Below are 111211 nucleotides of genomic sequence, written 5' to 3' on the forward strand. Positions count from 1 at the left end.
TCCTATCGCCCCCGGCCCACCGAGGCGCTGCTCCGCGATCGCCAAACCCTCTGGGACTTGTTCCGGATCGGCTACCCCGACAGCAGGTTCCCGACCGAGGCGTTCGACGCGTTCCTGAAGCAGGTAGTACCGGTCAACCGCGACCTGCCGGCGATGCGCCAAGCCGGCTACGACGCGGTCGTGGACCAGACCGGCCCCTGTCTCCTCCTGACCCACAGCGCCGCCGGGCCATACGGTTTCCGTTCCTCACTGGCGCTGCCGGACAGCGTCCGGGCCCACATCGCCGTCGAGCCGTCCGGCGCCCCCGACCCGGACACGACCGACCTGGCACCGCTCCGCGCCATCCCGCACGTGTTCCTCTGGGGCGACCACCTCGACGACGACCCGATGTGGCGCGACGAATACGCCTCGGCCCGCCGCTTCCACGACGCGCTGCGCTCGCTCGGCGCCGACTCGGAGTGGATCGACCTCCCCGCGCGCGGCATCACCGGCAACTCGCATCTGCTGATGATGGACGACAACTCCACCCGACTCTCACGCCTGCTTTGCGACTGGTTGCGCAGTAAGGGTCTCATCGCACCTCCGCCCACAGACGACGAAGTGACCACCTGACGAAATGCCCCACGGAGCCGCCACCCCTCCGGAGTAGGGTCGGGCCCGGCCCTGGGAGGGACTTTGTCCGCGACAGTCGAAGCGGATGCCGTCGGCATCCGCAAGGACACCGTGTTCGGCCGCATCGGCGGCGCCCTACGAGAACGCGACTTCCGCTGGTGGTTCGCCGGCCAGATCACCTCGGCCTCCGGGGTGATGGCGCAGGCCGTGGCACTGTCCTGGTGGATGCTGCAACAAACCGGCGACGCGGTGTGGCTCAGCGTACTGACGGTCTGCACCTGGGGCCCGACCCTGATCGCCGGCGCCTGGGCCGGTGCGGTGGTGGACCGCTCCGACCGCCGGCGCCTGCTCATCGTGACGCAGTCGGCCCTGATGGGCGTCGCGACGGCGCTGACCGTACTGGCCGCCACCGGCACCCTCGCGGTCTGGAACGTCCTGCTCGCCTCGGCCCTGTCCGGCGCGACGATGGCCGTCGACTCCCCCGCCCGGCAGGTGTACGTGGTGGATCTGGTCGGAGCCGACGGCGTGGCCAGCGCGGTCGGCCTGTGGGAAGTGGCACTGAACGCCTCGCGCGTAGTGGGCCCGGGCCTGGGCGGGGCACTACTGGCCGGACCGGGCGCGACGGCGTGCTTCGGAGTGAATGCGGGCTCTTATCTGGCACCGCTGCTCGTCCTGATCCGGATGCGATCACGCACCACGCCCCCGGCTCACCGACGCGGCCGGACACGCGGCGCGGCACGCGACGGCATACGCTACGCACTCCGCTCACCGATCATCCGCGCACTGCTCCCGATGTCGGCAGCCTCCGGCCTCATTTTCGGCATGGGTGTCGCCCTCCCACCCCTGGTCCAGCGCGCCCTGCACCAAGGCGGCGGCGGATACGGGGCGATGATGGCGGCCTTCGGCGTCGGCGGCCTACCCGGCGCCCTGCTGGCCGCGTCACAGCCGGAGCCGACGGGCCGCCGCGTCCGCTGGCTGGCCCTGGCGACCGCAGCGGCGGTGATCGGCATCGCGCTGTCCCCGACGATGCCGGTCGCCCTGGCGGCGATGGTGGCACTCGGGGTGACGTCCATCTGGTTCATCGCATCGGCGAACACATTGGCCCAGTTGCGTTGCGCGCCGGACATGCGCGGCCGGGTGATGAGCCTGTGGGGCGTGGCGATGACGGGAGTCTCGCCGATCAGCGGCTTCGGGGTCGCGGCGGTGGTGCAGTATGTCGGGCCGAGGGAGGGGTTCTCGATATCGGGGATCGCGCTGGGACTGGCGGCCCTGGCGGGATGGCGGGCTTTGCGGGATTAGCCCCTGCCCCCTACCCCCTCACACATCCCGCTTCCGCACCAGCACGAAAGCCATCACCACCGGCACAACCGCCCACACCGCGTACACCGACCACGACCCACCAACCGTCGGGTCGGCGAACACCCCGGGCGCCGCCGGGCGCCCAGGCGATCCGTCAAGCCGCTGCCATGCGGTGAACGGCATGGCGTTGTGAATGTCGTTGATCCACGGGTGGATGCGGGAGACGACGAAGTTCGGAATCAGCATCAGGATGGTCACCACCGCGACGATGGTGCTCGCGCTGTTACGAATCAGAGTCCCCAGCCCGATACCGACCAACGCCGACAGCGGGAACAGCAGCACCGAAGCCGACAGGAAGATCCACAGACCATGCGTCGCGGGACTCAGCGCCCCATAATCCCCCGCGATAATCGCCTGAGTACACGCATAAGATGCGGCGACAATCACCACCCCCGCCCCGGTCGCAGCCAGGATCGCGACCACGATCTTGGCAGCCACGACGGCGCTCCGGTCCGGGACCGCCGCGAACGTGCCGCGGATCAGCCCGGTGCTGTACTCGCCGACCATCAGGATGGCGCCGAGCGCACCGAAGACCATCAGCACGATCATGTGGCTGTTGTTGGTGAAGATCTCGTGCTGACCATCGACCGGACTGTGGCTGTCACCCTTCTTGAAGTTGCTCGCATCAGCCAGCGCCGCGTTGATGTTCATCCACAGAATCCCCACCGCCGACAGCACCATCCCCCACCGCATCGAGCGCAGCGAGCGCATCTTGATCCACTCGGCGGCCATCAAATTCTTGAAGTCGTTCATCGGTCAGCTCCTGCCAGGTATTCGACGCTGTCAGCGGTCAGTTCCATAAAGGCTTCCTCGAGCGACGCGGTATGCGTCGTCACCTCGTGCAGGAGCAGGTGCGCCTGGAAGGCCAGCTCGCTGATCCGCGCCGCGGCCAGCCCGGTGACCCGCAGCGTCTCGGCGTCCTCCACCACGACAGTCGCCCCGGCCCCGGCAAGCAGCTCCCGCACCTCGCCCGGCATCGGCGTGCGCACCACGACAGAAGTCGCGGAACTCCGCGCCGCGAACTCAGCCACCGGCTCGTCCGCGATCAGCCGACCCCGCCCGATCACGATCAGCCGGTCGGCGGTGTGCTCCATCTCCGTCATCAGATGGCTGCTGACCAGCACCGTGCGCCCCTCGCCGGCAAGCTCGCGGAACAGCCTGCGGACCCACAGCACCCCCTCCGGATCCAGCCCGTTGAGCGGCTCGTCGAACAGCAACACCGGCGGATCGCCGAGCAGCGCGGAGGCGATCCCCAGGCGCTGGCGCATGCCGAGCGAGTAGCCGCCGATCCGCTGCTTCGCCGCCGACGCGAGGCCGACCTGCTCCAGCACCTCCTGGACCCGCCGCTTCGGAATGTCGTTGGTCCTGGCCAGCGCCAGCAGGTGGTTCCAGCCGCTGTGGCCGGGGTGGACGTCGCCGGCGTCCAGCAGGCCGCCGGCGTGGCGCAGCCCGCGCGGCAGACTGCGGAACTCGCTGCCGCCGACGGTGACAGTGCCCGAGGTCGGCTTGTTCAGGCCCAGGATCATGCGCAGCGTGGTGGACTTGCCGGCGCCGTTGGGGCCGAGGAACCCGGTCACGTGGCCGGGGCGCACAGTGCAGGTGAGGGCGTCGACGGCGGTCCGGCCGCCGTAGCGTTTCGTCAGCTCCGTCATCTCGATCATGGGGACAACGGTGCCGGGGCCGCGTGTAGCCCCGCGTCGGCTCTTAAGACGAATCCTGATTCCGGTGTACGCCGCCGGCGTACGCCCGCGGGCCGATCCGCTGCTCCCGCCTCCGCGATTACGATCATGCCCATGACCACCGTGCCCACCGCCCCGCGCCTGAAGCGGGTGCCGCCCGGGGTCTGGGTCGTGCTGGCGTGGAGCGCGTCCACGGTGTACGCGATCCTGTCGGCCGTGGGCCCGCACGTCGTCGGCTGGTCGCCGGGGCGCTTCAGCCTGTGGGACCTGCTGGCCCTGAGCGGGATCGCGACCGTCATCGGCGGGATGCTCCTGCAGCGGCGCCCGATCGTCGCGCACACACTGATCGTCGGCGGAGCGATCGGCGGCGCGCTGTGCCTGAACTCGACAGTCATCGCCTTCACCCAGTTCACGGACGTCGCCGTGGCGCTGATCTTCATCGCCGGCTCGCGGCCGCGGCGGACCTCGCTGACGGTGCTGGGCCTCACCCTGGCCGTGCTGACGGCCTACTTCGTGGCCCGCAAGCTCGCCAGCTGGCCGGTGGTGTTCTCGACGCAGACCGCGGTCGCGCTGGCGGCGGTCGTGATGTGGTTCGTCGGCGACGCCACGCGCCAGGCGCGGGAACACGAACGGGATGTCGGCGCGCACGCGATGGCGCAGGCGGCGATGACCGAGCGGCTACGGATCGCGCGCGAACTGCACGACATGATCGCGCACACCGTCGGCGTGATCGCGTTGCAGGCCGGGGCGGCGTCGATGCTGATCGACGCCGAGCCGGGCAAGGCCCGCGAGGCGGTGCGCGCGATCGAGTCGACGAGCCGGGAGACGCTGTCCGGGCTGCGCCGCATGCTGGTGTCGCTGAGGAATCAGGACTCGGATTCCCAGGGCTCCGCGCCGATGCCGGCCCTGGACGACATCGAACGGCTCGCCGAGGCCACGACGGCCGCCGGGGTGCGGGTCGGCGTCGAGTGGCACGGCGCACGCAGGGCCCTGCCACCGGACATCGGCCTGGCCGGGTTCCGAATCGTGCAGGAGTCGGTGACGAACGTGGTGCGGCATGCCGGAGCCGAAGAATGCCGGGTCGCCGTGACGTTCTCGGCGGCGTCCGTGGCGATCGAGGTGACGGACGACGGGACCGGCGGGAACGGGAACGCAGCCGCGTCGCCGACCGGCGGTTACGGACTCGTGGGCATCCAGGAGCGGGTCACGCTGCTCGGCGGGGCGTTCGAGGCCGGTCCCCGGCTCGGCGGCGGATTCCGGGTCGCGGCGACGCTGCCCCTCCCGGCCGACGCCCGAATGGAAGGAAACTGAGATGGCAGTGCGGGTGCTGCTCGTGGACGACCAGCCGCTGGCACGAGCGGCGTTGCAGATGGTCATCGACTCCGCGCCGGACTTGGAACTCGCCGGCGAAGCGGGCACCGGAGCCGAAGCGGTGCGGCTGGCTCACGAGACCGCACCGGACGTCGTGATGATGGACATCCGCATGCCCGGCATGGACGGCATCGAGGCCACCCGCCAGATCACCGCCGCCACACTCGGCGCCCGGATCCTGATCCTGACGACCTTCGACGAGGACGAGCACGTGTACGCCGCCCTGCGCGCCGGCGCGTCGGGCTTCCTGGTCAAGGACATGGCGCTGCCGGACATCCTGGCGGCGGTCCGCGTGGTCGCGGCCGGCGAGGCACTGATCGCGCCGAGCGTGACGCGCCGGCTGATCGAGGACTTCGCCCGGCGGCCCGAGCCCGCGCCGGCCGTAGCCGCGCCGGGCACGCAAAGCGCAACGGGCACACCGATCCTGGCGCGGCTCAGCGAGCGCGAACGCGAGGTGCTGACGCTGGTCGCCGAAGGGCTGTCGAACGCTGAGATCGGCGAGCGCCTCTACATCAGCTCCACGACAGTGAAGACACACGTGACACGGATGCTCGCGAAGTTGGACGCGCGCGACCGCGTGCACTTGGTGATTCTGGCCTACCGGTCGGGGCTGGCCAGGCTTTGAGAGTCGCCCGGTAGCCGATCTCACGGCACCGCTACGGCACCGCTAAGGCCCCGCTAGGGCCCCGCTGTTCCGACGGCACTCAGCGCAATTGGGGTGGGGTGGGTAGGGCGCGCCGAATGCCGTCGGTCCAGCTTCCGTGGATCAGTGCTGCCCGACACCGCTCCCCGACGCCGTGGGAACCCCCGGGTGGATCGGGTCGACCGGGTTCTGCGGTCCCCCGTCGATCGGCCAGCCGGTCGGCCAGCCGGTGGGGATGCTGGTCGGCAGGCCGGTCGGCAGGCGCGACGGCGGCACGGTCGGCAGGTGCGTGGGCAGCCCGGTGGGCAGGTGCGTGGGCAGGCCGGGGATCGTCGGCAGCTGCGTCGGCCAGGTCGTGGGCCAGCCGTCCCCAGGGTGCGGAGTGGGGATCGGGAACGTCGGGACGTGGCCCTCGCGGGCGTCCTTCTCGGCCTGGGCCAGGCGGTCGCAGAAGTCCTGCATGCGCTTCTGCGCCTGGCTGCGCTCGGCGTCGAGGCGGGACTCGAGCTTGGCGATGTCGGCCGCCGGGACGTTCGCGGCCTTGGCCAGCTTCTGCAAGTCCGCGGCGGTCAGGTCGTGGCCCTGGTCGTCGCGGTCGCCGTCCTCGACGGCCTTGCACAGGCGGAAGCCGTCGTCGCCGAGGAGCTTGGCGCCGGCCGCGTCGAGCGCCGTCTGGTCGTCGTGCGCGGCGGCGGGCTTCGCGGAGGAGCCGGTGGGGGTCGGGGTACCGGGGTGCGGGCTGTCGGAGTCGTGCTGCGTTCCGGACAGGAGATCGTTGTGGATCGCGGCGGGCTTGGGGGCCGGGAAGCCCAGGGAGTGGGCTTTGGACTGCAGACCGGAGGGCAGCGAGTTGGTCGCGGCGGCGGCGGAGGCGCCGACCACCGACACGCCGCACACGGCGACGGCTATCTTGACCGTCAAGGTCTTGGCGAGAAGGGCTTTGCTGAACACGCGTCGCTCCTTGGTGGGTGTCGCGGAGACGGAGTGATGCGCGGCGACCGAGTGATGTGCGGAGAACGCGGCACGGGCCGCGTCCTCGCCCGAGAGCTCGGCGGCCAGGGCGGGTCCGGCGGCCGCGTCGAGCAGCCGGGACAGGGCCCGCAGATCAGGCCCGGGCTCGAACCCCGGTCCGGCCGGCTGGGATCCCGCGGGCGCGGCCTCGCCCGACACCACTCCGGCGGCTCCCGCGCCGCCGGTGTGGTCGAGCAGCTCCTCGGCGGCGCGGCGACCCGGTCGCCGGCGGCCGAGGGCCCGTGGGGAGTTCCCTGTCGTACGCATCGTGCCCGAAGGAGCGATCCTGCGCCTCATCGTGTTACACCCGCCCTCGAACCCGTCCGCGCCATTCCCTTGACCTGTGTCTTCTCCGGCTCCGCGGCCTTGTCGAGCCGCTTCTTCAACGTGCGCAGGCCCCGCATCGCCGCGACCCGCACCGCGCCGGCGCGCTTGCCGACGACCGAGCCGGCCTGATCGGCGGACAGCCCGGCGACGGCCCGCAGCAGGACCGCCTCGGCCTGGTCGCGGGGCAGCGCGGCGATCGCCGCCAGCGCGCGGCGGGTGGCCATCGCGGCCAGCGCCTCCTCGGCGGTGTCGTCGTTCGAGCGCTGTTCGGGCAGCGTGGGGACCGGCAGGTCCAGCACGCGCTGGTTCCGGCGGCCCTCGTCGATCGCCCGGTTGCGGGCGATGCGGAACAGCCACACCTGGAACTGCTTGGCGTCCCCGGTGAAGCCGCCGAGATCGCGCGAGGCCTGCAGCCAGGTCTCGGAGGCGACGTCCTCGCAGGCCCCGGGGATCAGGACTCGGAGATAGCGCAGCAGCGGCGGGTTCAGCGCGCGCCAGAGCACGGCGAAGGAAGCCTCGTCACCGCGAACGGCGCCCGCGAGGGCGTCCGCTATGTCTTGCCCATCCAGCATTGGGGTCCTTGATACGAAGGTCTTGGACCCACCCCGCCGGGCAGCCTACCCGAGCTACCCGAGGATGGCTCGGAATCGCTCGGCCGCGAGATCGAGCTGGTGGACTATCAGCTCTTTCACCTCGGCGTTCAGCGGTGTGTCGTCGCGCAACGCGAACTCGCGCAACTGCGGCACAAGCGGCGCGTACTTCGCCGAGGCCTTGCGCACCTTCGGCCCGGTGGTGTGGATGATGCCGACGCCGTTGTCGGTGAAGTCGGACAGCTTGATGACCCGCGCCCACGGATCCACTTCCAGGCTCTCCACGACGTGCTCGCGGTACTGCTCCTGGCGGTCGCGCTCGGGGTCGTAGTCGGGGTTGGTGACGGACGCGATCAGGTTCGCGACCCGCGGTGTGAAGGCCCGGGCCAGCATCGTCAGGGCCGCGTTCCGCTCGCCCGCGGCGCGTTCGGCGTCGCCGGCCAGGTCGGCGAGATCACGCGGGTGGTCCTCGACGGCGTCGTGCAGCAGCGCGGCGACGATCACCTCGGCGTCGCGCACCTGGTAGTGGCGGATGATCCGGATCGCGACCCGGAGCAGGTGGTTGACATACGGCTCGCGGACGCGCTTGTCCCCGGCGTGCAGCCGGGAGGCGACCCGCTCGGCGCGCAGCATCGTGGCGCGCTCCTGGTCGGGGAACGCCTCGCTCTCGATCTCGAAGAGCATGCGCAGCCCCGCTTCGCCGTAGACCTCCGTCACGGCGTGGATGGGCATGACTGACAACTGACCCCGCTCGATCCCGTCCATGGCGGCGAATCTAGCGGGGTCGGGGCAAGGTGCTCCAGCCAGTTCCTTTTACGGGTTCAGCTTGCTCTGCCAGTCCACGGGCACGCGGCCCTTCGGCCCGGGCACCGGCTGGTCGGCCGGGTGGCTGTCCGGCGGGGCGAGCGCCGGGCCGGACTCGTAGAAGTTGTCGTTGCTGAAGTCGTAGAACCAGTCCTCGCCGGGCTCGAAGCTGGTGATCATGGAGTGGCCGCTGGCGGCGGCGTGCTTGCGGCCGTGCTGCTCCGGCGAGTTGTCGCAGCAACCGATGTGGCCGCACTGCGTACAGCGGCGAAGGTGTACCCACCAGCCGCCGCTGGCGTCGCACTCGACGCAACCGGTGCCGCTCGGCGGGACGCTGGGATCGACTCCTGGGATGGACATGTCCCAGACGCTACCCGGCCCGGGGCGCGAGCGCCTGTCAAGTACTCGGGACGCGGCCTTCGTCGGAGTCCGAGGCCGTCGGGAGCAACTGCCGGACCGGGATCCGGGTCTCGGCGATCACCCCGTCCACGACCTCGATGCGCAGCGCGCCGCCAGCCGCCGAGGAGCTGACCGCCCCGACCAGGTCCGGGCCGTGGAAGTGCAGGCCCACGAGGTCGTCGACGCCGTACCCGGCCGGGAGCACGCCGGACAGCAGGGCGTCGCGGTACACCGGACGGCGGGAGTCCTCGCCGTCGTAGTGCGGACAGACGCTGCCGTCGAGGAAGCCCAGGCCGTCCGCGAGCACCTGGTAGGGCAGCCCGAAGGAATCAGTGGTGCCGCCGTGGAACCAGCACAGCGCGCCCGCGCTGCCGCCGGTGAGCACGGCGCCGTTCTCCCACGCCTCGCGCAGGATCACGTCCAGGCCCTGCCGGCGCCAGACGTCGAGCATGTTCGCGGTGTTGCCGCCGCCGACGGTGATCAGGTCCATCGACAGCACGAACGCGCGCAGATCCCTGACGGTGCGGCTGAACAGGCGCAGGTGGAACGGCTCGCAGCGGTCGGCGGTGTACGTCTCGTAGAAGGAGACGATGTACGCCGGGTCGTCGCCGGTGGCGGTCGGCAGGAACAGGACCCGGGGACGGTCCTTGCCGGTGAGCCCCAGGACGAACTCGTGATACGGGTCGTTCCGGCGCTCCATGAGTGCCCGTCCGGCACCGGTCGCGACGATGTGGCCTGCCATGATCGCCAAGCCTAGCCGGACGCTTCGGGGAGTGCCGAAACAACCCGGCCATATGGTCCGGGCATGGTTACTCTCACTTCGCGCGCCGACATCGAGGCCGCGCTCGCCGGTCCCTCACTGGTCCCGCTGCCCGCCGGATCCGGGCCCGGGTCCGAGTCCGAGGGCTCGATGGCCTGGTTGCGGGCCACGGTCGCGCGGTTCGCGCACGGAGAAGTCCACGCGCGCCGCCGTGCGTATGTGGAGACGGAGTTGGCGCGCATCGACGCCGACGAGCTGCGCCGCCTGGCCGGCGGCCGGTTCGGTGACGACCGGACGCGGGTCCTGCGCTCCCTCGCGCAAGCGATGGGTCTGCCGGAGCTGGACGACACCGCCGTCGCCGCGCTGTGCACCGTGGCCGACAACTATTTCGGCGGGGACGACCCGGCCGCCGACGACGCCGTGAAGCTGCTGCTGCCGCTGATGCGGGCCGGCGATCCGGAGCAGGCCGCGAACCGCGTGGGCATCCTCGTCCAGGCGTGTGACGCCACCACGGCTCTGATCGCGGCCGCCCGGGACGGCTCGGGCGACGTCCGGGCCACCGTACTCAGCGCGCCGCCGGTCCAGGTCATGCGCCGGATCGCGATCGCGGCCACGCGGGTCGGAACGATCGAGATCCCCGAGGGGGAGCCGGTGGTGCTGGAGGTCGGCCCGGTCGGGCTGGCGTTCGGCAGCGGCCCGCGGGTGTGTCCCGGCCGGGCGCTCGCGCTCGCGCTGGCTGAAGGGGCTTTGACCGAGGGCGCTTTGATCGAGGGCGCTTCGGCCGATTCCCCAGCGCCGGCGCTGTAAGGACCGCGTACCCGCTCGGCGCAGTCTCGCCGTGCGGACCTCGCATATGGGGTGTTGTCTGGATTCATGTCCATGAGCTCCTTCGGCGGCTTCTTCGACCGCTCCGACGAACCCTTCAACGACCTGCTCAACCGGTTCTTCGGGATGTCCCCGGAGTTCTCGCCGCCGCGGGTGCAGCGCGTGCCGATCGGTCAGCTGCTGACCGAGTCGGCCCGTGAGCTGATCTCCACGGCCTCGCACCGCGCGGCGCAGGACGGCAGCGCGGACCTCGACACCGAGCACCTGCTGTGGGCCGCCACCCAGGTGGAGCCCACGCGCGGCATCCTGGCCGCGGCCAACGTGGACCCGGACCGGCTGGCCCAGACCATCGAGAAGTCGCTGCCGGCCTCCGGCAGCACGCCGTCCTCCGAGCCGGGCCTCACCCCCTCGGCCAAGCGCGTCCTGCTGCACGCGCACGAGCTGTCGCAGGCCTCCGGCTCGACCTACATCGGGCCGCAGCACATCCTGGCCGCGCTGACCGAGGACCCGGACTCCGGCGCCGGCCACGTGCTGAACAACACCCAGGGGGATGCCAAGGACCTGGGCAAGCGCATCACCAAGGTCTCGCGCGCCGAAGGCATGCCAGCCGGTCCGGAGCAGCCGTCGGACACCCCGACCCTGGACGAGTACGGCCGGGACATGACCGAGGACGCCAAGGCCGGCAAGCTCGACCCGGTGGTGGGCCGCGCCGACGAGATCGAGCAGACCATCGAGGTGCTGTCCCGCCGCACCAAGAACAACCCGGTGCTGATCGGCGACCCCGGCGTGGGCAAGACCGCGATCGTGGAGGGCCTGGCGCAGCGCATCGTGTCCGGCGACGTGCCCAAGACGCTGGAGGGCAAGCGCGTCGTGGCGCTGGACCTGGCGGCGCTGGTCGCCGGGTCGAAGTACCGCGGCGAGTTCGAGGAGCGGCTGAAGAACGTGATCGACGAGGTCGGCAAGGCCGCCGACTCCACGATCCTGTTCATCGACGAGCTGCACACGGTCGTCGGCGCGGGCTCCGGCGGCGAGGGCTCGATGGACGCCGGCAACATCATGAAGCCGGCGCTTTCGCGCGGCGAGCTCAACGTCATCGGCGCCACGACCATCGACGAGTACCGCAAGAACATCGAGAAGGACGCGGCGCTGGAGCGGCGCTTCCAGCCGGTGCTGATCTCCGAGCCCACGGTCGAGGAGACGGTCCAGATCCTGGAGGGCCTGCGCGACCGCTACGAGGCGCACCACGGCGTGAAGTTCACCGATGGGGCACTCGTGGCCGCGGCGGCGATGTCCGACCGCTACATCTCCGACCGCTTCCTGCCGGACAAGGCCATCGACCTGATCGACCAGGCCGGCGCCCGCATCCGGCTGCGCAACCTGGGCAAGTCCACCGAGGCCATCGAGCGCGAGGACAAGCTGGCCAAGCTCACCCGCGAGCGCGACGAGGCGGTGTCGTCGGAGAACTACGACCGCGCCAAGGACCTGAAGGCCCGCATCGACGAGCTCAACGACGAGATGGCCACCATCGAGGAGCGCCGCGAGGGCACCTTGAAGGTGACCGAGAACGACATCGCCGAGGTCGTCTCCCGCCGCACCGGCATCCCGGTCGCGCAGCTGAACGAGGACGAGAAGACGCGCCTGCTGAAGCTCGAGGACGCCCTGCACGACCGCGTGGTCGGGCAGCAGGAGGCGGTCACCGCGATCGCCGAGGCGGTCCGCCGCTCCCGGGCCGGCATGGGCGACCCGGACCGGCCGACCGGGTCGTTCCTGTTCCTGGGGCCCACCGGCGTCGGCAAGACCGAGCTCGCCAAGGCCCTGGCCGAGCTGCTGTTCGGCGACGAGGACCGGCTGATCCGCTTCGACATGAGCGAGTTCCAGGAGAAGCACACAGTTTCCCGGCTGCTGGGCTCCCCGCCCGGATACATCGGCTACGAGGAGGCCGGGCAGCTCACCGAGAAGGTGCGTCGCAAGCCGTACTCGGTGATCCTGTTCGACGAGGTCGAGAAGGCGCACCCGGACATCTTCAACACCCTGCTCCAGGTACTCGACGACGGCCGGCTCACCGACGCGCAGGGCCGCACCGTCGACTTCCGGCACACGGTGGTCATCATGACCTCCAACATCGGCAGCCAGCTGATCCTGGCGCACGCCGGCCAGACCGACGAGATCCGCGACCAGCTGATGGACCAGGTGCGCGGCTTCTTCCCGCCGGAGTTCATCAACCGGCTGGACGAGGTGGTGATCTTCCACAGCCTCGGCAAGGACGAGATGGGCAACATCGTGGACCTGATGCTGGACGGCTCGCGCCGCCGGCTCAAGGCTCAGGAACTCGGGCTGGAGGTCACGGAGAAGGCGAAGGACTGGCTCGTCGAGCGCGGCTACAAGCCGGAGTTCGGGGCGCGGCCGCTGCGCCGGACCATCCAGGCGGAGCTGGACAACAAGGTCGCCTCGCTCCTGCTGTCGGGGGACACCAACCCCGGGGACACGATCGTCGCGGACGAGGCCGACGACAAGCTCGTGTGCAGTGTGAAGCACGGCAGCGAGCCGGTCGGGGCCGGGGCGGCCGGCTGAGGGAACGAGGCCGGTTCGGGCGCCGCCGCGGATGGGGTCCGCGGCGGCGTCGCCCGTTCGGGACCGGTCGGGCGCCGGTTTGCCGGAGCGCGAGCGGGGCAGCAGGAGCCGATCCGCAACCGAAGGAGCGCCCGTGCCAGGAGCAGAAGTCGTCGAGTTTCTCGCCCAGGTGGACCGGGGCGACCTCCATCTGGCCAGGGAGCTGATCCTCGAACCGGGTTCCAGCTACCTGGTGGACTACAAGATCGTCGGCATCGCGACCGGGGAGGGCGGGTTCGGGATCGGGGAGCTGCGGCTCAACGGGGTCACCCTCAAGGGTTCCGAGGCGCAGTCGAACGTCGCCGCCGAAGCCGGCGAGGAGGTCGCGATGGCGTCCTCGCACGTCGTCCAGACCCAGGAGACGCTGCCGGTACTGCACCTTCGTTTCGTTCCCGGGCCTCCGGACGGCGGCTGCCTGTTCCAGTCCGCCAATGTCAGCTGTGTGAAACAGTGATCAGGCCACGCCCGGCGTGATCAGCCCCGTCTCGTAGGCGACCACCACGGCCTGGGCCCGGTCGCGCAGGTTCAGCTTCGCCAGGATGCGGGCGACGTGCGTCTTCACCGTCGCCTCCGACAGGTGGAAGCGCGCCGCCAGTTCCGCGTTCGACAGGCCGCGGCCCAGCAGGCCGAGGACCTCGCGCTCGCGCGGAGTCAGGGTCGCGAGGTCCTTGTGCAGGGCCTCGGTGCGGGGGTTCACCATCGGGACCGCGAAGCGCTCGACCAGGCGCCGGGTGATCGCCGGAGCCAGCATCGCGTCGCCCTCGCGCACCATCTTGACCGCCGCGACCAGGTGTTCCGGGCTGACGTCCTTCAGCAGGAATCCGCTGGCGCCGGCGGTGATCGCGGCGTAGACGTACTGGTCCAGATCGAAGGTCGTCAGGATGATGACGCGCGGGCGGTCGTCGTCGGCCGGGTCGGCACCGACACCGGCACCGACACCGGCACCGGCACCGGCACCGGCACCGGCACCGACACTGTCGGCCAGGATCAGCCGGGTCGCCTCCAGGCCGTCCATGCCCGGCATCCGGATGTCCATCAGCACCACGTCCGGCCGCGTCTGCCGCACCACCCGCAGCGCCTCGTCCCCGTTGGCCGCCTCGCCGACCACGTCGATGCCCTCGGACATCAGGATCATGCGGAACCCGGTGCGCACCAGCACCTGGTCGTCGGCGATCACCACCCGCAGCGCGTTCACGCCGCCACCCCCTCCCGCAACGGGATCACCGCACTCACCATGTATCCCCCCGTCAGTCTCGGTCCCGCGCTCAGCGTCCCACCGTAGACCGCCAGCCGCTGGCGCAGCCCGACCAGGCCGCGGCCGTTGCCGGTGGCCGCCGAGGAGGAGGCGGTGCCGCCGGTGTCGACGACGTCCACCTTCAGCCGCTGCGGACTGTAGTCCAGCGTCACCCGGATCAGCGCGCCGACAGCATGCTTCACCGAGTTGGTCAGCCCTTCCTGCACCACCCGGTACGCCGCCAGGTCCAGCCCCGACGGCAGCGGTATCACGTCGCCCTCGATCGCCAGATCCACCCGCACCCCGCCGTTGCGGATCCGTTCCACCAGCGCCGGGATCTGCTCCAGGCCGGGCTGCGGCGCCAGGTCCGCGGTGCCGGCCGGGTCGCCGCCCTGGGAGGTCATCGTCAGCAGCCCCATCACGTGCCGCAGCTCGGCCATCGCCGCGCGGCCGCTGTCCTCCACCGCCAGCAGGGCCTCGCGCGCCAGGTCCGGCGACGTGGCCAGGACCTTGCGGGCCGCGCCGGCCTGCACCACCATCACGCTCACGTTGTGCGAGACCACGTCGTGCAGCTCCGCGGCGATGCGCGCGCGTTCCTGCTCCACGGCCCGCAGCATCGAGGACTCGCGTTCCTCCTCCAGTTCGTGCACGCGCTGGCGCCAGTTCCCGATCGCGTTGGCGCCCAACACGATCGGGATCAGGAACAGGAACGGCACGAAGCTGCGGGTGATGTTCGGGATCTGGCCGCCGCGGGTGGCGGCCAGCAGGATCGCGCCGGCGGCCAGGCTGTAGACCATCGCCGAGCGGAACGGGCTGTAGATCGCGGCGCTGTAGGCGGCGATCAGGGTGGACATGAACGTGAAGATCGCGGTGTCGTTCGCGTCCGTGACATTGGCGTGCAGCAGGATCACGGCCACTTCGCAGACCCAGAAGGCGGCCAGCGGGAAGCGGCGGCGCACGGCCAGCGGCAGCGCCGTCATCACCACCAGGAAGGTGTCGCGCGGTCCCACCACGAGCAGGTGGTCGATGCCGTAGAGCGGGCCGTGCTGGCCGGGGTTCACCGCCGCGTGGTGGTAGCCGCTGTTCAGTGTGCTGACGATCATCGCCAGCGCCAGGGCGATGTCCGCCGCCCAGGCCCAGCGGCTGGGCGAAGGCGCCGCCCCGGTCCGGCGGGTCACCGCGCTCCACGCGCCCCGGGCCCGCCCAGCCCAACCCTCGTCGTCCCTGTTCACCGGCTCAGTGTCGCAAGAACCCCGGCCGCCGCACATCATCCGCTCCGTCCATCGGCGTACGCCTGCGGGATACACCCCCAGGATGAGGGCACCGCGGCATCGGCTCACGGGTGTAGCACGGTTCATGACACAGGCCGACGCGGCTGATCACGGTCTGTTCGTAGGTTCATGACCATGACGAACCCGCCGATGATCGATCTGCGTGACGCGACGAAGGAATACGACGACGGCCCACCCGCCCTGGCCGGTGTGACCCTGTCCGTGGCCGCCGGCGAGTGCCTGGCGGTCCTGGGCCACTCCGGCAGCGGCAAGTCCACGCTGCTGAACCTGATCGCCGGGCTGGACCGGCCGACCGGCGGGAGCGTGACCGTCAACGGCACCCGCGTGGACCAACTCGGCGAGGCCGGCTCCGCCAAGTACCGGCGGACCTCGATCGGGATGATCTTCCAGTTCTTCAACCTGCTCGACGACCTGACCGTGCTGGACAACATCCTGATCCCGGCGCAGCTGGCCGGGATGGGCAAGGGCGAGGCCCGGCGCCGGGCCGGCGAGCTGCTCGGCTCCCTGGGCATCGACCGGCACGCCAAGGCCTACCCGCAGCGGCTGTCCGGCGGCCAGCGGCAGCGCGTCGCGGTGGCCAGGGCCCTGATGAACCGGCCGGCGCTGCTGCTGGCCGACGAGCCGACCGGCGCCCTGGACTCGCACGCCGCCGCCGACGTGCGCCGGCTGCTGCTGGACCTGAACCACGAGGGCCAGACCATCCTGCTGGTCACCCACGACGTCGAGCTGGCGGCGACCACCGCGCACCGGACGATCGAGCTGGTGGACGGCGCGGTGGCGCGGGACATGGTGAACCCGGGGGTGGCCGACGGTGCGACGCGGGGGGACGCATCGCAGGCCGCTGGGAGGGACCCGTTCGGTACCGCGAGCGCGACGAACTCGGCGGGCACGACAGCCGCCGGCACCGCCTTCAACGGCCCGTCGGGAGCGGTCCGATGACCCTGCGCAAACCACCGCTCCCGCGGCGCCTCTTCGAAGCCGCCTTCCATGCCATGGCCCGCCTGCTGCTGGCGGCGAGCCGGTGAGCGCCCTGGGCAAAGTGGTCCGCTCCGGCGTCGGCCGCCGGCGCGTCCAGTCCTTCGTCATGGCCCTGACCACGCTGGCCGCCGTGACCTCCTCCGTCCTCTCGCTCGGCTTGCTCAGCGCCGTGTCAGCCCCCTTCGACCACGCCTTCGCCAGCCGCCACGGCGCGCACCTGGCCGTGCAGTTCGACGGCTCCAAGGCCACCGCGACCCAAGTCGCCGCGACCGCGCACGCCGCCGGCGTCACCGAGTCCTCCGGCCCCTACCCGATCACCACCTCGCTCGACGCGACAATCGGGAAAGACTGCACCGCGACCGCCGGTCCCGACATGCCGTACGCCGGCACCGCGGCGCCGCCGGCGACGATCTCGACCCGGCCGAGTCTGGGGAGCGGCTCCGGGCTGGACCAGATCGTGCTGGACCACGGCAGCTGGCCGACCACCGCGAACCAGATCGTCCTGAACGACTGGCCCAACGACTGCCTCGGCAAATCCGTCGTGTTCAGCTCGCTGCCCGGCAAGCCGTCGTTCGTCGTCGTCGGCTTCGCGAACTCGCTGACCAGCAGCGCTTCCGGCTGGACCACCTCCGCGGGCTTCGCGCGGCTGACAGCCGCCGGGGCGAAGGCCGACTCGCAGATGCTCTACCGCTTCGCCTCGGCCGGGACCGACGCCCAGCTGGCCGCCGACCGCAAGGCCGTCACGGCCGCCGCTCCGGCCGACTCGTACGAGGGCTCGCAGTCGTACCTGACGGCCGAACAGCAGGCGACCGGCAACGCCAAGGCCTTCGTGCCGTTCCTGATCGTCTTCGGCGTCCTCGGGCTGTTCCTGTCCGTCCTGATCATCGCGATCGTGGTGAGCGGCGCGGTGGTGTCGGCGACCCGGCGCATCGGGATCCTGAAATCGCTCGGCTTCACCCCGTCGCAGGTGGCCCGCGCCTATGCCGCGCAGGCGCTGATCCCGGCGGCGTTCGGGGTGGTGATCGGGACGGTCTTCGGCAACCTGCTGTCCGTCCCGGTGCTCAACGGCACCAGCCGCGACCTCGGCGCGGCCAGTGCCAGCCTGCCGTTGTGGGTGAGCGTCGCGGTCCCGGTGGGGACGCTGGCGATCGTCGGGGTCACCGCGCTCGTCCCGGCGCTGCGGGCCGGCCGGCTGCCGGCCGTGCAGACGCTGGTCGTGGGCCGGGCCCCGAAGGCCGAGCGCGGTCGCGCGGCCCAGCGTCTGGCCTCCCGGCTGCCGCTTCCCCGGTCGATGTCGCTGGGCCTGGCCCAGCCGTTCGCCCGGCCGGCCCGGGCCGCGCTGGTCGGCGCCGCGGTGCTGTTCGGCGCGGTGAGCGTGACCTTCGCGCTGGGCTTGGAGGCCGGGTTCAGCAAGTTCCAGGACCAGCGCGGCGCCGGGTTCGCCGACGCCTCGGTGATCGTGGTGCCCGGCCTGTCCGACGACCACGGTCCGGGGCGTCCCGGCGGGCAGTACGGTCCCAACGATCCGCGCACCCCGCACCTGGACCCCGCGAAGGTGTCGGCCGCGCTGGCCGGCGTCCCGGGAACCAAAGCCGCCTTCGGCTGGGGCGACAGCGGCGCGACCATCATCGGCGCGCCGAGCGGCGACCCGAGCGAGGTGGACACGGTGTCCGGGGACATGTCCTGGACCGGGTTGGAGCTGATCGGCGGCCGCTGGTACTCCGGGCCCGGCGAGGCGGTCGTCAGCGACCGGCTGGCCTCGGCGATGGGGACGCACGTCGGGGACACCGTCACCGTCGTGCAGGAAGGCAAGCCGCTGACCCTGAAGGTGGTCGGCATCGCCTTCGACGCCTACCAGGGCGGCCGGGCCGTGCTGGTCGACAGCGCCACGTTCAGCGCGGCCGGCCTGACCCCGCACATCGACCAGTTCAACGTGGAGCTGGGCGCGAACGTCGACGGGCCGCAGTGGGCCGCCTCGGCCACGGCCGCGCTGGTTCCGCTGGACGCCTCGGTGGACCACCAGATCAACGGCGGCAAGTCGGACGTGGTGCTGACCATGAGCGCGCTGGTGGCGACACTGTCGATCATGCTGCTGGTGGTCGCGGCGCTCGGCGTGCTGAACACGGTGGTCCAGGACACCCGCGAGCGGATCCACGAGCTGGGCGTCTTCAAGGCGCTGGGGATGACGCCGCGGCAGACCGTGGCCATGGTGCTCACCTCGGTGGCGCTCACCGGACTGGTCGCCGGGCTGATCGGGGTGCCGATCGGCACCGCACTGGAGCACGCGACGATCACCCCGATGGGGAACGCGGTCGGCATGCACCTGCCGCTGAGTGTGACCGAAACCTATTCCGCGGGGCTGTTGCTCCCGCTGCTGGCCGGCGGGGTCGTCATCGCGCTGCTCGGCGCGGTGCTGCCGGCCGGCTGGGCGGCGCGGTCGCGGACCGCCACCGCGCTGAGGACCGAGTAGCGGCTGTGACGACGGTCACCTAAGCCGTTTCCAGGCAATCACGAAGGAATGCCGGCCTGTCGGGGTTGATACCCTCGAAAGGTCGGCATTCCGCCGTAGCTCAGCTCTTCAGTGAGCACAGACCTCAACACAATGGCGTGAGAGGCAGTCCCCCATGGCGGTCAGCGTTTTCGACCTGTTCTCGATCGGCATCGGCCCCTCGAGTTCGCACACCGTCGGCCCGATGCGGGCGGCCCGGATGTTCGTCAAGCGCTTGGACAACGAGGACCTGCTGCCGAAGGTCGCGCGAATTCGCGCTGAACTCTTCGGCTCCCTCGGCGCGACCGGCCACGGGCACGGCACCCCGAAGGCGGTGCTGCTCGGGCTGGAGGGCCAGATGCCGGCGACCGTGGACGTGCGCGGCGTGGAGACGGACCTGGCGCGGATCCGCGAGACCGGCCGGCTGCGGCTGCTCGGGACCGAGCACGGCAGCGCCGCCGAGGTCGCCTTCAGCGAGGACCGCGACCTGGTCCTGCACCGGCGCAAGTCGCTGCCCTTCCACGCCAACGGCATGCAGCTGTCGGCCTACGACGAGCACGGCGAGCCGCTGATGGCCAAGACGTACTACTCGGTCGGCGGCGGGTTCGTGGTCGACGAGGACGCCGTCGGCGCCGACCGCGTGGTCCTGGACGACACCGTCCTGAAGTACCCGTTCCGCACCGGCGCCGAGCTCCTGGAGCTGACCGCGCAGACCGGTTTCAGCGTCAGCGGCCTGATGCTGGAGAACGAGCTGGCCTGGCGCACCGACGCCGAGGTCCGCGCCGGCCTGCTGGAGATCTGGCGCGTGATGCGCGAGTGCGTCGCCAACGGCATCACCACCGAGGGCATCCTGCCCGGCGGCCTGAAGGTGCGCCGCCGCGCCCCGGGCCTGGCCCGGACGCTGCGCACCGAGGGCAACCGCGAGATGCACGCCAACGAGTGGGCCACGCTGTGGGCGATGGCGGTGAACGAGGAGAACGCGGCCGGCGGCCGGGTCGTCACCGCCCCCACCAACGGCGCCGCCGGCATCATCCCGGCCGTGCTGCACTACTACGTCAACTTCGTGCCCGACGCCGACGAGGACGGCGTGGTCCGCTTCCTGCTGGCCGCCGGCGCCGTCGGCATGCTGTTCAAGGAGAACGCCTCCATCTCCGGCGCCGAGGTCGGCTGCCAGGGCGAGGTCGGCTCGGCCTGCTCGATGGCCGCCGCCGGCCTGGCCGAAGTCCTCGGCGGCACCCCGGAACAGGTGGAGAACGCCGCCGAGATCGGCATGGAACACAACCTCGGCCTCACCTGCGACCCGATCGGCGGCCTCGTCCAGATCCCGTGCATCGAACGCAACGGCATGGCCGCGGTGAAGGCCGTCACCGCAGCGCGGATGGCACTGCGCGGCGACGGCCGACACCACGTGTCCCTGGACAAGGTCATCAAGACCATGAAGGACACCGGCCGCGACATGTCGGTCAAGTACAAGGAGACGGCGCGCGGCGGCCTCGCGGTGAACGTCATCGAGTGCTGACGGTCACGGTCGCCCCTTCCAGGTCGGCGGAGCCCTGGGTGGTCAGGATCGCCCCGAGCACGTCGGCCGTCCGCTGACCCGTCCCGGCGGCGAACCCGATCTGCCCGGTGGTCTGGGCGCCCGGGAACACCGGCGTGGCGGCGACGGCGCCGTCGATCAGGACCGCGGTCGCCTTGCGGGTATAGCGGGCGCTGAAGTCGGACAGGGCCTTGGCTCCCGCGTCGTCGAACGTCACGATGACGCCCCAGATATCGCGATCGGTGCCTTGCGAGAACAGCATCGGCCGCGAGGCGACGACGCGGTAGTCGACGCCCACGGGATCGGTGACCCAGGCGGGCATCTCACCGGCCCGTCCGCACGCCAGCCACTGCGTGCCGGTCTTCACGATCGACTCCTGGCACGCCTGCGTCACGCTGCCCTGGGCCGGGGCCGGGGAAGGCACGGGGGTGGTGGGCCGGAGCTGCAGGACGCCGGGATCGGCGAACGTCTTCAGCAGGTCCAGGTCGGCGGCATGACCCGTCACCTGGAGGCGCCAGGGATTGTGCCGCACGGTCGCGGTGACGTCCTTCAAACCCTCGGCGACGGCACGGCGATGCACCCACGCCTTCACCGAACTGTCCGTGGTCTCAGGGCCCACCGATCCGGTGCGGCTCTGGATGGTCACCGTGACAGCGTCGCCGGACCGGTGCCGACCGCCGCCGGTCGCCAGCACCGCCGTACCGCCGGCTCCGGCCACTGCGATCGCCGCCGCCACCATGGAGAGCAGCGGACGCCGCCAGAACGGCCGCTTGGCGGTGGCCGCCTCGGCGATCCGGTACGCGTTGAAGACCGGCGGCTGCCGGCAGTCGGCTTCCGCGGCCAGGGCACGCGACAGGGTGTCTTCGATCTCTGTCATGCCGTCCGCTCCTCCTTCTGCGCCGCCATCGCCTCGCGCAGCTTGGCCAGCCCGCGCGCCGCCTGGGACTTCACGGTCCCGAGCGAGATCCCCAACGCCTCGGCGATCTGCGCCTCGGTCATGTCGTCGTAGTAACGGACATCGTGACCGGTCCGCGGCCCCGGCGCCGGTGGTGGTCGGTGGCCAGGTTCGCCAGGATCCGCCGCACGTAGGCCTCCGGCGCCTCCATGCCGGCGACCCGATCCCAGTGCCGGTAGGCACGTTCCAGGGCGCCCTGCACCAGATCCTCGGCGACGTGCCGGTCGCCGACGATCAGCACCGCCGTGCGGAACAGCGCGGCCGACCGGGCCGCCACGAACTCGACGAAGCCCGGGTCCACCGAGGGCGGGGGTCTGCGTTTCATGGAGTGCTGAACCTCGTGCGGGCCGGGAAGGTTGCATCCTCGCCGAAAGTCCCGCGTCCGGCGAGCTGATGTGACCGCTGTGGGAGATGGTCGATCCGGCATTGCCCGGACCCGTTGCACCCGCGAACGATCAGCCAGCATGATGAGCACGACGACCGGTTCAGAGAAGAAGCCACATGCACCTGTTGGACGACCTCGACGGTCTATCCTCCCGAGCACAGACCCTGCTTCGGCGCACAGGATGGCGCGTGCCGCCCGAGCCCGATCTTCAGACTCAGATCGAGCACGTCCGACTGATTGGCGACGGGTTCGTCACCGCTCCTCCGATGCTCACCATCCGGCGCGAGGGATTCGCGCTCCGATACGGAGGCCTGCGTTACACCGTCCGGCGCTTTCTCGTCCTCGACGGACAGCGCCACGAGGTGGCCCGCGAATGGAACTACGATCTCGGCGGGCTCGCCTGGGCGGACAAACCCGGCGGCTGGTACTTCGACTGGATCGGAGAACGCGTGTCCAGCCCGATCCGCCACCTCGTGCACACCGATGGCCGCGTTGGGGCCGAGGACGGAAGCAGCGACTTCCTGGAGATCGCCCCGTCGCTGCCGACGCTCATCGAGTCCCACGCGCTCATGGACGAGCTCGCGCAGTGGGACTTGTGCCTCTGGAACGTCGACATCGATCAATTGGGTGACGTTGGCGCGGAGCTTGTCGACGTCCCCGAGGCGTCAGGACCAACCGTTCGCTGGAGGATCTCGCCGACCCTTGCGGTCCAGGAGTTCCAGTCGTGGACGCACCAGCAACCGCGGCCGTGGCGAGCGGTCGCCTGGACACGCGGCGGCAGGGCAAATCGATTACTCGAAGCACAGACCAGCGCATCGGGCCGACGGTAGGCATCATCGCCCATCCTGCGGAGGAGCGAGTCGCGCGTGCAGCGCTGGCCGCCGGCCCACTTGCCTGCTCCGGCCTCGGTGAGGAGCCGGTCCACGGCCGCCTCGGCCTCTGGTCCGAAACGCGCGCTTCCCATGGCGAACTGATCCGAAATGCCCACCTCCGCGATCGATCCAAGCGTGCAACCTACTGCTGACATGTGCAGAGTCCAGTCGTACTAGACAATCCCGCCCCAGGGTCGGCAGCAGTGCTTGACACGGGAGCCGAGCCACTTGCATGGTTAGTTACATGAGTAATGAACCAGGGAACCGGTGATGGAGGAGGGCCGCCCGCTCTTCCAGCAGATCGCCGAACAGATCGAGGACTCGATCCTGGACGGTTCGCTGACCGCGGCCGCGCAGGCGCCGTCGACCAACGAGCTCGCCGCGTTCCACCGGATCAACCCGGCCACCGCGGCCAAGGGCATCAACCAGCTGGTATCCGACGGGATCCTCTACAAGAAGCGAGGGATCGGCATGTTCGTGGCGGCAGACGCGCGCCGGCGCGTCCTGGAACGGCGGCGCGAGTCCTTCGCCCGGGACTTCGTGGAGCCGCTGCTGGCCGAGGCCCGGCGGCTCGGGCTCAGCGCCGACGACGTGCGGAACCTGATCGGGAAGCGGGGGGACGGACGATGAGCGCCGTACTGGTCGAGGACCTGACGATGCGCTACCGCGGACATACCGCGCTGGACGGGGTCGGCCTGGAGCTGGCGCCGGACACCATCCACGGGCTGCTGGGCCGCAACGGCGCCGGCAAGACCACCTTGATGCGCATCCTCACCGGGCAGGAGTTCCAGACCTCCGGCCGGGTCGAGGTGTTCGGGCAGCCGCCGCGGGAGAACTCCGAGGTGCTGGGCCGGGTGTGCTTCATCCGCGAGGCGCAGAAGTACCCGCAGAACTTCAAGGTGCGCGAGGCCTTCGCCGCCGCCGCGATCGCCTGCCCGGGCTGGGACCAGGCCCTGGCCGACCGGTTGGTACGGGACTTCGACCTGCCGCTCAAGCGGCAGATCAAGAAGCTCTCGCGCGGACAGCTCTCCGCGGTCGGCATCATCATCGGCCTGGCCTCGCGGGCCCCGCTGACCCTGTTCGACGAGCCGTACCTGGGCCTGGACGCGGTGGCCCGGCACGTCTTCTACGACCGGCTGCTGGAGGACTTCTCCGAGCACCCGCGCACCATAGTGCTCTCCACGCACCTCATCGACGAGGTCGCCGACCTGATCGAGCACGTGGTGCTGATCGACCACGGCAAGGTCCTGATGGACGCCGACGCCGACGGGCTGCGCGGCCGCGCGGTGTCGGTGACCGGCCCGGCCGAGGCCGTGGCCGCCTATGCCGACGGCACGCCGGTACTGCACCGCTCGGAGCTGGGGGGCCGGCTGCGGGTGACGCTGCCGGAACGGCCGGAGCGGCCGGCCGAGGGCGTCAGCGTCGACTCGCTGTCGCTGCAGGAACTGATCGTCCTCACGACGAACCAGGGGGACCAGGCATGACCGAGACCATCAGAGCCGCCGAGACCATCAGAGCCACCAAGACCATCAAGGCGACCGAGACCGTCAAGGCACTGCGCATCCAGTTGCTGAAGCCGGGCTCGACCTTCGCGATCCCGTGGTTCAGCATCGGCATCGCGATCGCCCTGTGCACCGCGCTGTTCGCGGTGATCGGCCACCAGGTGCCGTACCACAGCCGGAGCACCGGCGCGCTGAGCGCCTTCTACCTGTCCAGCGTCGGGGTGCAGCCGTGGCTGGTGACCCAGCTGTTCCCGTTCTCGGCCGCGCTGTCCGTCACCCGGCGGGCCTTCATCCGGGCCACCGTGCTGCTGGTCCTGGCCGAGACGGTGATCGCCGGGCTCGGGCTGGCGCTGCTGAACAAGATCGAGATCGGCACGGACGGCTGGTTCGTCCACATGCGCCTGCTGGACCTGCCGTACGTCCACCAGGACGACTACTTCACCCAGGCGTTGGTGTACGGGGTGCCGATGATGGCGCTGACGTCGGTCACCGCGTTCCTGGGCGCGGTGTTCCGGGTCTTCGGGCAGTTCGGGCTGTGGGTGTGCTTCGTGGCGATGGCCGTGCTCGCCGCCGCGGTGGTGGCGGTGCTGTTCCTGGCGCACGGGATGGGACACGTCGGACACTTCTTCGCCACGCAGCCCATGCTGGCCGACTTCGCGCTGTACCCGCTGGCGCTGGTGGCGCTGTTCGGGACCGGCTGGGCTGTGCTGATGCTGCGGTCGCGAGTGTGAGAGCTCTGGCAGGAGGGGATCAGAGCTCTTCCACGGCGCCGATGTCGAACTCCTGACTGCGCGCCTCAAACGCCACCCGGCCGGTGTCGCCTCGGTAGACGATGCGATACCGGCCCCGTGGCGTCTCCGGCGGCACCTGCCACTCGATGCGGACCGTGGACAGCGTGCTGTGCCGCGGCGAGGGCCGGCGGGTCCAGTACATCCGGGTCGACCAGTCCCCGTCGTCGGCGACGCGGTGCCAGTACAGGCCTTCGCGGCGCTGCACCTCGAAGTACGTGCCGCCGCGCCGGGGATCGTGCGCGGGGTGGACGCCGGCGAACTCGGCGACCACGGTCCGGCCGTCCCAGGCGAACGACATCGCCTCGCCGATGTCGGCGTTCGGGAGCGGACGGTCCGGTGCGGGCGGGTTCGGCTGACGGCGATGGCGGCGGGACAGGTCGGGCGCGGGCCGGCCGGGGACGACGCGCCGGCCGTCGCGCATCGCGGTGGCCAGCAGCCAGGCGTGGTGTTGCAGCGCCGGCAGCTGCCAGCGTCCGAACAGCGTGCTGGCGCCCTCGTACATCTGGGCGTCGTACTCCTCGGGGGTGGTCACGTAGTGGCCGTAGGCGTTGGCGTAGCCGACGACCAGGACGTGGTCCAGGGCCGCGCCGACGGCCTCGGCGACGGTGCGGCGCAGGCGCAGGCCGGCGACGATCGTCACCTCGAAGGGCAGGCACAGCAGGTGGAGCGATCCGATGCGCAGCAACTGGATCGGCAGGACCTCCTGACCGAAGGGGACGACGCGGTTCAGGAGGCTGATCGGGGCGGCCAGCGTCTTCGGGGCCTGCGCGTCCCGCAGCCGGGGGGACACGCGGTAGACGCCGTGGCGGGAGACAGCGTCCAGGAGCGGGTTGTGCTCGGGGTGCGCGAACCGCCAGCCGGTCGGGCCGTCGGGCAGGGCCCCGGCGAAGGCGGTGGCGCCGGGGACGGCGTGCGAGGTCCGGTGCCACGCGCCGTCGCCGGTGAAGCGCGGGCCGACCCGGACGCGGGCCATGTCGACGTGGATCAGGCGGTGGTCCAGGCCGCCTTCGAGGAGTTCGGAGTTCTCCTTGTCCGCCAACAGTTTCGCCGCCGCCTCGTACTGCCGGGTGCCGATGACACGGGTGTTCTCGAACTCGTCCTCGGTCGGCCCGCTGCCCGGCCGCAGGTTCAGGTTCGGCGACATGTCGCCGGCGTTGGTCTGCGCGAAGGCGGTGATCAGGGGGGCGGAGTGGGCGGGGTGGTCGGTGGGGCGGGTGGCGGGCCGGGCATCGTCAGCGAGATAGTCGATCCCTGAGACGGCGCGTTCCCAGTGGTAGGCGGCGTAGCCCTTGTTGTCCGCGCTGACCAGGCGGTTCCGGTTGGTCATGCTGGTGTTGTGGACGGCGAACCAGGAGACGAGCCCCACCGGGACGCCGTCGCGTTCCAGGGTCAGCAGCGTGGTGGCCGGGTCCACGGCGTCCGGGAAAAAAGCCTTGTCGGCACTCGGGTTCCGCTCGAAGGCGCGGCGGGAGCGGTTGACGCTGGCGTCGTGCAGCTCGCCGTGGTTCAGCCGCAGCTGCGCGGGCTGCAGATCGGCGATCGCCCGGCGGGCGGCCTCGACGATGCCGTCGACGATCGCCCGGAACGTCTGCGGACGGAAGCCGCCGGTGGTGCTGTTGTAGACGGCGTGGTGCGAGTAGCCGCCGGGGCCGCAGTGCGTGTGGGTCGCGGTGATGAGGACGTTGGCCTCGGTGTAGACGGCCGGCAGACGGCGCAGGACGGCCTGCGTCACACTGCTGAAGACCAACGGCAGATCGCAGACGACGAGCAACATGCGCCGCTCCCCGTCGGCCAGCGCGAAGGCCCGCGCCCGCAACCGCGTGTGCAGCCCGGCCGCCTGCTGCTCCGGCAGCCCGTAGCCGAGCAACCCGCACTCGGCGATCTCCCCGGTGATGTCCGCGATACCCCGCCCGGCCAGGTAGCCCATGCCGATCACGTAACGCGCACCCGATAACCGGTGTCAAGCACCGCCGGGGTCTGAGAACATCGAGACATGGCTGATCAGACCGCGACCGGCGTGAACGGACCCCTGACGGTCCGCTACAACGCCATGCCCGCGTCCAGCCACACCGGCCGCAACCGCGCCGAAGCCGTCATCCCGGCAGCGGAGCTGACCTGGCGCTTCTCCCGCTCGGCGGGCCCCGGCGGCCAGGGCGTGAACACCACCGACAGCCGAGCCGAGCTGTCCTTCGACCTCGCGGCCAGCACGGCACTGCCGCACTGGCTGAAGGCCCGGGCCTTCGAGCGCCTGGCCGGGCGGCTGGTGAACGGCGTGCTGACGGTGACCGCGAGCGAGCAGCGGTCGCAGCTGCAGAACCGCGAGGCGGCCCGGGAGCGGCTGGCGCTGGTGCTCGCCGAGGCGCTCGCGCCGCCGCCCGCGCCGCGGCGGGCGAAGAAGGTGCCGGCCGGGGTGACGCGGCGGCGGTTGGAGAGCAAGACGCGGCGGGGGCAGACGAAGCAGTTGCGGCGGCGGGTTGATGATTTCTGAGGCGGGATTGGCGGGTGGGGTGGCCGGTTAGGTTGGCTGGCCGCCTTTTGTTTACCCGTTGACAATCAAAGGCATTTTCTTAACGCTTCGCGCATTGTTTGCGGGATCCACGTGCCACACCGTGGCCGGCTGCCGCTGCCCACCACCGGGTACCACTCACGGCGGGCCCGGCCGACCGCCGAACCCGCATCATCGCCGCGCGACTCGGCCGCGCGGCCCGGCCACGGCTACTCGGCCGCGGCGCCCTTCCCGTCCTTGCCCTTGGCCTTGACCTGCTTCTGGGCCTGGGTCTGCTTCTGGGCCTGGGTCTGCATCTGGGCCTCGGCCTGCTTCTGGGCCGGCACCTCGGCCACCGCCTCGGCGGTGCCGACCGTGCCGACCGTGCCGACCGCCGTCGCGGCCTCGGCGGCCAGCGCCGCGTCCTCGGCCTCGAAGTGTTCCTGGGCCCGGCCGAGCTGCTTGCCCATGTTCTTCAGCAGAGCCCACAGGGCCACGCCGAGTGCGAGCACGATCAGGAACGCGACCAGCCCCGGCTTCGTCTTGTCGAGGCTGCCGCTGCTGGCGAGCACCGGTTGGGCGTTGGTGAGCAATCCGGACACAGCGTTCATGTCCCGCAGTCTACGAGCACACTCCCGCGTGCTCGTGCACACCCTGCCCCGGGAGCGCTCCGTGGGCCTTCTCGTGCTCGCGGACGCCGGCGAACAGGTCGTCCTCGGGGAGTGTGGTGTCGATCACCGAGCGGGCCAGCTCGAAGTCCTCGGTCGGCCAGACCGCGCGGCGGATGTCGTTCGGGGTGCGGAAGAAGGGGCCGTCGGGGTCGATCTGGGTGGCGTGGGCCTTCAGGGCCGCGTCGCGGGTCTCGAAGAAGTCCCCGACCGGGACGCGGGTGGTGATCTCGCGCTGCGGCCAGTTCTCGCGCTCCTTCAGGAGTTCCCAGTAGGGGGACTCCAGGCCGCGGTCCAGCATCTCCTGGTGCTCGGCCTCGATGCGCTGGACCGACCAGGCCACGTCGTAGTACAGCTTCAGGGGCTGCCACGGTTCGCCGGCGTCCGGGTACCGCTCCGGGTCGCCGGCCGCCTCGAAGGCCGCGATGGTGACCTTGTGGGTCATGATGTGGTCCGGGTGCGGGTAGCCGCCGTTCTCGTTGTACGTGACCACCACCTGCGGGCGCTGCCGGCGCATCAGCCTGACCAGGGGTTCGGCCGCGGTCTCGACGTCCTTTAGGGCGAAGCAGCCCGCCGGCAGCGGCGGCAGCGGGTCGCCCTGGGGCAGGCCGGAGTCGACGAAGCCCAGCCACTCCTGGCGCACGCCCAGGATCTCGCGGGCCGCGTCCATCTCCCTGCGGCGCACCTCGAGCAGGTTGGCCTCGATCTCGGCCTGGACGGCCGGATCCTTCTTCAGCTGCGGGTTGAGGATGTCGCCCCGGGAGCCGTCAGTGCAGGTGACGACCAGCACGTCCACGCCGTCACGGACGTACCGCGCGCTGGTGGCCGCACCCTTGCTGGACTCGTCGTCCGGGTGCGCGTGGACGGTCATCAAGCGCAGTTCGTGCGTCACGGTGTTCCTCCATCAGTAGCCGCCCGAATATACTGACGCACGGATCCGACACTGCGCACATCCGAATCGCTCCCGCCCGTGAAAGCCAGGTGAACCGCGTTGACGTCCGAGGTGCAGGACGAGGTGGTCGCGCGCTACGCGCGCTCATCCGGCCTGTCCAGGCGCGCGCGCATCGCCCTGGGGGCGGCCGGAGTGATCGCGCTCACCGGCGCGGTGTCGTACATCGGCCTGAAGCAGGCCACGCCGCCGCTGACCGCGACGGTCCTGGGCTACCAGGTCGCCTCCGACCACAGCGTCGACGTGCGGTTCCAAGTGGACAACCGGGACCACGACAAGCCCGCGACCTGTACCGTCCGGGCCCGCGACTACGGCGGGAACGAAGTGGGCCGGCTCGACGTCCCGGTCCCCGTCGGCAAACAGACGCAGGTGCTCAGCGCCACGATCCGGACCAGCAGCCGGGCCATCAGCGGCGAAGTGCTGGACTGCCAGCTCACATAGAGCCCCGGCGGTCCACGGCTGATTAACCCGGCGTTATCCGTCCGTGCTCCTTGTTACGATCGCCATTCTGTGTCTGACTGAAAACAGTGTCTGACTGAAAACCATGTGTGACTGACAAGCACGATCCCTCAATGTGTAGAACCCTAGGAGTACCCGTGACCCAGACCAACGACAGCGTCACCTGGCTGACCCAGGACGCCTACGACCGGCTCACCGCCGAGTTGGAGCAATTGTCGGGACCGGGCCGCGTGGAGATCGCGCAGAAGATCGAAGCCGCTCGCGAAGAGGGCGACCTCCGCGAGAACGGCGGCTACCACGCGGCCAAGGAGGAGCAGGGCAAGATCGAGCTGCGGATCCGCCAGCTCACCCAGCTTCTGGAGCACGCCCGGGTCGGCGACTCGGTGGAGTCCGGCGTCGCGGTGCCGGGCGCGGTCGTGACCATCGCCTTCGACGGCGACGAGGACGACACGCTGACGTTCCTGCTCGGCTCGCGCGAGGACGCCGCCGAGAACATGGAGGTCTACTCCGCGCAGTCGCCGCTGGGCGGCGCGATCAACGGCAAGAAGGTCGGCGAGCAGGCCGAGTACGAACTGCCGAACGGCAAGCCGATGATGGTCAAGCTGCTGGACGCCAAGCCGTACACCCGCTGAGACCGTCCGGCGCCCCACCGCGCCCCGCCGCGAGAGCTTGAGCGGCCCCCGCGTGAGGTTCACGTGGGGGCCGCTCGCTGCGCGTCGGGGCTTCGTTCGGCTCGGCTCGGCTCAGCTGGCGCTGGACGAGGGGTGCGACGACACCGAGGACGGCGGCGTGGTCGGCCCCTGCGACGTGCTGGTCGAGCTGGGCACCCCGGGCTGGCTGGAGGTGGCCGTGGTGCCGGTGTCGGTGGGCGGGCCGGAGCGGCTGCCGGTGCTGGTCGAGTCGGCCGCGGACGCCGGCGACCCGGAGCCCGAGGTGTGGCCGTAGGTCGGGTACGTCGTGTACGTGTGGTGCGGGTAGGTGTGCCCGTAGACGCTGGTCGAGGTGGGCACCGGTTCGGTCGGCGGCACCGTGTCGTCGGTGCCCGTGCCGGCGGTCGGGACATCGGTCTGCTGCGCCGGGCCCGGACCGGGCGCGCCGCCGTCCGGCGACTTCCCCGCCGAACTCACCGCCAGCGCCACGGACAGCCCCAGCACGGCCGGCACGGCGACCGCCGCGGTGATGAGCGCCTTGCGCCGCATGTCGGGCCGCAGACCCCCGCCACGGCCCCCGTAGCCGCCGGACGCGCCCTGATGGGGCTCGGCCCCGCGGCGGCGCACCGGGGGCTCGCCGGCGCCGTGGTGGGTGGGCGGACCGGCGTGGCGGCCGCCGCCGGAGTCGGCCATCGCGCCGGGGAGGTCGTAGACCCGGGTCCCGTCCGGATAGTCGGCAGCGTGGCCGCCACGGCCCCCGGAGTCGGCCATCGGGGCTATTCGCTCGTCGTAGACGCGGGTGGCCTCCGGCGGCATCGCACCGGGCATCGCACCCGGCATCGCGCTCAGGCGTGCGGTCTCGTCCAGGGCATCGGCGTGGCCGTAAGAGCCGGGATATTCGCCCTCGTAGTCTCCGCGGCCGTGCCGGGCGCCGAAACCGGACGCGGCGCTCTCCCCGAACGCCGCGTCGCGACCGTACCGGCCCTCCGGGCCGGCGGTGTCGCCGTATAACCCCTCGGCGTAACCGGCGGCTCCGGCGGCCGCGGCAGCACCCCCGGCTGCCGCGTACCCGGCCTCGGCCGCGGGCCGCCGACGGCGGCGACCCCCGGAGTCGGTCAGCGTGTCCTCGTAGCCGCTCGGGATCCCGGCGTAGCCGCCGTAGCCGCCGTCCAGGCCGCCGGGCCCGGCCAGGTCCTCGCCGGCCTCCACCGGGCCGCCGAGCACGTGCCGCACCGCCTCGGCCATCTCGGCCCCATCGGCCCAGCGGTGTGTCGGGTCCTTCTCCAGCGCTTGCCACAGCACCTCGGCGACAGGGGTGGCGACGTAGTCCGGCAACGGCGGCGGCGGCTCGTGCATGTGCATGTACATCACCGCGGCGGTGCTGGCGGCCTGGAAGGGCTGGCGGCCGGACAGCAGTTCGTAGCCGAGGATGCCGACCGCGTAGACGTCGGCCGCCGGGGTCGGGGTCTCGGCGTGGAAGAGTTCGGGCGCCAGGTACGGGACGGTGCCCATCAGCGCGTCGGCCGCGGTCAGCCCCAGCGACTCCGGGGAGCGCGCGATGCCGAAGTCGGCCAGCACCACCCCGCCGGAGGTGAGCATCACGTTCGCCGGCTTCACGTCCCGGTGCACCACCCCGGTGCGGTGCACGGCGCCCAGCGCGTCCAGCAGCGAGGCCAGCACCTTCATCGCGAAGCGCGGCTCCAGCGCCCCGGTGCGCGCCAGCACCCGGTCCAGCGACTCGCCCTCGATGAACTCCATCACCAGGAACGCCGCGCCCGGCGTGTCGGCATCGGTGGCGTCGGTGTAGCCGTAGTCGTACACCCGGACGATGCCGGGATGGTCCATCATCGCCATGACCCGGGCCTCGGCCACGAAACGGGCTCGGAAGGTCGGCGCGTCCAGCAGGGCCGGCAGCACGATCTTCACCGCGACGGTCCGGCCGAGCACCAGGTCGCGGCTGCGCCACACCTCGCCCATCGAGCCGCCGCCGATGCGGTCGATCAGCTCGTACCGGTCGTTCAACACCTCGCCCGGTCTAGGTCCTGTCATCGGTCCCCCCTGCTGCTGTTTGTTGCGCCCCCTTTCCCCAAGAATAAGACGCTTGAACATCGGGGTCGGTTGCCGATGTGCTCGATCATGCCAGGATCGTGCTCGATCTCACGTCGAAACCGATCGGTATTTGCGCACTGACAGGGGCACGAACACCAGCAGGATCAGCGCCGACCAGAACAGCGACACCCACGGCGCGTGCGCGATCGGCCACGGCATCTTCGCCCCAGGGGGATACCCGTCGGGGTTTCCCCACAGCGTCCGCAACGCCTGCACAGTCGCCGAGACCGGGTTCCAGTCCGCGACGTCCTGCAGCCACTGCGGCGAGATCTTGCGCGAGGGCACGAAGGCGTTGGACAGGAAGGTCAGCGGGAAGATCCAGATGAAGCCGATGGTGTTGGCCGCCTCCACACTGCGCACCGAGAGCCCGATCGTGGCGCCGATCCAGCTCATCGCGTAGGCGAACAGCATCAGCAGCGCGAACCCGGCCACCGCCTTGAGGAACCCGTCGTGGATCCGCCAGCCCACGGCCAGCCCGCAGACCGCCATCACCAGCAGCACGAACAGGTTCTGCAGCCAGTCGGCCGTGGTCCGGCCGGCCAGCACCGCCGAGCGCGAGATCGGCAGCGAGCGGAACCGGTCGATCAGGCCTTTGTGCAGGTCGTCGGCCAGGCCCACGGAGGTGGTCGCGGCCGTGAAGGCCAGCGTCTGCACGAAGATGCCGGGCAGCAGGAACTCCCGGTACGCCGTCTGGCCCGCGGCGCCGGGCACCGGGATCGCGCCGCCGAAGACGAACGCGAACAACAGCACGAACATGATCGGCTGGATCGAGGAGAAGACCACGATCTCCGGGATCCGGGTCATCCGGCGCAGATTGCGCAGGGTGACGACCCAGGCGTCGTGCAGCGCCGTAGCCGGGCCGTGCCCGCCCAGCGGGGGCGCCGGGGCCAGAGTGTCCGAGCTCATCGCAACGCCTCCTGCGGTTCGTGGCCTTCGTCGAAAGCCTCGGCGCCGTGCTCCTCGTCCTCGGTGGAGCGGCCGGTCAGCTGCAGGAAGACGTCGTCCAGGGTGGGGCGGCGCAGCGCCACGTCGTCGATGGCGATACCCATGGCGTCCAGCTCCCGGATCGCCTCGACCAGCAGCTGGGCCCCGCCGGAGACCGGCAGCAGGATCTCGCGGGTGGGCTCGTGCACCCGGGGCTCGGCCGTCCCCATCCGGGCCAGCAGCCCGGCGGCCTGGGCGAGCCGCTCGCGGTCGGAGACCACGATCTGCAGCCGCTCTCCGCCGATCTGCGCCTTGAGCTGGTCCGCGGTCCCCCGCGCGATCACCTTGCCGTGGTCCACCACCGCGATCGAGTCGGCCAGCCGGTCGGCCTCCTCCAGGTACTGGGTGGTGAGCAGCAGGGTCGTGCCGCCCTTCACCAGCCCGGCGATCACGTCCCACATGGCGATCCGGGTCCGCGGGTCCAGCCCGGTGGTCGGCTCGTCCAGGAAGATCACCGGCGGCTTCACCACCAGCGCCGCGGCCAGGTCCAGCCGCCGCCGCATCCCGCCGGAGTAGGTCTTGGAGGGCCGGTCGGCGGCGTCGGTGAGCGCGAACTCCTCCAGCAGCTCCCCGGCCCGCTTCAGGGCCGCGGCCTTGGTCATGTGGTAGAGCCGCCCGACCATGACCAGGTTCTCCCGGCCGGTCAGGTTCTCGTCGACCGCGGCGTACTGCCCGGACAGCCCGATCGCCCGCCGGACCTCGTTCGGCTTGCGCAGCACGTCGATCCCGAGCACCCGGGCCGTCCCGGCGTCGGGTTTGAGCAGGGTGGTCAGGACGCGCACCGCCGTGGTCTTACCCGCGCCGTTCGGCCCGAGCAGGCCCAGGATGCTGCCCTCCGGCACCGCGAGGTCCACGCCGTCCAGGGCGCGGACCTCTTTGGTCTTCTTGTCTCCGCCGTAGATCTTGACCAGACCCTCGGCCTCGATGGCTGCCATAGACCGACCGTAGATGAGGGGTCCGACAGGGGGTGCGCGGATGATCACCGGCGGTAGGCCGAATGGATGAAACGGGAGGGGATCCTGAGCGAACACGCGTGCGCCAGTCTCCGTCCGCCGCGGTCGCCATGACCACGGCGTTTCCGGGACGGGATCCAGACCACCATGCGCAGCTACGAGCGCGTTTTCGTGCTCGCGACGTCGATGGCCGCCACGGCTGCCGTCGGCACCGCGCCCGCGGTACAGGCCGCGTCGCCGCAGGCCTCCGCCCAGACCCTGCCGGTGCTGACCCACAGCGCGCACGCGGCGCTGGTCGCGGAGGCGCCGGTGGGCCGACGCCGGAGGCGACCCCGCCGGCACAGCCGGCACAGCCACTCCGGCACGCCGCCCGGCCAAGGCCGTGGTGCTGGCCTCGGGCGCGGGCTTCGCCGACGCGCTGGCCGGCGTCCCGGCCGCCACCGGCGACTGGCTCAGCTCCGGCGGGAAGCCCGCGGCGATCGTGCTGTCGAATGGCTCGAGGATCACCGATCCGGCCACCGCGGCCTTCGTCAAGGCCCGCATGACCCGGTCGCCGGGGCCCCAGCCGGGAAGCATCGTGGACCACGTGCTGGTCCTGGGCGGCAAGGCGTTCTGCGCGGTGGACACGATGTACGCCGACGCCACGCCGCCCCAGTGCCAGCCGTTCCCGGACATGATCGGCACGGGGATCGGCGAGGCAGACCTGCCGGGGCTGCCGAGCAAGCACTTCAGCACCGTGATCGGCAAGGACCGGTACCAGACCGCGACCGAGCTCGCCGACTTCATCCTGCCGGTCCATTCCCTACCCGGGCCGGACTGCGATAACTGGCAGGACAACCGGGGCCTGTTCGGCATCGCCTCCGCGCTTGAGAACAGCTTGGACGCCAAGATCGCGCCCTGACATCTCGCGACAGACCGCGACACACTGTGGGCCCCGCCGGAATCCGTTCCGGCGGGGCCCACTTCATGTCTGCGCGCGAACCTCGCCTCAGAAAGAAGTCGGCTCCGGCTGGTACCCCGCCGCGCGCAGCCGCGAGATCAGCGTCTCGGCGTGCGCGATCCCCCGGGTCTCCAGCTGGAGCGCCACCTCGACCTCGCCGAAGGCCAGCGACGGCCGGGTCCACAGGTGCTCGATGTCCATCACGTTCGCGTCCGCCTCGCCGAGTTCGCTCAGCAGCTTCGCCAGCGCGCCGGGGCGGTCCGGGATGCGCAGCCGCAGGGCCAGGAAGCGGCCGGCGGACACCAGGCCGTGGCGGATCATGCGCATCATCAGCAGCGGGTCGATGTTGCCGCCGGACAGCAGGGCGACCACCGGGGCCTCGAAGGCGCGGGCGTCGTCCATCACGGCCGCGACCGCCGCGGCGCCGGCCGGCTCGACCACGAGCTTGGCCCGCTCCAGCAGCGCCAGCATGGCCTTGGACAGCGACTCCTCGGAGACCACGCGGATCTCGTCGGCGAGCCGGGTGATGAGGTCGAAGGGCACGTCGCCGGGCCGGCCCACGGCGATCCCGTCGGCCATCGTCGCCATCCCGGCCAGCTGCACCGGCTTGCCGGCGGCCATCGAGGGCGGGTACGCGGCGGCGCCGGCCGCCTGCACGCCGATCACCCGCACGTCCGGCCGCGTGGCCTTGACCGCCGCGGCCACCCCGGCCAGCAGCCCGCCGCCGCCGACCGAGACCACGATGGTGCGCACCTCGGGGCACTGCTCGAGGATCTCCAGGCCGACCGTGCCCTGCCCGGCGATCACGTCGGGGTGGTCGAAGGGGTGGATGAAGGTGGCGCCGGTCTCGGCGGCGAAGGCCCGCGCGGCGATCAGCGCCTCGTCCACGGTGTGCCCGGCGAAGCGCACGTGCGCGCCGTAGGCCTCGGTCGCGGCCACCTTCGGCAGCGGCGCGCCCTCGGGCATGAACACGGTCGACTTGCTGTCCAGCAGCGACGCCGCCAGCGCCACGCCCTGCGCGTGGTTGCCGGCGCTGGCCGCCACCACGCCGTTGGCCCGCTCGGCCGCCGACAGGTTGGCGATCCGCACATAGGCGCCGCGGATCTTGAACGACCCGGTCCGCTGGAGGTTCTCGCACTTGAAGTGCACGTGTCCCCCGACCTGCTCGGAGATGCTCCGAGAACCCTCCAGGGGGGTCCGCCGCGCCACGCCTTCCAGCAGGTCGCGCGCCCGCTCGACGTCTTCCAGGGTCACAGTCGCCGTTGACATGATCCCAGTCTCGCAGGTCGCCTCCGACCCCACGAGCCGCCTTCCGAAACTACTTGCATGACGCATGCATCCAGGTATATGCTTGCAGCAACCAAGCATCTGTAGGAGACGAGAAGGACGATGAGCGGCGAGCCGTTGAAAAGCGAGCCTCCGAGAAGCGAGCCTCTGACCGACGAGGAGTACAGCGAGCTCGGCAAGACGATGGGCATGCTCTTCCAGCGCATCATGCGCTCCCGCCGGGAACCCGAGGGCGGCCAGATCGCCGCGCTGAGCATGCTCGCCAAGTGCGGCCCGATCCGCTCCAGCGACCTGGCCAAGGAACTGTTCCTGGACCAGTCGACGGTCTCCCGCCACGTGGCCCACCTGGAGACGGACGGCCTGGTGGAGAAGGTCGCCGACCCCAACGACGGGCGCGCCACCCAGCTGCACCTGACCGACCTGGGCCAGAAGCACATCCACGACTTCTGGCACAAGCGCATCGAGGCCATGCGGGAGGGCTTCGAGCACTGGGATCCGGAGGACCTGCGGACCCTGGGCCGGCTCATGAACCGCTATGTCGAGGACTTCGCCGCCATCGTCGCCAAGAACACCGATTCAAAGAACGGCCCCACAACGGAAGACGGACGCACACATGAGTGAGACCACCGAAGTTCCCGAGAAGATAGCGAGCCCTCCGGCACCACAAGTGGCCGAGGGCTCCACCATGAGCCACAAGCAGATCCTCGTGGTCTTCGGCTCGCTGATGCTGGGCCTGCTGCTGGCCTCGTTGGACAACACCATCGTCAGCACCGCGATCCGCACCATCATCGGCGACATCGGCGGCCAGAACGGCCTGGCCCGCATGCCGTGGGTGACCACGGCCTACGTGCTGGCGTCCACCGCCGCCACCCCGATCTACGGCAAGCTCTCCGACCTGTTCGGCCGCAAGCCGCTGTACATGACGGCGATCGCGCTGTTCCTGACCGGCTCGGCGCTGTCCGGCCTGTCGCAGAACCTGGATCAGCTCATCGCCTTCCGCGCGCTGCAGGGCCTGGGCGCCGGCGGCATCCTGGGCCTGACCTTCGCCATCGTCGGCGACGTGGTCCCGCCCCGCGAGCGCGGCAAGTACCAGGGCTTGTTCGGCGGCGTGTTCATGCTGGCGATGGTCGCCGGCCCGCTGCTCGGCGGCATCTTCACCGAGCACAGCTCGATCATCGGCATCACCGGCTGGCGCTGGGTGTTCTACGTGAACCTGCCGATCGGCATCGTCGCGCTGTTCGTCATCAGCGCCGTCCTGCACCTGCCCAAGCGCCGGGTGAAGGCGACCATCGACTACATCGGCGCGGCACTGGTCGTGGCCGGGGTGGTGTGCCTGCTGCTGGCGGCGCAGATGGGGGGCCAGCAGTACGCGTGGAGCTCCCCGGTCATCATCGGCCTGGCGATCGCCGGCGTGGTGGTCCTGGTGGCCTTCGTGATGTGGGAGATCCGCACCCCCGAGCCGATCCTGCCGATGCGCCTGTTCCGCGGCGCCGTGTTCCGGGTCTCCAGCGTCATGGGCTTCCTCATCGGCATGGTGATGATGGGCGCGATGATGTACATCCCGTTCTACTTCCAGGTGGTGAACGGCGACAGCCCGACCAAGGCGGGCCTGCGGATGCTGCCGATGATGGTCGGCCTGCTGACCACCTCGATCAGCTCCGGACGCATCATCAGCCGGACCGGCCGCTACCGGTTCTTCCCGATCGCCGGCATCGCGGTGACCACCATCGGCCTGGGGCTGATGACCACCATGGACGAGAACACCACGTTCTTCACCGGCGCGCTGTTCATGTTCATCGTCGGCCTGGGCCTGGGCGCCACCATGCAGGTGCTGATCCTGGCGGTGCAGAACGCGGTGGAGATGAAGGACATGGGCGTGGCGACCACGTCCTCGACCTTCTTCCGCTCGCTGGGCCAGACCTTCGGCGCGGCCGTGATGGGCGCGATCCTGACCAACCAGCTGACCAGCCACCTGAAGGCCAACGCGGGCCCGAGCCCGGCCATGGCGCCGGTGCGCGAGCACGGCATGGCGATCCTGCAGAGCGAGGGCCTGATGGCCAAGCTGCCGCAGTCCGTGCAGCACGTGCTGATCCACTCCTTCACGCAGGCGTTATCTACCGTGTTCCTGTTCGGCGCCGTGCTCAGCCTGCTGGCGTGGTTCGCCAGTTGGTTCCTGAAGGAGCACAAGCTGCGCTCGATGGCTCCGTCAGGCCAGGCGAAGCAGGGTGCCGCGGACGTGGAGGCTCCGGCGCTGGCGCACTAGTTCATTCGCTGAGCCCGATACTTAGTGCGCACAACTAAGAACACTGAGGCCGCCCGGGGAAACCCGGGCGGCCTCAGTGTTCTGCTCTTGCCGTTCTAGTCCACGCGGTCGGCCGACCAGTACGCGTCGCCGCGCAGGATCAGCGCCGCCGCGCCGACCAGACCGGCGTCCTGGCCCAGATCAGCCGGGACCACCTTCAGGTTCTTGGTGAAGTCCAGGCGCGCGTGCCGGTACAGCGCGGCACGCAGCGGCTCGAAGAGGAGTTCCCCGGCCTGCACGATCCCTCCGCCGATGGTCACCAGCTCCAGGTCGCACATGGCCGCCGCGCCGGCGATCGCGATGCCCAGCGCGGTGCCGGCGCGGGTGAACGCGGCCTCCGCGATGCCGTCGCCGGCCCGGGCGTCGTCGGTGAGGTCCTTGCCGGTACGGCTCTCCTGCCCGGCGCGCCAGCCCTGCGCGGCCGCCCACCCGGCCATGCGCGGCCCGCTCGCGACCGCTTCCAGGCAGCCGGTGCCGCCGCAGGCGCAGGGTGTCTCCTGGTCCACGACGACATGGCCGATGTGCCCGGCGTTGCCCTTGGCTCCGTCGATGAGGCGGTCGCCGAGGATCAGCCCGCCGCCGACCCCGGTGGACACGACCATGCCGAGCATGTTCGCGGCCCCGCGCCCGGCCCCCTGCCAGTGCTCCGCGGCGGCCAGGCAGATGGCGTCGTTGTGCAGCCGCACATCGCGCCGGAAGTCGGCCTCCAGCCGCCACCGCAAGGGGAAACCACGCCACCCGGGGATGTTCAGCGGCGACACCTCCCCGGCCGGCCACCGCATGGGACCGCCGCAGCCGACACCCACCGCACGGTAGGCGTCGCGCTCGTATGGCAGGTGATCGACGGCGTCGAGCAGCGCGGCGTACAGCGCCTCGCCGTCCGCCCCCGCCCCGGCCGGCGTCGGCGCCCGGAAGGAGGCCAGCACCTCCCCCAGCGCGTCGACCGCGCCGACCGCCATCTTCGTCCCGCCGATGTCGATCGCCAGTACCGGGGCGTCGCCGGAGGTGTCAGTCACCGTCATGCTGCACACCTTAGGCGGTTTTGTATCAGCTTCCAGAGAAGCTCTGCAGATACGTCGCCTGCTGGCGGAGCGCCTGGGCGGTCGAGGGGGTGATCGACCCCTGATTCTCCAGCGAGGTGACGGTGCGGGAGAGCGAGGCCAGCGCCTGGTTGTAGGCGTTGGAGCCGACCTGGGTGCTGCGGAGCTGGTTGACGATGTTGGTCAGGCTGCTTCGGGCGCTGGTGACGGTGACCTGGGTGGTGATGATGGTGGTGATCTGGGTTTCCGACTGCTGCGGGCTGGTCGGGAGGCCGGGTGCGGCCGGGGCGGTGGTGCTCGGGGCGCTGGGTGCTGTGCTTGGGGCGCTGGGTGCGGTGGACGGTGCCGTGCTGGGTGCCGTGCCTGGCACGCTGGGCGCTGTGCTCGGTGCTGTGCCCGGAGCTGTGGGGACGCCGCCCGGAGCGGTCGAGCTGGCGCCGGCACCGGGACCCGAGGAAGACGCGCCGGCACTTGTGCCGCCGGTCGTGACGCTGCCGGACTCGCTCGGCGAGAGGCTGGGAACGGCGCCGGACGCGCTGCTGGCGTTGGCGGTGCTCGCGCCGGTCGGGAGCGAGCTGCTGCCGGCTGCGGCGGAGGTGGAGGAGTTCGATGAGGGGCCCGAGGCGGAGGAGTGGGTGCTGGAGCCGTGGACGGCGTAGCCGATGCCTATACCGACCAGCACGCCGACCAGAACGCCGCCGGATGCCAGGGCCCAGGGGCGGGGCTTCGGGGACGCTCCGGCGACGAGGCCGCCGCCGGAACCGCCGGCCGAGCCGCCGCTCGCTTCGGTGGACGAGGCGGCGAGGATGCCGCCCGATGCGGCTGCGGTTGTGCTGGCGCCGGCCGCGGCACTTGCCGAACTGCCGCTTGCCGAACTGCCGCTTGCCGCGCCTGTCGAGCTTGTCGCGCCGGCCGCACCTGCTGCGGCCGCTTCGGAACCGGCCAACTCCGCGCCGATCACCAGCCCGGCGGCACCGCCGGCCACCGCACCGGTCGCCGTAACCACTCCGGTGGAACGCTGCGCGGGGAGCTGCTGCGTTTCGGCCTTCGACGCAGCCACTTCGGCGAGCGCCGCCGTCACCGCCGCAGCGCTCGCGACCTCGATCGCAGTAGCCTGCTTCGCCTCGACAGCGGCCGTGGCCTCGGCCCGAGCCGCCTCGACCTCCGCGGCGTGAGCGGCAGCCGCCTCGGCGAGCGCCGCGATCACCGCGGTCTCGATGGCGGCGGACTCGCCCGCCCGAGCAGCCTCCGCGGCCTCAGCCCGGGCCGCCTCGACCTCCGCGGCGTGGGCGACGGCCGCCTCGGCGAGCGCCGCGGCCACCGCGGCCTCGATCACAGCAGTCTGCCGAGCCTCGGCTGCCTCCATCTCATGTCGGTGCCGCTCCTCGGCCTCGGCCACAGCGGCTGCGACAGCCGCGGCCAGCACGACTTCGCCGGCCTCGGAGTGGCTCTCAGCCCGCACCGACTCAAGCTCCGCACGATGCCGTTCCTCAGCCTCAGCGACAGCCGCCGCCACCGCGACACCAGTCGCAGCAGCCAACGCCTCCTCGCCAGCCGAAGCATGCTCGGCCCGCGCCGACTCCAGCTCGGCGCCATGCCGCGCCTCAGCCGCCTCCACCTCCGCGTGGTGCGCAGCCTCCGCCTCGGCGAGCGCCACGGCCACTGCGGCCTCCGACGCCGCGGTCACCGCCTCCTCGTTCGACGCGGCGTGCGCGGCCTCGACCTCGGCGAGGGCCTGTGCCACGGCTGCCGCGATGGCCGCCTCGGTCAGCTCCGCCGTTGCGGACTGCTGGTCGGCCAGCGCTGTGGCGACCGCCGCTTCGCGCTCGGCCGCGTGCCGTTCCTCGGCCTCGGCCAGGGCGGCTGCGATCGCCGCCGCCGATGCCGCCGAGACCGCCTCGTCGTCCACGCGTGCGTGGGCTGCTTCGGCTTCGGCCAGGGCCGCCGCCACCGCTGCCGATGTCGCCAGCGCTATGGCTTCCTCGCGTGCCGCGTTCGCGCGCGACTCGGCGTCCGCCACCGCCGCGGCGACGGCCGCCGCTGTCGCAGCCTCTGCCTCGGCGCGCGGGATCGTGCCCTTGGGCGCGCCGGCCGTCGGGCTCACCGCGGGCGTCCACTCGCCCGAGTCCGCGTCCTCGACGCTCGAGCCCAGCGATTCCGACCGCGCTTCGGACTCCGCTTCGGCCGACTCGGCCGCTTCCGCCGCCAGTGCCAGGGCCGCCGCGGCTGCCGCCGCGCGCTCCACCACGATCGCCGGCTGCGCCAGGTCCGCGACCGGGTGCGCGCGCAGTGCCTCGACGACCTCGGCCATCGACGGCCGTGCGCCGGCTTCCTCCGACAGGCTCAGCGCGAAGGCCTCCGCCAGGACGGAGCTGTCGCCGAAGTACTCCGTCAGGCGTCCGACGGCCATTTCGCGCCGGTAGGCCAGAAGCATGGCGGCGTCGTGCGCCGAAGCCGCGCCGGCGAGCGCCGCACCCCCGGCCAGTTCCAGACCGTGCTCGTGCCCATGACCGTGGCCGTGCCCCTGGCCCGACTCCGCCGCCGCGACCAAGCCCGCAGCCTCGGCGCGTGCCCGCTCCATGTCCTCGCGGACGATCTCCCAGCCGAAGACGCCCGTGTACAGCAGCCACGCCAGCCCGTACACGTCGTCCGCGGCGGTGGCCGCCGCGCCGCCGAGGCGGGCCGCCGTCAGGAAGCCGCTGGAGGCCTCGGCGGCGACCGCGGCCGCGTTGCCCTCGAACGCGAGTCCCAGGGCCAGGTCCACGAAGATGTTGCCCTTGCCGACCCAGATCGAGTCGGTGTGCATCCAGCCGTGGACGAGCCCGGCGGCGTGGACGCGCTCGAAGACCTCGGCGACGTTCAGCGCGAGCACGCCGACCTCCGCCGAGGTCAGCGCGCCCTTCATCAGGCGGGCGGTGAGCGAGGAGCCCTTGTCCTGGTCGTACACCGCGAACTCGATGTAGCTGTCGCTCTTGTGGATCAGTTTGTGGGAGTGCTGATCGTGGTCGGTGACCACGCGGTCCTCGTGCGCGATCCGCTTCTGCCCGGCCTCCCGGACCACGGCGATCGCCGGATGCTCGACGTGCGTCAGCGCCGAGACCGCGTTCTCCAGGCCGCCCGAGGCCGAGATCTGGATCCAGACCCGGCGCCGGCGCACCGAGTCGGAGGCGAGCCACAGCTCTCCGATCCCGCGGTGCCACAGCCGCCGGGACAAGGTGTAGCGACCAGCCAGGACGATGCCCGCGGAGACTCCCGATATACCTGCCACGGCGGCTAATTGTGCACAGTGTTCGACCCCTTGGACAGCGGGGGGACAGTCCTCTGAAGCGTATTTTCGTCTAGTCGCCCCGGACGTTCACCGGGCGGCCTCTCACCTGCGTTCCGTGGCTATCACCACGGCCACTCCGAGCACCACGATCAGGCCTCCGACCACCACCGCGGCGGTGATGGTCTCGCTCAGGAAGAGCGCCCCAAGTGCGACGGCGACAACAGGGTTCACATATGCATATGTTGCTACTGTGGAAATCGGCGCGTTCTTCAACAGCCACACATAGGACGAGAACGCCACAAGTGATCCCGCGCCGACGAGATAAACCGTCGCCCAGACGGACGTCGCGGTGATCGCGCCGGGGTGGAAGTGCTCGCCGTGCAGCGCCGCCGCGATGCCGCAGCCGATGCCGCCGAACACCATCTGGTACGCCGACGCCACGAACGGGTCCTTCGGCGGCGTCAGCCACACCTTGGACGCCACCGAGCCGAAGGCCCAGCTGATCGAGGCGATGAGCACGAGCACGACGCCGAGCACGTAGTTGTGCGCCCCACCGCCGCCGGGCCGCATCAGCACCACCAGCCCGGCGAAGCCGATGAGCACGCCGACCAGCATCGGCGCGGTGGGCCGGTCCTTGGCCACGGCCCGCCACACCACGATCCACAGCGGCACGGATGCCACCAGGAGCGCCGAGGTGCCCGAGGGGATGTACTGCTCCGACAGGACCACGAAGCCGTTGCCGCCGAGCAGCAGCAGGGTGCCGATCAACGCGGCCGAGGCCAGTTGCCCCCGGGTGACGCGCAGCGCCGAGGGGCCGCGGCGGATCGCGAGGAAGGCGCAGAGGAGCAGGCCGGCGAGGCTGAAGCGGAGCGCCGCGGACGACAGCGGCGGGATTGATTCGATGGCGTAGCGGATCGCGAGGTAGGTGGAGCCCCAGACGAAGTAGACCGCGCCGAGGGCGACCCAGGCCGCCGTCGTCATGCGCTGCGTCTGAGGCGTCTGCCGAGCCTGATCCGTCTGCTGTGCCTTCGGCGCCTTCTGCGCCGGCCCCGTTGCTCCGTCCGAGTGAGCGACTCCCTGTTCGGGAACGATCGTCATAGCCCTGATCCCTCCACGCCCCTGACCATACGTCGCCAGCCTGCGGGATCTCCGGGTCCGACAGCAAGGGCCACTCGCATGCGAGTGGCCCTTGAACGGCGCTGCGGGGAAGGGCTCGGTCAGCCCAGGGCGCGCAGGAGGTCGGCCAGCAGATCGTCGACCGACTCGATGCCGACCGAGAGCCGGACGAGGTCGTTCGGCACCTCCAGCGGGGAGCCGGCGGCGCTGGCGTGGGTCATGCGGCCGGGGTGCTCGATCAGCGACTCGACGCCGCCGAGCGACTCCCCGAGGGTGAACAGCTCGGTGCGGCCGCACAGGTCGACCGCCTCCTGCTCGCCGCCGGCCACCCGGAAGGAGACCATGCCGCCGAAGCCGGACATCTGCTTGGCCGCGACCTCATGGCCGGGGTCGTCGGGCAGGCCCGGGTAGTGGACGGCCGTCACCTTCGGGTGCGCGGCCAGCGCCTCGGCGATGCGCTGGGCGTTGGAGCAGTGCCGGTCCATGCGCACCGCCAGGGTCTTGACGCCGCGCAGCACCAGCCAGGCGTCGAAGGGCCCGGCGACGGCGCCCATCGCGTTCTGGTGGTAGGTCAGCTCCGCGCCCAACTCCTCGTCGGACACCACCAGCGCGCCGCCGACGACGTCGGAGTGGCCGCCCATGTACTTGGTGGTGGAGTGCACGACCACGTCGGCGCCGAGGGCCAGCGGTTGCTGCAGGTAGGGGGTGGCGAACGTGTTGTCGACCACGAGCAGCGACCCGGTCTCGTGCGCGACCCCGGCCAGCGCCGCGATGTCGGCGACCCCCAGCAGCGGGTTCGAGGGCGTCTCGACCCAGATCGCCTTGGTCTTGCCAGGCACCACCGCGGCCCGCACGGCGGCCGGGTCGGACATGTTGGCGGCGGTCCACCCCAGACCCCACCGCGACAGGACCTTGGAGAACAGGCGGAAGGTGCCGCCGTAGGCGTCGGCCGGGATGACGACGTGGTCGCCGGGCACGCACACGGTCCGCAGCAGGCAGTCCTCGGCGGCCAGACCCGAGGCGAAGGCCAGACCGACCCGGCCGCCCTCCACGGCGGCCAGACAGTCCTCCAGCGCCTTGCGGGTCGGGTTGGCGCTGCGCGAGTACTCGTAGCCGCCCCGCAGGCCGCCGACTCCATCCTGTTTGTAGGTGGAGACCTGGTAGATCGGGGGGACGACGGCGCCGGTCAGCGGGTCCGGGTCCTGGCCGGCGTGGATGGCCAGGGTCTCGAAGGCGGCGTTGGCGTGGGCGTCAGATGCGGACATGGGCCTTAGGTTACGCGTTCGGGGCGGCGCGGCCGTGTGTCGCGTGTGTGGTGTGGGGTGGCGCGGTCTCCAGCTGGGGCGCCAGCCGGGTCGCCGGCTGCGTCTCCATCTCGGCGTCCAGCCCCGCGTCCAGCCCGGCCGCCAACTCGGCCTCCAGCTCGGCCATCAGAGCGGCGGCTTCACCCATCCGACGTACCCGCCGCCGCGCCAGCACCCGAGTCCGCTGCCGCACGACGTACAGCAGCACCGCGGCACCCAGGACCAGCACCAGCGCGAACATCGCGAGCAGCCCCTGCCACGACCCGGCCTCGGCCGCCCCGTGGCGCGGCCCCGACGTGCCGATCTGCACCGGAGCGCTGGGCACGTAGGGCGTGGTGTCGCCGGCCAGACCGCTCGGTATGCCGAGCCCGTCGAGCATTCCCGCGATCAGCGAACCCATCGGCGCCTCCCGAGCCCCAGTCGTATCACCCGAAAAGGACGATACTGACTTTTCAAGACATCGCACTCCGACACAATGATCTTCATGTCCGCCGCAGCGCTGCGGCACCGTGCGACGACTGCCGAACGCATGCTGTAGCCCCGCGCGGCTCAAATAGCCGGCCGCGCATATCAACCTTCTGCCCCCGCGCGCGTCATACAGGCGACAGCTTGGTCATTCGGGAGGGGAACAAAGATGCGCTCACGCATCGCTACAGCCGCGGTCGCGGCGATCGCCGCGTCGTTGGTAGCGAGCCTTGGGGCTTGCAGCAGCACGTCGAACGGGGCATCGGGGGGCGCTCCGACGGCGCCGGGAAGCTCGACGAGCACGACGGTGCCGGGCGCCGCGACCGGCACGCCGTCGGCCGGCACCACGTCGGGCGCTTCGGGCACGTCGGCCGCGTTCAGCACCGACCAGCTGGAGACGATGCGCGCCAAGGTGGCTGCCGTCTACGGGGAAGGCGTCACCGCCCCGGCTCCGCACCTCTTCCAGGTGACGCCCGATCCGAAGGAACTCGCCGCCGACTTCGACAGCGCCACGACGAGGACGGCCCTCTGGGGATCGGGTGGCACCGGATCCGACCGGATGATGGACTGCGGCACGGCCAAGTACGACGGCGTCGTCATCGGAGCGGTGCAGGGCTCTGGCGGGACGGCGACCATCCCCGTCGCGCTCTACCAGGGTGAGAAGGCCGGGGGCCGCGAGATCACCGTGACGGTCGATTCGAGCACGGGTGTCATCAAGGGCGTGTCGTGCGGGACGCCGAAGGACGCGGACTTCCCGGGCATCGCGCCGATCGCGAGCTACTACGGCGCGACGGCCAACATGGACACCGCGGTGCTCAACGACAAGTCGAAGTCCTACTTCACGCCCGCGTTCGCCGCGTGGCAGCCCGCCGGCGCGAACTACAACATCCGGACCTGCACGCAGGACGTCCCGGACTTCTGGATCGTCGCCCTGACCGGAACGACCTCCACAGCCAGCACGTGGGACTTCGCTCCCGGCCCGGTCAAGACTGTCGCCGATCCGGCCGAGCCGAACAGCACGGGTTTCAACGGCGCGCTGGGGGTCGACCTCGGCTCGGCCAAGATCTCGCGCGTTACGTGCAGCGCGAAGCCGCCGGCGGCTGACAGCGCGCACCCAGAGCAGTACGCGAACGCGCTGATGGAGTACTACCGCACGGCCGCCGACCAGACCTCGCTCGGCGTCGACGCCAAGGCCGCCATACAGCCCTACTTCGTCTCGGACGCCGCCCTCGCCTCCACTTGGTCGGCAACGGGCCCGGTTCCGCTGCTGTGCACGAGCAAGGTGCCCGGGGCGGTGCAGACGGCAGCCGGTACGACGCCGACCACCGCCGGCTCCACGACGACCTTGAAGATGGTCACCTGGCCGGACTGGCACCCGGACCAGCCCGGTCAGGAGCTCAGCAAGTTCACCGTCACCCTCGACACGAGCACGATGAAGATCGCCTCGATCACCTGCACCACCAAGTAGTCAGCCCGCATGCCGGCCGCCCTCAACGGCCGGCATGCAGCTCCCGATGCGACTCGGCCAACGCCTGACCGGCCAGCCGGGCCGTGACCCCCGCGGCGAAGTTCGGGCACTGCGTGACGTCCTCGTGCCGGCACCGCAGGCCGTGGCTGACGGCCTCGCGCGCGGCCTGCGCGCGGGCAATCTGCTCGTCGAGTTCGGCGAGCTTGCGGCGGGCGAGACGGCGCCACTCAGCCGGCGCGTCCGTGCGCGCGGCCATCAGGGCCTTCTGTTCGGCCAGGGTGAAGCCGGCGTCGCTGTAGAGCAGGATGGTGGCGACGGTGCGGGTCGCCGATTCGGGGTAGCGGCGCTGGCCGGAAATCCTGGCCGGGGCCGGGAGGAGGCCGAACTCCTCGTAGTAGCGCAGGGCCGAGGTGCTGACGCCGGTGCGGCGGGCCAGGTCGCCGATGGTCAGCAGGTCGCCGGCGGGCTTGGTGGCCGCGGCGGGCTTGTTGACTTCAAGTGCCCTTGAAGTCGTTGACTTCCGGCCATGAGAACTCGCCATGAAGGAAGCGTGCCACGCGCTGTGCCCCGGCTGGCGGCCGCCGCGGCCGAGTACCTGGTCGGACGGGTCGGGATCGCCGTGGTGCGCCTGCTGGACCGGGACGTCGTCGGGCAGGGCCACCATCCGCGGGGCGCGGCCCGGAGTGTGTCGGGGTGGATGTTCGCGCACCGGCCTTCGAATCAGCGGCGGAACCGGTGGGTGGCCTCGGTGCTCGGGGTGGGGCCCGGCGAGCGGGTTCTGGAGGTCGGGTTCGGGCCGGGGGTCGCGGTCGCGGAGTTGGTGCGCGGCGGTGCGGGGCACGTCTACGGCGTCGACCATTCGGCGGTGATGCTCCGGCAGGCCTCCAGGCGCAACGCGGCCGCCATCCGGGCCGGCCGGGTCACGCTGGTCCAAGCGCCAGTCGATCAGCTGCCTGACATGCTCGACGGCCCCTTCGACGCCGTCCTCGCCGTCAACTCCCTCGGGTTCTGGCCGGCGCCGGTCGAGCGGCTCACCGAGCTCCGCCGGAGGCTCACCCCCGGCAGCGGCCGCATCGCGATCGTCGCTCAACCCCGCTGCCCCGGCGCCACCGCGGACACCGCCCGCAAAGCCGCCGAGGAGATCAGCAGCCTGTTGCGCAGCGCTGGCTTCGACCGCATCAGTACCGAGACATTGGAACTCAGCCCGCCGGCCGTCTGTGTCCTCGCAACCCGACCAGACAAAAACTAGACGCGTACTAGAACAACTAGAACAACGTCGGCGGCCCCACCGGCATCGGCTCCGCCAAAGCCTCCACCTCCGGCACCCTCCGCCGTACGTCCTCATGGAACCGCCGGGCCAACACCGGGGCGTCGGCGTTGTCGGGGGTGTGGATGAACACAGTCGGCGAGCGCCCTTCCCGCAGCCACTCGGCGGCGATATCGGCCCACGGCTGCCAGCCCTCGGCGGTGAGCTCGGCGTCGTCACGGCCGATGTAGCGCACCACCGGGAAGCGAGTCAGAGCTCGAGTACGGCGCGGCAGCCGCGGCTTCTTGCTCCAGGCCTCGCGCTCGGCGTCGCTGGTCGGCGGGGTCGCGTAGAGCACCTCCGTGTCGAACGGCACCCACTCGGCATCCGCCTCGGTCAGCAGCTTCTCCAGGTCCCTCTCCGCCCGCGGATCCCCGAAGAAGGCGGGGTGGCGGACCTCGACCGCGTACCGATAGCCCTTCGGGACCCGGCCGAGGAACGCCGCGAGCGTCGGCAGGTCCGTAGGCCCGAAGGCGGCCGGCAGTTGGATCCACAGCGCCGCGTGGCGGCCGAGGGGTTCGATGGCCGTGAAGAAGGTGCGCAGGGCGCCGTCCGGGGCGAAGACGTCGGGGCCGAGGCGGCGCTCGTGGGTGACCGGCTTCGGCAGCTTGAGCAGGAAGCGGAAGTCCTCCGGGGCCTGCGCGGCCCACATCTCGACGGTGGCGCGGGACGGCGTCGCGTAGAAGGTGGTGTTGCCCTCGACCGCGTTGCACCACGTCGCGTACGCGGCGAGGCGTTCGCGCGGCGGCAGCGGGTGCGGGACCAGCCGGCCCTGCCACGGCCCCAGCGTCCACATCGCGCAGCCGACGTGCAGTTTCATGGCTGCGAGCCTAGCGAACGCCCCAGGTGGGGCCGACGCGGAACATGCGTCTGGCGTTCCGCGGGGAGTCAGCGTGGTGTAGACGGCCGAGAGGTGCGCCAGTGCTTATATGAGGGCCATGGCGTTCTTGTCCTGGCTGCGCGTCTTAACCCGCCGCGTCGACCGATTCCAGCAGCGGCACCGCACACTGGCCTTCCCGGTCGCCGTGTACCGGGAACTGCAGACGGCGAAGGCCGGCTTCCTGGGCGCCATGCTCACTTTCTTCGCGTTCGTCTCGCTGTTCCCGCTGCTGCTCATCCTCACCACGGTGCTGGGCGTCGTCCTGCGCTCGAACCCGAAGCTGCAGCAGGACGTGCTGAACTCCGCGCTCGTCGACTTCCCGGTCATCGGCGAGCAGCTGAAGAACAACATCCACGACTTCGGGCGCAACGGGGTGGCGCTGGTGATCTCCATCATCATCACCGCCGTCGGCTCGCTGGGGCTGGCCAACGCCGCGCAGTACGTGATGAACCTGCTCTGGAGCGTGCCGGAGGACCGGCAGCCGGGATTCCCCCAGTCCTGGCTGCGCAGCCTGGGAATCATCGGGACGATGGGACTGGGGGTGCTGTCCACGACCGCGCTGACGGCGCTCGGCGAATGGGCCAGCGGCCAGTACTTCAGCGCGGGCTTGAGGGTCCTCCTGCTGGCCGCCTCGTTCGTGCTCACCGCGCTGCTGTTCTGGCTGGGCATGCGCACCGCGACGGCGGCGGAGGTGGCCGGCAAGGACCTCCGCCTGGCCGCGATCCTCACGACGCTGTTCTGGCAGGGCCTGCAATACCTCGGTGGCTTCATCGCCGCGCACCAGCTGCGCCACGCCTCGACGCTCTACGGGGTCTTCGGTCTGGTCCTCGGCCTGCTGGCCTGGATTTACCTCCAGGCCCGGCTGACCATGATCGCCGTCACGACCGACGTGGTCCGGGCGCGCAGATCCTGGCCGCGTTCGCTGTTCGACTGATCCGACGGTCCCTCACTTGTCGCACTGGGATATACGCCCGGCGACCCTCGACAAACCCGGATCAACACCAGATGATCGTTGGGCGAGTCCGGATCTTCTCCAGGCGGATACCGGGCGGCGACGGGGCTGATCTGCGGGAAGTGATCAAGCGAGCCGGTCCCGTGGCACTCCGCGGATCGCGTAGGATCGCCTGAATCCCACCTAAGCCATAAGGAACCGATGCGATGCGCCTGCTCGATTCTGCCCGCATCGGCCTGTCCGCCTTGTTCCCGCACGGCGTCCTGCGGAATCAGATCGATCACCTTCGCCCCGGCAAGATCATGCCGCACGGCATCCCGCGCAAGACCCTCGCGGTGTCGATCGCGCTGAGTGCCGCCCTGGTCACCAGCAGTCCCGCGCACGCGGCGATCGCCTACAGCCCGCTGCCCAAGCTCCCCGCGCTCAGCGCCTCGACCCTGACCGAGCGCTACGACCTGAACCGTACGGCGATGGCGAAGGCCGCCAACGAGGCCGAGTTCGGCGGGGACCCGGCGCTGGCGCACGCGCTGCGCAACCTGGCGGTTCCGACGCGTGACTTCCTGTCCTTCGACCCCACCGGCGACGGCCGGGGCATCGAGGTGGTCGGCGACCTGGTGCACGCCAAGCGGATCGCGGTGGTCGTCCCGGGGGCCGGCAACACGCTGTCCAACTTCGACAGCGCCAAGGGCCCCGGGGTCGGCGCCGAGGCGCTGTACCACCAGGCGATGGTGGACGGAGCCGGCCCGGACTCGCTGGCGGTCATCGGGTGGCTCGGCTACGACCCGCCGAGCATGGACAGCATGCACATCGCCACGCTCGGGCACGCCGACTCCGGCGCGAAGGCGCTGAGGGCGTTCCTGGCCCAGATCCACGCCATCAACAAGGCGCCGGTGTCGCTGCTGTGCCACAGCTACGGCTCGGTGCTGTGCGGCCAGGCCGCGCCGCACGTGAAGGTGACGGACATCGCGGTGTTCGGCTCCCCGGGCATGGGTGTGGGCTCGGTGTCCGACCTGGACACCACGGCGCGGGTGTGGGCCGGCCGCGGGACCAGCGACGGCATCGCCGACGTCCCGCACGTCCAGGTGGACCTGCTGGGCTTCTCGGTGGGCTTCGGCGACGACCCGGTCGACCCGGCCTTCGGCGCCCGGCTGTTCGACGCCGGCAATGGCGGCCACAGCGACTACCTACGCACCGGGGACACCGCGCTGCGCAACCTGGCGCTGATCGCCCTCGGGCGCGGCGACGAGGTGACCACGCCGCAGAGCGCGAGCTGACCGGAGAGCCGGGCGGCGAGCATCCATGATCCATCCCGGAGACGCCGCGCTCGGCCCGGCCCCTGACGGCTACCGCTCCTTCCGCCGCTCGATCCCGCTCGCGCACTCCTTCGACCCCCAGGACGCGGCCTTGGACCGCGCCTTCGAGCGCGCCAGGGCGATGCTCCAGTCCTGGGGACCGCAGCTCGGCGCCGGAATGCGGCTCGAGTTCGCCACCGCACCCGACGCCGAGGACGGTTTCGCTCCCCTGCCGGCCCCCTCGGTCGGGCTCGAAGGACGGCTGATCTCGCGGGTCGCGGGAGTGGTCCCGCTGCGTGCCCCGTTCCGTGTCGTCGCTGCGGACTTCGACAGCACTGACCATGCCGGGTATGCCTATGAGACGTTGCCCGGGCATCCCGAACGCGGACGCGAAGCCTTCTACGTGACGCGCGGAGAAGGGCTCGTCGAGTTCACCGTCATGGCGTTCTCTCAGCCCGCTCTCTGGTATTCGCGCTTAGGCGGTCCCGTTACGCGAATAATCCAGAACCGCTATACGAACAAGTACCTGTTGGCGATGGCTGTCAGCCCTCGATAGCACCTCGATAGCCCTCTATACCGTCGGCACCAATTCGAAGAAACGCTGTAGCGCTTTCGCATCCCCGCGGGCCAGAAGCGGGTCTCCAGGAATGCGGTGCCAGAGGAACAGGAAGAGATCCGAAGCCGTCCCCTCAAGATCGGTGCCGGCCTGCTCGTCTTCGCCCAGCGGCCGGGGACCGTCCGGTTCCAGCGCGACGGACCAGACACCCGAACCGTCAGTCTGGCGGAAGCGGTAGCTCTCGCCTTCCATAGGCGGGGCCGTCTTCACGGCGCGGCGATGGGGCACCAAAACCTCGAGGAAATGCGCCACGCCGTCGGCCGCCAGTTCTTCGTCCACAGGCTGGGGAGAACCGATCGCGCCCTCCAGATCCCACCGGTGCACGGCCGCCTCGACGGTCTGTGCGCGCAGCCAGAAGCCGACGGTCTGCGACTCGCCCCAGGTCCAGAGGGCCGTGTCGGGATCGGTCGAGCGGAAGGTCCGGGCCAGCGCGATCGCGCCCTCGGCGAACCAGTCGGCCAGGTCGTCCGCGGTGGCCTCGGCCGGCGCGGTGAACAGCTTCTGCCGGTCCGGCGGCGGTGTCTCCAGCCGCTCCACGATGACGTGGTCCACCAGCCGGTGCACGCGGCCCAGATGCCGTACCAGGTCGACGGTGGTCCAGTCCGGACACGACGGTACCGGCGGCGGGACGTCCGGCAGGGCGGCCATCAAGGCGGCGCGATGGAAAGCGGTTGTTTCCCTCTCGAAGTGCGCAATGCGGTCCACTTCTTCACTCTCCCACTGACTGTGCGCCCTGCCTAGGAACACGCTTTAGTGCCACACGCGGTTTTTCCGCTGCGCCCTCCGCTTGAGCGAGCCGTTCAGCGCCAACAGCAGGAGTCCGAGCACCGCCGCCCCCGCACAAGCAGCGAGGACCTTGTCCCGGCGTGACGACAGCAGACCGCTCTTGGTCGCGGCCGCCGCCTTGGTGGAGTTCTTCAGGGCCGCGGTGGTCATATGTCCCGGAGTCGACGTCGCGGGAGAAGCCGATGTGGCCGCGCTGCTCGTCGTGGAGGCCGGAGCGGCGGACGTCGGCGCCGCCGCGGGAAGCGACGCGGCCAATGGAGCGGTGCCGGGGAGTAGCGGGTTGTCCTTCGCGACCGGAGCGCCAACGCTAAGCGCTCCCAGCGGATTGACGATGCCGTATCCATATGCGTTGTTGCGCTGTAGTCCTGTAGCACCGCCGGCCTTAGTGGCGGACGCCAGAAGAGCGCGGATGGTCTGCCCCGCGGTCCAGTCAGGATGCATCGCACGGACCAACGCGACGGAGGCGGTCACATAAGCGGAGGCCTCACTAGTGCCCTTCGTAGTCTTCGGCACACCGTTGGCGTCCTCTACAGGGATTCCCACTCCGGGAGCCGTAAGAGCGACCTGCGGTCCGTAGCTCGAGCCCGACCACCGGGCACCGCTGTCGTCGATCGCGCCGGCCGCCACCACACCGGGATAGGCCGCCGGGATGATGACGTGCTGTGTCCCGTAGTTCCCGGCGGCGGCGACCACCACGATGTCCGCGGCCTCGGCCTGCTTCACCGCGGCCGCCATGCCCGGCGTGTCCGCCGTGCCGAGCGACATGTTGATCACCTTGACGTGCTGGGCGACCGCGAACTTGACGGCGTCGGCGATGTGGACCGGGTCCGAGCCGGTCGCCTGCTGCATCCGCACCGGCAGGATCTTCGCCTCGGGCGCCAGGCCGTGCAGGCCGTCGCCGGCCCCGGTCCCGGCGATCAGGACGGCCATCGTGGTGCCGTGGCTGTCCGTGTCGGTGTCGACGTGCGCGATGCCGGTGCTGTCCGGACCGAGCGAGAAGTCCGCACCGGGGAGCAGGTTGTCGCGGGTGTCGCCGAGCGGGGTGACACCAGAGTCGACCAGGCCGACCGTGACGCCGGCGCCCTTGGTGAGCTGCCACACCTGATCGGCCTTCAAGTACGTGAGGGGCCATTGCGAAGCGGGCTTCGGCACGGCGTCATCCGCACGCACCGTAGGCGGCATGAACGCCAAAGCGGCCATGCCACAGACACCCATGAGCAACCCCAAGCGGTGCGACATGCGCAATAGCATCGCGTGGCATACCAGATAACGCAAACCTCTGTGAAGATCTTAATAGACCCTTTTCCGACACTAGGACACTAGGCGGAAAACACATACCGCTTATGATTTGGCGCATGGCCCGTTACGAGTACCGCTGTCGCGCCTGTGGCGACACCTTCGAGCTCTCGCGTCCGATGTCCGAGGCGTCCGCTCCCGCCGTGTGCCCCGCGGGCCACGACGACACCGTCAAGCTCATCTCCGCAGTAGCCGTGAACGTCGGGGGCGCGAACAAGTCCGCCGCAGCATCCGGCAACGCTGGCGGATGCTGCGGCGGCGGCTGCTGCTCTTAGGATCGTCCTAGGAACGCCCCAGGAGCAGCAACCAGCGGGCTGGCGGTTGAGGGTGGCCGTCAGCCCATGTGCGGGTACCGGTGGTCGACCGGCGGCACGAACGTCTCCTTCACCGTGCGAGGACTCAGCCAACGCATCAGGTTCTGCGCGGAGCCGGCCTTGTCGTTGGTGCCGGAGGCCCGACCGCCGCCGAAGGGCTGCTGCCCGACGACCGCGCCGGTCGGCTTGTCGTTGACGTAGAAGTTGCCGGCGGCGAAGCGCAGCTTGCTGTGCGCCTCCTGCACGGCCGCGCGGTCCGTAGCGAACACGGAGCCGGTCAGCGCATAGGGAGTCGAGCTGTCGACCAGCTCCAGGACTTCGCTATAGCGCGCGTCGTCATAGACGTGCACCGCGAGGATCGGGCCGAAGAACTCGTCGGTGAAGATCTCGTGGTGCGGGTCCTCGCCGACCAGGACCGTCGGCTGCACGAAGAAGCCCTGCGAGTCGTCCGCCGTGGCGCCGGCGAGGATCTCGACCTTGCCCTCCGCACGGACCCGCGCGAACAGGTCGCTGTGCTTGGTGAAGGCACGCCGGTCGATCACCGCGCCGCCGAAGAAGGAGAAGTCGGTGACGTCGCCGTAGGTGATGGTCCCGGTGACGTCGGCCAGCTGCTCCCGCACGCCGGACTCCCACAGGGAGCGCGGGATGTAGGCGCGCGAGGCCGCGGAGCACTTCTGCCCCTGGTACTCGAACGCGCCCCGGACCAGTGCGGTGACCAGGGCGGCCGCGTCCGCGCTGGGGTGCGCGACGACGAAGTCCTTGCCGCCGGTCTCGCCCACGATCCGCGGGTAGGAGCGGTAGACGTCCAGGTTCTCCGCGGTCTGGCGCCACAGGGTCTTGAACGTCTTGGTGGAACCAGTGAAGTGCAGACCGCCGAACTCCGGGTCGTTCAGCGCGACCTCGCTGACCGCCAGGCCGTCGCCGGTGACCAGGTTGATGACGCCGGCCGGGAGCCCGGCGGCCTCCAGCAGCTCCATCGTGTACTGCGCGGCCAGCTGCTGCGTCGGCGAGGGCTTCCACACCACGGTGTTGCCCATCAGCGCCGGCGCGGTCGGCAGGTTGCCGGCGATGGCGGTGAAGTTGAACGGGGTGATCGCGGTGACGAAGCCGTCCAGCGGACGGTAGTCGGTGCGGTTCCAGACGCCGGCGGAGTTGGCCGGCGGCTGCTCGGCCAGGATCTGCCGGGCGAAGTGCACGTTGAAGCGCCAGAAGTCGATCAGCTCGCAGGCGCTGTCGATCTCCGCCTGCTGCGCCGACTTCGACTGGCCCAGCAGGGTCGCGGCGTTGACGGTGTCCCGCCAGGGGCCGGCCAGCAGGTCCGCGGCGCGCAGGATGACCGCCGCGCGCTCGTCGAAGGGCAGCTCGCGCCAGGCCGGCGCCGCCGCCTTGGCCGCCGCCACGGCGTCCGCGACGTCGGCCGCGGAGGCGTTGGCGGTGTCGCCGAGCACGTGCTTGTGGTTGTGCGGCTGGACGACCTCGACGCTCTCGCCGGCGCCCATCCGGCGCTTGCCGGCGATCGTCATCGGCAGTTCGTGGCGCTCGGAGGCGATCTCGGCGACGCGGCGCTGCAGCGACTCGCGCTCGGCCGAGCCCGGGGCGTAGCTCCGGACCGGCTCGTTGACCGGGGCGGGGGTGTGGGTGATGGCATCCATGACGGTGCGGGTGGTCCCCTCTTCTAGCGCTTGACGAGCGAGTTCAGGAAGAACATGACGTTGGCCGGGCGCTCGGCCAGGCGGCGCATGAAGTAGCCGTACCAGTCGTCGCCGAAGGGCACGTACACGCGCATGGTGTCGCCGCCGGCGACCAGCTTGTGCTGCTCGGTGGTCCGGATGCCATGCAGCATCTGGAACTCCTGGGCGTCCTGCGCGCGGCCGGTCTCGGCGATCAGCGCGTGCGCGATGTCGATCATGCGCTGGTCGTGGCTGGCGATCATCGGGTAGGCCGAGGACCGCATCAGGGTCTTCATGGCGCGCACGTACGCCTTGTCGACGTCGTGCTTCTCCTGGTGCGCGACCGAGGCGGGCTCCATGTAGGCGCCCTTCACCAGCCGGACCCGGGAGCCGGCGGTGGCCAGGTCGGTGATGTCGCCCTCGGTGCGGAACAGCGCGGCCTGGATCGCCACGCCCACCCACGGGAAGTCGCCGCGCAGCTCGCGCAGGGCGCCCAGGGTGGCGTCGACGGTGGTGTGGTCCTCCATGTCCAGGGTCATGGTGGTGCCGGCGTCGCGCGCCGCCTCGGCGATCGCGATGGCGTTCTCCAGGGCGATCTTCTCAGCGTCCCTCGGCAGCTTCTGGCCCAGGGCGGAGAGCTTGAGCGAGACCTCGGTGCGGTGCGCGATGCCCAGGTCGGCGAAGCGCTTGAGCATCTCCAGGTAGGCGTCGCGGGTGGCGGCGGCGTCGGAGGCGTCCAGGGTGTCCTCGCCGAGCCGGTCCACGGTGACCGCCAGGCCCTCGCCGACCAGGTCGCTGATGATCAGGCTGGCCTGGTCCAGGTTGTCGCCCGCGACGAACCGGTCGACCACCCGGCGGGTCAGCGGGAAGCCGGTGATCACCCCGCGCATCTTGGCGCTGCGGGACGCGGCGAGAAGCGTTTGGCTGAGCATGGCGGGCCTGTCTTTCCTGGTGGCGCACCTCGTGGCGCAGCGGTCGTGGAGCCTGTTGGGGCCACCGTAGATCGGCGTGTCCACCGGGGATACGGACGGGTGCCACGATCATCGCCCGATTTCGTCATACACTTGTCTGATGGCGACCCCGACCACCGATCAGCTGCAGGACCTCGTGGACCTCGTCTCCCAGTTGGCCTCGTCCTCGGCGACGCTGGAGGACCGGGACTTCGACCTGGTGGCGTTCGCCTCGCAGTCCGGCGGCCTGGACGTGATCCGGCAGCGCTCGATCCTGCAGCGGCGCTCCACGCCGGAGGTGCGGGCCTGGTTCGAGGGGTTCGGGATCGCGCGCAGCGACCGGCCGGTGCGCACGCCTGCGGACCCCGAGCACGGAGTGCTGCCGCGGGTGTGTCTGCCGGCGCGGTGGAACGGGGTGACGTACGGGTACGTGTGGCTGCTCGACGAGGACGGTCACCTGGACGACGCACTGCTCGCCAGCGCTATGCACGAGGCGTCCCGCGCCGGAGCACTGTTGGCGCAACAGGCGCGGGTCAGGGAGCGGATGGAGGAACGCCTCCAGAACCTGCTCTCCCCCGACCGCGCGGTGGCGGAGCAGGCCGCGGAGGAGATCTCCGAGCTGGGCCTCGTGGACCGGGACCGGAGGGTCACTGTGGTGGTCCTGGAGACGCGGGACCAGGACTGGCAGTCCGTGCCGCTCAACCTGTGGCGGCTTCCGCGATCCGTCCTGGCGGCACCGGAGACGGATCACATCAGCCTGCTGGTTCCGGAACCGCACTCCGTCGCCGATGTCGCAGCGCGTGCGTTGGAGCTCTATAGAGAACGCCTGGACAGCGATGCCCGGGGCGACGTACTAGTGGGGATCGGTGCGCCGCGCGAGGATCTGGCAGAGGCCCGGGCCAGTTGGCGTGAGGCGCGGCTCGCGGTGCGGGTAGGGCGGGCGGTTCCGGCGTTCCAGCCCACGGCGGTGTGGACGGATCTGGGAATCTACCGGCTTCTAGCCTGCGGGCCGCAGCGGGAACTGCGGGACGCTGTGGTGGATCCCGCTGTGCGGCGGCTTCTGGACGAGCCGGACCTGCTCGCCACCGTGCAGACGTACCTCGACCACGCCGGAAGCGCACAACAGACGGCTGCCGCGCTGAGCATCCACCGGCAGACGCTCTACCACCGGCTGGAGAAGATCGAACGGCTCACCGGTCTCGACCTGGCTGACGGTCGAGACCGGTTGCGGCTGCACCTGGGGGTGTCGCTGGCTCCGCTGGTGGGCGGGTGAGGCTCAGTGGGCCGGTGCGGCTCAGCTGCCCAGCTGGACCGAGGCCTCGTGCCCGAGGAAGCCGAGCAGGTCCTGGCGGCTCACCACGCCCTTCGGCTTGCCCTCGACCAGCACCACCGCGGCGTCCGCCGCCTCCAGCGCGGTGACCAGCGCCGACACCGGCTCGCCGGAGCCGACCTGGGGCAGCGGCGCGGACATGTGCTCGTCCAGGCGGTCCTCCAGCGACGCCTTCTCGTAGAAGAGCGCGCGCAGCAGGTCCCGCTCGACGATGGAGCCGATCACCTCGGCGGCCATGACCGGGGGCTCCTCCTTGACCACGGGCATCTGCGAGACGCCGTACTCGCGCAGCGTCTCGATGGCCTCGCCGACGGTCTCGTGCGGGTGCATGTGGACCAGGTCCGGCAGGCCCTGGCCCTTGCGCGCGAACACCTCGGCCACGGTGGGCTCCTCGGTGCCGGGGTTCAGGAAGCCGTAGTCGGCCATCCAGTCGTCGTTGAAGATCTTCGACAGGTAGCCGCGGCCGGAGTCCGGCAGGATCACCACGACGACGTCGTCCGGGCCCAGGCGCTCGGCGTACTCCAGCGCGGCCACCACGGCCATGCCGCAGGAGCCGCCGACCAGCAGGCCCTCCTCGCGGGCCAGGCGGCGGGTCATCAGGAAGGAGTCCTTGTCGGACACCGCGATGATCTCGTCGGCCACGGTGCGGTCGTAGGCGGTCGGCCAGAAGTCCTCGCCGACGCCCTCCACCAGGTAGGGGCGGCCGCTGCCGCCGGAGTAGACCGAGCCCTCGGGGTCGGCGCCGATCACCTTGACCGCGCCGCCGGAGACGTCCTTGAGGTAGCGGCCGGTGCCGGAGATGGTGCCGCCGGTCCCGACGCCGGCGACGAACGCCGTGATCCTGCCCTCGGTCTGCTCCCAGAGCTCCGGACCGGTGGAGTGGTAGTGCGAGGCCGGGTTCTCAGGGTTGGAGTACTGGTCCGGCTTCCAGGCGCCGGGGATCTCGCGGACCAGGCGGTCGGAGACGTTGTAGTACGAGTCCGGGTGCTCCGGGGCCACCGCGTAGGGGCACACGACGACTTCGGCGCCGTAGGCCCGCAGGACGTTGATCTTGTCCGTGGAGACCTTGTCCGGGCAGACGAAGACGCACTTGTAGCCCTTCTGCTGCGCCACTATGGCCAATCCCACACCGGTGTTGCCGGAGGTGGGCTCCACGATGGTGCCGCCGGGCTTCAGCGCGCCGGAGCGCTCCGCCGCCTCGATCATCCGCAGCGCGATCCGGTCCTTCACCGAGCCACCGGGGTTGAAGTACTCGACCTTGGCGAGGACGGTGGCCTGGAGTCCCTTGGTGACGTTGTTCAGCTTCACCAGCGGGGTGTTCCCCACCAGATCGACCATGGACTCGGCGTACTTCATCGGCGGTGTCTCCGCTTCCTCTGGGACCGGCATTCACGGTGGCTGTTCACGGTGGCTACCAGCCTACGGTGCACCACCGCTCCGCCCTAGCCAACAGTGCCCAAGGTAAGGTCGCTGGAACGGCGGACATACTTCAGTTGAGGCTTGTAGTGGAGGTGTGTTGACGATGACCGGGCTCACAAGGCTGGGTGTCGCCAAGCGCGTCGCTGCTGCCGCCGCGCTGAGCGGCGGGGGGATCGGGGTCCTCACGGGCGGCGCGATCGGGCTGATCGTCGCCGAGGCGAAACTCGCCCGGCGGGCCATCGGACCGGCCAAGGGCGATCCGCCGCGCGCGGACGGGGTTTACGGAGCGTGGTACGCGGCACCCGGCGTCGAGGTGATCCGCATCGCGGTCCTCGGCGACAGCTCCGCGGCCGGCTACGGCGTGACGGAGTCCGCGCGCACCCTGGGCGCGCTGCTGGCGTCCGGCCTGGCCGAGGCCGCCGGCGCCCCGGTGCGGCTGCACAACGTGGCGAAGGTCGGGGGGCAGTCCTCGGACCTGGGCTGGCAGCTGGAGCGGGTGCTCGCCTCCGGTCCGGACGGCAGGGCCCCGCACGTCGCCATGATCATGATCGGCGCCAACGACGTGACGCACCGCGTCAAGGTCGCCGAGTCGGTCCGCTTCCTGGGCGACGCCGTGCGCCGGCTGCGCGCGTCCGGCACCGAGGTGGTCGTGGGCACCTGCCCGGACCTGGGCACCATCCGCCCGGTGGCGCAGCCCCTGCGGCGCCTGGCGCGCCGGTGGTCCCGCCAGCTCGCCGCCGCGCAGACGATGGCGGTCGTCCGCGCCGGGGGCCGCACGGTCTCCCTGGGCTCCCTGCTGGGCCCGGAGTTCGACGCCCGCCCGGAGGACATGTTCGGCCCCGACCGCTTCCACCCCAGCGCCGAGGGCTACGCCACCGCGGCGATGGCCCTGCTCCCCTCGATCGCCGCCGCCATCGGCCGCTGGCCCGACGCCGAGACCGGCGGGCCGGACGTCCTGGAGCCGGCCCGCGGCGAGGCCCGCATGCCGCTGGCCCGCGCCGCGGTGCTGGCCGCCCGGCACGGCGGCACCGAGGTCGGCCGCGAGGTCGGCAGCGCCGCCCGCGCCGGCTGGGGCATCCTGCGGCACCGGCGGCGGCGGCAGATCGCCGAGCCGGTGGTGGTCAGCGGGGAGGCGGTGGAGGCGGTGGAGGAGGCGGCCGCGGCCGGTGACGCGAGCGCTTCCGGGAGCGGGGCGAGCGCGACGGAGGCGGCTTCGGCCTGAAGGCAAGCGCCTGAAAGCAAGCCACAAGCCACGAGGCACGACCGTCACTGATCCCTCGCCGCGGGAGCAAAACCGGCGCACCTTACCGCCGATATAAGGACCTTGACGCACGCCGCCGACCGGTCCCCCCGGACCGGCCGGCCGCCGCGAGTGCCCAGAGCGGGAGTCGAACCCGCAACGCCATAAAGGCCGCGAGGTTTAAGCTCGCTGTGTCTGCCTGTTCCACCATCTGGGCCCGAAGCGATCACCGCCGATGATCCTTCGGGCTTCAGCGTAGCGAGAACTCCGCGAAAGCGTGATCGAGTTCCAGCGCTGGTCCGCAGAAGGTCCTGTTCGGGCGCAGGTCGCAAGGGGCGCCCGCGCAGCGCGGGGAGAGGACTTTCACCGGACTTCCGGTTGGTGTTCCTGCGGAGTTCGCGTCGGCTGCGGGGAGCCGGCCCGGGCCGGGCCGGCGGGCATTCAGGCGACGTGCGCTGCGCGGCGGCATCCGCCGGTCCCCGGAACCGGTGCGGGCGCGCAGGTTGAGAGCCCGCGGCTCACGCCGGGGGCTCTGGGGGCTTTCTGGGATTCCGGGTGGGGGCTTTATCCGAAGGCGCGTGCTGCGCGCTTCAGGTCCATCTCGTGGACGATCGCGTTGGCGTAGCCACGCGGGAGGTCGTGCTCGGCACGGAGCCAGCTGACGCGCTCTTCGAAGCGCGGGAGGGACGGGCCTTCGTCGACCAGCTGGAACCAGGTGTCCAAGCTGCGGCCGGTGGCTGCGGGGATGCGGGCGAGGAGGTTGCGATGGGTCTGTTCGGAGTGGTGGATCGTCATACGGGCGCCTCCGCGAATGGACTGGGCATACGGTCCGTGTGCGCCAGCGTGCCTGAGGGTCGGGCGACTGGCAAGAGGAACGGGACCTGGCGATTCCGGCGCCAGGCAAATCCGGGCGGTCGGTGACGTGCCGCGACGTTCCCGCGGCATTCGCCACCCGTATCCTTCCCGGATGACTTCCAGCACCAAACCGGGGGAACACAGTGCGGACGAAGAAGCGTCGTCGGCGGACCTCCTGGAGCGGGAACTGACCCGGCTCGCCGAGGCCTACCGGCGGCTCCCGCACTCGAAGTTCGCCCAGCGGCTGGAGCCGTACGGCGACCGCGCGCGGGCCGGCCACTGGCTCGCCGCGCAGGTCACGACGGTCGCCCAGGGGATAGAGCGGTGGGACAGTCCGCGGCCGCCGGCCTGGCGGGAGCTGCCGACGCTGGGGGTGTTCGCGCTCGGCGACCAGATCGCGGTGGTCGGGAACGATCTGTTAGCGGCTTACCGGGCCCTGAAGGACCCGCGCGAGACCCTCATCTGGACGCCCGGAGAGGGCCGGGTCCCGGCGGAGAAGGCGATGGCGGCCGTGCTGGAGAGCACGACCGCCTTGCGTCGGGCGCTGTAGGGCGCCCTGAGGTACGGCCCCGGGCCGCGACGGGGACTAGCTCAGGCGCTCCAGGATCAGCGCCATGCCCTGGCCGCCGCCGACGCACATGGTCTCCAGCCCGAACTGCTTGTCGTGCCACTGCAGCGAGTTGATCAGCGTGCTGGTGATGCGCGCGCCGGTCATGCCGAACGGGTGGCCCACGGCGATCGCGCCGCCGTTCACGTTCAGCTTGTCCAGGTCGATCCCCAGGTCCTGGTAGGACGGGATGACCTGGGCGGCGAACGCCTCGTTGATCTCGACCAGGTCGATGTCGCCGATGGTCATGCCGGCGTTCTTCAGCGCGTTCTGGGTGGCGCCGACCGGGCCGATGCCCATGATCTCCGGGGACATCGCGGTGACGCCGGTAGCCACGATCCGGGCCAGCGGGGTCAGGCCCAGCTCGCGGGCCTTGGTGTCGGACATGATGACCACGGCCGCCGCGCCGTCGTTCAGCGGGCAGCAGTTGCCGGCGGTGACGGTGCCGTCGGGGCGGAAGACCGGCGCCAGCGTCGCGGTCTTCTCGTAGGTCACGCCGGGGCGCGGGCCGTCGTCCTTGCTGACCACGGTGCCGTCCGGCAGCGTGATCGGGGTGATGTCCTTCTCCCAGAAGCCGTCGGCGATCGCCTTCTCGGCCAGGTTCTGCGAGCGGACGCCGAACTCGTCCTGCTCCTTGCGCGAGATCCCCTTGAGCTGCGCCAGGTTCTCGGCGGTCTGGCCCATCGCGATGTAGACGTCCGGGAAGGTGTCGTCCTCGCGCGGGTCGTGCCAGACCTTGCCGCCGGCCGCGAACTCGTTGGTGCGGTTCACCGCGTCGGTGAACAGCGGGTTCTGGGTGTCCGGCAGGCCGTCGGAGGAGCCCTTGGCGTAGCGCGAGACGGTCTCGACGCCGGCGGAGATGAAGACGTCGCCCTCGCCGGCCTTGATGGCGTGGAAGGCCATCCGCGTGGTCTGCAGCGAGGAGGCGCAGTACCGGGTGATGGTCGCGGCCGGGAGGTGGTCGTAGCCCAGCAGCGTGGCCACGACGCGCCCCATGTTGTAGCCGGCCTCGCCGCCGGGCAGGCCGCAGCCCAGGTACATGTCGTCGATCTGGCGCGGGTCCAGGCCCGGGACCTTGTCCAGCGCGGCCCGCACCATCTGCGCGGTGAGGTCGTCGGGACGGATGGAGGTCATCGAACCCTTGAAGGCGCGGCCGATCGGGGAACGCGCGGTGGAGACGATCACTGCCTCGGGCATAAAGGTCACTCCTTGCGAAGGGGGGCCGGGGTCGCCTGCCGGCTTCAGGGCCGCGCGGTCGGCGCCGCGATGGTGTCGGGGCCAGCGTAGTTCGCCAAGCTACCGCTTGGTAATGCCGGGTGCGGGAGAACACACCCGGTTTCCCACCCTAGGGCGCCGCCTGCCTTTCCACCCACATTCCACCCCGGGTTGGAGGCGCACGCGGGCCGATCGGCGAGAAGATCGGGGGCATGGCAGCGCTGACAGCGAACATGATGGACCGCAAGGGCTACTTCTGGGGCATCCAGGCCCTGCGCAGCGGCGGTCTGGTGGCGCTGAGCATCACCCTGTTCGGGGTGAACCCCAAGCCGGGACTGCACGGCCGCGGGCTGGCGATCACGATCACCCTGGCCGTCGTGGCGGTGGCCTGGATCGGGATGATCGTCTTCGACATCCGCAAGTGGCGGATCCAATACCCGCTGTTCCTGCTGGCGCTCAGCGGCGGCGTGCTGTCGATACTGCAGCAGGGCCCGGCGATCTTCGTACCGGCGGTCGCGGCCTTCTCCGCGGGCTCGAACCTGGAGCCGCAGATCTCGACGGCGGTCGCGGTGGCCGGAGCCCTCTCCCTGACCGCGACCGCACTGGTGGTCGGCGCTTCGACGACGGCGGTGCTCGGCTTCGTCGTCATCCTGGCGACGGCCCTGGCCATGGGCATGATCCGCTACGCCATCGCCCAGCGCGCGGACACGGCCGAGCAGCTGCTGGAGCAGACCCTGCGCGCCTCGGCGGCCGAGACCGAGGCCGCGGTCCTCGGCGAGCGCACCCGCATCGCCCGCGAGATCCACGACATCCTGGCGCACTCCCTCGGCGCGCTGGCCATGCAGGTCGAGGCCGCGCAAGCACTGCTGACCCGCGAGGACCCGGACATCGCGAAGGCCCTGCGCTGTATGGAGCGGGTCGGCCAGCTGACGCGCGAAGGCCTCGTGGAGAGCCGCCGCGCGGTCCAGGCGCTGCGCGAGGACATCGGCCCGCTGTCGGAGATGATCCGCGCCCTGGTCGAAGCCGACGGCGGCACGATGACCACCACCGGCGAGCCCCGCAAGCTCCCGGCCGACGCGGCGCTGGCGCTCTACCGCACGGCGCAGGAAGCGGTGACGAACGCCCGCAAGCACGCGCCGGGCAAGGCCGCGGACGTCCGCCTGAGCTTCGACGAGGACACGGTCCGGCTGACGGTGACCAACCACCTCGCCGAGGCCGACGCCGCACGGCCCCTGACGAACTCCGGCGGCGGCTTCGGACTCAGCGGACTGCGGGAGCGGATGGAGCTGGCCGGCGGGACGCTGGACGCCGGGCGCGAGGGCGACGACTGGTCGGTGCGGGCGGTCGTGCCGGGCTGAGGGCGGGTCTCGATCAAGCCCGACAGCCCAAGGGCAAGGCCGCATCGGCCCGGCGCTGAGGAAGATCGAGCGCCGCCCCGGCATCTGCGGGACAATCCCGGGGTGACCGAGATCCGAGTACTCATCGCCGACGACCAGGCCGCGGTCCGGGAAGGCCTGGCGCTGCTGCTGGAGACCATGTCCGACGTGAACGTGGTCGGCCAGGCCGGGGACGGTCTGGAGGCGGCGGAACTGGCGGCCGAGCTGGCGCCCGACGTGGTGCTGATGGATCTCAACATGCCGCGGGCCAGCGGGATCGAGGCGACCTCGACGATCCTGGCCGCGAACCCGGACATCCGGGTGGTCGTGCTCACCACCTACGAGGACGACGCCTCGATCGTCGGCGCGCTGCGGGCCGGGGCGCTCGGCTATCTGACCAAGGCCGCGAAGCGGGCCGACATCGAGCGCGCGGTGAAGGCGGCGGCGGCCGGGCAGGCGATTCTGGACCCGGCGGTGCAGCGGCAGCTGCTGGCGGCGGCGACCAACGGGGTCGCGGGCCCCGCGGCGGGCGGCGTCGCGAAGGCCCCGGCCGCCGAGCCCGAGCCCGTCGACGACCTGAGCCCGCGCGAGGCCGACGTCCTGCGGCTGATCGCGGCGGGACACTCCAACCGGGAGATCGCCAAGAAGCTGTTCGTCGGCGAGGCGACGGTGAAGTCGCACATCAACCGCATCTTCACCAAGACCGGCTGCCGCGACCGGGCCCAGGCGGTCCAGTACGCGTTCACCCACGGCTACGCCGACCCGAGCGCGAAGTAACGGCACCTCCTCAGCCGCGAGGCCACACCGCCAGGGCGAACTCAGCCGTCTGCGAAAGCTCGGCCTCTCCGGCGCCGTCCCGCGCGCGCTGCGACATGCCCTGAAACACCGCGGCGTAGTACGCGGCGAGCGCATCGACGTCCGCTGACGCCGCCAGTTCCCCGTCCCGCTGCCCGGCGCGCAGCCGCTCGGCCATCGTCGTGATGTTCCGGTTCCGCTGCTCCCGCAGCATCTCCCGCACCTCGGCATTGGCCGGCGAGACGTTCGTGGCGGCGTTGATCACCATGCACCCGGCGGGATGCACCGGGTCCGGGAACACCCGCGCCGCCTCCCGCAGCATCCGCGCCACCGCGCCGAAGGCCGTCGCCTCCTCGGCGAACGCCGCGCCCACGAACGCGCCGTAAGGCGACTCCCCATACGCCGCCAGCGCCTCGCGGAACAACGCCGGCTTGTCACCGAACGCCGCGTACAGGCTCCCCGAGCGGATCCCCATCGCCTCGGTCAGATCGCTGATGGACGTCGCCTCGTATCCCCGTTCCCAGAACAGGCGCGTCGCGGCGGCGACCGCGGCGTCGCGGTCGAAGCCGCGGGGCCGTCCGCGGCGGGCGGCGGGGTCGGAAGCAGTCACCCGATCATTGTAGAACGATCGACCAAGAATTGTGCTAGCGTGCCCGTCACAAATTCTTGGTCGATCACTCAAGAAATGGGGGGACCATGTCCCTGCAGGGGAAGCACGCCCTGGTCACCGGCGGCAGCCGCGGCATCGGCCGGGCGATCGCCGAGCGCCTGGCCCACGACGGCGCCACCGTCGTCCTGAGCTACGCCCGCGACCACGCCGCCGCCGAGGACACCGTCGCCGGCATCCTCGCCAAGGGCGGCAAGGCGATCGCCGTCCACGCGCCCTTCGGCGACCACGGCGACGCCGAACGCCTTTGGCAGGCCTACGACAAGGCGACCGGCCGCGCCGGCGTCGACATCGTCGTCAACAACGCCGGCATCGGCCGCAGCTCGGATCTGAGCACCCTGACCGAGACCGAGTTCGACGAGGTCTTCGCGGTCAACGTCCGCGCGCCGCTGTTCGTGGCCCAAGGCGCTGTGTCCCGGCTGCGCGACCACGGCCGCGTCATCAACATCTCCAGCGGCGTCAGCCGCATCGCGATGCCCGAGATCCTCGCCTACGGCGCGACCAAGGGCGCCCTGGACAACCTCACCCTGAACCTGGCCAAGCTCCTGGGCCCGCGCGGCATCACGGTGAACTCCGTCGCGCCGGGCATCGTCGACACCGACGTCAACGCGGGCTGGCTGCGCGGGAACAAGGAGGCCGAGCAATGGGCCGCCTCGGCCTCGGCGCTGGGCCGGATCGGGCAGCCGGACGACATCGCCGCGGTGGTCGCGTTCCTGGCCGGCGAGGACGGCCGGTGGGTGAGCGGCCGGGTGGTCGACGCGACCGGCGGCTCAATGCTCTGACTCGCCACAGGGCTTCGGGGCTACAGAGCTTCAGGGCGAGAACGAAGGAGTGTCCTTATATATAGGTCACGCCTTCAGATACGCCAGCACCGCCAACACCCGCCGGTTGTCGTCACCGGACTCCGGCAGCCCCAGCTTCATGAAGATGTTGGAGGTGTGCTTGGCGATCGCCCGCTCGGTGATCACCAGCCGCTCGGCGATCGCCGCGTTCGACCGGCCCTCGGCCATCAGCGAGAGCACTTCGCGCTCCCGGTCGGTCAGCGCCCCCAGCGGCTCCTTGCGGACCCCGCGCGCCAGCAGCTTGGAGATCACCTCGGGGTCCATCACGGTCCCGCCGGCCGCGACCCGCTTCACCGCGTCCACGAAGCTGTCCGAGTCGAAGACCCGGTCCTTGAGCAGGTAGCCGATCGCGCCGGCGCCGTCGGCCAGCAGTTCGCCGGCATAGAGCTGCTCGACGTATTGCGAGAGAACCAAAACCGGGAGGCCCGGCACCACCTGCCGGGCCTCCAACACCGCCCTGAGTCCCTCGTCGGTGAACGTCGGCGGCATGCGCACGTCCACCACTGCAACGTCGGGGCGCTCGGTCACCAGCGCCTCGACGAGCGCGGGGCCGTCGCCGACGGCCGCCGCGATCTCGAACCCGTACGCCTCCAGCAGGCGGATCATGCCGTCCCGGAGGAGGAAGAGGTCTTCGGCGAGGACGACACGCACGGCAGCTCCATGGTCACGACGGTCGGTCCGCCCTGCGGGCTGCTCAGGGCGAGGATCCCGTCGAAGGTAGCAAGCCGGCGCTCGATCCCGCGCAGTCCGCTGCCGCGGTCCAGGTCCGCGCCGCCGATCCCGTCGTCGCTGACCGTGATCTTCAGCAGGCCGTCGGCGACCCGCATGTCGATCCAGACGTGCACGGCGTGCGCGTGCTTGGCGACGTTGGTCAGGGCCTCGCTGACCGCGAAGTAGGCCGCCGACTCCAGCGGCGCGTCCAGCCGCCCGGTCACCTCGGCGTGCACCTGGACGTCCAGCGGCGAGTCCAGCGCCGTGGCCCGCACCGCGTCGACCAGGCCGCGGTCGGCCAGCACCGGCGGGTGGATGCCGCGCACCAGGTCGCGCAGCTCGGACAGGGCCTTGGCCGAGGAGTCGCGGGCCTCCGTGAGCAGCTTCTGCGCCGCCTCGGGGTCGCGCTCCAGCAGCTGCGAGGCCGCGTTCAGGTGCATGCCCATGGCGACCAGCCGGGCCTGCGCGCCGTCGTGCAGGTCGCGCTCGATCCGGCGCAGTTCGGCGGCCTGGGTGTCGACCGCGTCGGCCCGGGTCTGGGTCAGGTGCTTCATCCGGGCCTCGACCTGCGCCGGCGTCGGGGCCAGCAGGACGCGGGACCAGCGGGCGTGCCACTCCAGCATCTTCGGCGCGATGGCGAAGCCCAGGGCGATCTCCAGGACGCCGAGCGCCGCCGGGGCCCAGCGCATGCCCTCGTTGCCGTGGTGGACGTGGACGAACCCGAACCAGTCGTTGAAGCCGTGTCCGACCAAGGTGCTCCACAGGGCGCTGATCACGAAGCCGTACAAGCCCTCGGCCACCAGGGCGATCGGCAGCACGGCCAGGAGCGCCCCGACCACCGGGTCGGTCATCGTCCAAGCGGCGTCCCGCCAGAACGCCGGATCCGTGCCGTGGAACTGGATCTTGCCCCAGTAGCCCTTGAACCCGGGGCCGAACTCCGGCTCGGCCCGGTACGGCCGCGGGATCTCGATCCCCCGCCAGGCGTGCACCTTCTTACGGCGCAGGTCGGCCAGCCAGCGCAGGTAGGCGGCCGTCGGCGGCAGCAGCAGGAGGCCGAGCCCGATGCCGGCCAGACCGAGCACCAACGTCAGTGCGAGGTAGCCCAGCAGCATCGGGACCAGCATCACGAAGAACCAGAACCCGCCCTCCAGGACGGCGCTCGTTCGCTTGGTGGTGTTGGTGTTCGTCATGTCCTCAAGTCTCGGCATCGGGCCCTGGCCGGGCGAGGGGCTTACACACCCAGTGCGGGGTGTACTTATGTACACCCCCGGGAGGGGTTCTACAGCCAGTGACCAGTCACGGGCCGCGCCACGACGCTGGAGACATGTGGACGACCATCGTTTCCGGCATCACGCTCGCCGCTTCCCTGATGACCGGCCCCGTCTCGCACCCCGCGACCGAGACCACCGCCGCCGCCCCGAATCTGACGGGCATCGGATCGCTCATAGACCAGACTGTCACGGCGCAGCTCGCCAAGGACAAGATCCCCGGCGCGGCCGTGGTCGTCGTCTCCGGCGGTAAGACCCTGTACGCGCAGGGTTACGGCGTGGCCGACACCGCCACCGACACCCCGGTGGACCCGGTGCGCACCGAGTTCTTCACCGGCTCGGTCGCCAAGGTCTTCACGGCCACCGCGGTCGCGCAGCTGATCCAGGAGGGGAAGATCGATCCGCACGCGGACGTGAACACCTACCTGAAGGGCTTCCAGGTCACCGACGCCTTCCCGGGCCGCCCGGTGACCGTCGAGAACCTGCTCACCCACACCGGCGGCTTCGACGACGACCCGGTCGGCGTCGCCGTGTCCGATCCGAAGGACGTGCCGCCGCTGGGCCGGTACCTCGCCGACAACGAGCCGTCGCGCGTGCGGCCGCCCGGGACGCTGGCCGCGTACGACAACTACGGCGCCGCGCTGGCCGGCTACCTCGTCGAGTGCGTCTCCGGGGAGCCGTTCGCGCAGTACATGCAGGACCACCTGTTCGGGCCGCTCCAGATGGACGCCTCGACGTTCCTGCAGCCGCATCCGCCGGCGATCGAGGCGAACCTGGCGAAGGGCTACCGCCCCGAAGGCAACGGCTGGACCGCGGAGAACGGCCAGTACGGCGGCTGGTCGCCGACCGGCGCCGGCACCGTGGCCACCGCGACCGACGTCGGGAAGTTCATGATGGCGCAGCTGGCAAAGGACCCGCGGCTCGGCGCCGGCGTCGCGGATCTGGTGCAGCAGCAGCACTTCACCATGGATCCGCGGCTCCCGGGCATGGCGTACTACTTCGAGGAGCGGCCGCGGGACGGGCAGCGGATCCTGTTCAAGGACGGCGACGTGCCCGGCTTCCACAGCGACATGGCGCTGCTGCCGGACCGCGGTCTGGGTGTGTACGTGGTCTACAACGGCGACGGCACCGACGGGATCGCCGGCTGGGACGGCAAAGCCCTGATCAACCAGATCGTCGACAAGTACTTCCCCAGCGCGGCCGCCGCCCCGACCGCCGTCAAGGACCCGAAGCTGGACAGCTACACCGGCAGCTACCGCAGCGACCGGATCAGCCGGGGCGCGCTCACCCGGGTCGCCGGCCTGGTCTCCTCGGTGTCGGTGTCCGCGAACTCCGACGGCACCCTGACCACGAACGGACTGTCGCAGAACCCGAAGATCGGCGACCAGCGCTGGATCCCTTTGGGCGACGGCGAATTCGCCGAGCAGGGCGGCCAGGACCGGCTGGTCTTCGACGGCCGCGGCCACCTGGCGACCACCATCGATCCGACCGTCGCCTACTACCGGCTGGCCTGGTACGACTCCCCCAGCCTGCACCTGCCGATGCTCTACGGCGGCGCCGGGATCCTCGCGGCGGGCCTGCCGGCCTTCCCGATCCTGGCCCTGGTGCGGCGGCTGCGCGGACGGCCGGCGCACCCGCGATGGGCCCGGAACGCGCGCGTGCTGGCCTGGGTCTGCGGAGCGCTGGCCACCGGGTTCGTGATCGAGCTGCTCATGATGACCGGCGACAGCAACGCCTTCACCGAGAAGGTGATGCTCGGCTCGCCCTCGCTGACGCTGCTGGTGGCGATGAACACGCTGCTGGCGGTGGGAACGATCGGCCTGCTCGCCGGGAGCGCCGCGGCCTGGCGGCTGGGCTGGTGGCGGCCGGTCGGGCGGATCGCGTACTCGCTCACCGCCGCCGGCGCCGTGTCGTTCCTGTTCGTGGCGTTCACGTACAACCTGGTGTGGCCCTGAGCCGGACTCCGCGACCGCGGATCAGGCCTCGAATATCGTGAGGTCGAGCTCGGCCAGCCGGTCCGGGTCGACCAGGATGTCGATCTCCTTGATCCGGCCGTCCACCACGGTGAACCCCATGACCGCGGCGGGCTCGCCGTCCACGATCGTGACCCGCCCCGGCGCTCCGTTGACGAGCGCCGGGCGCGCGTCCGCCGCGAAGCGGGCGAACATCAGCGCCTGCCGGGCCACCGCCTCGGCGCCGCGCAGCAGCTTCAGGCCGGCCGGCAGGCTGCCGTAGTCGGCGCGCAGCACCACGTCCGGGTCCAGGACCGCGACCAGCGCGGCGAAGTCGCCGCCGCGCGAGGCCGTGGTGAAGGCCTTCACCACCTCCCGCTGCCGGCCCAGGTCGGCGTCCGGGACGGCGTCGGCGCCCCGCACCCGGCGCCGGGCCCTGCTGGCCAGCTGCCGGGCCGCCGCCGGGCTCCTGCCGACGATCACCGCGATGTCCTCGAAGGGGACGGCGAACATGTCGTGCAGCACGAACGCCAAGCGCTCGGCCGGCTGCAGCGTTTCCAGGACCACCAGCAGGGCCAGGCCGACGGCGTCGGCGAGCAGCGCCTCGTGCTCGGGGTCCAGGCCGTCCTCCGGCGAGATGATCGGCTCCGGGACGCGGACCGCCTCCAGCGACTCCTCGCGGCCGCGCGCCTTGAGCATGGTCAGGGCCACCCGGGCGACGACCGTGGTGAGCCAGCCGGTCAGGTTGTCGATGGCGTCCACGCGCTCCTCGCGCTGCCGGCTCAGGCGCAGCCAGGACTCCTGGACGGCGTCGTCGGCCTCGGACAGCGAGCCCAGCATCCGGAAGGCGACGGCTCGCAGGTGGCGCCGGTTCTCCTCGAAGCGTTCGGCGAGCCATTCGGTGCTGTCCACTGCGGTCCCCTGTCCCTCTATCGCGCGTGTTGTCGCAGCTATGACCCTTCGGCCGCGCGGTTTGTGACAGCACCGGCCAAGACCGCGGCGAGGCGGGCCGCGTCCTGGCCGAGATCGGCCTGCTCCAAGGGGATCCAGCGGTAGTCGTCGACCTCCTCCAGCTGGAGCTCGACGTCGGTGGCGTCCGGGGTGCCGTTGAGCAGGAACGCATAGCGGAAGTCGAAGTGCCAGTGCTCTGGTTCGCCCTTGGCCGGGTTGGCCGGGATCCGGTGCGCGTCGATGGCCAGCGGCAGGACCGGGTCGCCGATGAGGGTGACGTGCTCCTCGCCCAGGCCCGTCTCCTCGCGCAGCTCGCGACGCGCCGCGTCGGCCAGGGACGCGTCCTCGGGCTCGGTGTGGCCGCCGGGGTTGAGCCAGCGGTGCAGGGACTTGTGCGCGATCTGCAGCAGCCGGCCGTCGGCGGCCACGACGAAGGCGCCGGTGGTGACGTGGCCGGGCCGGGTCCCCCGGTCGGTCAGGCCGGTCACGTGCTCCGGGTCGGCCAGCGCGGCGGTGAACGGCCGCAGGCGCTCGGCCTGGTCCGGATGGCGCGTCAGATAGCTCGCGAGGAGATCGCGGATCGCGGTGTCGGTCACGCGTGAGGGCCGGGCAGCTGGGTACATGGCGCTCATTGTTCACCGACCGGATGGCGGACCTGCGCGCCTGTCACGAACGGAGCTGCGTACAGTACGCCGGCGGAGCAGGAGCGGCGGAAACCCCACCCGCCGACGGGAGGCGAGATCGCGCCGAGTAAAGTGATCATCTCACCCATCCGGCACAATTCGCCCTGGTCGAGATGCGCCGGTCCGCCGCACGTTCCACGCTGGACGCAAGTCCGGTTGGTATGACACCGCCCACCGCCCCGGGAGATGAGACAACCGCCATGAGCCGCCCCAAGATACTCGTCGTCGGCAGCGGCTTCGCGGGCACCGAGTGCGCGCACAAGCTGGAGAAGAAGCTCTCCATCGACGACGCCGAGATCCGCTTGGTGACGCCGGTCAACCACCAGCTCTACCTGCCGCTGCTGCCGCACGTCGCCTCCGGCGTGCTGACGCCGCAGGCCGTGGCCGTCTCGCTGCGCCGGATGCTCAAGCGCACGCTGATCATCCCGGGCGGCGCGATCGGCATCGACACCGAGACCAAGTCGGTGGTGGTGCGCAAGATCGACGGCCAGGAGGTGGTCGAGCACTACGACTACCTGGTGCTCACGCCGGGCAGCGTGACGCGCCAGTTCAACATCCCCGGCGTGGACAAGCACGCGGTCGGCGTGAAGACGCTGGCCGAGGCGGCGTGGATCCGCGACCACGTGATCGCGCAGCTGGACCTGGCCGCCGTCGCCGACACCGAGGAGGAGCGCGAGTCCCGGCTGCAGTTCGTGGTGGTCGGCGGCGGCTACGCGGGCACCGAGACGGCGGCGTACCTGCAGCGGCTGACCTCCGAGGCGGTGAAGCGCTACCCGAACCTGGACGGCAGCCTGATCAAGTGGCACCTGGTCGACATCGCGCCGCGGCTGATGCCCGAACTCGGCGAGAAGCTCGGCGAGAAGGCGCTGAAGATCCTGAAGAAGCGCGGTCTGCACGTCTCCCTGGGCGTTTCGGTCGCGGAGTGCACCGAGGACACGGTCACCCTGACCGACGGCCGGGTGCTGCCCTGCCGCACGCTGATCTGGACCGCCGGCGTGGCCCCGAGCCCGCTGATCGCCACCATGGGCGCGGCCACCAACCGCGGCCGCCTGGTGGTCAACGCCGACCTGTCGGTCCCGGACCTGCCCGGCGTCTTCGCCCTCGGCGACGCCGCCGCCGTCCCGGACCTGGCCAAGGGCGGCGACGCGATCTGCCCGCCGACCGCCCAGCACGCGATGCGCCAGGGCTGGACCGCCGCCGAGAACGTGATGTCGGCGGTCCGCGGCTTCCCGACGAAGGACTACCACCACAAGGACCTGGGCCTGGTCGTGGACCTCGGCGGCCTGAAGGCGGTCAGCAAGCCCCTGGGCATCCCGCTGTCCGGCCTGCCCGCGCAGGTCGTCGCCCGCGGCTACCACATCATGGCGCTGCGCACCTTCGCCGCCCGCTTCCGCACCGGCGCCGGCTGGCTGCTGAACTCGCTGGTCGGCGACGACTTCGTGCGCACCGGCTTCCAGGCCGAGAAGGCCGCGTCGCTGCGCGACTTCGAGTACACGGACGTGTACCTGACGCGTGAGGAAATTCTGCAGCGGACCCGCGACAAGGCGGCCGCCGCCGCGGTGGCGTCCGATTCGCAGACGCCCGCTTCGGCGGCGTGAGACGCGCCCGCGAGCGCTCAGTTCGACGCGCTCAGTTCGACAAGGCGATCACGCAGTCCGGACTGGCCGGCGACCAGACGGACGCACCGTGGGAGTTCACGCCCTGAAGCTGGATGCAGACCGTCTCCCCCGGGATGATGGGGATGTCCGCGCTGGTTCCCGATTCCGGATCGGTCGGCTCACCGGTACGCCCCGACTCGGTGTATCGGAGCAGGTAACTGTCCGCGCCCGGATCGGCGGACCAGCTGATCGTCATCGTGATGTACTCCGGCGCGTCGACGTGCGTGCTGAGCCCGGTCACGGGTCCCGGTGCGCTGCCCGCCGGCGGCGCCGGCGGAGTGGACGAGACGTGGGACGGCGGGGGCACGGTGTGGGTCGAGGTGGCGGTCCTCGTCGGCGGGCTGACCGAGCTGCTGGTGTGGCCGCCGGTGGGCTGATTGGCGGTGGTCGGACCCGGGCCGCCGCTGGTGCCGTTGCCGCTCGATCCGCCGCTCGGAGCGCTGCCCGTACCGCTCGCGGCTGATCCGGACGCCGATCCGGACCCTGACGGACCGGAGGACAGCGCCGCGCCCCGGTTCGTCGGGGCACCACCGGACGGTCCGCCGCCGCCCGACGATGTACCGGCGCCCGACACGCCTGTCGGATCAGAGGCCGAAGTCCGACCGCCGGCCTGGGCCCCGCTCTTCGGTGAGTGATCGGAGTTGTCGCCCCAAACCCCGTTTCCCTCCATCAGCACTGCCGCGGCGACGACTAGAGCTGTGAGCGTCCCGACTCCCACCACAGCCGCGCGCCGACGCCGGCGCCCGCCGCCGGCAGGGCTGGCAGGGTCTGCGGCACCGCCACGGTTCGCGGGGCCGCCAGACTCCGCAGAGCCGTCAGGGCCAGCGGCGCCGCCAGGGATCGCAGAGCTGTCAGGGTTCGCAGGGCCGCCAAGGCTCGCGGGGCTGCCAGAGCCCGTGGCGCCGCCAGAGCCCGTGGGGCTACCAGGGCCCGTGGGGCTGCTAGGGCCCGTGGGGCTGCTAGGGCCGTCCTGAGCATCGCCGAGCGGGACTGTGGCTTCGGGATCCCCGGCGGCCGCCGGCCGGTCCAACTCCTGAGCCACTCGCCTCGCCGTGGGCCGCTGCGCCGGATCCTTCGCCAGGCACCGCGTCAGCAGCGGCCGCAGGTCCGCCGGCACGTCGTCGAGCTCCGGCTCGGAGTGGACGATCCCGTACAGCAGCTGCGCCGGAGTCCCGTCGCCGAACGGTCCGTGGCCGGTCGCCGCGAACACCAGCAGTCCGGCGAGTGCGAAGACGTCGGCGGCCGTGCCGGTCTTATGGCCCGACTCCAGCTGTTCGGGTGCCATGAACTGCGGCGTGCCGACCGCGAACCCGGTCCGGGTGATGGTGCTGGCCGCCAGGTCGCGGGCGATCCCGAAGTCGATCAGCTTCGGGCCGTCGGCGGACAGCAGCAGGTTGGTCGGCTTGATGTCCCGGTGGACGAGGTTCAGGGCATGGACCGCGGCCAGGGTCCGGGCCAGGTCGGCGCCGAGTGCCCGCAGCGCCGCCGCGTCCAGCGTTCCGCTGAGGGCGACCACCTCGTGCAGCGACGGCCCGTCCACGTACTCGGTGGCCAGCCACGGCCGCTCCGCCTCGGCGTCGGCGTTGAGGATCGAGGCGATCCCGGGGCCGGACACCGCGCGCAGGGCTTCGATCTCCCGTCGGAAGCGGCGGCGGAACTCCGGCTCGCGCGCCATGTCGGAGTGGACGACCTTGACCGCGACACGTTCGCCGTCCGGATCCTGACCCAGGTAGACGCGGCCCATGCCGCCGGATCCGAGAGTGCCCAACAGCTCGTACGGGCCGATCCGGGCCGGATCGTTCGCGTTCAGCTCTGCCATCCCAGCCACCCCCGTGGTCTGCACTGTGTCGGCGGCCTAAGAACAACCGTGTTCTCAGACCGCCGACACTCTGTCACAGATGCGCCGCGGGTGTCAGCTCACTGCAAAGGCGAACAGGTGCTGCGACGTCGCGCTGGAGGCCGCCAGGTTCGGCAGCGTCACGGACGCCAGCGTCTTGCCCGCCGGCAGCGCGACCGAGTACGCCCACACCGAGAACGACCCGCTCGAGGTCGTCGTGCTCCCGTTGTACGTAGACGTGTGCTGGTTCGCGTACGCCGCCTTGGCCACCAGCGTGTCGCCGGACGCCGGGGTGGTGTCCGTCCAGTCCGACAGCGTCAGCGTGAAGGCCTGTGACGTGCCGTCCGTGAAGTGCAGCGTGCCGCTCTCCGTCACGCCGTGGGTGGTGCTGAAGCCCAGGAACCCGACCTTCGTACCGGTACCGGTGACCGCGATGGTCTGGCCGGTGGCGATCACGTTGTCGGTGGCGTCCAAGGCCTGCGGATGCCAGGGGCCGAAGTCCACGCCGGCCGCGGTGACATCACCGCCCGCGGACAGGCCGGCCGTCGCCAGCGCGGTCGCGGAGAAGCTCTTGCCGCTCTGCGTCGCGGAGTTGAGGCTGGCGGCCCAGCGGTTGGCGTCGGACGTGACCGCGGTGTCGTTCAGCGACGCCGAGAACGGCAGGACACTGTCGTCGCCCGATCCGTTGTAGGCGCCGCGGTTCGGGGCGGTGGTGGCGGACACCGCGTTGCCGAAGTAGTCCTTGCCGCCGTTGTTCGCCACGACCGCGCCGGTGCCCAGCTCCGGCGAGGTGGTGTGCAGCTTGATGGCCAGCGTGCCGGCCGCGTCGTTGATCAGCTGCGGGTCGGCGGTGTGGGCGTGCGCGTCGCCGGAGGAGGGTGCGGCGACGCCTCCGAAGTACGTGTTGGAGTCGAACGTCGCCGAGGAATCCGAGGCCCAGGAGGCCGTCGGGGCCACGAAGATGTTGTTCTGCCACACCACGTTGCCGCCGAGCGTGTCCGAGATCGGCTTGCCCGGGCAGAAGAAAGTGTTGTTGTAGATGAAGTGCGTGCCGGTGCCGGTGCTGGAGTTGGTGAACCGGCAGTCGTCGCGCGAGATGTTGTAGCGGAGCACCGCGTTGGTGGTCGTCGCCGCCCCGCCGCAGCCGGACAGGCAGTCGAGGTAGAAGCCGCCGGCGTTGTTGTACGAGTAGTTGTACTGGTACAGGCAGGTGCCGGTGTTGCTGACGTCGCAGTCCCACGCGGTCGCGTCGTTCACGACCCCGGTCTGCGCCCCGACGCTGTTGTACTGGAACGTCGGATTGTTGCTGTGGTACGGCCACATCCCGGCGAAGTTCCCGGCCACGAACGGGTACGCCCCGAGCCCGAGCTCGGTCGCCGTGTTGTACTCCACCAGCGGGGAGTCGCTGTCGTGCACCACGATCCCGTCGCCGCCGGCCGCGGTGATGGTGTTGTGCCCGATGTAGACGCCGGTGCTCATCGCCGAGGCCTCGCCCTCGACCTTGATGCCGCCGCCCCCGGTGTCGTGCACGTTGTTGTTCGTCACGGACACGCCGTTGAAGACGCCCGATCCGGTGGCCACGCGCACGGCGATGCCCGCCGAGTACGAGAACCACGACGCGTTCGTCCCGGTCTTGTCGCCCCAGCCGGCCACGTTGGCGACCTCGTTGCCGGTGATCGAGATCCCGGCCTGGTTCGCCGAACCCGCGACCTCGACCAGGATGCCCTCGTGCTGCGCCCGGGTGGACGAGCTGTTCTGGACCTTCAGACCACTGATGGTCCAGTAGCTCTGGTCCACCAGGTGGACCGTGGCCTCGGTCGCGCCGCCGCCCTCGATGACCGGTGCGGCACCGGAACCGTAGGCGTTGACGGTGATCGGCGAGCCCGAGGCGCCGGAGCCCTGCGGCGTCAGCGTGCCGTCGCAGGTGGTCCCGGCCTTGAAGGACAGCGTGTCGCCGGCGGTGAAGACATGGCCGTCGGGATCGGCGAGGGCGTTCCACGGCGAACCCGAGGACCCGCTGCCGTCACCGGCGGCCGAGCAGTCCACGTAGTACACGGTCCCGGCCGCGTGTGCGGTCGGGACCGTGACGGCCAGCAGGCCGACGGCGCCGAGGGTCATGGCCCCCAGCGCCGAGATGGAAGCGCGCAGATGCGCTTTCACAGGTACGTACCTCCAGAGTTGGTGGTGCGTGAATGGGGATTCGCCCCCGTGAGGTGGTGCAGAGGTGGTGCGCCTACTTCCCCGCTCCGAGGGTCAGCCCCTCGGTGATCCGGCGCCCGAGCCACGCGTACAGCGCGAGCATGGGCAGCACCGCGATGGACACCCCGGCGAACATCACACCGAAGTCCTCGCCGGTGAACTGCTGCTGGGTCAGGAAGTTGACCAGCGCCAGCGGCAGCGTGAAGTTGTCATTGGTCTGCAGGAACATCAGCGCCAGGAACGTCTCGTTCCAGCACGCGATCGCCACCAGCGTCAGCGCCGTCATCAGGCCGCCCCTGGCCAGCGGCAGCATGATCCGCCAGAACGTCATCCCCGGGCCCACGCCGTCCAGCGCCGCGGCCTCCTCCAGCTCGCCGGGCAGCGAGGCGAAGAACGACATCAGCAGGTACACCGTGAACGGCAGGTTCACCACGATGTAGAGCACGATCAGCCCGGCCAGGTTGTCGATCAGGTGCGCCTTGGCCATGATCGAGTACAGCGGCAGCACGATGATCTGCATCGGGATGCCCAGGCCCAGCACGAAGTACATGCTCACGCCGCCGGAGAGCCGGTTCTGGTTGCGGCCCAGGACGTACGCCGCCGGCGAGGCCAGCAGCACGGTCCCGGCCGCGGCCGCCACCACCACCAGCGCCGAGTTCACGAAGGCCGGCCCGAAGCCGCCGTCGTGCCAGGCCCGGCTCCAGTTGGAGAACTTCAGCTCGGTCGGCAGCCCGAACGGGTGGTTCAGCACGTTGTAGCTCGACTTCAGCGAGCTGAGCAGGATGAACAGGAACGTGAACGCGCAGAAGGCGACGAACAGCCAGATCAGCGCGGCGCCCGGAAGACGGGCCCACGGTACCCGGCGGCGGCCGGCGGGGGCCGCCGCCGGGGTGCGGGGGTCCTGCGCCGCGCTCTCAGCGCGGGACCCGGTCGTTGCGGTGCTCATGAGATCGCCGCCCTCCTCAAAGCTCGAGCCGGTCGCGGCTGGTGACCCGGCGCAGGACGACGACCACCACCACGACCGCCACCAGGGTGACGACCGCGCCGGCACAGGCCCGGCCGAAGTCGTAGATCGGGGACGTGCCGCCGATGGTCTCGCCGTAGACGTACATCGCCGACGTCCACTGGTTGGTGGTGGGCAGGTTCCCCTGCGAGCCGGAGAAGGCGAGGATGAACTCGAAGATCTTGACCGTGCCGATGGTCCACAGCACCGCCGCGGTCCCGACCACGTCCCAGGACATCGGCAGCGTGATGTGCCGGAAGCGCTGCCAGGAGTTGGTCCCGGCGAGCTTGGCCTCTTCGTAGTAGTACGGCGGGATGCGGTCCACGCCGGCCATCAGGATCGTCACGTAGTACCCGGTGTTGATCCAGACGATGGCGAGCAGGATCGCGTTGAACTGCCACTGCGGCTTGAGCCAGTCCACCGGCCCCAGGCCGAAGGAGTGCAGGCCCTTGTTCAGCATCCCGTCGTGGTTCAGCAGGAAGTCCCAGAACGCGGCCAGCGCCACGCCGGAGACGATGTGCGGCAGGAAGATGAAGCCCTGGATGAACCGGCGGCCCTTCATCTCGCGCAGCATCAGCATGAAGGCGAAGCTCAGGACGAACAGGAAGATGCCGCACCCGAACAGCAGCTTCAGGGTGTTGAAGAAGGCGTCCTTGAACGCCGGGTCGTGCGTGAGGTGGTCGTAGTTCAGCGTGCCCTTCCACCGCGGGTTCGAGAACCCGTCCCAGCTGGTGAAGCTCGCGTAGAACGAGTACCCGGTCGGCACCATGAACAGGACCGTGTACAGGATCAGCGCGGGTGCCAGGAACGGCCCGAAGACGCGCCGGCGGCGCCGGGCCAGGGGCGAACCCTTGGCCCGGCCCCGCCGGACACCGACGGTGGCGCTGGTCACGACGCGGACTTCCAGTAGTCGATCGTGCCCTGCTTGCCGTTGGCGACGAACTTCGCGGCGTCGTCCTGGCCGGTGATCAGGCGGATCATCTCGGGGTTCAGCATCTTGTTGGTCCAGTCCGCGTAGTCCACGGACAGGTGCCCCTGGTCGGCGTAGACGGTGCCGGTCAGCGCCTTGCTCATCGAGGCCAGCTGGGCCGGCGGGTCGATGTCGGCGCGCGGCGTCAGGTTCAGCGCCTGGGTGGAGATGCCGGAGAGCTCCTCCTTCTTCATGAAGAAGGCGACGAACTTCTCGGCGGCGTCAGAGTGCTTGGCGGTCTTGGGGACCGCGAAGCCGAAGAAGTTGATGCCGGTGTCGGTGTTGCCCGAGTCCAGGGCCGGCAGCTGGATGCTGTCGAACTTGAAGCCGGCGGTGGCGTTCGGCGCGGCCTCGGAGGGCACCCAGGTGCCGGACAGGTAGAACGCGGCCTGGCCCTTGGCCCAGTCGCCCTCTTCGTCGATGCTCTTGCTGGACTCGTAGCCCTTGAGGATGTCGCCCTTGTCCCGCAGGTCCTGGACCAGCTTCGCGGCCTTGAGGACGTTGGGGTCGTCCCACGCGGCACCGGTCTTGTCGCTGGCCAGCTTCTTCAGGCCGTCGGTACCGAGTTCGCGCTGGAGCGTGAGCAGCACCCAGTACTTGTCGTCGCCGGGGACCGCCAGCGGGGTCAGGCCCATGCCCTTGGCCTTGGCGAACAGGGCCAGCAGGTCGTCCCAGGTCTTCGGCGGGTTGGCGGCCAGGTCCGGGAACTTGGACGCGTCGAACCACAGGCCTTCGGAGGAGACCTCGTAGGGGGCGATGAACGGCTTGCCGCTCTTGTCGTTGAGGAACGGCTTGTAGCTGTCCGGGATGACCTGGCCGACGGTCTGGGACTCGCCGGGGATCGTGGTGCCGTACAAGCCGCTCAGGTCGGTGGTCTCGTCCTTGGCCACCAGCGCGCCCAGGGCGTTCACCGACTGGTCGACCAGGTCTGCCGAGGAGCCGGTGCGCAGGGTCGGGGTCAGCTTGGTGATGACGTCGCGGCCCTGCCACTGGATGTTCACCTTGATGCCGGTGGCGGCGGTGAAGTCGTCGGCGGCCTTCTTGATCACCTTGGCCTGCGGCTCGTTCTGCTGCCACATCGACCAGTAGGTGAACGAGGTGCTGCCCGAGGCCTTGGTGCCCGAGGACGTGCCAGGCTTGCTGGAGCTGCCGCAGGCCGACAGGCTCGCGGCCGAGACGGCCACCGCGGCGGCTATGACGCCGGCGCGGTAGACGTTCTTACTGGTTCGCATATCGGGACTCGCTCTCTGGTGAGACTCTTCGGTGAGGGGTGGCGCACAAGGTCTATCAGGGTGCTGTCAGGCTATGGATGACAGGGTCTCCGGCCGCACCAGACCGAGCAGGTCCTGCCCGGCGTTCAGGCGCGCCAGCTCGGCCAGGACGAAGTCGCCCAGGCGCCGCAACTCGCCGCCGATCGAGCCGGCGATGTGCGGGGTCAGGGTGAGGTTCGGCAGGTCGAACAGCTCCGAGTCGGCCGGCAGCGGATCGGGGGCGGTGACGTCGGCGACCGCGTACAGCCGCCCGGACCGCAGCTCGTCGGCCAGCGCCGCGGTGTCCACCAGGGCACCGCGCGCGGTGTTGATCAGCGTCGCGCCGTCCTTCATCAGGGCCAGCCGCCGCCGGTCCATCTGGTGCCGGGTCTCGGCGTTGCTCGGCGCGTGCAGGCTGACCACGTCGCTGGCCGCGACCAGCTCGTCGAGCCCGGCGGGTACGGCGCCGAGCTCGCGGATCGCGTCGTCCGGCACGTAGGGGTCGTGGACCAGGACGGTCGCGTCCAGGACCCGCAGCACCTCCACCACCCGGCGGCCGACGCGGGAGAGTCCCACGACGCCGATCACCCGCCGGTGGTTGCCGACCGGGCCGAAGTCCTGCGACCAGTGCTGCCAGTCCCGGCCGTCCCTTTCGGCGCGGAAGGCGCGCTCCATCTCCGGCAGCCGCTTGCCCGCGCTGATGACCATCGCGAGCGTGTACTCGGCCACCGGCACGGCGTTGTCGGCGACCGCCGAGCTGACCAGCAGACCGCGCCCCCACGCGGCCTCGGTGACGTGGTGCTTCACGCTGCCGCCGGAGTGCAGGACGGCGCGCAGCGCGGGCATCCGCGCCAGCGCCGCCTCGTCGAGCACGGGGCAGTCCCAGCCGCTGATCAGCACCTCGGCCCGCTCCAGCGCGACGGCCGCCGCCGGGTCGCCGAAGTCGGTGACCACCAGTCCCGGATCGGTCTCGGCCAGCTCGGCGAGCCGCGCCTCGGCCGCCGCGTCGAACAGCAGCGGGCGCAGCGCGGGGCGCATGGCCAGGACGAGATGAGGACGATCCATGAAGAGGCGGTGCCTTTCGGACGAGCCGTCAAACGAACAACGGTGACCAGTGTCAGAACGAGGTAACCGAAAGTCAATACGTTCGATGAGAATCGATGAGAAACAAACAAAAACATAACTGAGACTTGCCGGAAGCCCAACGGACCCGCATGCTGTGAACGGTTCTGACTGATAGCTTCTGCTCACGCTCCCGACAGACCCCAGCGAGGAGGTGGTCCGTGCTCGCCGCGAGACGGCACGCCCTGATCCTTCGCCTGGCCCGCGAGCGCGGGTCGGTGCAGGTGGCCGAGCTGGTCGGCATCCTGGGCGTCTCGGACGTGACCGTCCGCCGCGACCTGGACCAGCTGGCCAAGGCCGGGCAACTGGAGAAGGTGCACGGCGGCGCGGTGCTGCCGGCGTCCGCCGAGCCCGCGGCGCCCGCGCGGCACCAGGACGGCGGCGAGGAGGCCGACCTCCCGGTCATCGGCGCCTTGATCCCCAAGTCGTCCTACTACTTCAACCGGGTCGTCGACGGGATGCGCCGGGTGCTGCGCGAGCCGGAGGGACGGCTGCTGGTCGCGGTCTCGGACTACCAGTCCGGCCAGGACCTCTCGCTGGCGATGGGCCTGGTGGACTCCGGGGCCCAGGCGGTGCTGCTGGCACCCGCCGACGAAGTGGAGTGGGCCGGGGCGCTGGGCGTCCCGACGGTTCTGGTGGAGCGGCGCTCCTACGGCCCGGCGGCCGCGACGACGTCCTGGGTGCGCACGGACCACGAGACCGGCGCGGGGCTCGCCGTCCGGCATCTGCACGAGCTCGGGCACCGCCGCATCGCGATGTTCGCCCGCGGCGAGACGCCGACCTCGCGCAGCGTGCTGAGCGGCTTCGAGCAGGCCGCGGCAGCCCTGGCCCTGCCGGAGACGCCGCGCATCATCGGCACCGACCTCGCCGGGTGGCCGAAGTGGGGTGCGGAGCAGATAGACGCGCTCGCCGAGCGGCTGCGCGCCTCGGACGCGACCGCGCTGTTGGTGCACTCGGACGAGGACGCGTTGGCCTTGCTGCAGAACGGTTTCGCGACCCGGTTCGCGGTCCCGCGCGAGATGTCGATCGTGGCGTACGACGACGAGTTCTCGGCGCTGACCCGGCCGGCGCTGACCGCGGTGTCGCCGCCGAAGGAATCGGTCGGGGAGCTGGCGGTGCGGACGCTGCTGGACCTGGTGCGCGATCCCGGGGCGCCGGCGCGGCACGTGGACGTCTCCCCGCGGTTGATCGTGCGGGAGTCGTCGGGGGTCGCCCGCTCGGCGTAACGGCCGGCAAGCGCGGGGGGAAACAGATCGGCGGCTAGAGGCTGGCCCGCCAGCCGTCCTCGGCGCGGTGCTGCCTGAGGACCCGGGCCGGCACCCCGCCGATCAGACAGTGGTCCGGGAAGGACCCCCGCACCACCGCGCCGGCCGCCACCGCGACGTTCCGCCCCAGCGTCGTCCCCGGCAGGATCACCGATCCGACACCCAGCCAGCAGCCGTCGCCGATGGTCACCGGCTTGTCCTCGGCGTCCTGGCGGCCGATCGGGGTGTCCAGCGCGGAGTAGCCGTGGTTCTGGTCGGTGACGTAGACGTACGGGCCGAAGAAGACGTCGTCGCCGATGTCAACGTGCAGGTGGGCCACGATGTGGCTGCCGCGGCCGATCGAGCAGCCCCGGCCGATGCGCAGGACGATCTCCTCGCCGAAGTCCTCCCCCGGCCACCCCACCGCAAGACTCACACCCTCGCCGACGAGCGTGCCCTCGCCGATGGCCATGTACTGCTCGTTGTAGAGCGCGCCGAGCGGGAACGACAACGCGGCGCCGGGGCCGAGATGGGCGAAGCGGTACCGGCCGGGGTCGGTCGCCGTGATGCGGCCGCGCACTCGGGCCCAGTCCCAGACACCGCGTATCGCGGCGGCGGTGAGACGGTCGATCCAGCGGGGACGACGGGGCACTGGGTTCTCTTCTCGACATGATCACAGCAGGGGATCGCCGTCAGCATACGGCCGGCGGGGACGGCTCGCGCCTCGTGCCGGAGAGCTCAGGCCGGGGCCCGCCGCCGAGGGGCTCGTGCACGGTAGGGTGTGCCGTCCCGTTGCGCCGTACCTTGTGCCGTCCGCTGCATCTTGTCGCACCCGCCCGGAGGACTCCCGCGATGTCCGTCCCCGACGCCGCCGCGCCGGTCACCACCTGTTATCGGCACGGCGGGCGCGAGAGCCACGTGCGATGCACACGCTGCGACAGATACATCTGCCCGGACTGCATGCGCAGCGCCTCGGTGGGGTTTCAGTGCCCTGAGTGTGTCCGTTCGGGGAACAAGGACGTACGGCAGGCGCGGACGCTTTTCGGGGCACCGGCGTCCGGCGGCTCGCGACCGGTCGCCACCATCGCGCTCATCATGCTGAACTTCGCGGTGTACGCGGCGGAATTGCTGAAGCACTCGGTCGTGGACCAGCTCGGCATGCTCTCCGACGCCATGCGCGGGCCCAACAACGCGCTCTACGAGGCGATGGCGTCGCCGCCGCCGGGCTACCACCCCATCGGCGTCGCGCACGGCCAGTGGTACCGGATGCTCACGTCGGCGTTCGTGCACATCCTGCCGAACCAGCCGCCGCTGGGGCCGCTGCACATCCTGTTCAACATGCTGTCGCTGTGGATGTTCGGCGTGGTGGTGGAGCAGCAGATAGGGCGGGTGCGGTACCTGGCGGCGTATCTGCTGTCGGCGATCGGCGGATCAGTGTTCTGCTACTACCTGACCGCGCCGTACACGCAGTCCATCGGGGCGTCGGGGGCGATCTTCGGACTGATCGGGCTGTACTTCATCCTGAGCCGCAAACTCCACTTCGATCCGCTCGGCGGCCAGCGGCAGCTGGTGATCGCGGTGCTGTGGCTGGTGCTGGCCTCGCGGTTCACCTCGTGGCAGGGCCACCTCGGCGGCCTGGTCACAGGCGTGGTGATAGGCCTGGTCTACGTTTACGCCCCGCGCACCCGCCAGGCCTTCGTCCAGACAGCCGGTCTGGTCGCGATACTGGCTGTGTTGATCGGCGCGACGGTGCTGCGCACCTCGGCACTGCACTCGTCGGCCGAGGGCGCGAAGGGCATGGTGACGCATGGACGAGGCGTTGATCTGGCAGGTGGTCCGCCAGCAGAAGGCCTGGCTGGACTCACATCCGGACACTGACCCCACTCTGGCGGTCCCCTTGCGGGTCCTGAAGGTCGCCGAGGAAGCGGGCGAGGCCGCGGCGGCCCTGATCGGCACCACCGGCCAGAACCCGCGCAAGGGCCGCAGCCACACCGAAGCCGATCTGGCAGCAGAACTCTGCGACGTGATCACCGCCGCCTCCGTAGCCCTGGCAACAGTGGTCCCCGACCCGGAGCGCGTCCTGAGCGAGCACCTCGGCCGCCTCTACATGCGCTCGATCGACGCCGGCGCACCCCGCCTGGCAGAACACGGGACGGGGCAGGACCGCGCGGCGTGGGTGGCATCCCTCCCGAAGGTGATCGTCGGCGCCTCGATGCTGTTCCACGACGAGACCGGCAGGATCCTCCTGGTCCACCAGTCCTACCGCAAGGACAAGAAGTGGAGCTTCCCCGGCGGCGGCGTCGAGGAGGGCGAATTCCCCGCCGATGGCGCACGCCGCGAGTCCCTGGAGGAGATCGGCCTGGACGTGCCACCGGGCGCGCTGCTGATGGTCGACTGGCGCCCGCGCGAAGCCGAGCGCCCGCCCCTGATCCACTACTTCTACGACGGCGGCGTCCTCGGCGCGGAGGACATCGCGCGCATCCGGCTGCAGGAGAACGAGATCGACGAGTTCGGGTTCTTCGATGTCGAGGCAGCCAGGGATCTGATGGCGCCGCACACGTACGAGCGCCTGGTGAACGCGATCGCGGTGCGGGAGGGGCGGCTCCCGCCGCAGGACTTCGAGGAGGGACGGCTGCGGCGGGCGAGGTGAGTTCCGGGTGCGGGCGGCCTCAACCAGCCAAAGTGCCCTGGTGGAAGTACATCCGCCAGCCGGTCTCCGTCAACCGCCACACCGAGCTCCGCCACGCCCTGCGCCCCTGGTTGTCGGCGAAGTAGGTCAGGTGCACGTGCCGCAACTCACGGTCGATGGCTGCCTGCACGGCCTGCTCCCGCTCAGAGGTCATGCCAAAAGGCTATGCACAGCCACGACCGCCAGCCGCCAGCCGCCAGCCGCCAGCGAGAAACGAGTCGCTCAACCGAACCGCGCCACCAGCGGATCCCGTAAACCATGCGCGAAGCCGTAAAAATCGCCTTTGACGGTCAACCCACAAACAACCGGTACTCGCGCACCCACCACCCCCTCACCGCGACCCCGACTCCACCCCCGCCCGCTGCCGCGGAATCGCCGCCAGCCGCTCCCGCACCAGCGCCGCCTCCGGCCGCCGCGCGGCCTCGAACACCGCGAGCGCCTCGCGCCAGTTCCGGCGGGCGGTGGCGTGGTCGCCGCGGTCACGCAGCGCGTCGCCGAGGCGCATCGAGGACAGCGCCGCCTGCGTCGTGTCGCCCTCGGCCAGGCAGGCTTCGATGGCGCGGTGGTAGCAGGTCTGCGCCTCGTCCAGGTCGCCGAGGCGGTGGTGGACCAGGGCCAGGCTGTCCCAGAGCATGCCGATGTGGTCCAGGCGGCCGGTCGCGACCTTCAGCTTCAGCGCCTTGCGGCAGCTGGCCAGCGCCTCCGGGAGGCGCCCCAGGTGCGCGTAGCTCCAGCCCAGCGCGTTGAGGGCCATCGCCTGGCCGTGGCGGTCGTCGGCGGCCTCGGCGTGCGCCAGGTACTCCTGCAGCAGCGGGACCGCGGCGGCCAGGTCGCCCTGGACCACGCGGACGTTCGCCACCGTCCGCTTCGTCTCCGCGATGCCCTCCATGTGGCCGGCCGCGCAGTACAGCTCCAGGGCCCGGCCCAGGTGGCGCAGGCCGCCTTCGGGGTCGCCCAGACGCGGCAGGTCGCGACCGAACATGCGGTGCACGTGCGCCTCGGCCACGGGGTCCGCCAGGCGTCGCGCGGCCTCCAGCGCCAGGCGGGCGTTGGCGACGTCCTCCTGCAGGCGTCCCATGCGCGCCAGTCCGGTGGACAGCGCGCACGCCAACTGCCACAGCTCCGCGTCCAGGCCGGCGGCGGCCACCGCCGGTACCAGGACGCTGAGAACCTCGCGCTCGCTGTCGAACCACGCCACACCGCCCGCGGTGTCCGTGATCGGCGTGAACACCGTGCCCGGCCGGGCAGGCGGCAGCTCCGCCGGCGACGGCAGCGCCACCGTCGAGCCGTACACGCTCGCGCTCACCGCGGCGCGCAGGTAGTGGTCCACGAGCCGCCGGTACGCCGCGTCCCGCTCGCCCTCGTCCTCCTCCGCCGCCAACCGCTCGGTCGCGAACGCCTCCAGCAGCCCGTGCCGGCCATACCGGCCGCCCGCATCGACCGCCGCCATGTTCATCGAGACCAGCTCGGCCAGCGTCGCCTGCGCGTCGGCGAGCGGCAGGCCCGCCAGCGACGCCGCCGCGGCCGTCGACAGATCAGGCCCCGGATGCAGGGCCAGCAGCCGGTACAGGCGCGCCGCCTCCGGGCTGAGCTGCCGGTACGACCACGACAGCACGGTCCGCACGTTCACCGCCGCGTCCCCGCCGTCCAGCGTCCCCAGGCTGCTCCCGATCTCGCCGAGCTGCGCGGCCAGCTCCGCCAAAGGCGTCTGCGGCCGCACCCGGGCCCGCCCCGCCGCGACCACCAGCGCCAACGGCAGGTGGGCACAGTGTTCTGCGATAGCCGCGAGCGCCTCCTCATGCCCGCTGGTGCGCTCGGCCCCCAGCCGCAGGTTCAGCAGATCCCGCGACTCGCGAGCCGACAGCGGCTCCAGGTTCACGGCCTTCGCGAAGTCGATCGTCACCAAACTGGCCAGCGCGCTGCGGCTCGTCACCAGCAACTGCGCCGGACCGGCCGGCGGCAGCAGCGGACGCACCTGATCGGAGTGCCCGACGTTGTCCAGCACGATCAGCACCCGCTTGTCCGCGATCACCGCCCGATACAGCGCGACCCGTCCGGCGGCGGTGGCCGGCATCCGGTGCTCCGGGACGCCGAAGCAGTCCAGCAGCGTCCGCACCGCCTCGTCGACCGTCAGCGGCGCGCCGCGATCGGCGAACCCCTTGAGGTCGACGTAGATCCGGCCGTCCGGGTACTCCGACGCCGACCGGTGGGCCCACGTCAGCGCCAGCGCCGACTTCCCCACCCCGGCCATGCCCACCAGGAGCGTCAGGCCCGGCAGCTCCGGCGGATGGTTCCCCCGCATGGCCTCGGTCAGGGAGATCAGCTCGCTGTCACGGCCGACGAACCGCCGCGGCGGCGGAGGCAGCAGGTCCGGGTACGGCGGATCGGTCGAGAACGTCTCGGCTTCCCGCACCGCCGCGAGCGCCCCCGGCATCGGCAGCTCCGACACCGCCGCCGCCGGCCGCGTCAAGAACCGCGGGCCGAGCAGTTCGTCGACCATCGCGCCGACGCCGGCGCCCCGCAACGTCTGCTCGTAGAACCGGCGCAACAGCGGCGACGGCTCGGACCCGATCTCCTCGCGCAGCCGCAACCGCACCTGCCGGTACCACTCCTGCGCGTCGGCATGCCGGCCCGCGCCGTACAGCGCCACGAAGTGCCGCTCGTGGAACGGCTCGTTCAGCGGATGCGTGCCGGACACGACACGCAACGCGGGCAGGATCGCGTCGAAATCGCCGCACGCCAGATGCGCGTCGATCCGCAGCTGCTCCAACCGGATCCGCAGTTCGTCCAAGTACGGCAGGTACTCGCAGCGCAGCTCGTCGGACTCCACATCCGCCAACGCCTCGCCGCGCCACAGCCCCAACGCCGTCGAAGAGGCCTCACGTGCCTGCGACCAGCGCCCCTCCACAGCCGCCGCGCGCGCCCGGCACTCCAGGTCCGCGGCCCGCACGTGGTCGATCTCGTCGCCGGGCTCCGGAGCGAACAAGTAGCCACGGCCCTCGTGCCGGACCCGCGAACCGCCGTCGGGCCCGAGCACGGCACGCAGCCGGGAGACGTACGTGGCCAGCCCCGAACGCGCCCCGGCCACCGGCCGATCCGCCCACAGCGCCCCGACCAACGCGTCGAACCCGACGACCTGCCCCGGCCGCAGCAGCAACGCGGCCAACACCGAACTCTGCTTCCCCGCGGGCACCGGGACGTCGATCCCGGCGTCATCCCACACCTTCAACGACCCCAAGACTGCGTAGCGCATGTCCCGCCCCATCCGTCGAACCCCACCCGGCTCCCGCGCAATGCGCGCGCAATCCGGTCCGGCCATCATGGGCAAAAACGTTGTCGAATGTCGAGGAGCATCCACGATGGCCAGCCAGCCGGCGTTCCAACTGACCCCCCAGATCTGGCGGATCCCTGCCGGACCGTTCGATTTCGTCAACAGCTTCGCGATCCTGGAGGACGACGGCCGGGTGTCCCTGGTCGACACCGGTATGCCCAGCTCTCTCAAGCGCATCGAGGCGGGCCTGAAGGCGATGGGCAAGAGCCTGCCCGACGTGCACCGCATCGTGCTCACCCACGCCCACGGCGATCACGCCGGCGGGGTGGCGAAGATCAAGGAGCGCACGGAAGCCGAGGTCTCCATCAGCGCGATCGACGCACCCTACGCGCGCGACGGCCACGCCCCGCGGCGCGACGGCTCCACGCTGGGCGGCAAGATCCTGAACCTGCTGGGCCCCGGCGCCAACAAGTTCGCGAAGGTGATCGTCGGCGAGGAGTTCGCCGACGGCGACGTCCTGCCGGTCGGCGGCGGCCTGCGCGTGACGCACACCCCCGGCCACACCCCCGGGCACGTGGCGCTCCTGCACGAGGCCGACGGCGTCCTGATCACCGGCGACTCGATCTGGAACGTGCGGAAACTCAGCTGGGGGGTCCGTGCGTTCTGCAACGACATCAAGCTCAACCAGCAGACCGCGGACGTGCTCGGCGAGATGGACTACGAGATCGCCGCGTTCACCCACGGCAAGCATGTGGCACAGAACGCCCGCGAGACCGTGCGGCGCTACCTGAAAGAGGCACAACGCGCATGACCGACCCGACCGACCTGTCCACCGAACGGCTTAGTCTGCATCTGCTCACCGTCGAGGAGGGACGCCGCATCGTCGATGTCACGCCCGGCGAGCAGGACAGCTGGGCCGAGGACTTCCCGATGCAGGACGACCGCGACGGGGTGAAGGGCTTCCTGGGCGCGGCCGAGGCCGGCCACGACGCCGGTCCGTTCGGCTGCTACCGGATCGACCAGGACGGCGCCGCGATCGGCACCATCGGCTTCTACGGTCCCCCGGACGAGGAAGGCCAGGTCATGTTCGGCTACGGGCTCGTCCCCGGCGCCCGCGGGCACGGATACGCGACCGAGGCCCTCGGCGGCCTGGTCGCGTTCTGCCGTTCGCACGCGGACGTGCGCACGATGGTCGCCGACACCGAGACGAGCAACACCGCCTCCCAGCGCGTCCTGGACAAGACAGGCTTCGTGCTGGTGAAGGAAGAGGGCGGGCTGTACTTCTACCGCCAGGACGTCACAGCCCCCTGATGGGGCTGATCAGGCTCGGCTCTGCCGCACCGTGGATTCCCGGACGACGAGATCGGTCGCGATCTCGACGGGCTCGTCCGGGACCGCCGCACCGGCCAGCGCCGAGGCCAGCATCCGCGCCGCCTCGGCCCCCATGTCGCGCAGCGGACGGTGCACGGCGGTGAGCGCCGGCGCGCCGAGCGCGGCGTGTCCGGCGTCGTCGAACCCGACGACCGCCACGCTCTCCGGAACCGGCCGGCCCGTCGTCCCCAGCATCTGCAGGACACCCGAGGCCGACAGGTCGTTGTGGGCGAACACGGCGTCGAACTCGATCCCGTCGGCCACAGCCCGCGACACGGCCACGCGGCCGGACTCGCCGGAGTAGTCGCCGGGGAAACAGGCCTGCGCCGGCACCGGGAACCCGGCCTCGGCGAAGACGCCGGTGAACGCCTCCCGGCGCTCGGCGGTGCAGTCGTAGCCGTCGGGCCCGGCGAGCACCAGCGGCCGGCGCCGGCCCAGGCCCAGCAGGTGCTCGGCGGCCTGCCGCGCGCCGGGACGGTTCCCGGACGCCACCGCCGGTATCCCCGGCCCGGCCTCGCGGTCGCTGATCAGGACCACGGGCAGCGCGGCCGAGGCCATCTTGGCCACCGCGGGGACCGTCTCCTCGGGCTCTATCACCAGCAGGCCGTCGAAGGCGTTGGCGTCCACCTGGCCGGCGAAGCGCCGGAACGAGTCGTCGCCGCGGGTGCGGGTGAACAGCATGAGTCCGTGGCCGCTGTTCTCCATCGAGTCCACGACGCCCTGCATCACCTGCGCGATCCACGGCCGGGTGAGGGCGGGCGCGAGCACGCCGACCACCCCGGTCCGGCCCTTGGCCAGCGACACCGCCCGGGCGCTGGGCACGTAGCCGAGCTCCTTGACGACCCGCCGGACCCGGGCCGCGGTGGCCGCGTCCGTCTCTCCTTTTCCGTTGAGCACCCGCGAGACCGTGGCTTTGCTCACCCCGGCCCGCAACGCCACATGGGCGATGGTGACCCGCATTCCGTTCCCCCGTCCTACGTGTGAACCCCAGCAGGATTGTGGCACGGCCGCCGATCGTCTACTGCCCTTGCCGGGGATCCATCGGCCGCACCTGCCCGCCGGTGTCCAGGACGCCGACGCCGCTGCCGGCGGCGACCGCCGGACCGGTGAGCACCACGGCCGCGGTGTGCTCGGGCGCCGCGACCGTCTGCCGCACGGTTCCGGCGCCGTCGACGACCGCGACCTTCACCACGTGCCGCGTCCCGGCGACGAGCAGATAGATCTTCCCGTCGGGGGCCCGCCACCGGGCCTGCGCGACGACGTTCTGCCCGAGCGCCGAGCACGACCGGCCGTCGGCCTCGGTACCGGTCACCGTCGCCGCGGCCTGCGCCGACGGCGGCAGGAACTCGCTGGTGGCCGAGCCGCTTCCGTTCCACTGGTCGGCGCGCACGCAGACCCACGACGCAAGGCCCTGAGACGCCGGCAGCGGCTGCTGGGCGAAGACCCACGTGTCGACCTGCTTCACGTCCTGGCCCCGCAACGACGAAAGGCCGCAGGCCACCCGGAATTCGGCGCCGTACGTGTCCGGGGCCGCCACCTCGCGCGGAACCTGCGCCGGGTCGGTCTTCGGCGGCGCGGTGTACAGCAGGTGGGTGCCGGTCACGCCGCCCAGGTCCGTCATCGCGACCGTCTGGCCGCTGACCGCCGGGGCCGTGTGCAGCTGGAGCACCGGCCAGGAAGCGCAGCCGGACGCCGGGGGCGCGGGCACCGCGGCCGTGACGCCGTCGGACACCGCGACCGGCGTCGTGGCGGCGCCCGGGATTCGCAGATCCCTGATACCGACGGTGTCCACCCACGGCGCCACCAGCCAGCGCTCGCCCGCCGCCGCCGACCGCAGCACCACGGCGCCGGCCGATGCCGGGTCGGAGTCGTCGGCGCGCACCACGTCCAGGCGGACCGGATCGGCCGGTGTCGGCGCGTCGGGCTGCGTGTAGCGAGCCAGGCGCGTCGAGTCGAAGAGGAGCACGACGGTCGCGCCGTCCAGGTGCCCGCTCCACAGCACGTGGACCGGCTGCAGCGGCGGAGCGTCGGCGGCACCGGGCCCGGGCTTGTAGACATCAGGACGCCGCGTCTCCCAGGCGTCCAGTGCCGGCTCGACCGCCGCCGAGGAGGCCGCGTCGCCGTCCCCGCGCGCCGGCCAGACGCCGAAGTCCAGCCGGGGACTCTGCTGCCACGCGGCGGGGTCCACCTGGACCGGGGTGTGCGCGGCGGCGGCGCTCGCGGCGTCGGCGGCCGCGGCGGCGCCGGTCGAGCCGGAGCCGCCGACGCCGACCGCCACGGCCGCCAGCACGGCCAGGGCGACGCCGCCGGCGGCCGCCGCGACCCGGATCCGGCGTCGGCGCCGGGACAGGTCGGTGGGGCGGGTGCGCAGCGTGCACGGGTCGAACTCCGAGGACTCCAGGACGTCGGCCGGGTGCTCGGCGAGCAGCCGCTGCGCCGTCTCCAGCGCCGCCGGCACGCCGCGCACGCCGGTGCCGGCGAGCAGCGCGGCCACCTCGTCGGCGCCGAGGTCTTCGAGCGCCAGCAGCACATACGCCATGCGCGCGGTCACGTTCAGCCCGCGCAGCGCGGCGTCCACCGCCAGCTCCTGCGAGCCGCCGCCGAGCGGGAAGAATCGCAGACCCCAGACATAGGGCTGGTGCAGGGAGCGCGGCCACCACGTCCGGCGCAGCACCGCGGTGACGACCGCCTGGCGCAGGATGGCGTAGGAGTCGCCGTCCACCCGAGCCGGCGAGCGCCGCGGCCACCGGCCCGGCAGTGTGCGCTGCGCTATGGCGTGCGCGGCCAGCACCCGGCCGTGCCGGTCGCCTTCCGGCGGCAGCGCCAGGTACGCGATGCGGACCAGGCGCGAATAGTGCAGCACCAAAGCCGCCTCGAGATCCTCCCGCCCGCCGGCGGGGCGGTCGCGATCGTCGAGCACGAGGGCTCTCCCTTCTTTCGGGGTGAGAACGATTCACGGTGCGGATGGTCACCACAATCACCGCGCCACCGCACCGCTACCCCCACCCTGACAGACCAAGAGCACTCTTTGTCAGTTGTTTGCCATGAGTGGCCGACACCGCTTTGTCAGAACCCTGGGGCAGACTGGGAGGCTATGGCTACCTGGCAGCAATTCGCAGACTCCGCGCCCGATCTGGCCGCCCGGATCCGCGCCCGCCTGACCGCGACCAAGCACCACGTGCTGGGCACCCTGCGCAAGGACGGCTCACCCCGGGTGAGCGGCACCGAAGTCGACCTCACCGAGGACGGCCACCTGCGCATCGGCTCCATGGCGGACGCGCTGAAGGGCAAGGACCTCAAGCGCGACGGCCGCTTCGCCCTGCACGCCAACCCCGGCGACGGCTCCATGGACGGCGGCGACGCGAAGCTGTCGGGCGTCGCGACGGCGGTGCCGAGCGGCGACCCGGAGGGCTCGGACCTGTTCGAGCTGGACATCCGCGAGGCGGTGCTCACGACGGTCGAGAACGACGAGCTGGTGATCCGGTTCTGGACGCCCGAGGGCGGACTGCGCGAGATCCGGCGGAAGTAGCCAGGCGCGTGGCTCGGCGGCGGGGCCGGCAGGGCTGGCGAGGCTTCCAGGGCTGGCGGGGCTTGCAGGACCGCCGGGGCTGGCGGGGCTGGCAGGGCTAACGCGCAGGCTGAGCTGTCGGGCCGCCGACCAACTCCGCTCGCAGTTCGCGCACCAAAAGCCCCCGCCGCCTCACCCCAGCCTCACCCTGGCCTCATCCCATGAGAATCCGCCGCGTCCGCGCCGGCGCGCCGGACGGCAGCTCGTCGAGGACGTCGCCGAGCGACACCGCCGCCAGGCTGGCCCGCCACGCGGCGTGCGCCTCGGCCATCGTCCGCGCCAGCGGGCACATCTCCTGGCACTCCTCGACGGCCAGGGCGCCGCGCCCCTGCTGCCGGATCTCGCGGCACTCGTACGGCGCGGCCGCGCCGTCCACCGCCTCCACGACCTGCAGCATCGTGATGTCCTTCGCCGGGCGGGCCAGGCGGAAGCCGCCGCGCGGGCCGGTGGTGGCGGCCAGGATCCCGGCGCGGGTCAGCGCCTGGAGCTGCTTGGCCAGGTAGGGCGCCGGCAGGTCGTAGTACGCCGCCAGCTGCGCCGCCGAGGCGGTCTGGCCGGGTTGCAGCTGGGCCAGCGAGGCGGCGCAGTGCAGAACCCATTCCGTGCTGGTCGGCAACTTCATGTCGGCGATTCTATCTCAGAGATTGCGGATCTATTTAGTCCGAGATAGAGTCGGCGGCACGATCCCGTACGCAGCAGGGTCTTGCGACCCGACGGGTCCCGACGGGTCCCGCGACCAAGGAGAACTCCATGCGCATCGCCGTCGCCGGCGCCACCGGCAACATCGGAACCCTCACCGTCGCGGCGCTGGAGCGCGCCGGGCACGACGTGGTGGGCATCAGCCGCAAGCAGGGCGTGGACCTGGTCACCGGCGACGGCCTGGACGAGTCGCTGGCCGGCGTGGAGGCCGTCGTCGACGCCAGCAACGGGCCGGCCGGCTCGCTGGAGGAGACCGTCGCCTGGTTCGGCAAGGCCACCGAGAACCTGCTGGCCGCCGAGGAGCGGGCCGGCGTCCGGCACCACGTGCTGCTGTCGATCGTCGGCGTCCACCGCACCGAGGGCAACGCCCACTACGCCGGCAAGCGGGAGCAGGAGCGGCTGGTCGAGGCCGGCGGCGTGCCGTGGACCATCGTCCCGGCCACCCAGTTCCACGACTTCCCGGCCATGGTCGCCGGCTGGGTCACCCAGGACGGCGTCGCCCCGATCGCCCCGCTGCTGCTCCAGCCGATCGCGCCGGCCGACGTCGCGGCGGTCCTGGCGATGGTCGCCGTCGGCCAGCCCGCCGGCCGCTTCGCCGACGTCGCGGGGCCGGAGAAGCAGGACATGGTGGACATGGCGCGGCGGACCCTGGAGGCCCGCGGCCAGAGCGTCAAGCTGGAGCCGACGTGGGACGGCGGCCTGTTCGGCCTGGCGATGGCCGGGAACACGCTGCTGCCCGGGGAGCGCGTGCACATCGCGCCGACGACGTTCGACGAGTGGCTGGAGCAGCAGCGGTAGCCGCTACTCCGGCTACTACGGCTACTCCGGCTACCCGGTTACCCCAGCTACCCCACGAGGGCGACGACCCTGAAGCGCTCCACCAGCGCCTCGGTGTCGTCGTCCACGGTGAACTCCGGATCTTCGAGGTAGCGCCGCATGTCGTCGCTGTGCCAGAAATCCTCATGCCCGGCCCGCCATTCGGCGACGGAGGCGTAGCCCTCGCCCTCGTCGACGGCGTGCCGCAGATCGACGTCCCCGAGCCGGACGACCCGCACCTCGGTCGTCTCGATCACGGCCACCGGCCGCTCGTCGCTGCCGAGCATCACGGCCCGCCGCCCGACCTCCGGGAACGGCTCGTTCTCCCGGCGGTACTCCAGCACCAGCGAGGTGGTCGAGGTCTTGCTCCCGTCCAGGATCGCGGCGTTGAGCCGGTCCCGCAGCGGACCGGGAAAGGCGAAGCCGGTGGTCGGAAGCCCCGCCACCGCGGATTCGGCGATCATCAGCTCACTCCCAGATAGCGCAGGACCGCCAGGACGCGCCGGTGGTCGACGTCGGTCTGCGGCAGATCGAACTTGGTGAAGATGTTGGCGACGTGCTTTTCGACCGCGCGCTCGCCGATCACCAGCGCGGCGGCGATCGCGGCGTTGGTCCGGCCCTCGGCGACCAGCGCCATCACCTCGGCCTCGCGCGGGGTCAGGCGCTCGGCCCGGTCCGGCCGCCGGTTGGCCCCGACGAGCTGGGTGACGACCTCCGGGTCCAGCGCGGTGCCGCCGGAGGCGACCCGGGTCAGCGCGTCGACGAAGTCGTCGATGTCGACCACGCGCTCCTTGAGCAGATAACCGACGCCCTTGGAGCTGTGCGCGAGCAGATCGGTGGCGAAGCGCGCCTCGACGTACTGCGAGAACATCAGGATGCCGAGGTCCGGATGCCGCCGCCGCAGCTCGACCGCCGCCCGCACGCCCTCGTCGGTGTGGTCCGGGGGCAGCCGGATGTCGACGACCGCGACGTCCGGCCGGTGCTCGTCCACCGCGGCCAGCAGCGCCGGCGCGTCGCCGACCGCCGCGGCCACCTCCTGCCCGCGCGACTTGAGCAGTTGCACGAGGCCGTCCCGCAGGATCGCGGTGTCCTCGGCGATGACGATGCGCACGGTGGTGACCGCCCTTCGGTGCGGTGGCGGCGGTGGCCGCAGGTGGGACGGCACCACGGTAGCGTGCGAGGGCGCTCACGCGATCAACCTTTCGGCCGCCACGGAAGGCGTTCCGGTAGGAAGCCCGCGCACCTCAAGCCTTCACCGGCAACGCGACCGTCACCACCGTCGGCCCGCCCTGCGGACTGTCGATCCCGATCATCCCGTCCACCGTCCCGACCCGGTCCGCCAGCCCGGCCAGCCCCCCGCCGGGCCGCATCCGGGCGCCGCCGTGCCCGTCGTCCGCGACGCGCAGCGTGAGCTGCCGCGCGTCGGCCTCGACCGTCACGGTCGCGCGCGTGGCGTGTCCGTGCTTTGCGACGTTGGTGAGCAGTTCGGCGGCGCAGAAGTAGGCCATGGTCTCGATCGCGGCGGCCGGCCGCGGCTCGGCGACCCGCACCGTCAGGTCCGCCGGGATCGGGCCGTTGGCGGTCAGCGTCCGCAGCGCCGTCTCCAGACCCTGGTCCAGCGTCGGCGGGTGGATGCCGCGGACCAGGTCGCGCAGTTCGGCGATCGCGGTCTTCGCGGTGAGCTGCGCCTGGTCGATCAGGCCGCGGCTGTTCTCCAGCCGCGGGTCGTCGGCCGCCTCGCCGCCCAGGCTGTCCTTCAGCATCACCAGCTGCATGCCCAGCGCGACCAGCCGGGCCTGCGCGCCGTCGTGCAGGTCGCGCTCGATGCGGCGCAGCGTCGCCGCCGAGTCGTCGACCGCGTAGCTGCGCGAGCGCTCCAGCTGCCGGACCCGCGCCGCCATCCGGCCCGAGCCGAGCACCACGCGGTAGAACCGCAGGTCCAGCCGCACCAGCTTGCGCGCCGTCCACGCCGCCAGCGCGACGGTCAGCAGCCCGGCCGCGGTGAGCAGGAACGAGCGCGGCAGCGTGTCGAACCAGAACCCGAAGATGTGCAGTCCGCGGTGGATGGTGCCGTCCGGCTGGCGCGTGTAGAGATCGTCCCAGTTCCGCATCAGCGGCCAGAACACCCACAGCAATCCGTAGACCCACAGCCCCACGCCGACGACCAGGTTCAGCAGCGCGACCGGCAGCCGCACGGACAGGAACGCGGCCTCCATCCAGCCGCCGCCGTCGGCACTGAGCATGAAGCGCCGCCACGCCAAGGCCCCCCGCTCGGTGCGTTCGGCCGGCGGTTCCAACCGCTCCCCGAACAGCCGCAGCACCAGCCCCCGGTACAGCACCCCGAACCCGCGCGCCGCCGCGACCCCCACCGCTATCACCCACGGCCCGAGCGGCGTCACCGACAACACCACGCCGAGCAGCAGCAGCGCGCTGACCGCAGCGAACGCGACAGCCCACAGCACCGAACTGGCGACGAGATACAGCGACGCCGCGATGAAACCGATCCGCGGTCCTTCGGATTCGGCGACGTCCCCGGAGGCCTGTGACGGCGTGGTGAGCATGCCACCATCATGATCGACGGCGAACCGCCGGCCCAGGGTGCGGGCACGAAGGTTCCACGGTTCGGTTAACCGCCCTATCCGGACGGCCGCTTGGGCGTCCTGCCCGCTCAATCGAGACACCGCCCGACGAACACGCCGTTCGGATCCCACGCCGCCTTGATCTCGCGCAGCCGCCCCAGTTCCGCCTCGCCGAACGCCCGCGACACCGGATCGCCGGCGCCGAGCCAGGCCAGCGGCGTCCGGGCGGTCACGGCCTCCCGCCTCGCCGCCGGACCCGTGAGGAAGACCGCGAACTCGCCCTCGAGCGCGCCGTGCGGCCCCTTCGTGGAAGCCTCCGCCAGCCGTCCGCCGAGCTGCCGCACCTGGACGGCCGACGCGTCCGGCACGTCCAGGGCATCCAGGATGTCGTCGAGCCCTGATACAACCGCCGCCCGAGCCCGCCCGGGCACCGGCTCCACCGGATCGCCCGCGAACCCGCCGATCTCCACGGGCGCCAGAAGCCGACAGGTGTCCAGCACCTCGCCCCCGAGCGCCGCGAACGGTTTGAGCATCACCCTGGCCTCCTCTTCAGGCCCGAGGAACGCCGCCGACATCGAAACCGTCGCCGCCGTGCCAGGGACTTGCGCCCTCGTGACCCTGACCGAGAGACCTTCGGAGGCAGACGCGGCTACCTCCGACATTGCCGCCATGACCTCCGCAGCGGCAGCCGCCGGCCACACGATCGTCCCGCCGCACACGTCGGGCTCCGCGTGCAGCTGCACCTCCACGGCGGTGACGAGCCCGAAGCCCGCTCCGCCGCCCGACAACGCCCAGAACAGGTCCTCGTTCTCATGAGCGCTGGCCCGCAAGAGGTTCGCATCAGCGTCCACCATCTCGAAGGCCACCACGTCATCGGAAACCATCCCGTACTTGCGCGCGAACCACCCGATCCCGCCGGTGAGCGCCAGATCCGCCACGCGCTCGTGCTTCAAGCCGGCGGCGGAGGAGATCAACCCGTACGGAGCGAGCGCGGCACTCAACTCCCCCGCGCTCACCCCGGCCCCGACCCGCGCGATCCGCGACCGCGCGCAGACCGAGATCCGGTCCAGACCGTCGGCGCGCACCACGATCGCGTCCGCGTCGAAGGCGTCCCACGCGCCGGTCCAGACCGCCACCCGCGCTCCCACGCACGGCGCGAAACGCACCAGATCCACAGCGTCCCCGGCGTTCCGCACGGTGCCGGGCCCCGCCTCAGCTCGTTCCATGCCTCGATCGTCGCAGCGGACGTTTCACCAGGTAAGTGCGGTGATCACCCATCGCGGTAACGGATTCCCCGTCGCCGCGTGAAAACTTCACATGGGCAGGTCGACCGACAACCGGAACCAGCCGTCGGCCGCCGCCGCGTCGAACTCGCCGCCGGCCTCGGCGACCCGCGACGCCATGTTCCGCAGGCCCCGTCCCCCGGGCCCGAGGTCTGCCGCCGCCTCGTGCAGACCGTCGTTCTCCACCCGGAGACGGACGCGCCCCGCCTCGAAGCCGAAGGCGATGCGCACCTTCTCCGCCGCGGAGTGTCGCAGAACATTGGTGATGGCCTCGCGGAGCACGACACCGCACACCGCGTCCACCGGATCCGAAGCCGTCTCCTCGGCCACCTGGAGGTCGACGGCGATCCCGGCGCCGGACAACGTCCGCTCCGCACTGACCAACTCGGCACGCACCGACGCCTCGGATCCCCCGCCGCCGGCGGCGACCACGGCCCGGGCACCGGCCGCCGCCTCCGCCGCGAGCCGCCGCATCTCCGTCAGATGAGTCCGGGCCCGCTCCGGATCGCTGTCGAGCAGCCGCGCCGCGAGTTCCCCCTTCAGCACGAGCGTCGTGATCCCCAGCCCCAGCAGGTCGTGCACGTCCCGCGCGACCCGTGTCCGCTCCCGCAGCGCGGCCAGCGTCACCGCACGCCGGCGCGTCCGGGCCAGCGCGCCCTCGAACTGGACCAGGCGCACCATGCCGTAGGAGTCCGCGCCGATCGCGGCGATGCTCGCGAAGTAATAGATCATGTCGGCCGAGGAGGTGTAGCTGTCCGGCGTGATCACCGCCATCAGGGCGACGGTGCCGGCCGGCAGGGCCAGCAGCGCTCCCCAGGTCATGCCGACGCGCCACTGGACCAGCACGATCCCGGCCACCAGGAACCCGGCCCCGGCCCACACGCCCGCCGGGGGCGCGGTGAGCACCGCGATCACGACGGACACCACCGGAAAGGCCACGGCTCCCCCGACGGCCACGACCCGCAGGTACGCCGCGACCCGCGAACCGGGCCGGCCCAACTCGTCCCGCCGCCGGTACAGGGCCACGATCGCACCGAGGATCATCGCCCCGGAGGCGGGGACGAGCAGGGCGGTGATCTGGCCGTCCACCCCGTCGAGCAGCCCTTGGAGCAAGTAGGCGACCAGCAGCAGGTTCAGCGCCACCACGGCGACCAGCTGCCCGCTCAGCGCGCTGCGGACCGAACCGGCGTCGTGCGCGGTCGGCGAGTCCGTTTCCGGATGAAGCTCGGAGTCGGCCGCCGACCGCACCACGGACTGGCACTCCCGCGCTGTCCGCACCGCGGCCGCCACGTCATCCGCGGCCTGCGAGGACGACACCGCAAGGCTTCGCAACCCGCGGGTGACGTGGTCTTCGAGGCCCACCAGCAGACGGTCGAAGACGTCCCGGAGAGTGCGCTCGGCCCGAGAGCGTTCCTCGGCCTCGGCCAAGCGGGCCAGCTCTGTGCGTTCGGTACGCAGGTCCGCCGCGACCTGCGCCAGCGTCACCAGGCTCCAGAACTGCACGCCGTTGTCCACCGGCGCCGTCACGGCGTATGCGATGTACGAGGCCTGCGTCATGTGCAGCACGGAATACGACAGCAGCACCTCGCCCGCCGCGACGCCGACGGCGAGCGGCAGCCCGGCGATCGGCCCGGCGGTCAGCAGGACGGCGCCGAGCAGGAAGCCCGAGTTGCCGGCCATCCAGTTGTGGCCGAACAACACGAACGGCAGGTACGTGAGCACCGCCTGCGCCGCCACCACACACCAGCCGAGAGCCGTGCCGCGCAGCCGGCGTCCGGCGACGATGTACGAGGCCTGGACCGCGACCTGGAGCGCGAGCAGCGCCACCGTCCACACCGTCCAGCCGGCCCCGGCGCCGCCGAGCACGCCGAAGCGCACCGTGGCCACGGCCGCGAGCCAGCCCGCGACGATCGGCCGGATCGCCCCGGGACCCGGGACCCGCGACAGGACACCGAAAGTGCGCCTGTCCGCGTCCCGCGTCGTGTCCCCCCGTACCCGTACCCCGGCCATCGCCCCCCGCTCTCCATACGCCCACGTCCCCAGCCCGGGTATGAGATTCTCATACCCTCGTGTGTGAGAGACGGGGGAGCAGTTCATGGTGCGGATAGTGCTGGCCGAAGACGTGGCCCTGCTCCGGCAGGCCATGCGCGAGCTGCTGGAACTGCGCGGCGACATCACGGTGGTCGCCGAGGTCCCGGCCGGCGACCAGGTGGCGGCGGCGGTGGCCAGGCACGACGCGGACGTCGCCGTCCTGGACATCGAGCTGCCCGGCCTGGACGGCATCGCCGCCGCCGCCGAACTGGCCCGCACCGCCCCGCGCTGCAAGGTCCTGATCCTCACCGGCCTGGCCCGCCCCGCCCTCCTGCGCCGCGCCCTGGACGCGGGGGCCGCCGGCTTCCTCACCAAGGACGTGGAGCCCGACACGCTGGCCGACGCCATCATCCGCATCGCCGCCGGCGAACAAGTGGTGGACCCACAGCTGGCCCTGGCCGCGCTGCGCCAGGGGCCGAGCCCGCTGCGGCCTCGCGAGACCGACGTGCTGCGCGCGGCCGCGACCGGCGCGGAGGTCGAGGAGATCGCAGACCGGCTGGCCCTGTCGGCCGGCACGGTGCGGAACTACCTGACGGAGTGCATCGCGAAGCTGGAGGCGCGCAATCGGGTGGACGCGATCCGGATCGCGACGGAGGCCGGGCTGATCTAGCGTGCGGGTGGTGGAAGGGTGCCGCACCTAGTCGCCGCCGCCGGTGTTTGCCGGCCTCGGCCCCGATCACGGAGGCCTCGATAGCCGCTGAGGCGATGTGCGAGCTGGACCGCGGTCCGGCTACACGTGCAGGCTGCCGGTCAGGATCTCCTTGCCCCAGCCACCGCCGCTGACATACGCGTCGGCGACCGGGATCTGCCACACCCCGCAGCCGTGTGCGTGACGCAGGCGCCCCGTGCCGCCCGTCACCACGTATACGTACTCTGCGGTTCCCGGCGTCTTGCACAGCGTGCCGACCGCGTCGACGTGGATCGTCGAGCCGTCGGCGGCGGTGAACTCGCCGTGCTTGTCGATCGGGCCGCAGTCGGAGGTCCCGAAGGCCCCGTAGTGGATGTCGACCTCGAAGTGGCCGACGACCGGTCCCACGCCGGGCAGCGAGGCACCGGTCAGCTTGTCCGACAGACAGAAGTCGCCGGCCGCGTCGTCGGCCGGGCAGGCGTGGTAGGTGAAGACGCCTTCGAATGTCGCGTCGACATGCGCCCCGTTCGCCGGTGCGTCGGCCTGTGCGGACGGCATCCCCCAGCACGCCGCCGACAACGCCACCGCCGCGATCGACATCGCCATCGCCGCTCTCCTGGTACGCGCCACTGTTGTCTCCCCGTTTCGTGGAATGCGGGAACTGATGTCCGGCCGCCGGTCCAAGGTTGCGCCGCTGCCGCGCGGGCGGTCCAATACTTGATCCGGGCCGGTGCATAAGCGCCGCTTATCAGGCCGCGTCGGAGGGATCGGGGCATGATCGAGGTCCGGTTGCTGCGCTCGTTCGCGGTCATCGCCGAACTGGGGTCGTTCACCGAGGCCGCGCGGCATCTGCACGTCTCACAGCCCGCGCTGAGCCAGCAGATCAAGGCCCTGGAACACCAGCTGCGCACGCCGTTGTTCGTCCGCTCCGCCGGTCCGACCCGGCCGACACCGGCCGGCGAGCAGCTGCTGCGGCACGCGCACCGGGTGCTGGCCGCCGTCGACGACGCCTCCGACGCGATGCTCGGCCTGGCCTCGGCCCGCACCGGACGGCTCCGGGTCGGCGTGGTGGTCGGCGGCTTCTGGGACATCCTGCACCCGACCCTGCGCGCCCTCGCGGCAGCCGTCCCCGAGGCCCGCTTCCGCATCCGCCAGATCCCGTCGCAGGACCAGCTCGCCGCGGTGCGCCGGGGCGACGTCGAGGTGGCGCTCTACCGCCGCATCGCCGAGGAGCCCGAGGACGGCCTGGTCATCACACCCCTGCGCGGCGACCCGCTGATCGCCGTGGTCGCCGACGACCATCCCGCCCTGCGCCCGGACGGCACCCTGCGCCTGGCCGACCTGGCCGGCGAGCGCTTCGTCGCCTTCCGGCGGGTGTGGATGCCGCTCACCTACGACCGCTGCCTACAGGCCTGCCACGACGCCGGCTTCACCCCGGACATCGCAGAGCGCTGCGAGGACCCGCTGACCATGGCGTTCGCCGTCGCCGGCGGCGCCGTCGCGCTGACCGGCGCGGGCATGGCCGGCCGCTACCCGGGCCTGGCCTACCCGCCGGTCACCCCGGCCCGCTCGATCGCGGAGGTGTCGCTGGCCTGGCGGCACGACGCCGACAACCCGCTGTTGCCGGTGTTCGCCGAGCACGTGCTGGCGCACTGCGGAGACCCGGTGCGGTACTGGCACCCGGCCTCAGGCGCGGCCGACCGCCACCAGCAGGCACAACCCGAGGATGACGGTCGTCGCGGCGACGTTCACCGCCTCCCGCCGCCCCCGACCCGCGGCCAGAGGCGCGGGGCCACCGAAGAGAAAAGCCCGAACAGAAAAGCGGGAAGAGCCGAACCTACTCGGGGTCGGGAAGCAGCGCCACGCGCGTGACGATCCGCGCGATCCGCTCCGCGGTGCGCTCCGGTGAGTCGACCGGCTGCACGATGTTGCTCACCGTCAGCCGCACCACGCACTCCACGGCCAGCTCCCGCGAGTAGTCGTCGACCTCGGGCCAGGCGTGCGCGGCGTACGCGCCGAGCATCGCGGTCGCGGTGTCCAGCAACGGCTCCGAGCGGGTCGTCAGGTGCGCGATCAGCTCGCCGTCGCCGCCGCGCTGGCTCGTGATGACCGCCTTCAGCAGCTCGTTGTCGGCGGCGGTGCGCAGTGTGAACTCGATGCCCGCGGTGACCCCGGCGCGCAGATCGGCGCCGTGCGCGTCGAGCACCTCGCGGATGCCGTCCAGGAACCGGTCGACCTCGCGCATCACCAGCGCCTGGCCCAGCGCGTCCTTGCTGCCGAACTCGGTGTAGCAGGTCTGCCGGCTCACCCCGGCGCGCTCGGCGACGTGCGCCATGCGCAGGCCGGCCCAGCCGGCGTCGGCGACCAGGCCGTACGCGGCGTCGAGCACGCGGTCCCGCAGGCTGGTGCGGACCGATTCGGTGTAGCGAGTCATCCCTGGCGATTGTATTCAACCCCGGTCTGCGGGCCGTCGCCGACTGCTTGACACTCTTAAGGTTTCTGTCTAGTTTCTGGACACTGCTCGCACTTTTGTAAGGCAGTTTTGGACGAAGAGGGAGCGGACGATGACGGCGATCGCCGTGTCCGGACCCGCCGAGACCTCCTGGCGGGACGGCAAGAAATACCTCTGGCCGCTGGGCCTGCTGGTCCCGATGATCCCGTGGATCGCCTGGGGGCTGGCCGCGGCCACCGACCTGGGCGTCGCCTGGTTCGCCGGGCCGATCCTGGTGTTCGGGGTCTTCCCGTTCTTCGACTGGGCGATCGGCAAGGACTCCGACAACCCGCCGGACTCGGTGCTGGCGTTCCTCGAGAGCCAGCGCTACTACCGCTGGTGCACCTACCTGTACCTGCCGCTGCAATACGCGGGACTGGTGACGGCCTCGTGGATCTGGTCCACCGGCCGCCTGGACACCGTGGACGCGATCGGGCTGGCGGTCAGCGTCGGCACCGTCGGCGGCATCGGCATCAACACCGCCCACGAACTCGGGCACAAGAAGGACGACCTGGAGCGCTGGCTGTCGAAGGTCGCACTGGCGCAGACGCTGTACGGGCACTTCTACATCGAGCACAACCGCGGCCACCACGTCCGCGTGGCCACACCCGAGGACCCGGCAAGCTCGCGGCTCGGCGAGAGCTTCTACCGGTTCTGGCCGCGCTCGGTCGCCGGCAGCTTCCGCTCCGGCTGGCACCTGGAGAAGGCGCGGCTGGAGCGGTCGGGGCGCAAGCCGTGGACGCTGCGCAACGACGTGCTGAACGCGTGGGCCATGTCGGTCGCGGTCTTCGGCGCGCTGATCGCCTTGTTCGGCATCGGGATCGCGCCCTACCTGCTGATCCAGGCGGTGTTCGGGTTCTCGCTGCTGGAGGTCGTGAACTACCTGGAGCACTACGGCCTGCTGCGGCAGAAGACCGGCGAACGCTACGAGCGCTGCGCGCCCCGGCACAGCTGGAACAGCAACAACATCGCCTCCAACGTGCTGCTCTACCACCTGCAGCGGCACAGCGACCACCACTCCAACCCGACCCGGCGCTACCAGGCGCTGCGGCACTTCGACGACGCGCCGGAACTGCCCAGCGGCTACGCGACGATGATCGTGCTGGCGTACGTGCCGCCGCTGTGGCGCAAGGTGATGGACCCGAAGGTGGTGGCGCACTTCGAGGGCGACGTACGGCTGGCGAACCTCCAGCCGCGCAAGCGGGACCGGCTGATCGCGAAGTACGGGGCGAAGGCGTGAGCGCGTATCAGTGCCCTGTGTGCGACTACGTCTACGACGAGCGCCGCGGCGACCCTCGCGAAGGCTTCCCGGCCGGCACCGCCTGGTCGGACGTGCCGGACGACTGGACATGCCCGGACTGCGGGGTCCGGGAGAAGATCGATTTCGAACGGCAGGACGTGGCATGAATCAAGAAGCTTATAAAGTGTGGGAGTGCCAGGTCTGCGGCTTCGTCTACGACGAGGCCGTGGGCTGGCCCGACGAGGACATCGCGCCGGGCACCCGCTGGGCGGACATCCCGGACGACTGGTCGTGCCCGGACTGCGGCGCGGCCAAGGCGGACTTCGCGATGGTCGAGACGAGCCGTGCCTGAGCGGGCCGAGCGTCCGCAGCGGCCGCAGCGGCAGCGGCAGCCGGCGCGCTTCAGCCAGCCGGACCGCACCGTGATCGTGGGCGCCGGAGTCGCCGGCGCCACCGCAGCACTGACCCTGCGCAACGAGGGATATCAGGGCCGGATTACCCTCGTCGGCTCCGAGCCCGAAGCCCCCTATCGCCGTCCATCGCTGTCGAAGGAGGTGCTGCGCGGCACGGTGAAGAGCGAGCGGGTCCGCCTGAAGCCCGACGCGTACTGGACCGATCACTCGATCGACCTGCGCACCGGCACGACGGTGACCGCCGTCGACACCGCCGCCGCGACCGTGCGGCTGGCCGACGGCGCCGTGCTCGGCTACCGCAATCTGGTGCTGGCCACCGGAAGCCGTCCGCGGGAGCTGGCGGAGGCAGCCGGCGCGCCGGGTGTGCACTATCTCAGGAGCCTGCGGTCGGCCACGGCGCTGGCCGCAGCCCTGGCCGGAGCCCTGGCCGGACAAGGCGCGGCGATGGTGATCGGCGGCGGCCTCGTCGGCCTGGAGATCGCGGCGTCGGCCCGCGCCCTCGGCTGCGCGGTGTCGGTGCTGGAGGCCGCGGACCGCCCGATGAACCGCGTCCTGCCGGCCTGGCTCGCCGATCCGCTCAGCGCCCTGCACTGGGATCGCGGCGTGGAGATCCACACCGGCGTGGCCGTCACCGGCGTCGAGCGCTACTCCCGCCGGGGCGGCTACGCCGTGACCGCCGCGGACGGCCGCTCATGGCACGCCGCCGTGGTCGTCGCGGCGGTCGGCACCGTCCCGGACACCGAGCTGGCCGCGGCCGCCGGACTGCTGGTCGCCGACGGCGTCGTGGTGGACGAGTACGGCCGCACCTCCGCCTCCGGCGTGTTCGCCGCCGGCGACGCGGCGAACCTCCCGGACACCCTGCACGGCGGCCGGCACCGCGGCGAGCACTGGAACGAGGCGATGGAGCAGGGAGCGGCGGTCGCCAAGACGATCGCCGGGGAGCTGACGCCGTACCCGCGCCTGCCGTGGTCGTGGTCGGACCAGCACGGCGTGACCATCCAGGTCTGCGGCCGCCCCGAGCTGGCCACGGAGCACGAGGTGCTCGGTGATCCCGCGTCGCACGACGCCTCGGTGGTGTTCCGGCAGCGCGGCAAGGTGGTCGCGGTCGTGGCGATGAACCGGCCGGCGGAGTTCCGGGCTTTGCGGCAGCTGGCGCTGGCCTCGGCGGATTGAGCTCATGCCGAGCTGAAGATCATGCAGAGCCGAAGATCATGCAGAGCGAAGAACATCTTGACGCCGAGCCCCGCCGGGGCAAACATAACGCCCATGGCTGCTGATCATGACCGCCTGGTCGTCTCCGGCATCCGACGCTACGGCCGCCTGCCGGCCCGGCCCACCGTCGTCGACCCGCTGGCCGAGTACCAGGGCCTGGCGCGGGCCCGGCGCCGGCTGCGGCTGAAGGAATGGGTCGGTTTCACCCTGCTGCACCCCGAGGTCTATTCCTCGCTGATCCTGCAGGACGCGCACTACCTGGCCAGTTCCGAGATCTACGTCTTCGACCGGACGGCGACCGTCCTGCACCAGCACGCCGCGAACGCCCGCGGCGGCTCGCTGAACCTGCCGCACAACCTGATGGACAACAGCTGCGCGATCGACCGCCCCGGCTACCACGTCGCCTACGACTTCTCCGAGCACACCGGCCGGCACCACATCAAGATCGACGTGGCCGCGACCGGTGAGGCCCCGGCGATCACCGGCGACCTCACGCTGGACGCCACCGCGGCGAGCGCGCCGCTGTCGGTGAGCTCGCGGCTGCCCGGCGGCCAGATGTACACGCACAAGGCCCTGTATCCGGTCTCCGGGACGCTCCGGTTCGGCGACACGTCGGTCGCCTTCTCCCCCGACCGGGATCTGGCCGTCCTCGACGAGCACCGCTCGCTGCTGCCCTACCGGACCCGCTGGGTCTGGGGGACCTTCGCCATGCCGACGGAGGAAGGGCCGGCCGGGGCGAACTTCGTCAACCGGCCGGAGGTACCCGGGCAGCCGGAGGAATCGTGCCTGTGGACGCCGGGAGCGTGCGAGGCGCTGGCGGATGTCCGCTTCCACAAGCAGGGCGGGGATCCGAACGCGCCGTGGCTCATCACTTCGGCCGACGGCCGGCTGGACGTCGTCTTCACCCCGGAGGGGCGCAAGACGGTCAAGCGGCACCTGGGAGTCGTGGCGATCGACTACTTCCAGATGTTCGGCCGCTACGCCGGAACCGTGCGCGCCGAGGACGGGACCGTCACCGTGGTGAAGGACGTGCACGGCGTCTGCGAAAGCATGGACGCGCGGATGTGAGCCGCTATCATCTGTGGTGCGTGGCCTACGCCGAACCTCCGACAGCCGTCCCCAGCACGGCCTGATCACCGGAGGCAAAGGGACCCACCGTCTCAGGTCGCTGTCGAGGGTGCCGCCGTTCCGGGCGGATCGCTGGGGGATCGCCGCTCGGGGCGTGGAAGGCCGAGGATGACAGCGAACAAGCGGTTCAAACGACGAGTGCGCTCCCGTGCTGCCAAGACCGGGGAGTCGTACACGGCTGCGCTTCGGCACTTCCGGACAGCTTCAGAAGGAGCTGAGGTGTCGGAACAGCGAACAAAGACGAAGCACATCCAGGTGGCGGTGGCGCAGACCACGCTCGTGGACGACCCGCGCGACGCCGCGGGACTGCGGGCCGCCGGGGCCGAGATCAGGGGACTGATGCGAGAGGCCGCCGGGTCCGGCGCGCGGCTCGTGCTCTTCCCCGAGGGCGCCGTCTGCGCGCCGAACAAGCGGGTGATGTCGTCCGTCCCGGACGAGGTGGGCCCTTCGGACTGGTCCCGGTTCGAGTGGGACGTGCTGCGCGAGGAGTTGGGCGAGATCGCGGCGCTGGCCGGGGAGCTGCGGCTGTGGACGGTGCTCGGCTCCGTGCATCGGCTGACCCCGCCGAACCGGCCGCATAACAGCCTGTACGTGATCTCCGATCGCGGCGAGGTGGCCGGCCGGTATGACGAGCGGCTGCTGTCCAAGACGAAGGTGACGTACATGTACGCGCCGGGGGCGACGACGGTGACGTTCGACGTGGACGGCGTGCGGTTCGGCTGCCTGCTCGGGATGGAGGTGCACTATCCCGAGCTGTTCGCGGCATACGAACAGCAGGGAGTGGATTGCGTCCTGTTCGCGACGACCGGCCCCGGCCCGTCGGAACAGTCGCAGTCCTTCGTGACCGAGGCACAGGGCCTCGCGGCGGTGAACAGCATGTGGGTGGCGTTCGCGGCGCCGGCGTCGCTGGGTGCCGTCACGCCCTCGGGCCTGCTCGGGCCGGACGGGACGTGGTCGGCGCGGTGCGAGCCGTCCACCGCGGCCGCCGTCGTGGTCGGGGAGATC

107 protein-coding genes and 1 tRNA gene (2 of these 108 cut by a window edge) are annotated in these 111211 nt (G+C 71.2%); 49 read left to right on the top strand and 59 right to left on the bottom strand.

Annotated features, from left to right (window positions below; genetic code table 11):
- Positions 1-612, top strand: partial view of an esterase gene (locus ABH926_RS23280; RefSeq protein WP_370367833.1) — the 3' portion only. It extends 267 nt beyond the left edge of the window; the window shows 612 of its 879 coding nt (coding positions 268-879); the start codon falls outside the window, past its left edge; the stop codon is at positions 610-612.
- Positions 613-675: 63 nt separating this feature from the next.
- The gene (locus ABH926_RS23285) at positions 676-1911 is read left to right on the top strand and encodes an MFS transporter (RefSeq protein ID WP_370367834.1); all 1236 of its coding nucleotides are present in this window, start codon (positions 676-678) and stop codon (positions 1909-1911) included.
- Positions 1912-1929: 18 nt separating this feature from the next.
- On the opposite strand, the gene ABH926_RS23290 is transcribed toward ABH926_RS23285, so the two are convergent.
- On the bottom strand, positions 1930-2724 hold the full coding sequence (locus tag ABH926_RS23290) for an ABC transporter permease (RefSeq protein ID WP_370367835.1): 795 nt from the start codon (positions 2722-2724) through the stop codon (positions 1930-1932).
- Positions 2721-3632 (bottom strand): ATP-binding cassette domain-containing protein, encoded by a 912-nt coding sequence (locus ABH926_RS23295; RefSeq protein WP_370367836.1) that lies wholly within the window; start codon positions 3630-3632, stop codon positions 2721-2723. Before ABH926_RS23295 ends, ABH926_RS23290 begins: the two co-directional genes overlap by 4 nt.
- A gap of 132 nt (positions 3633-3764) precedes the next feature.
- On the opposite strand from ABH926_RS23295, the gene ABH926_RS23300 reads away from it, so the two are divergent.
- Complete coding sequence (locus ABH926_RS23300; protein WP_370367837.1) at positions 3765-4961, top strand: sensor histidine kinase; 1197 nt, start codon at positions 3765-3767, stop codon at positions 4959-4961.
- 1 nt (position 4962) lies between these two features.
- Complete coding sequence (locus tag ABH926_RS23305) at positions 4963-5646, top strand: response regulator (protein ID WP_370367838.1); 684 nt, start codon at positions 4963-4965, stop codon at positions 5644-5646.
- 141 nt (positions 5647-5787) lie between these two features.
- On the opposite strand, the gene ABH926_RS23310 is transcribed toward ABH926_RS23305, so the two are convergent.
- The 5 genes from ABH926_RS23310 to ABH926_RS23330 are packed head-to-tail and all read right to left on the bottom strand — an operon-like array spanning position 5788 to position 9537.
- Positions 5788-6942: a hypothetical protein gene (locus ABH926_RS23310; protein ID WP_370367839.1), complete on the bottom strand. Its 1155-nt coding sequence runs from the start codon at positions 6940-6942 to the stop codon at positions 5788-5790.
- A 26-nt stretch (positions 6943-6968) separates the two neighbouring features.
- On the bottom strand, positions 6969-7574 hold the full coding sequence (locus ABH926_RS23315; RefSeq protein ID WP_370367840.1) for an RNA polymerase sigma factor: 606 nt from the start codon (positions 7572-7574) through the stop codon (positions 6969-6971).
- Between the two features lie 54 nt (positions 7575-7628).
- A complete protein-coding gene (locus ABH926_RS23320; protein ID WP_370367841.1) occupies positions 7629-8357 on the bottom strand; it encodes an HD domain-containing protein in 729 nt (242 codons plus the stop codon).
- Between the two features lie 48 nt (positions 8358-8405).
- Positions 8406-8756, bottom strand: coding sequence for a UBP-type zinc finger domain-containing protein (locus tag ABH926_RS23325; RefSeq protein WP_370367842.1), 351 nt, complete (start codon positions 8754-8756; stop codon positions 8406-8408).
- 37 nt (positions 8757-8793) lie between these two features.
- A complete protein-coding gene (locus ABH926_RS23330) occupies positions 8794-9537 on the bottom strand; it encodes a Type 1 glutamine amidotransferase-like domain-containing protein (RefSeq protein WP_370367843.1) in 744 nt (247 codons plus the stop codon).
- Between the two features lie 63 nt (positions 9538-9600).
- Between ABH926_RS23330 and ABH926_RS23335 the strand changes: the two genes are divergently transcribed.
- The 3 genes from ABH926_RS23335 to ABH926_RS23345 all read left to right on the top strand — a co-directional run bounded on the left by ABH926_RS23335 (position 9601) and on the right by ABH926_RS23345 (position 13444).
- The gene (locus ABH926_RS23335) at positions 9601-10362 is read left to right on the top strand and encodes a hypothetical protein (RefSeq protein WP_370367844.1); all 762 of its coding nucleotides are present in this window, start codon (positions 9601-9603) and stop codon (positions 10360-10362) included.
- Between the two features lie 66 nt (positions 10363-10428).
- Positions 10429-12951 carry an ATP-dependent Clp protease ATP-binding subunit gene (locus tag ABH926_RS23340; protein ID WP_370367845.1) on the top strand — a complete coding sequence of 841 codons (2523 nt, stop codon included), beginning with the start codon at positions 10429-10431 and terminating at the stop codon, positions 12949-12951.
- A 133-nt stretch (positions 12952-13084) separates the two neighbouring features.
- Entirely contained in the window at positions 13085-13444 is a 360-nt protein-coding gene (locus tag ABH926_RS23345) for a hypothetical protein (protein ID WP_370367846.1), read from the top strand.
- Here ABH926_RS23345 and ABH926_RS23350 read toward each other — a convergent pair whose 3' ends face one another.
- Positions 13445-14125, bottom strand: coding sequence for a response regulator (locus ABH926_RS23350; protein WP_370368015.1), 681 nt, complete (start codon positions 14123-14125; stop codon positions 13445-13447).
- 56 nt (positions 14126-14181) lie between these two features.
- A complete protein-coding gene (locus tag ABH926_RS23355) occupies positions 14182-15456 on the bottom strand; it encodes a sensor histidine kinase (RefSeq protein ID WP_370367847.1) in 1275 nt (424 codons plus the stop codon).
- Between the two features lie 174 nt (positions 15457-15630).
- Here ABH926_RS23355 and ABH926_RS23360 point away from each other — a divergent pair, with 174 nt between their 5' ends.
- The 3 genes from ABH926_RS23360 to ABH926_RS23370 all read left to right on the top strand — a co-directional run bounded on the left by ABH926_RS23360 (position 15631) and on the right by ABH926_RS23370 (position 20501).
- Positions 15631-16455: an ABC transporter ATP-binding protein gene (locus ABH926_RS23360; RefSeq protein ID WP_370367848.1), complete on the top strand. Its 825-nt coding sequence runs from the start codon at positions 15631-15633 to the stop codon at positions 16453-16455.
- Between the two features lie 82 nt (positions 16456-16537).
- Entirely contained in the window at positions 16538-18964 is a 2427-nt protein-coding gene (locus tag ABH926_RS23365; RefSeq protein ID WP_370367849.1) for an ABC transporter permease, read from the top strand.
- Between the two features lie 154 nt (positions 18965-19118).
- Positions 19119-20501 (top strand): L-serine ammonia-lyase, encoded by a 1383-nt coding sequence (locus ABH926_RS23370; protein ID WP_370367850.1) that lies wholly within the window; start codon positions 19119-19121, stop codon positions 20499-20501.
- Here ABH926_RS23370 and ABH926_RS23375 read toward each other — a convergent pair.
- Genes ABH926_RS23375 through ABH926_RS23385 form a run of 3 tightly spaced genes read right to left on the bottom strand, consistent with a single transcriptional unit; the run spans position 20488 to position 21799 of the window.
- Positions 20488-21396: a hypothetical protein gene (locus ABH926_RS23375; RefSeq protein ID WP_370367851.1), complete on the bottom strand. Its 909-nt coding sequence runs from the start codon at positions 21394-21396 to the stop codon at positions 20488-20490. The two genes, ABH926_RS23370 and ABH926_RS23375, sit on opposite strands and share 14 nt — an antisense overlap.
- A complete protein-coding gene (locus ABH926_RS23380) occupies positions 21393-21518 on the bottom strand; it encodes a sigma factor-like helix-turn-helix DNA-binding protein (RefSeq protein WP_370367852.1) in 126 nt (41 codons plus the stop codon). The genes ABH926_RS23375 and ABH926_RS23380 overlap by 4 nt, the downstream gene beginning before the upstream one ends.
- Positions 21515-21799, bottom strand: coding sequence for a sigma factor (locus ABH926_RS23385; RefSeq protein ID WP_370367853.1), 285 nt, complete (start codon positions 21797-21799; stop codon positions 21515-21517). The genes ABH926_RS23380 and ABH926_RS23385 overlap by 4 nt, the downstream gene beginning before the upstream one ends.
- A 176-nt stretch (positions 21800-21975) precedes the next feature.
- Between ABH926_RS23385 and ABH926_RS23390 the strand changes: the two genes are divergently transcribed.
- The 4 genes from ABH926_RS23390 to ABH926_RS23405 all read left to right on the top strand — a co-directional run bounded on the left by ABH926_RS23390 (position 21976) and on the right by ABH926_RS23405 (position 24964).
- Positions 21976-22689, top strand: a complete 714-nt coding sequence (locus ABH926_RS23390; RefSeq protein WP_370367854.1) for a hypothetical protein — start codon at positions 21976-21978, stop codon at positions 22687-22689.
- A gap of 312 nt (positions 22690-23001) precedes the next feature.
- Positions 23002-23361, top strand: coding sequence for a GntR family transcriptional regulator (locus tag ABH926_RS23395; RefSeq protein ID WP_370367855.1), 360 nt, complete (start codon positions 23002-23004; stop codon positions 23359-23361).
- Positions 23358-24215, top strand: a complete 858-nt coding sequence (locus tag ABH926_RS23400; protein WP_370367856.1) for an ABC transporter ATP-binding protein — start codon at positions 23358-23360, stop codon at positions 24213-24215. Before ABH926_RS23395 ends, ABH926_RS23400 begins: the two co-directional genes overlap by 4 nt.
- Positions 24212-24964 (top strand): hypothetical protein, encoded by a 753-nt coding sequence (locus tag ABH926_RS23405; RefSeq protein WP_370367857.1) that lies wholly within the window; start codon positions 24212-24214, stop codon positions 24962-24964. Before ABH926_RS23400 ends, ABH926_RS23405 begins: the two co-directional genes overlap by 4 nt.
- A gap of 19 nt (positions 24965-24983) precedes the next feature.
- Here ABH926_RS23405 and ABH926_RS23410 read toward each other — a convergent pair whose 3' ends face one another.
- Complete coding sequence (locus ABH926_RS23410; RefSeq protein WP_370368016.1) at positions 24984-26951, bottom strand: neutral/alkaline non-lysosomal ceramidase N-terminal domain-containing protein; 1968 nt, start codon at positions 26949-26951, stop codon at positions 24984-24986.
- A gap of 123 nt (positions 26952-27074) precedes the next feature.
- On the opposite strand from ABH926_RS23410, the gene arfB reads away from it, so the two are divergent.
- Entirely contained in the window at positions 27075-27512 is a 438-nt protein-coding gene (arfB, locus tag ABH926_RS23415) for an alternative ribosome rescue aminoacyl-tRNA hydrolase ArfB (protein WP_370368017.1), read from the top strand.
- A 227-nt stretch (positions 27513-27739) separates the two neighbouring features.
- Here arfB and ABH926_RS23420 read toward each other — a convergent pair whose 3' ends face one another.
- Both ABH926_RS23420 and mca read right to left on the bottom strand, forming a co-directional pair.
- The gene (locus ABH926_RS23420; RefSeq protein ID WP_370367858.1) at positions 27740-28120 is read right to left on the bottom strand and encodes a hypothetical protein; all 381 of its coding nucleotides are present in this window, start codon (positions 28118-28120) and stop codon (positions 27740-27742) included.
- Between the two features lie 10 nt (positions 28121-28130).
- Entirely contained in the window at positions 28131-29069 is a 939-nt protein-coding gene (mca, locus tag ABH926_RS23425) for a mycothiol conjugate amidase Mca (RefSeq protein ID WP_370367859.1), read from the bottom strand.
- 99 nt (positions 29070-29168) lie between these two features.
- Between mca and ABH926_RS23430 the strand changes: the two genes are divergently transcribed.
- Positions 29169-29567: a DUF4307 domain-containing protein gene (locus ABH926_RS23430; protein ID WP_370367860.1), complete on the top strand. Its 399-nt coding sequence runs from the start codon at positions 29169-29171 to the stop codon at positions 29565-29567.
- 155 nt (positions 29568-29722) lie between these two features.
- A complete protein-coding gene (greA, locus tag ABH926_RS23435) occupies positions 29723-30217 on the top strand; it encodes a transcription elongation factor GreA (protein ID WP_370367861.1) in 495 nt (164 codons plus the stop codon).
- 111 nt (positions 30218-30328) lie between these two features.
- On the opposite strand, the gene ABH926_RS23440 is transcribed toward greA, so the two are convergent.
- From ABH926_RS23440 to ABH926_RS23450, 3 genes are all read right to left on the bottom strand, one after another.
- Positions 30329-32284: a protein kinase gene (locus ABH926_RS23440; RefSeq protein WP_370367862.1), complete on the bottom strand. Its 1956-nt coding sequence runs from the start codon at positions 32282-32284 to the stop codon at positions 30329-30331.
- Between the two features lie 108 nt (positions 32285-32392).
- Positions 32393-33250: an ABC transporter permease gene (locus tag ABH926_RS23445; protein ID WP_370367863.1), complete on the bottom strand. Its 858-nt coding sequence runs from the start codon at positions 33248-33250 to the stop codon at positions 32393-32395.
- A complete protein-coding gene (locus ABH926_RS23450; protein WP_370367864.1) occupies positions 33247-34263 on the bottom strand; it encodes an ATP-binding cassette domain-containing protein in 1017 nt (338 codons plus the stop codon). The genes ABH926_RS23445 and ABH926_RS23450 overlap by 4 nt, the downstream gene beginning before the upstream one ends.
- Positions 34264-34663: 400 nt before the next feature.
- On the opposite strand from ABH926_RS23450, the gene ABH926_RS23455 reads away from it, so the two are divergent.
- On the top strand, positions 34664-35182 hold the full coding sequence (locus ABH926_RS23455) for a hypothetical protein (protein ID WP_370367865.1): 519 nt from the start codon (positions 34664-34666) through the stop codon (positions 35180-35182).
- Between the two features lie 87 nt (positions 35183-35269).
- Here the strand turns inward: ABH926_RS23455 and ilvA are convergent, their stop codons facing one another.
- On the bottom strand, positions 35270-36490 hold the full coding sequence (gene ilvA / locus ABH926_RS23460) for a threonine ammonia-lyase (protein ID WP_370367866.1): 1221 nt from the start codon (positions 36488-36490) through the stop codon (positions 35270-35272).
- 120 nt (positions 36491-36610) lie between these two features.
- Between ilvA and ABH926_RS23465 the strand changes: the two genes are divergently transcribed.
- Together ABH926_RS23465 and ABH926_RS23470 are read left to right on the top strand one after the other, a co-directional pair.
- Positions 36611-37129, top strand: coding sequence for a MarR family winged helix-turn-helix transcriptional regulator (locus ABH926_RS23465; RefSeq protein WP_370367867.1), 519 nt, complete (start codon positions 36611-36613; stop codon positions 37127-37129).
- Positions 37122-38771, top strand: a complete 1650-nt coding sequence (locus ABH926_RS23470; RefSeq protein WP_370367868.1) for an MDR family MFS transporter — start codon at positions 37122-37124, stop codon at positions 38769-38771. The genes ABH926_RS23465 and ABH926_RS23470 overlap by 8 nt, the downstream gene beginning before the upstream one ends.
- 95 nt (positions 38772-38866) lie before the next feature.
- Here ABH926_RS23470 and ABH926_RS23475 read toward each other — a convergent pair whose 3' ends face one another.
- The 6 genes from ABH926_RS23475 to ABH926_RS23500 form a co-directional block, all read right to left on the bottom strand.
- Positions 38867-39832: an ROK family protein gene (locus ABH926_RS23475; RefSeq protein WP_370367869.1), complete on the bottom strand. Its 966-nt coding sequence runs from the start codon at positions 39830-39832 to the stop codon at positions 38867-38869.
- A gap of 25 nt (positions 39833-39857) precedes the next feature.
- Positions 39858-43118, bottom strand: coding sequence for a hypothetical protein (locus ABH926_RS23480; protein ID WP_370367870.1), 3261 nt, complete (start codon positions 43116-43118; stop codon positions 39858-39860).
- 102 nt (positions 43119-43220) lie between these two features.
- Positions 43221-44099: an EamA family transporter gene (locus tag ABH926_RS23485; RefSeq protein ID WP_370367871.1), complete on the bottom strand. Its 879-nt coding sequence runs from the start codon at positions 44097-44099 to the stop codon at positions 43221-43223.
- A gap of 236 nt (positions 44100-44335) precedes the next feature.
- Positions 44336-45499: a cystathionine gamma-synthase gene (locus ABH926_RS23490; protein WP_370367872.1), complete on the bottom strand. Its 1164-nt coding sequence runs from the start codon at positions 45497-45499 to the stop codon at positions 44336-44338.
- 10 nt (positions 45500-45509) lie between these two features.
- Positions 45510-45938: a hypothetical protein gene (locus ABH926_RS23495; RefSeq protein ID WP_370367873.1), complete on the bottom strand. Its 429-nt coding sequence runs from the start codon at positions 45936-45938 to the stop codon at positions 45510-45512.
- 170 nt (positions 45939-46108) lie between these two features.
- On the bottom strand, positions 46109-46414 hold the full coding sequence (locus tag ABH926_RS23500; protein ID WP_370367874.1) for a hypothetical protein: 306 nt from the start codon (positions 46412-46414) through the stop codon (positions 46109-46111).
- Between ABH926_RS23500 and ABH926_RS23505 the strand changes: the two genes are divergently transcribed.
- Positions 46404-47471, top strand: coding sequence for a hypothetical protein (locus tag ABH926_RS23505; RefSeq protein ID WP_370367875.1), 1068 nt, complete (start codon positions 46404-46406; stop codon positions 47469-47471). The two genes, ABH926_RS23500 and ABH926_RS23505, sit on opposite strands and share 11 nt — an antisense overlap.
- Before the next feature lie 22 nt (positions 47472-47493).
- Here ABH926_RS23505 and ABH926_RS23510 read toward each other — a convergent pair whose 3' ends face one another.
- The gene (locus tag ABH926_RS23510) at positions 47494-48012 is read right to left on the bottom strand and encodes a MerR family DNA-binding transcriptional regulator (protein ID WP_370367876.1); all 519 of its coding nucleotides are present in this window, start codon (positions 48010-48012) and stop codon (positions 47494-47496) included.
- A gap of 9 nt (positions 48013-48021) precedes the next feature.
- On the opposite strand from ABH926_RS23510, the gene ABH926_RS23515 reads away from it, so the two are divergent.
- Positions 48022-48720 carry a class I SAM-dependent methyltransferase gene (locus ABH926_RS23515; RefSeq protein ID WP_370367877.1) on the top strand — a complete coding sequence of 233 codons (699 nt, stop codon included), beginning with the start codon at positions 48022-48024 and terminating at the stop codon, positions 48718-48720.
- A 16-nt stretch (positions 48721-48736) separates the two neighbouring features.
- On the opposite strand, the gene ABH926_RS23520 is transcribed toward ABH926_RS23515, so the two are convergent.
- On the bottom strand, positions 48737-49597 hold the full coding sequence (locus ABH926_RS23520) for a DUF72 domain-containing protein (RefSeq protein WP_370367878.1): 861 nt from the start codon (positions 49595-49597) through the stop codon (positions 48737-48739).
- Positions 49598-49715: 118 nt separating this feature from the next.
- On the opposite strand from ABH926_RS23520, the gene ABH926_RS23525 reads away from it, so the two are divergent.
- From ABH926_RS23525 to ABH926_RS23535, 3 genes are all read left to right on the top strand, one after another.
- Positions 49716-50591, top strand: coding sequence for a YihY/virulence factor BrkB family protein (locus ABH926_RS23525; protein ID WP_370367879.1), 876 nt, complete (start codon positions 49716-49718; stop codon positions 50589-50591).
- A 224-nt stretch (positions 50592-50815) separates the two neighbouring features.
- A complete protein-coding gene (locus ABH926_RS23530; RefSeq protein ID WP_370367880.1) occupies positions 50816-51883 on the top strand; it encodes an alpha/beta hydrolase in 1068 nt (355 codons plus the stop codon).
- A 25-nt stretch (positions 51884-51908) separates the two neighbouring features.
- Positions 51909-52457, top strand: coding sequence for a DUF1990 family protein (locus ABH926_RS23535; protein ID WP_370367881.1), 549 nt, complete (start codon positions 51909-51911; stop codon positions 52455-52457).
- A 15-nt stretch (positions 52458-52472) separates the two neighbouring features.
- Here ABH926_RS23535 and ABH926_RS23540 read toward each other — a convergent pair whose 3' ends face one another.
- A complete protein-coding gene (locus ABH926_RS23540) occupies positions 52473-53165 on the bottom strand; it encodes a maleylpyruvate isomerase family mycothiol-dependent enzyme (RefSeq protein WP_370368018.1) in 693 nt (230 codons plus the stop codon).
- Between the two features lie 102 nt (positions 53166-53267).
- Entirely contained in the window at positions 53268-54542 is a 1275-nt protein-coding gene (locus ABH926_RS23545) for a S8 family serine peptidase (protein ID WP_370367882.1), read from the bottom strand.
- A gap of 116 nt (positions 54543-54658) precedes the next feature.
- On the opposite strand from ABH926_RS23545, the gene ABH926_RS23550 reads away from it, so the two are divergent.
- A complete protein-coding gene (locus ABH926_RS23550; RefSeq protein ID WP_370367883.1) occupies positions 54659-54874 on the top strand; it encodes a zinc ribbon domain-containing protein in 216 nt (71 codons plus the stop codon).
- Positions 54875-54933: 59 nt separating this feature from the next.
- Here the strand turns inward: ABH926_RS23550 and pruA are convergent, their stop codons facing one another.
- On the bottom strand, positions 54934-56565 hold the full coding sequence (gene pruA, locus ABH926_RS23555) for an L-glutamate gamma-semialdehyde dehydrogenase (protein ID WP_370367884.1): 1632 nt from the start codon (positions 56563-56565) through the stop codon (positions 54934-54936).
- 23 nt (positions 56566-56588) lie between these two features.
- Positions 56589-57515: a proline dehydrogenase family protein gene (locus ABH926_RS23560; RefSeq protein ID WP_370367885.1), complete on the bottom strand. Its 927-nt coding sequence runs from the start codon at positions 57513-57515 to the stop codon at positions 56589-56591.
- Positions 57516-57654: 139 nt separating this feature from the next.
- On the opposite strand from ABH926_RS23560, the gene ABH926_RS23565 reads away from it, so the two are divergent.
- Positions 57655-58806 carry a PucR family transcriptional regulator gene (locus ABH926_RS23565; RefSeq protein ID WP_370367886.1) on the top strand — a complete coding sequence of 384 codons (1152 nt, stop codon included), beginning with the start codon at positions 57655-57657 and terminating at the stop codon, positions 58804-58806.
- Positions 58807-58827: 21 nt separating this feature from the next.
- Here the strand turns inward: ABH926_RS23565 and ABH926_RS23570 are convergent, their stop codons facing one another.
- Positions 58828-60219, bottom strand: a complete 1392-nt coding sequence (locus ABH926_RS23570; RefSeq protein WP_370367887.1) for a cystathionine beta-synthase — start codon at positions 60217-60219, stop codon at positions 58828-58830.
- A 166-nt stretch (positions 60220-60385) separates the two neighbouring features.
- On the opposite strand from ABH926_RS23570, the gene ABH926_RS23575 reads away from it, so the two are divergent.
- On the top strand, positions 60386-61504 hold the full coding sequence (locus tag ABH926_RS23575; RefSeq protein WP_370367888.1) for an SGNH/GDSL hydrolase family protein: 1119 nt from the start codon (positions 60386-60388) through the stop codon (positions 61502-61504).
- A gap of 151 nt (positions 61505-61655) precedes the next feature.
- Here the strand turns inward: ABH926_RS23575 and ABH926_RS23580 are convergent.
- Together ABH926_RS23580 and ABH926_RS23585 are read right to left on the bottom strand one after the other, a co-directional pair.
- Positions 61656-61739: transfer RNA gene (locus tag ABH926_RS23580), tRNA-Leu, on the bottom strand.
- Between the two features lie 347 nt (positions 61740-62086).
- On the bottom strand, positions 62087-62317 hold the full coding sequence (locus ABH926_RS23585; protein ID WP_194917529.1) for a DUF4287 domain-containing protein: 231 nt from the start codon (positions 62315-62317) through the stop codon (positions 62087-62089).
- A 172-nt stretch (positions 62318-62489) separates the two neighbouring features.
- On the opposite strand from ABH926_RS23585, the gene ABH926_RS23590 reads away from it, so the two are divergent.
- A complete protein-coding gene (locus ABH926_RS23590) occupies positions 62490-62927 on the top strand; it encodes a hypothetical protein (protein ID WP_370367889.1) in 438 nt (145 codons plus the stop codon).
- Between the two features lie 36 nt (positions 62928-62963).
- Here ABH926_RS23590 and ABH926_RS23595 read toward each other — a convergent pair whose 3' ends face one another.
- On the bottom strand, positions 62964-64181 hold the full coding sequence (locus tag ABH926_RS23595) for an acetyl-CoA C-acetyltransferase (RefSeq protein ID WP_370367890.1): 1218 nt from the start codon (positions 64179-64181) through the stop codon (positions 62964-62966).
- Positions 64182-64411: 230 nt separating this feature from the next.
- Here ABH926_RS23595 and ABH926_RS23600 point away from each other — a divergent pair, with 230 nt between their 5' ends.
- On the top strand, positions 64412-65557 hold the full coding sequence (locus tag ABH926_RS23600; RefSeq protein WP_370367891.1) for a sensor histidine kinase: 1146 nt from the start codon (positions 64412-64414) through the stop codon (positions 65555-65557).
- Between the two features lie 102 nt (positions 65558-65659).
- On the top strand, positions 65660-66352 hold the full coding sequence (locus ABH926_RS23605; RefSeq protein WP_370367892.1) for a response regulator: 693 nt from the start codon (positions 65660-65662) through the stop codon (positions 66350-66352).
- A 10-nt stretch (positions 66353-66362) separates the two neighbouring features.
- Here the strand turns inward: ABH926_RS23605 and ABH926_RS23610 are convergent, their stop codons facing one another.
- Complete coding sequence (locus ABH926_RS23610; protein WP_370367893.1) at positions 66363-66980, bottom strand: TetR/AcrR family transcriptional regulator; 618 nt, start codon at positions 66978-66980, stop codon at positions 66363-66365.
- Between the two features lie 86 nt (positions 66981-67066).
- Between ABH926_RS23610 and ABH926_RS23615 the strand changes: the two genes are divergently transcribed.
- Positions 67067-67819, top strand: coding sequence for an SDR family oxidoreductase (locus ABH926_RS23615; protein ID WP_370367894.1), 753 nt, complete (start codon positions 67067-67069; stop codon positions 67817-67819).
- A gap of 66 nt (positions 67820-67885) precedes the next feature.
- Here ABH926_RS23615 and ABH926_RS23620 read toward each other — a convergent pair whose 3' ends face one another.
- Together ABH926_RS23620 and ABH926_RS23625 are read right to left on the bottom strand one after the other, a co-directional pair.
- Entirely contained in the window at positions 67886-68530 is a 645-nt protein-coding gene (locus tag ABH926_RS23620) for a LuxR C-terminal-related transcriptional regulator (RefSeq protein ID WP_370367895.1), read from the bottom strand.
- Positions 68482-69780 (bottom strand): sensor domain-containing protein, encoded by a 1299-nt coding sequence (locus tag ABH926_RS23625; protein WP_370367896.1) that lies wholly within the window; start codon positions 69778-69780, stop codon positions 68482-68484. Before ABH926_RS23625 ends, ABH926_RS23620 begins: the two co-directional genes overlap by 49 nt.
- A gap of 134 nt (positions 69781-69914) precedes the next feature.
- Here ABH926_RS23625 and ABH926_RS23630 point away from each other — a divergent pair, with 134 nt between their 5' ends.
- Positions 69915-71813 carry a serine hydrolase domain-containing protein gene (locus tag ABH926_RS23630; RefSeq protein ID WP_370367897.1) on the top strand — a complete coding sequence of 633 codons (1899 nt, stop codon included), beginning with the start codon at positions 69915-69917 and terminating at the stop codon, positions 71811-71813.
- 21 nt (positions 71814-71834) lie between these two features.
- Here the strand turns inward: ABH926_RS23630 and ABH926_RS23635 are convergent, their stop codons facing one another.
- Both ABH926_RS23635 and ABH926_RS23640 read right to left on the bottom strand, forming a co-directional pair.
- A complete protein-coding gene (locus tag ABH926_RS23635; protein WP_370367898.1) occupies positions 71835-72722 on the bottom strand; it encodes a sigma-70 family RNA polymerase sigma factor in 888 nt (295 codons plus the stop codon).
- Positions 72723-72760: 38 nt separating this feature from the next.
- Complete coding sequence (locus ABH926_RS23640) at positions 72761-73384, bottom strand: NUDIX hydrolase (protein WP_370367899.1); 624 nt, start codon at positions 73382-73384, stop codon at positions 72761-72763.
- Between the two features lie 260 nt (positions 73385-73644).
- Here ABH926_RS23640 and ABH926_RS23645 point away from each other — a divergent pair, with 260 nt between their 5' ends.
- Positions 73645-75042: an NAD(P)/FAD-dependent oxidoreductase gene (locus tag ABH926_RS23645; protein ID WP_370367900.1), complete on the top strand. Its 1398-nt coding sequence runs from the start codon at positions 73645-73647 to the stop codon at positions 75040-75042.
- Positions 75043-75073: 31 nt separating this feature from the next.
- Here the strand turns inward: ABH926_RS23645 and ABH926_RS23650 are convergent, their stop codons facing one another.
- The 6 genes from ABH926_RS23650 to ABH926_RS23675 form a co-directional block, all read right to left on the bottom strand.
- A complete protein-coding gene (locus tag ABH926_RS23650; protein WP_370367901.1) occupies positions 75074-76921 on the bottom strand; it encodes a serine/threonine-protein kinase in 1848 nt (615 codons plus the stop codon).
- A 93-nt stretch (positions 76922-77014) separates the two neighbouring features.
- Positions 77015-79099 carry a right-handed parallel beta-helix repeat-containing protein gene (locus tag ABH926_RS23655; RefSeq protein ID WP_370367902.1) on the bottom strand — a complete coding sequence of 695 codons (2085 nt, stop codon included), beginning with the start codon at positions 79097-79099 and terminating at the stop codon, positions 77015-77017.
- A 73-nt stretch (positions 79100-79172) separates the two neighbouring features.
- Positions 79173-80084, bottom strand: a complete 912-nt coding sequence (locus tag ABH926_RS23660) for a carbohydrate ABC transporter permease (RefSeq protein WP_370367903.1) — start codon at positions 80082-80084, stop codon at positions 79173-79175.
- A gap of 16 nt (positions 80085-80100) precedes the next feature.
- On the bottom strand, positions 80101-81033 hold the full coding sequence (locus ABH926_RS23665; RefSeq protein WP_370367904.1) for a carbohydrate ABC transporter permease: 933 nt from the start codon (positions 81031-81033) through the stop codon (positions 80101-80103).
- Entirely contained in the window at positions 81030-82343 is a 1314-nt protein-coding gene (locus ABH926_RS23670; protein WP_370367905.1) for an ABC transporter substrate-binding protein, read from the bottom strand. Before ABH926_RS23670 ends, ABH926_RS23665 begins: the two co-directional genes overlap by 4 nt.
- Before the next feature lie 66 nt (positions 82344-82409).
- Positions 82410-83426, bottom strand: coding sequence for a hydroxyacid dehydrogenase (locus tag ABH926_RS23675; RefSeq protein ID WP_370367906.1), 1017 nt, complete (start codon positions 83424-83426; stop codon positions 82410-82412).
- 218 nt (positions 83427-83644) lie between these two features.
- Between ABH926_RS23675 and ABH926_RS23680 the strand changes: the two genes are divergently transcribed.
- Positions 83645-84709, top strand: coding sequence for a substrate-binding domain-containing protein (locus ABH926_RS23680; protein ID WP_370367907.1), 1065 nt, complete (start codon positions 83645-83647; stop codon positions 84707-84709).
- Between the two features lie 34 nt (positions 84710-84743).
- Here the strand turns inward: ABH926_RS23680 and ABH926_RS23685 are convergent, their stop codons facing one another.
- Positions 84744-85379, bottom strand: coding sequence for an acyltransferase (locus ABH926_RS23685; RefSeq protein WP_370367908.1), 636 nt, complete (start codon positions 85377-85379; stop codon positions 84744-84746).
- A 443-nt stretch (positions 85380-85822) separates the two neighbouring features.
- On the opposite strand from ABH926_RS23685, the gene ABH926_RS23690 reads away from it, so the two are divergent.
- Positions 85823-86605, top strand: a complete 783-nt coding sequence (locus ABH926_RS23690; protein ID WP_370367909.1) for a rhomboid family intramembrane serine protease — start codon at positions 85823-85825, stop codon at positions 86603-86605.
- Entirely contained in the window at positions 86535-87377 is an 843-nt protein-coding gene (locus tag ABH926_RS23695; protein ID WP_370367910.1) for an NUDIX domain-containing protein, read from the top strand. Before ABH926_RS23690 ends, ABH926_RS23695 begins: the two co-directional genes overlap by 71 nt.
- Before the next feature lie 19 nt (positions 87378-87396).
- Here the strand turns inward: ABH926_RS23695 and ABH926_RS23700 are convergent, their stop codons facing one another.
- Entirely contained in the window at positions 87397-87570 is a 174-nt protein-coding gene (locus tag ABH926_RS23700) for a hypothetical protein (protein WP_370367911.1), read from the bottom strand.
- A gap of 177 nt (positions 87571-87747) precedes the next feature.
- A complete protein-coding gene (locus ABH926_RS23705; RefSeq protein WP_370367912.1) occupies positions 87748-90669 on the bottom strand; it encodes a BTAD domain-containing putative transcriptional regulator in 2922 nt (973 codons plus the stop codon).
- Positions 90670-90775: 106 nt separating this feature from the next.
- On the opposite strand from ABH926_RS23705, the gene ABH926_RS23710 reads away from it, so the two are divergent.
- Positions 90776-91498 carry an MBL fold metallo-hydrolase gene (locus ABH926_RS23710; protein WP_370367913.1) on the top strand — a complete coding sequence of 241 codons (723 nt, stop codon included), beginning with the start codon at positions 90776-90778 and terminating at the stop codon, positions 91496-91498.
- Positions 91495-91998 carry a GNAT family N-acetyltransferase gene (locus ABH926_RS23715; RefSeq protein ID WP_370367914.1) on the top strand — a complete coding sequence of 168 codons (504 nt, stop codon included), beginning with the start codon at positions 91495-91497 and terminating at the stop codon, positions 91996-91998. The genes ABH926_RS23710 and ABH926_RS23715 overlap by 4 nt, the downstream gene beginning before the upstream one ends.
- A 9-nt stretch (positions 91999-92007) precedes the next feature.
- Here ABH926_RS23715 and ABH926_RS23720 read toward each other — a convergent pair whose 3' ends face one another.
- Together ABH926_RS23720 and ABH926_RS23725 are read right to left on the bottom strand one after the other, a co-directional pair.
- Entirely contained in the window at positions 92008-93018 is a 1011-nt protein-coding gene (locus ABH926_RS23720) for a LacI family DNA-binding transcriptional regulator (protein WP_370367915.1), read from the bottom strand.
- A 58-nt stretch (positions 93019-93076) separates the two neighbouring features.
- The gene (locus ABH926_RS23725) at positions 93077-94978 is read right to left on the bottom strand and encodes a hypothetical protein (protein ID WP_370367916.1); all 1902 of its coding nucleotides are present in this window, start codon (positions 94976-94978) and stop codon (positions 93077-93079) included.
- 174 nt (positions 94979-95152) lie between these two features.
- Between ABH926_RS23725 and ABH926_RS23730 the strand changes: the two genes are divergently transcribed.
- Positions 95153-95587 carry a pyridoxamine 5'-phosphate oxidase family protein gene (locus ABH926_RS23730; protein WP_370367917.1) on the top strand — a complete coding sequence of 145 codons (435 nt, stop codon included), beginning with the start codon at positions 95153-95155 and terminating at the stop codon, positions 95585-95587.
- Positions 95588-95780: 193 nt separating this feature from the next.
- Here ABH926_RS23730 and ABH926_RS23735 read toward each other — a convergent pair whose 3' ends face one another.
- Positions 95781-96248, bottom strand: a complete 468-nt coding sequence (locus ABH926_RS23735) for an Rrf2 family transcriptional regulator (protein ID WP_370367918.1) — start codon at positions 96246-96248, stop codon at positions 95781-95783.
- 128 nt (positions 96249-96376) lie between these two features.
- Between ABH926_RS23735 and ABH926_RS23740 the strand changes: the two genes are divergently transcribed.
- A complete protein-coding gene (locus ABH926_RS23740; RefSeq protein WP_370367919.1) occupies positions 96377-97123 on the top strand; it encodes an SDR family oxidoreductase in 747 nt (248 codons plus the stop codon).
- Positions 97124-97170: 47 nt separating this feature from the next.
- On the opposite strand, the gene ABH926_RS23745 is transcribed toward ABH926_RS23740, so the two are convergent.
- From ABH926_RS23745 to ABH926_RS23765, 5 genes are all read right to left on the bottom strand, one after another.
- The gene (locus tag ABH926_RS23745; RefSeq protein WP_370367920.1) at positions 97171-97605 is read right to left on the bottom strand and encodes an ASCH domain-containing protein; all 435 of its coding nucleotides are present in this window, start codon (positions 97603-97605) and stop codon (positions 97171-97173) included.
- A complete protein-coding gene (locus tag ABH926_RS23750) occupies positions 97605-98252 on the bottom strand; it encodes a response regulator (protein WP_370367921.1) in 648 nt (215 codons plus the stop codon). Before ABH926_RS23750 ends, ABH926_RS23745 begins: the two co-directional genes overlap by 1 nt.
- 133 nt (positions 98253-98385) lie before the next feature.
- Complete coding sequence (locus ABH926_RS23755) at positions 98386-99702, bottom strand: sensor histidine kinase (protein WP_370367922.1); 1317 nt, start codon at positions 99700-99702, stop codon at positions 98386-98388.
- A gap of 107 nt (positions 99703-99809) precedes the next feature.
- Positions 99810-100946, bottom strand: coding sequence for an FAD-binding oxidoreductase (locus tag ABH926_RS23760; protein ID WP_370367923.1), 1137 nt, complete (start codon positions 100944-100946; stop codon positions 99810-99812).
- Between the two features lie 87 nt (positions 100947-101033).
- Positions 101034-103013 (bottom strand): sensor histidine kinase, encoded by a 1980-nt coding sequence (locus ABH926_RS23765; RefSeq protein ID WP_370367924.1) that lies wholly within the window; start codon positions 103011-103013, stop codon positions 101034-101036.
- A gap of 85 nt (positions 103014-103098) precedes the next feature.
- On the opposite strand from ABH926_RS23765, the gene ABH926_RS23770 reads away from it, so the two are divergent.
- Positions 103099-103704, top strand: a complete 606-nt coding sequence (locus ABH926_RS23770; RefSeq protein ID WP_370367925.1) for a response regulator — start codon at positions 103099-103101, stop codon at positions 103702-103704.
- 120 nt (positions 103705-103824) lie between these two features.
- On the opposite strand, the gene ABH926_RS23775 is transcribed toward ABH926_RS23770, so the two are convergent.
- Positions 103825-104328 (bottom strand): hypothetical protein, encoded by a 504-nt coding sequence (locus tag ABH926_RS23775; RefSeq protein ID WP_370367926.1) that lies wholly within the window; start codon positions 104326-104328, stop codon positions 103825-103827.
- Between the two features lie 168 nt (positions 104329-104496).
- Between ABH926_RS23775 and ABH926_RS23780 the strand changes: the two genes are divergently transcribed.
- Entirely contained in the window at positions 104497-105594 is a 1098-nt protein-coding gene (locus tag ABH926_RS23780) for a LysR substrate-binding domain-containing protein (protein WP_370367927.1), read from the top strand.
- Here the strand turns inward: ABH926_RS23780 and ABH926_RS23785 are convergent.
- Positions 105560-106156: a TetR family transcriptional regulator gene (locus ABH926_RS23785; protein ID WP_370367928.1), complete on the bottom strand. Its 597-nt coding sequence runs from the start codon at positions 106154-106156 to the stop codon at positions 105560-105562. The genes ABH926_RS23780 and ABH926_RS23785 overlap by 35 nt on opposite strands.
- 130 nt (positions 106157-106286) lie before the next feature.
- Between ABH926_RS23785 and ABH926_RS23790 the strand changes: the two genes are divergently transcribed.
- The 6 genes from ABH926_RS23790 to ABH926_RS23815 form a co-directional block, all read left to right on the top strand.
- On the top strand, positions 106287-107453 hold the full coding sequence (locus tag ABH926_RS23790; protein WP_370367930.1) for an alkane 1-monooxygenase: 1167 nt from the start codon (positions 106287-106289) through the stop codon (positions 107451-107453).
- Entirely contained in the window at positions 107450-107620 is a 171-nt protein-coding gene (locus ABH926_RS23795) for a rubredoxin (RefSeq protein ID WP_370367931.1), read from the top strand. Before ABH926_RS23790 ends, ABH926_RS23795 begins: the two co-directional genes overlap by 4 nt.
- On the top strand, positions 107617-107805 hold the full coding sequence (locus tag ABH926_RS23800; protein WP_370367932.1) for a rubredoxin: 189 nt from the start codon (positions 107617-107619) through the stop codon (positions 107803-107805). Before ABH926_RS23795 ends, ABH926_RS23800 begins: the two co-directional genes overlap by 4 nt.
- A complete protein-coding gene (locus ABH926_RS23805; RefSeq protein ID WP_370367933.1) occupies positions 107798-109039 on the top strand; it encodes an NAD(P)/FAD-dependent oxidoreductase in 1242 nt (413 codons plus the stop codon). The genes ABH926_RS23800 and ABH926_RS23805 overlap by 8 nt, the downstream gene beginning before the upstream one ends.
- Positions 109040-109132: 93 nt before the next feature.
- On the top strand, positions 109133-110146 hold the full coding sequence (locus tag ABH926_RS23810) for a DUF2804 domain-containing protein (RefSeq protein WP_370367934.1): 1014 nt from the start codon (positions 109133-109135) through the stop codon (positions 110144-110146).
- 168 nt (positions 110147-110314) lie between these two features.
- Positions 110315-111211: the 5' portion of a carbon-nitrogen hydrolase family protein gene (locus ABH926_RS23815; RefSeq protein WP_370367935.1), read on the top strand. It continues 132 nt past the right edge of the window; only the first 897 of its 1029 coding nucleotides appear in the window; its start codon is at positions 110315-110317; the stop codon falls past the right edge of the window.

It is taken from the genome of Catenulispora sp. GP43 (assembly GCF_041260665.1).
In the GTDB taxonomy this organism is placed as follows: Bacteria; Actinomycetota; Actinomycetes; order Streptomycetales; family Catenulisporaceae; genus Catenulispora.

Bases quoted from the DNA above. Each gene is read 5' to 3' on its own strand.
- ABH926_RS23445 (WP_370367863.1), bottom strand. From the start codon at position 33,250: ATGAGCTCGGACACTCTGGCCCCGGCGCCCCCGCTGGGCGGGCACGGC.
- ABH926_RS23535 (WP_370367881.1), top strand. From the start codon at position 51,909: ATGATCCATCCCGGAGACGCCGCGCTCGGCCCGGCCCCTGACGGCTAC.
- ABH926_RS23810 (WP_370367934.1), top strand. From the start codon at position 109,133: ATGGCTGCTGATCATGACCGCCTGGTCGTCTCCGGCATCCGACGCTAC.
- ABH926_RS23575 (WP_370367888.1), top strand. From the start codon at position 60,386: ATGACCGGGCTCACAAGGCTGGGTGTCGCCAAGCGCGTCGCTGCTGCC.
- ABH926_RS23470 (WP_370367868.1), top strand. From the start codon at position 37,122: ATGAGTGAGACCACCGAAGTTCCCGAGAAGATAGCGAGCCCTCCGGCA.
- ABH926_RS23625 (WP_370367896.1), bottom strand. From the start codon at position 69,780: ATGACGAACACCAACACCACCAAGCGAACGAGCGCCGTCCTGGAGGGC.
- ABH926_RS23530 (WP_370367880.1), top strand. From the start codon at position 50,816: ATGCGCCTGCTCGATTCTGCCCGCATCGGCCTGTCCGCCTTGTTCCCG.
- ABH926_RS23405 (WP_370367857.1), top strand. From the start codon at position 24,212: ATGACCGAGACCATCAGAGCCGCCGAGACCATCAGAGCCACCAAGACC.
- ABH926_RS23490 (WP_370367872.1), bottom strand. From the start codon at position 45,499: ATGTCCGCATCTGACGCCCACGCCAACGCCGCCTTCGAGACCCTGGCC.
- ABH926_RS23295 (WP_370367836.1), bottom strand. From the start codon at position 3,632: ATGATCGAGATGACGGAGCTGACGAAACGCTACGGCGGCCGGACCGCC.
- ABH926_RS23700 (WP_370367911.1), bottom strand. From the start codon at position 87,570: ATGACCTCTGAGCGGGAGCAGGCCGTGCAGGCAGCCATCGACCGTGAG.
- ABH926_RS23505 (WP_370367875.1), top strand. From the start codon at position 46,404: ATGCGCGCCAAGGTGGCTGCCGTCTACGGGGAAGGCGTCACCGCCCCG.
- ABH926_RS23715 (WP_370367914.1), top strand. From the start codon at position 91,495: ATGACCGACCCGACCGACCTGTCCACCGAACGGCTTAGTCTGCATCTG.
- ABH926_RS23350 (WP_370368015.1), bottom strand. From the start codon at position 14,125: ATGATCCTGATGTCCGAGGGCATCGACGTGGTCGGCGAGGCGGCCAAC.
- ABH926_RS23550 (WP_370367883.1), top strand. From the start codon at position 54,659: ATGGCCCGTTACGAGTACCGCTGTCGCGCCTGTGGCGACACCTTCGAG.
- ABH926_RS23520 (WP_370367878.1), bottom strand. From the start codon at position 49,597: ATGAAACTGCACGTCGGCTGCGCGATGTGGACGCTGGGGCCGTGGCAG.
- ABH926_RS23475 (WP_370367869.1), bottom strand. From the start codon at position 39,832: ATGACGGTGACTGACACCTCCGGCGACGCCCCGGTACTGGCGATCGAC.
- ABH926_RS23710 (WP_370367913.1), top strand. From the start codon at position 90,776: ATGGCCAGCCAGCCGGCGTTCCAACTGACCCCCCAGATCTGGCGGATC.
- ABH926_RS23790 (WP_370367930.1), top strand. From the start codon at position 106,287: ATGACGGCGATCGCCGTGTCCGGACCCGCCGAGACCTCCTGGCGGGAC.
- ABH926_RS23400 (WP_370367856.1), top strand. From the start codon at position 23,358: ATGAGCGCCGTACTGGTCGAGGACCTGACGATGCGCTACCGCGGACAT.
- ABH926_RS23450 (WP_370367864.1), bottom strand. From the start codon at position 34,263: ATGGCAGCCATCGAGGCCGAGGGTCTGGTCAAGATCTACGGCGGAGAC.
- ABH926_RS23740 (WP_370367919.1), top strand. From the start codon at position 96,377: ATGCGCATCGCCGTCGCCGGCGCCACCGGCAACATCGGAACCCTCACC.
- ABH926_RS23410 (WP_370368016.1), bottom strand. From the start codon at position 26,951: ATGGGCTACCTGGCCGGGCGGGGTATCGCGGACATCACCGGGGAGATC.
- ABH926_RS23315 (WP_370367840.1), bottom strand. From the start codon at position 7,574: ATGCTGGATGGGCAAGACATAGCGGACGCCCTCGCGGGCGCCGTTCGC.
- ABH926_RS23675 (WP_370367906.1), bottom strand. From the start codon at position 83,426: ATGGATCGTCCTCATCTCGTCCTGGCCATGCGCCCCGCGCTGCGCCCG.
- ABH926_RS23705 (WP_370367912.1), bottom strand. From the start codon at position 90,669: ATGCGCTACGCAGTCTTGGGGTCGTTGAAGGTGTGGGATGACGCCGGG.
- ABH926_RS23730 (WP_370367917.1), top strand. From the start codon at position 95,153: ATGGCTACCTGGCAGCAATTCGCAGACTCCGCGCCCGATCTGGCCGCC.
- ABH926_RS23585 (WP_194917529.1), bottom strand. From the start codon at position 62,317: ATGACGATCCACCACTCCGAACAGACCCATCGCAACCTCCTCGCCCGC.
- ABH926_RS23290 (WP_370367835.1), bottom strand. From the start codon at position 2,724: ATGAACGACTTCAAGAATTTGATGGCCGCCGAGTGGATCAAGATGCGC.
- ABH926_RS23595 (WP_370367890.1), bottom strand. From the start codon at position 64,181: ATGCCCGAGGCAGTGATCGTCTCCACCGCGCGTTCCCCGATCGGCCGC.
- ABH926_RS23380 (WP_370367852.1), bottom strand. From the start codon at position 21,518: ATGACCGAGGCGCAGATCGCCGAGGCGTTGGGGATCTCGCTCGGGACC.
- pruA (WP_370367884.1), bottom strand. From the start codon at position 56,565: ATGGATGCCATCACCCACACCCCCGCCCCGGTCAACGAGCCGGTCCGG.
- ABH926_RS23785 (WP_370367928.1), bottom strand. From the start codon at position 106,156: ATGACTCGCTACACCGAATCGGTCCGCACCAGCCTGCGGGACCGCGTG.
- ABH926_RS23325 (WP_370367842.1), bottom strand. From the start codon at position 8,756: ATGTCCATCCCAGGAGTCGATCCCAGCGTCCCGCCGAGCGGCACCGGT.
- ABH926_RS23800 (WP_370367932.1), top strand. From the start codon at position 107,617: ATGAATCAAGAAGCTTATAAAGTGTGGGAGTGCCAGGTCTGCGGCTTC.
- ABH926_RS23540 (WP_370368018.1), bottom strand. From the start codon at position 53,165: ATGGCCGCCCTGCCGGACGTCCCGCCGCCGGTACCGTCGTGTCCGGAC.
- ABH926_RS23300 (WP_370367837.1), top strand. From the start codon at position 3,765: ATGACCACCGTGCCCACCGCCCCGCGCCTGAAGCGGGTGCCGCCCGGG.
- ABH926_RS23590 (WP_370367889.1), top strand. From the start codon at position 62,490: ATGACTTCCAGCACCAAACCGGGGGAACACAGTGCGGACGAAGAAGCG.
- ABH926_RS23560 (WP_370367885.1), bottom strand. From the start codon at position 57,515: ATGCTCAGCCAAACGCTTCTCGCCGCGTCCCGCAGCGCCAAGATGCGC.
- ilvA (WP_370367866.1), bottom strand. From the start codon at position 36,490: ATGTCAACGGCGACTGTGACCCTGGAAGACGTCGAGCGGGCGCGCGAC.
- ABH926_RS23525 (WP_370367879.1), top strand. From the start codon at position 49,716: ATGGCGTTCTTGTCCTGGCTGCGCGTCTTAACCCGCCGCGTCGACCGA.
- ABH926_RS23545 (WP_370367882.1), bottom strand. From the start codon at position 54,542: ATGTCGCACCGCTTGGGGTTGCTCATGGGTGTCTGTGGCATGGCCGCT.
- ABH926_RS23305 (WP_370367838.1), top strand. From the start codon at position 4,963: ATGGCAGTGCGGGTGCTGCTCGTGGACGACCAGCCGCTGGCACGAGCG.
- ABH926_RS23660 (WP_370367903.1), bottom strand. From the start codon at position 80,084: ATGAGCACCGCAACGACCGGGTCCCGCGCTGAGAGCGCGGCGCAGGAC.
- ABH926_RS23775 (WP_370367926.1), bottom strand. From the start codon at position 104,328: ATGGCGATGTCGATCGCGGCGGTGGCGTTGTCGGCGGCGTGCTGGGGG.
- ABH926_RS23340 (WP_370367845.1), top strand. From the start codon at position 10,429: ATGTCCATGAGCTCCTTCGGCGGCTTCTTCGACCGCTCCGACGAACCC.
- ABH926_RS23510 (WP_370367876.1), bottom strand. From the start codon at position 48,012: ATGGCGAGTTCTCATGGCCGGAAGTCAACGACTTCAAGGGCACTTGAA.
- ABH926_RS23335 (WP_370367844.1), top strand. From the start codon at position 9,601: ATGGTTACTCTCACTTCGCGCGCCGACATCGAGGCCGCGCTCGCCGGT.
- ABH926_RS23690 (WP_370367909.1), top strand. From the start codon at position 85,823: ATGCTGAACTTCGCGGTGTACGCGGCGGAATTGCTGAAGCACTCGGTC.
- ABH926_RS23670 (WP_370367905.1), bottom strand. From the start codon at position 82,343: ATGCGAACCAGTAAGAACGTCTACCGCGCCGGCGTCATAGCCGCCGCG.
- ABH926_RS23780 (WP_370367927.1), top strand. From the start codon at position 104,497: ATGATCGAGGTCCGGTTGCTGCGCTCGTTCGCGGTCATCGCCGAACTG.
- ABH926_RS23650 (WP_370367901.1), bottom strand. From the start codon at position 76,921: ATGGCAGAGCTGAACGCGAACGATCCGGCCCGGATCGGCCCGTACGAG.
- ABH926_RS23310 (WP_370367839.1), bottom strand. From the start codon at position 6,942: ATGCGTACGACAGGGAACTCCCCACGGGCCCTCGGCCGCCGGCGACCG.
- ABH926_RS23370 (WP_370367850.1), top strand. From the start codon at position 19,119: ATGGCGGTCAGCGTTTTCGACCTGTTCTCGATCGGCATCGGCCCCTCG.
- ABH926_RS23420 (WP_370367858.1), bottom strand. From the start codon at position 28,120: ATGAACGCTGTGTCCGGATTGCTCACCAACGCCCAACCGGTGCTCGCC.
- ABH926_RS23720 (WP_370367915.1), bottom strand. From the start codon at position 93,018: ATGCGGGTCACCATCGCCCATGTGGCGTTGCGGGCCGGGGTGAGCAAA.
- ABH926_RS23565 (WP_370367886.1), top strand. From the start codon at position 57,655: ATGGCGACCCCGACCACCGATCAGCTGCAGGACCTCGTGGACCTCGTC.
- ABH926_RS23630 (WP_370367897.1), top strand. From the start codon at position 69,915: ATGTGGACGACCATCGTTTCCGGCATCACGCTCGCCGCTTCCCTGATG.
- ABH926_RS23570 (WP_370367887.1), bottom strand. From the start codon at position 60,219: ATGAAGTACGCCGAGTCCATGGTCGATCTGGTGGGGAACACCCCGCTG.
- ABH926_RS23330 (WP_370367843.1), bottom strand. From the start codon at position 9,537: ATGGCAGGCCACATCGTCGCGACCGGTGCCGGACGGGCACTCATGGAG.
- ABH926_RS23465 (WP_370367867.1), top strand. From the start codon at position 36,611: ATGAGCGGCGAGCCGTTGAAAAGCGAGCCTCCGAGAAGCGAGCCTCTG.
- ABH926_RS23770 (WP_370367925.1), top strand. From the start codon at position 103,099: ATGGTGCGGATAGTGCTGGCCGAAGACGTGGCCCTGCTCCGGCAGGCC.
- ABH926_RS23640 (WP_370367899.1), bottom strand. From the start codon at position 73,384: ATGTACCCAGCTGCCCGGCCCTCACGCGTGACCGACACCGCGATCCGC.
- ABH926_RS23440 (WP_370367862.1), bottom strand. From the start codon at position 32,284: ATGACAGGACCTAGACCGGGCGAGGTGTTGAACGACCGGTACGAGCTG.
- ABH926_RS23745 (WP_370367920.1), bottom strand. From the start codon at position 97,605: ATGATCGCCGAATCCGCGGTGGCGGGGCTTCCGACCACCGGCTTCGCC.
- ABH926_RS23485 (WP_370367871.1), bottom strand. From the start codon at position 44,099: ATGACGACGGCGGCCTGGGTCGCCCTCGGCGCGGTCTACTTCGTCTGG.
- ABH926_RS23695 (WP_370367910.1), top strand. From the start codon at position 86,535: ATGGACGAGGCGTTGATCTGGCAGGTGGTCCGCCAGCAGAAGGCCTGG.
- ABH926_RS23390 (WP_370367854.1), top strand. From the start codon at position 21,976: ATGCACCTGTTGGACGACCTCGACGGTCTATCCTCCCGAGCACAGACC.
- ABH926_RS23645 (WP_370367900.1), top strand. From the start codon at position 73,645: ATGAGCCGCCCCAAGATACTCGTCGTCGGCAGCGGCTTCGCGGGCACC.
- arfB (WP_370368017.1), top strand. From the start codon at position 27,075: ATGCCCGCGTCCAGCCACACCGGCCGCAACCGCGCCGAAGCCGTCATC.
- ABH926_RS23375 (WP_370367851.1), bottom strand. From the start codon at position 21,396: ATGACAGAGATCGAAGACACCCTGTCGCGTGCCCTGGCCGCGGAAGCC.
- ABH926_RS23385 (WP_370367853.1), bottom strand. From the start codon at position 21,799: ATGAAACGCAGACCCCCGCCCTCGGTGGACCCGGGCTTCGTCGAGTTC.
- ABH926_RS23495 (WP_370367873.1), bottom strand. From the start codon at position 45,938: ATGGGTTCGCTGATCGCGGGAATGCTCGACGGGCTCGGCATACCGAGC.
- ABH926_RS23735 (WP_370367918.1), bottom strand. From the start codon at position 96,248: ATGAAGTTGCCGACCAGCACGGAATGGGTTCTGCACTGCGCCGCCTCG.
- ABH926_RS23755 (WP_370367922.1), bottom strand. From the start codon at position 99,702: ATGCTCACCACGCCGTCACAGGCCTCCGGGGACGTCGCCGAATCCGAA.
- ABH926_RS23765 (WP_370367924.1), bottom strand. From the start codon at position 103,013: ATGGCCGGGGTACGGGTACGGGGGGACACGACGCGGGACGCGGACAGG.
- ABH926_RS23760 (WP_370367923.1), bottom strand. From the start codon at position 100,946: ATGGAACGAGCTGAGGCGGGGCCCGGCACCGTGCGGAACGCCGGGGAC.
- ABH926_RS23320 (WP_370367841.1), bottom strand. From the start codon at position 8,357: ATGGACGGGATCGAGCGGGGTCAGTTGTCAGTCATGCCCATCCACGCC.
- ABH926_RS23600 (WP_370367891.1), top strand. From the start codon at position 64,412: ATGGCAGCGCTGACAGCGAACATGATGGACCGCAAGGGCTACTTCTGG.
- ABH926_RS23360 (WP_370367848.1), top strand. From the start codon at position 15,631: ATGACGAACCCGCCGATGATCGATCTGCGTGACGCGACGAAGGAATAC.
- ABH926_RS23395 (WP_370367855.1), top strand. From the start codon at position 23,002: ATGGAGGAGGGCCGCCCGCTCTTCCAGCAGATCGCCGAACAGATCGAG.
- ABH926_RS23615 (WP_370367894.1), top strand. From the start codon at position 67,067: ATGTCCCTGCAGGGGAAGCACGCCCTGGTCACCGGCGGCAGCCGCGGC.